The 114,329-nt window shown below is 62.9% G+C and carries 99 protein-coding genes and 1 tRNA gene (2 of these 100 cut by a window edge); 45 read left to right on the forward strand and 55 right to left on the reverse strand.

What is annotated here, in order from left to right:
* Window positions 1-718, forward strand: the 3' portion of a protein-coding gene (locus tag ABEA02_RS04460) for a hydrolase 1, exosortase A system-associated (protein WP_345531650.1). Its footprint begins 122 nt before the window's first position; 718 of the gene's 840 nt are visible here — the last part of the coding sequence; the start codon falls outside the window, past its left edge; it ends in the stop codon at window positions 716-718.
* Window positions 719-734: 16 nt separating this feature from the next.
* Here the strand turns inward: ABEA02_RS04460 and ABEA02_RS04465 are convergent, their stop codons facing one another.
* From ABEA02_RS04465 to coaBC, 13 genes are all read right to left on the reverse strand, one after another.
* Window positions 735-1,100: a DMT family transporter gene (locus ABEA02_RS04465; RefSeq protein ID WP_345531651.1), complete on the reverse strand. Its 366-nt coding sequence runs from the start codon at window positions 1,098-1,100 to the stop codon at window positions 735-737.
* 23 nt (window positions 1,101-1,123) lie between these two features.
* A complete protein-coding gene (locus ABEA02_RS04470) occupies window positions 1,124-2,725 on the reverse strand; it encodes an ArnT family glycosyltransferase (protein ID WP_345531652.1) in 1,602 nt (533 codons plus the stop codon).
* A gap of 12 nt (window positions 2,726-2,737) precedes the next feature.
* Window positions 2,738-4,162, reverse strand: a complete 1,425-nt coding sequence (locus ABEA02_RS04475) for a UbiA family prenyltransferase (protein WP_345531653.1) — start codon at window positions 4,160-4,162, stop codon at window positions 2,738-2,740.
* 117 nt (window positions 4,163-4,279) lie between these two features.
* The gene (locus ABEA02_RS04480) at window positions 4,280-5,308 is read right to left on the reverse strand and encodes a hypothetical protein (protein ID WP_345531654.1); all 1,029 of its coding nucleotides are present in this window, start codon (window positions 5,306-5,308) and stop codon (window positions 4,280-4,282) included.
* Window position 5,309: 1 nt separating this feature from the next.
* Window positions 5,310-6,812: an MBOAT family O-acyltransferase gene (locus ABEA02_RS04485; RefSeq protein WP_345531655.1), complete on the reverse strand. Its 1,503-nt coding sequence runs from the start codon at window positions 6,810-6,812 to the stop codon at window positions 5,310-5,312.
* Between the two features lie 24 nt (window positions 6,813-6,836).
* The gene (gene argB, locus ABEA02_RS04490; RefSeq protein WP_345531656.1) at window positions 6,837-7,727 is read right to left on the reverse strand and encodes an acetylglutamate kinase; all 891 of its coding nucleotides are present in this window, start codon (window positions 7,725-7,727) and stop codon (window positions 6,837-6,839) included.
* 58 nt (window positions 7,728-7,785) lie between these two features.
* Window positions 7,786-9,285, reverse strand: coding sequence for a hypothetical protein (locus ABEA02_RS04495; protein WP_345531657.1), 1,500 nt, complete (start codon window positions 9,283-9,285; stop codon window positions 7,786-7,788).
* Window positions 9,286-9,415: 130 nt separating this feature from the next.
* Window positions 9,416-11,779 (reverse strand): hypothetical protein, encoded by a 2,364-nt coding sequence (locus ABEA02_RS04500; RefSeq protein ID WP_345531658.1) that lies wholly within the window; start codon window positions 11,777-11,779, stop codon window positions 9,416-9,418.
* 421 nt (window positions 11,780-12,200) lie between these two features.
* Window positions 12,201-12,662 (reverse strand): dihydroneopterin triphosphate diphosphatase, encoded by a 462-nt coding sequence (gene nudB, locus ABEA02_RS04505; RefSeq protein WP_345531659.1) that lies wholly within the window; start codon window positions 12,660-12,662, stop codon window positions 12,201-12,203.
* A complete protein-coding gene (locus ABEA02_RS04510; protein WP_345531660.1) occupies window positions 12,659-13,087 on the reverse strand; it encodes a barstar family protein in 429 nt (142 codons plus the stop codon). Before ABEA02_RS04510 ends, nudB begins: the two co-directional genes overlap by 4 nt.
* The gene (locus tag ABEA02_RS04515; RefSeq protein ID WP_345531661.1) at window positions 13,084-13,464 is read right to left on the reverse strand and encodes a guanyl-specific ribonuclease; all 381 of its coding nucleotides are present in this window, start codon (window positions 13,462-13,464) and stop codon (window positions 13,084-13,086) included. Before ABEA02_RS04515 ends, ABEA02_RS04510 begins: the two co-directional genes overlap by 4 nt.
* On the reverse strand, window positions 13,464-13,913 hold the full coding sequence (gene dut, locus ABEA02_RS04520; RefSeq protein ID WP_345531662.1) for a dUTP diphosphatase: 450 nt from the start codon (window positions 13,911-13,913) through the stop codon (window positions 13,464-13,466). The genes ABEA02_RS04515 and dut overlap by 1 nt, the downstream gene beginning before the upstream one ends.
* A 49-nt stretch (window positions 13,914-13,962) precedes the next feature.
* The gene (gene coaBC, locus ABEA02_RS04525) at window positions 13,963-15,147 is read right to left on the reverse strand and encodes a bifunctional phosphopantothenoylcysteine decarboxylase/phosphopantothenate--cysteine ligase CoaBC (RefSeq protein ID WP_345531663.1); all 1,185 of its coding nucleotides are present in this window, start codon (window positions 15,145-15,147) and stop codon (window positions 13,963-13,965) included.
* A gap of 56 nt (window positions 15,148-15,203) precedes the next feature.
* On the opposite strand from coaBC, the gene radC reads away from it, so the two are divergent.
* From radC to ABEA02_RS04570, 9 genes are all read left to right on the forward strand, one after another.
* A complete protein-coding gene (radC, locus tag ABEA02_RS04530; protein ID WP_345531664.1) occupies window positions 15,204-15,881 on the forward strand; it encodes a RadC family protein in 678 nt (225 codons plus the stop codon).
* A gap of 149 nt (window positions 15,882-16,030) precedes the next feature.
* Window positions 16,031-16,267: a 50S ribosomal protein L28 gene (gene rpmB / locus ABEA02_RS04535; protein WP_345531665.1), complete on the forward strand. Its 237-nt coding sequence runs from the start codon at window positions 16,031-16,033 to the stop codon at window positions 16,265-16,267.
* A 13-nt stretch (window positions 16,268-16,280) separates the two neighbouring features.
* Window positions 16,281-16,448 (forward strand): 50S ribosomal protein L33, encoded by a 168-nt coding sequence (rpmG, locus tag ABEA02_RS04540; RefSeq protein WP_345531666.1) that lies wholly within the window; start codon window positions 16,281-16,283, stop codon window positions 16,446-16,448.
* 101 nt (window positions 16,449-16,549) lie between these two features.
* A complete protein-coding gene (locus tag ABEA02_RS04545; RefSeq protein WP_345531667.1) occupies window positions 16,550-17,623 on the forward strand; it encodes a 3-deoxy-7-phosphoheptulonate synthase in 1,074 nt (357 codons plus the stop codon).
* A gap of 29 nt (window positions 17,624-17,652) precedes the next feature.
* Complete coding sequence (locus ABEA02_RS04550) at window positions 17,653-18,891, forward strand: DUF1015 domain-containing protein (protein WP_345531668.1); 1,239 nt, start codon at window positions 17,653-17,655, stop codon at window positions 18,889-18,891.
* 102 nt (window positions 18,892-18,993) lie between these two features.
* Entirely contained in the window at window positions 18,994-19,920 is a 927-nt protein-coding gene (locus tag ABEA02_RS04555; RefSeq protein ID WP_345531669.1) for a histone deacetylase family protein, read from the forward strand.
* Window positions 19,921-19,980: 60 nt separating this feature from the next.
* Window positions 19,981-20,859 (forward strand): 4-hydroxy-tetrahydrodipicolinate synthase, encoded by an 879-nt coding sequence (gene dapA, locus ABEA02_RS04560; protein WP_345531670.1) that lies wholly within the window; start codon window positions 19,981-19,983, stop codon window positions 20,857-20,859.
* Between the two features lie 13 nt (window positions 20,860-20,872).
* On the forward strand, window positions 20,873-22,018 hold the full coding sequence (gene bamC, locus ABEA02_RS04565; RefSeq protein ID WP_345531671.1) for an NlpB/DapX family lipoprotein: 1,146 nt from the start codon (window positions 20,873-20,875) through the stop codon (window positions 22,016-22,018).
* 48 nt (window positions 22,019-22,066) lie between these two features.
* Complete coding sequence (locus tag ABEA02_RS04570; protein WP_345531672.1) at window positions 22,067-24,499, forward strand: heavy metal translocating P-type ATPase; 2,433 nt, start codon at window positions 22,067-22,069, stop codon at window positions 24,497-24,499.
* 51 nt (window positions 24,500-24,550) lie between these two features.
* On the opposite strand, the gene ABEA02_RS04575 is transcribed toward ABEA02_RS04570, so the two are convergent.
* From ABEA02_RS04575 to ABEA02_RS04640, 14 genes are all read right to left on the reverse strand, one after another.
* Window positions 24,551-25,144, reverse strand: coding sequence for a PEP-CTERM sorting domain-containing protein (locus tag ABEA02_RS04575; RefSeq protein WP_345531673.1), 594 nt, complete (start codon window positions 25,142-25,144; stop codon window positions 24,551-24,553).
* A 252-nt stretch (window positions 25,145-25,396) separates the two neighbouring features.
* The gene (secF, locus tag ABEA02_RS04580) at window positions 25,397-26,335 is read right to left on the reverse strand and encodes a protein translocase subunit SecF (RefSeq protein WP_345531674.1); all 939 of its coding nucleotides are present in this window, start codon (window positions 26,333-26,335) and stop codon (window positions 25,397-25,399) included.
* Between the two features lie 21 nt (window positions 26,336-26,356).
* The gene (secD, locus tag ABEA02_RS04585) at window positions 26,357-28,195 is read right to left on the reverse strand and encodes a protein translocase subunit SecD (protein ID WP_345531675.1); all 1,839 of its coding nucleotides are present in this window, start codon (window positions 28,193-28,195) and stop codon (window positions 26,357-26,359) included.
* Window positions 28,196-28,253: 58 nt separating this feature from the next.
* On the reverse strand, window positions 28,254-28,583 hold the full coding sequence (gene yajC, locus ABEA02_RS04590; protein WP_345531676.1) for a preprotein translocase subunit YajC: 330 nt from the start codon (window positions 28,581-28,583) through the stop codon (window positions 28,254-28,256).
* Between the two features lie 195 nt (window positions 28,584-28,778).
* Window positions 28,779-29,891: a tRNA guanosine(34) transglycosylase Tgt gene (gene tgt, locus ABEA02_RS04595; protein ID WP_345531677.1), complete on the reverse strand. Its 1,113-nt coding sequence runs from the start codon at window positions 29,889-29,891 to the stop codon at window positions 28,779-28,781.
* Complete coding sequence (queA, locus tag ABEA02_RS04600) at window positions 29,888-30,922, reverse strand: tRNA preQ1(34) S-adenosylmethionine ribosyltransferase-isomerase QueA (RefSeq protein ID WP_345531678.1); 1,035 nt, start codon at window positions 30,920-30,922, stop codon at window positions 29,888-29,890. The genes tgt and queA overlap by 4 nt, the downstream gene beginning before the upstream one ends.
* 49 nt (window positions 30,923-30,971) lie before the next feature.
* A tRNA-Leu gene (locus ABEA02_RS04605) sits at window positions 30,972-31,056 on the reverse strand.
* Window positions 31,057-31,091: 35 nt separating this feature from the next.
* A complete protein-coding gene (locus tag ABEA02_RS04610; RefSeq protein ID WP_345531679.1) occupies window positions 31,092-31,412 on the reverse strand; it encodes a helix-hairpin-helix domain-containing protein in 321 nt (106 codons plus the stop codon).
* A gap of 8 nt (window positions 31,413-31,420) precedes the next feature.
* Window positions 31,421-32,599 carry an ABC transporter permease gene (locus ABEA02_RS04615; RefSeq protein ID WP_345531680.1) on the reverse strand — a complete coding sequence of 393 codons (1,179 nt, stop codon included), beginning with the start codon at window positions 32,597-32,599 and terminating at the stop codon, window positions 31,421-31,423.
* Between the two features lie 196 nt (window positions 32,600-32,795).
* Window positions 32,796-33,467: a transglutaminase-like domain-containing protein gene (locus ABEA02_RS04620; RefSeq protein ID WP_345531681.1), complete on the reverse strand. Its 672-nt coding sequence runs from the start codon at window positions 33,465-33,467 to the stop codon at window positions 32,796-32,798.
* A 5-nt stretch (window positions 33,468-33,472) separates the two neighbouring features.
* Window positions 33,473-34,636: an ABC transporter permease gene (locus tag ABEA02_RS04625; RefSeq protein ID WP_345531682.1), complete on the reverse strand. Its 1,164-nt coding sequence runs from the start codon at window positions 34,634-34,636 to the stop codon at window positions 33,473-33,475.
* Window positions 34,637-34,675: 39 nt separating this feature from the next.
* Window positions 34,676-35,764: a DUF4238 domain-containing protein gene (locus tag ABEA02_RS04630; protein ID WP_345531683.1), complete on the reverse strand. Its 1,089-nt coding sequence runs from the start codon at window positions 35,762-35,764 to the stop codon at window positions 34,676-34,678.
* Between the two features lie 9 nt (window positions 35,765-35,773).
* Window positions 35,774-36,484: an ABC transporter ATP-binding protein gene (locus ABEA02_RS04635; protein WP_345531684.1), complete on the reverse strand. Its 711-nt coding sequence runs from the start codon at window positions 36,482-36,484 to the stop codon at window positions 35,774-35,776.
* Window positions 36,481-37,677: an efflux RND transporter periplasmic adaptor subunit gene (locus ABEA02_RS04640; RefSeq protein WP_345531685.1), complete on the reverse strand. Its 1,197-nt coding sequence runs from the start codon at window positions 37,675-37,677 to the stop codon at window positions 36,481-36,483. The genes ABEA02_RS04635 and ABEA02_RS04640 overlap by 4 nt, the downstream gene beginning before the upstream one ends.
* 163 nt (window positions 37,678-37,840) lie before the next feature.
* Here ABEA02_RS04640 and ABEA02_RS04645 point away from each other — a divergent pair, with 163 nt between their 5' ends.
* On the forward strand, window positions 37,841-38,788 hold the full coding sequence (locus tag ABEA02_RS04645) for an alpha/beta hydrolase (protein ID WP_345531686.1): 948 nt from the start codon (window positions 37,841-37,843) through the stop codon (window positions 38,786-38,788).
* Between the two features lie 59 nt (window positions 38,789-38,847).
* Here the strand turns inward: ABEA02_RS04645 and ABEA02_RS04650 are convergent, their stop codons facing one another.
* Together ABEA02_RS04650 and cobA are read right to left on the reverse strand one after the other, a co-directional pair.
* Window positions 38,848-40,233 carry an MATE family efflux transporter gene (locus tag ABEA02_RS04650; protein ID WP_345531688.1) on the reverse strand — a complete coding sequence of 462 codons (1,386 nt, stop codon included), beginning with the start codon at window positions 40,231-40,233 and terminating at the stop codon, window positions 38,848-38,850.
* Window positions 40,226-40,993: a uroporphyrinogen-III C-methyltransferase gene (gene cobA, locus ABEA02_RS04655; protein ID WP_345531689.1), complete on the reverse strand. Its 768-nt coding sequence runs from the start codon at window positions 40,991-40,993 to the stop codon at window positions 40,226-40,228. The genes ABEA02_RS04650 and cobA overlap by 8 nt, the downstream gene beginning before the upstream one ends.
* A gap of 536 nt (window positions 40,994-41,529) precedes the next feature.
* Between cobA and ABEA02_RS04660 the strand changes: the two genes are divergently transcribed.
* The 14 genes from ABEA02_RS04660 to ABEA02_RS04725 all read left to right on the forward strand — a co-directional run bounded on the left by ABEA02_RS04660 (window position 41,530) and on the right by ABEA02_RS04725 (window position 64,279).
* Window positions 41,530-42,918, forward strand: coding sequence for a TIGR03013 family XrtA/PEP-CTERM system glycosyltransferase (locus ABEA02_RS04660; RefSeq protein ID WP_345531690.1), 1,389 nt, complete (start codon window positions 41,530-41,532; stop codon window positions 42,916-42,918).
* 73 nt (window positions 42,919-42,991) lie between these two features.
* On the forward strand, window positions 42,992-45,046 hold the full coding sequence (gene prsK / locus ABEA02_RS04665; RefSeq protein WP_345531691.1) for an XrtA/PEP-CTERM system histidine kinase PrsK: 2,055 nt from the start codon (window positions 42,992-42,994) through the stop codon (window positions 45,044-45,046).
* 62 nt (window positions 45,047-45,108) lie between these two features.
* Window positions 45,109-46,494 carry a PEP-CTERM-box response regulator transcription factor gene (gene prsR / locus ABEA02_RS04670; RefSeq protein WP_345531692.1) on the forward strand — a complete coding sequence of 462 codons (1,386 nt, stop codon included), beginning with the start codon at window positions 45,109-45,111 and terminating at the stop codon, window positions 46,492-46,494.
* 22 nt (window positions 46,495-46,516) lie between these two features.
* Window positions 46,517-49,297 (forward strand): XrtA/PEP-CTERM system TPR-repeat protein PrsT, encoded by a 2,781-nt coding sequence (gene prsT, locus ABEA02_RS04675; protein WP_345531693.1) that lies wholly within the window; start codon window positions 46,517-46,519, stop codon window positions 49,295-49,297.
* A 101-nt stretch (window positions 49,298-49,398) separates the two neighbouring features.
* On the forward strand, window positions 49,399-50,181 hold the full coding sequence (locus ABEA02_RS04680; protein WP_345531694.1) for a S1 family peptidase: 783 nt from the start codon (window positions 49,399-49,401) through the stop codon (window positions 50,179-50,181).
* Window positions 50,181-51,641, forward strand: a complete 1,461-nt coding sequence (locus tag ABEA02_RS04685) for an NAD(P)H-hydrate dehydratase (protein ID WP_345531695.1) — start codon at window positions 50,181-50,183, stop codon at window positions 51,639-51,641. The genes ABEA02_RS04680 and ABEA02_RS04685 overlap by 1 nt, the downstream gene beginning before the upstream one ends.
* A 14-nt stretch (window positions 51,642-51,655) precedes the next feature.
* Window positions 51,656-52,210 (forward strand): 1,6-anhydro-N-acetylmuramyl-L-alanine amidase AmpD, encoded by a 555-nt coding sequence (gene ampD / locus ABEA02_RS04690; protein ID WP_345531696.1) that lies wholly within the window; start codon window positions 51,656-51,658, stop codon window positions 52,208-52,210.
* Window positions 52,211-52,511: 301 nt separating this feature from the next.
* Window positions 52,512-55,394, forward strand: a complete 2,883-nt coding sequence (locus ABEA02_RS04695) for a ribonucleoside-diphosphate reductase subunit alpha (RefSeq protein ID WP_345531697.1) — start codon at window positions 52,512-52,514, stop codon at window positions 55,392-55,394.
* A gap of 484 nt (window positions 55,395-55,878) precedes the next feature.
* On the forward strand, window positions 55,879-57,033 hold the full coding sequence (locus ABEA02_RS04700; RefSeq protein WP_425584663.1) for a ribonucleotide-diphosphate reductase subunit beta: 1,155 nt from the start codon (window positions 55,879-55,881) through the stop codon (window positions 57,031-57,033).
* Between the two features lie 193 nt (window positions 57,034-57,226).
* On the forward strand, window positions 57,227-58,129 hold the full coding sequence (locus ABEA02_RS04705) for a histone H1-like repetitive region-containing protein (protein ID WP_345531698.1): 903 nt from the start codon (window positions 57,227-57,229) through the stop codon (window positions 58,127-58,129).
* A gap of 459 nt (window positions 58,130-58,588) precedes the next feature.
* Window positions 58,589-59,368, forward strand: a complete 780-nt coding sequence (locus tag ABEA02_RS04710; RefSeq protein WP_345531699.1) for a transglycosylase SLT domain-containing protein — start codon at window positions 58,589-58,591, stop codon at window positions 59,366-59,368.
* A gap of 196 nt (window positions 59,369-59,564) precedes the next feature.
* Window positions 59,565-61,832 carry an NADP-dependent malic enzyme gene (locus ABEA02_RS04715; protein WP_345531700.1) on the forward strand — a complete coding sequence of 756 codons (2,268 nt, stop codon included), beginning with the start codon at window positions 59,565-59,567 and terminating at the stop codon, window positions 61,830-61,832.
* Between the two features lie 100 nt (window positions 61,833-61,932).
* Entirely contained in the window at window positions 61,933-63,132 is a 1,200-nt protein-coding gene (locus ABEA02_RS04720; RefSeq protein WP_345531701.1) for a patatin-like phospholipase family protein, read from the forward strand.
* Window positions 63,133-63,208: 76 nt separating this feature from the next.
* A complete protein-coding gene (locus ABEA02_RS04725) occupies window positions 63,209-64,279 on the forward strand; it encodes a serine hydrolase (RefSeq protein WP_345531702.1) in 1,071 nt (356 codons plus the stop codon).
* A 60-nt stretch (window positions 64,280-64,339) separates the two neighbouring features.
* On the opposite strand, the gene ABEA02_RS04730 is transcribed toward ABEA02_RS04725, so the two are convergent.
* From ABEA02_RS04730 to ABEA02_RS04740, 3 genes are all read right to left on the reverse strand, one after another.
* Complete coding sequence (locus ABEA02_RS04730; protein WP_345531703.1) at window positions 64,340-65,164, reverse strand: IclR family transcriptional regulator; 825 nt, start codon at window positions 65,162-65,164, stop codon at window positions 64,340-64,342.
* A 134-nt stretch (window positions 65,165-65,298) separates the two neighbouring features.
* Window positions 65,299-65,805, reverse strand: coding sequence for a disulfide bond formation protein B (locus ABEA02_RS04735; RefSeq protein WP_345531704.1), 507 nt, complete (start codon window positions 65,803-65,805; stop codon window positions 65,299-65,301).
* Between the two features lie 161 nt (window positions 65,806-65,966).
* Entirely contained in the window at window positions 65,967-66,434 is a 468-nt protein-coding gene (locus ABEA02_RS04740; RefSeq protein ID WP_345531705.1) for an EF-hand domain-containing protein, read from the reverse strand.
* Between the two features lie 213 nt (window positions 66,435-66,647).
* On the opposite strand from ABEA02_RS04740, the gene ABEA02_RS04745 reads away from it, so the two are divergent.
* Entirely contained in the window at window positions 66,648-67,397 is a 750-nt protein-coding gene (locus ABEA02_RS04745) for an electron transfer flavoprotein subunit beta/FixA family protein (RefSeq protein ID WP_345531706.1), read from the forward strand.
* A gap of 10 nt (window positions 67,398-67,407) precedes the next feature.
* The gene (locus ABEA02_RS04750; protein ID WP_345531707.1) at window positions 67,408-68,337 is read left to right on the forward strand and encodes an electron transfer flavoprotein subunit alpha/FixB family protein; all 930 of its coding nucleotides are present in this window, start codon (window positions 67,408-67,410) and stop codon (window positions 68,335-68,337) included.
* Between the two features lie 47 nt (window positions 68,338-68,384).
* Here ABEA02_RS04750 and ABEA02_RS04755 read toward each other — a convergent pair whose 3' ends face one another.
* Window positions 68,385-68,687 carry a hypothetical protein gene (locus ABEA02_RS04755; protein ID WP_345531708.1) on the reverse strand — a complete coding sequence of 101 codons (303 nt, stop codon included), beginning with the start codon at window positions 68,685-68,687 and terminating at the stop codon, window positions 68,385-68,387.
* Window positions 68,688-68,786: 99 nt separating this feature from the next.
* Here ABEA02_RS04755 and ABEA02_RS04760 point away from each other — a divergent pair, with 99 nt between their 5' ends.
* From ABEA02_RS04760 to ABEA02_RS04770, 3 genes are all read left to right on the forward strand, one after another.
* Entirely contained in the window at window positions 68,787-70,571 is a 1,785-nt protein-coding gene (locus ABEA02_RS04760; RefSeq protein ID WP_345531709.1) for an acyl-CoA dehydrogenase, read from the forward strand.
* 175 nt (window positions 70,572-70,746) lie between these two features.
* Window positions 70,747-71,616 carry a Tll0287-like domain-containing protein gene (locus ABEA02_RS04765; protein ID WP_345531710.1) on the forward strand — a complete coding sequence of 290 codons (870 nt, stop codon included), beginning with the start codon at window positions 70,747-70,749 and terminating at the stop codon, window positions 71,614-71,616.
* 13 nt (window positions 71,617-71,629) lie between these two features.
* Window positions 71,630-72,376: a DUF8082 domain-containing protein gene (locus ABEA02_RS04770; RefSeq protein ID WP_345531712.1), complete on the forward strand. Its 747-nt coding sequence runs from the start codon at window positions 71,630-71,632 to the stop codon at window positions 72,374-72,376.
* A 66-nt stretch (window positions 72,377-72,442) separates the two neighbouring features.
* Here ABEA02_RS04770 and ABEA02_RS04775 read toward each other — a convergent pair whose 3' ends face one another.
* The gene (locus ABEA02_RS04775; RefSeq protein ID WP_345531713.1) at window positions 72,443-73,948 is read right to left on the reverse strand and encodes a rhamnogalacturonan acetylesterase; all 1,506 of its coding nucleotides are present in this window, start codon (window positions 73,946-73,948) and stop codon (window positions 72,443-72,445) included.
* Window positions 73,949-74,211: 263 nt separating this feature from the next.
* Between ABEA02_RS04775 and ABEA02_RS04780 the strand changes: the two genes are divergently transcribed.
* Complete coding sequence (locus ABEA02_RS04780; protein WP_345531714.1) at window positions 74,212-74,508, forward strand: hypothetical protein; 297 nt, start codon at window positions 74,212-74,214, stop codon at window positions 74,506-74,508.
* A 15-nt stretch (window positions 74,509-74,523) separates the two neighbouring features.
* Complete coding sequence (locus ABEA02_RS04785; protein WP_345531715.1) at window positions 74,524-75,249, forward strand: tetratricopeptide repeat protein; 726 nt, start codon at window positions 74,524-74,526, stop codon at window positions 75,247-75,249.
* Here the strand turns inward: ABEA02_RS04785 and ABEA02_RS04790 are convergent.
* The 7 genes from ABEA02_RS04790 to ABEA02_RS04820 form a co-directional block, all read right to left on the reverse strand.
* Window positions 75,236-75,952: a 4'-phosphopantetheinyl transferase family protein gene (locus tag ABEA02_RS04790; protein WP_345531716.1), complete on the reverse strand. Its 717-nt coding sequence runs from the start codon at window positions 75,950-75,952 to the stop codon at window positions 75,236-75,238. The two genes, ABEA02_RS04785 and ABEA02_RS04790, sit on opposite strands and share 14 nt — an antisense overlap.
* A gap of 10 nt (window positions 75,953-75,962) precedes the next feature.
* Window positions 75,963-76,274, reverse strand: coding sequence for a DUF2218 domain-containing protein (locus ABEA02_RS04795; protein ID WP_345531717.1), 312 nt, complete (start codon window positions 76,272-76,274; stop codon window positions 75,963-75,965).
* The gene (locus tag ABEA02_RS04800) at window positions 76,271-77,089 is read right to left on the reverse strand and encodes an ABC transporter ATP-binding protein (protein ID WP_345531718.1); all 819 of its coding nucleotides are present in this window, start codon (window positions 77,087-77,089) and stop codon (window positions 76,271-76,273) included. The genes ABEA02_RS04795 and ABEA02_RS04800 overlap by 4 nt, the downstream gene beginning before the upstream one ends.
* Window positions 77,086-78,159 (reverse strand): FecCD family ABC transporter permease, encoded by a 1,074-nt coding sequence (locus ABEA02_RS04805; protein ID WP_345531719.1) that lies wholly within the window; start codon window positions 78,157-78,159, stop codon window positions 77,086-77,088. The genes ABEA02_RS04800 and ABEA02_RS04805 overlap by 4 nt, the downstream gene beginning before the upstream one ends.
* Window positions 78,160-78,229: 70 nt before the next feature.
* Window positions 78,230-79,330 (reverse strand): ABC transporter substrate-binding protein, encoded by a 1,101-nt coding sequence (locus ABEA02_RS04810; protein ID WP_345531720.1) that lies wholly within the window; start codon window positions 79,328-79,330, stop codon window positions 78,230-78,232.
* Window positions 79,331-79,350: 20 nt separating this feature from the next.
* The gene (locus ABEA02_RS04815; RefSeq protein ID WP_345531721.1) at window positions 79,351-80,256 is read right to left on the reverse strand and encodes an alpha/beta hydrolase; all 906 of its coding nucleotides are present in this window, start codon (window positions 80,254-80,256) and stop codon (window positions 79,351-79,353) included.
* Window positions 80,257-80,420: 164 nt separating this feature from the next.
* Window positions 80,421-82,538, reverse strand: coding sequence for a TonB-dependent siderophore receptor (locus tag ABEA02_RS04820; RefSeq protein WP_345531722.1), 2,118 nt, complete (start codon window positions 82,536-82,538; stop codon window positions 80,421-80,423).
* Window positions 82,539-82,658: 120 nt separating this feature from the next.
* Here ABEA02_RS04820 and ABEA02_RS04825 point away from each other — a divergent pair, with 120 nt between their 5' ends.
* The 3 genes from ABEA02_RS04825 to ABEA02_RS04835 all read left to right on the forward strand — a co-directional run bounded on the left by ABEA02_RS04825 (window position 82,659) and on the right by ABEA02_RS04835 (window position 86,440).
* A complete protein-coding gene (locus ABEA02_RS04825; RefSeq protein ID WP_345531723.1) occupies window positions 82,659-83,696 on the forward strand; it encodes a helix-turn-helix transcriptional regulator in 1,038 nt (345 codons plus the stop codon).
* Window positions 83,697-83,866: 170 nt separating this feature from the next.
* Complete coding sequence (locus ABEA02_RS04830) at window positions 83,867-84,865, forward strand: alpha/beta hydrolase (protein ID WP_345531724.1); 999 nt, start codon at window positions 83,867-83,869, stop codon at window positions 84,863-84,865.
* A 255-nt stretch (window positions 84,866-85,120) separates the two neighbouring features.
* The gene (locus tag ABEA02_RS04835) at window positions 85,121-86,440 is read left to right on the forward strand and encodes a condensation domain-containing protein (RefSeq protein WP_345531725.1); all 1,320 of its coding nucleotides are present in this window, start codon (window positions 85,121-85,123) and stop codon (window positions 86,438-86,440) included.
* A gap of 141 nt (window positions 86,441-86,581) precedes the next feature.
* Here ABEA02_RS04835 and ABEA02_RS04840 read toward each other — a convergent pair whose 3' ends face one another.
* The 4 genes from ABEA02_RS04840 to ABEA02_RS04855 form a co-directional block, all read right to left on the reverse strand.
* Window positions 86,582-86,848 carry a hypothetical protein gene (locus ABEA02_RS04840; protein ID WP_345531726.1) on the reverse strand — a complete coding sequence of 89 codons (267 nt, stop codon included), beginning with the start codon at window positions 86,846-86,848 and terminating at the stop codon, window positions 86,582-86,584.
* A gap of 13 nt (window positions 86,849-86,861) precedes the next feature.
* The gene (locus tag ABEA02_RS04845) at window positions 86,862-87,284 is read right to left on the reverse strand and encodes a PH domain-containing protein (protein WP_345531727.1); all 423 of its coding nucleotides are present in this window, start codon (window positions 87,282-87,284) and stop codon (window positions 86,862-86,864) included.
* 35 nt (window positions 87,285-87,319) lie between these two features.
* Entirely contained in the window at window positions 87,320-88,432 is a 1,113-nt protein-coding gene (locus ABEA02_RS04850) for an endonuclease/exonuclease/phosphatase family protein (RefSeq protein WP_345531728.1), read from the reverse strand.
* A 107-nt stretch (window positions 88,433-88,539) separates the two neighbouring features.
* A complete protein-coding gene (locus ABEA02_RS04855) occupies window positions 88,540-89,730 on the reverse strand; it encodes an MFS transporter (RefSeq protein WP_345531730.1) in 1,191 nt (396 codons plus the stop codon).
* Window positions 89,731-90,094: 364 nt separating this feature from the next.
* Between ABEA02_RS04855 and ABEA02_RS04860 the strand changes: the two genes are divergently transcribed.
* The 5 genes from ABEA02_RS04860 (at window position 90,095) to ABEA02_RS04880 (ending at window position 99,566) form a co-directional block, all read left to right on the forward strand.
* Window positions 90,095-91,354: an isochorismate synthase gene (locus ABEA02_RS04860; RefSeq protein ID WP_345531731.1), complete on the forward strand. Its 1,260-nt coding sequence runs from the start codon at window positions 90,095-90,097 to the stop codon at window positions 91,352-91,354.
* On the forward strand, window positions 91,351-93,021 hold the full coding sequence (locus ABEA02_RS04865; RefSeq protein ID WP_345531732.1) for a (2,3-dihydroxybenzoyl)adenylate synthase: 1,671 nt from the start codon (window positions 91,351-91,353) through the stop codon (window positions 93,019-93,021). The genes ABEA02_RS04860 and ABEA02_RS04865 overlap by 4 nt, the downstream gene beginning before the upstream one ends.
* 142 nt (window positions 93,022-93,163) lie before the next feature.
* On the forward strand, window positions 93,164-94,069 hold the full coding sequence (locus ABEA02_RS04870; protein ID WP_345531733.1) for an isochorismatase: 906 nt from the start codon (window positions 93,164-93,166) through the stop codon (window positions 94,067-94,069).
* 1 nt (window position 94,070) lies between these two features.
* Window positions 94,071-98,279: an amino acid adenylation domain-containing protein gene (locus ABEA02_RS04875; protein ID WP_345531734.1), complete on the forward strand. Its 4,209-nt coding sequence runs from the start codon at window positions 94,071-94,073 to the stop codon at window positions 98,277-98,279.
* 498 nt (window positions 98,280-98,777) lie between these two features.
* Entirely contained in the window at window positions 98,778-99,566 is a 789-nt protein-coding gene (locus tag ABEA02_RS04880; protein WP_345531735.1) for a 2,3-dihydro-2,3-dihydroxybenzoate dehydrogenase, read from the forward strand.
* Window positions 99,567-99,586: 20 nt separating this feature from the next.
* On the opposite strand, the gene ABEA02_RS04885 is transcribed toward ABEA02_RS04880, so the two are convergent.
* The 3 genes from ABEA02_RS04885 to ABEA02_RS04895 form a co-directional block, all read right to left on the reverse strand.
* Window positions 99,587-101,185 carry a hypothetical protein gene (locus tag ABEA02_RS04885; protein ID WP_345531736.1) on the reverse strand — a complete coding sequence of 533 codons (1,599 nt, stop codon included), beginning with the start codon at window positions 101,183-101,185 and terminating at the stop codon, window positions 99,587-99,589.
* A 170-nt stretch (window positions 101,186-101,355) separates the two neighbouring features.
* Entirely contained in the window at window positions 101,356-101,763 is a 408-nt protein-coding gene (locus tag ABEA02_RS04890; RefSeq protein WP_345531737.1) for an MAPEG family protein, read from the reverse strand.
* A 48-nt stretch (window positions 101,764-101,811) separates the two neighbouring features.
* Window positions 101,812-102,489, reverse strand: a complete 678-nt coding sequence (locus tag ABEA02_RS04895; protein WP_345531738.1) for a 4'-phosphopantetheinyl transferase family protein — start codon at window positions 102,487-102,489, stop codon at window positions 101,812-101,814.
* 362 nt (window positions 102,490-102,851) lie between these two features.
* Between ABEA02_RS04895 and ABEA02_RS04900 the strand changes: the two genes are divergently transcribed.
* From ABEA02_RS04900 to rpsD, 3 genes are all read left to right on the forward strand, one after another.
* Window positions 102,852-103,130 (forward strand): hypothetical protein, encoded by a 279-nt coding sequence (locus ABEA02_RS04900; protein WP_345531739.1) that lies wholly within the window; start codon window positions 102,852-102,854, stop codon window positions 103,128-103,130.
* Window positions 103,121-103,357, forward strand: a complete 237-nt coding sequence (gene hemP / locus ABEA02_RS04905) for a hemin uptake protein HemP (protein WP_345531740.1) — start codon at window positions 103,121-103,123, stop codon at window positions 103,355-103,357. Before ABEA02_RS04900 ends, hemP begins: the two co-directional genes overlap by 10 nt.
* A gap of 241 nt (window positions 103,358-103,598) precedes the next feature.
* The gene (gene rpsD, locus ABEA02_RS04910) at window positions 103,599-104,210 is read left to right on the forward strand and encodes a 30S ribosomal protein S4 (RefSeq protein ID WP_345531741.1); all 612 of its coding nucleotides are present in this window, start codon (window positions 103,599-103,601) and stop codon (window positions 104,208-104,210) included.
* 279 nt (window positions 104,211-104,489) lie between these two features.
* Here rpsD and ABEA02_RS04915 read toward each other — a convergent pair whose 3' ends face one another.
* From ABEA02_RS04915 to ABEA02_RS04935, 5 genes are all read right to left on the reverse strand, one after another.
* Complete coding sequence (locus ABEA02_RS04915) at window positions 104,490-105,242, reverse strand: helix-turn-helix domain-containing protein (protein ID WP_345531742.1); 753 nt, start codon at window positions 105,240-105,242, stop codon at window positions 104,490-104,492.
* 213 nt (window positions 105,243-105,455) lie between these two features.
* The gene (locus ABEA02_RS04920) at window positions 105,456-107,048 is read right to left on the reverse strand and encodes an ABC transporter ATP-binding protein (RefSeq protein ID WP_345531743.1); all 1,593 of its coding nucleotides are present in this window, start codon (window positions 107,046-107,048) and stop codon (window positions 105,456-105,458) included.
* Window positions 107,045-108,151 carry an ABC transporter permease gene (locus ABEA02_RS04925; protein ID WP_345531744.1) on the reverse strand — a complete coding sequence of 369 codons (1,107 nt, stop codon included), beginning with the start codon at window positions 108,149-108,151 and terminating at the stop codon, window positions 107,045-107,047. Before ABEA02_RS04925 ends, ABEA02_RS04920 begins: the two co-directional genes overlap by 4 nt.
* The gene (locus ABEA02_RS04930; RefSeq protein ID WP_345531745.1) at window positions 108,144-109,187 is read right to left on the reverse strand and encodes a microcin C ABC transporter permease YejB; all 1,044 of its coding nucleotides are present in this window, start codon (window positions 109,185-109,187) and stop codon (window positions 108,144-108,146) included. The genes ABEA02_RS04925 and ABEA02_RS04930 overlap by 8 nt, the downstream gene beginning before the upstream one ends.
* A 3-nt stretch (window positions 109,188-109,190) precedes the next feature.
* Window positions 109,191-111,020, reverse strand: a complete 1,830-nt coding sequence (locus ABEA02_RS04935) for an extracellular solute-binding protein (RefSeq protein ID WP_345531746.1) — start codon at window positions 111,018-111,020, stop codon at window positions 109,191-109,193.
* A gap of 154 nt (window positions 111,021-111,174) precedes the next feature.
* On the opposite strand from ABEA02_RS04935, the gene ABEA02_RS04940 reads away from it, so the two are divergent.
* On the forward strand, window positions 111,175-112,344 hold the full coding sequence (locus ABEA02_RS04940; RefSeq protein ID WP_345531747.1) for a M20 aminoacylase family protein: 1,170 nt from the start codon (window positions 111,175-111,177) through the stop codon (window positions 112,342-112,344).
* 351 nt (window positions 112,345-112,695) lie between these two features.
* Window positions 112,696-113,634: a hypothetical protein gene (locus tag ABEA02_RS04945; protein WP_345531748.1), complete on the forward strand. Its 939-nt coding sequence runs from the start codon at window positions 112,696-112,698 to the stop codon at window positions 113,632-113,634.
* A 62-nt stretch (window positions 113,635-113,696) separates the two neighbouring features.
* Here the strand turns inward: ABEA02_RS04945 and ABEA02_RS04950 are convergent, their stop codons facing one another.
* Window positions 113,697-114,182, reverse strand: coding sequence for a glutathione peroxidase (locus ABEA02_RS04950; protein ID WP_345531749.1), 486 nt, complete (start codon window positions 114,180-114,182; stop codon window positions 113,697-113,699).
* A gap of 65 nt (window positions 114,183-114,247) precedes the next feature.
* Window positions 114,248-114,329, reverse strand: partial view of a hypothetical protein gene (locus ABEA02_RS04955; protein ID WP_345531750.1) — the end only. Its footprint extends 329 nt past the window's final position; 82 of the gene's 411 nt are visible here — the last part of the coding sequence; its start codon lies beyond the right edge, outside the window; the stop codon is at window positions 114,248-114,250.

Genomic DNA, 114,329 nt, shown 5'->3' on the forward strand with positions numbered 1-114,329 from the left:
AGGCGGGATGCAGACGCGGGCTGGCAGTCATCGCGGTTTCATTTCGCTGGCGCGCGTGCTGGCCGCCAGCGGTTTTCCCGTGTTGCGCTTCGATCTACCCGGACTGGGCGACGCCGAAGGCGAGGTGCGCGATTTTGCGGATAACGCGGATGTCATTCAGGCCGCGATGGACGCCCTGATCGCAGCGGTGCCCGGCACCGAGCGGGTGGTGTTGTGGGGGCTCTGTGACGGCGCCAGTGCGGCCGCCTTGTTTGCGCGCGACGCGCCGCGTGTCGCCGGCTTGTTCCTGGTGAACCCCTGGCTGCAGTCGGAGCAGGCGCAAGCCAGAGCGATGCGGGGGTATTACCGCCAGCGCTTCCTGTCGCCGGAGTTCTGGCGCAAGTTGTTGAGCGGTCGGGTCGGCGTCGTTGCGGCTCTGCAGGGTTACGTCACGAACTGGTGGCGTGCCCGGTCTGCGGCTCCCCAGGCGACGCCAGAGAGCCAGGTCGAGTCACTCGCGGTCCGCTTGCTGGCGGCGCTGGATGGGTGCGCCGTGAAACTGCAGATTGTGGTCGCCGGTCAGGATCTGACGGGACGAGCCTTCCTCCAGATCGCCGAGGGACGCAACTTGCCGCTCTCGCAAGTTGAAGAGGCTGATCACACTTTCTCGTCTGTCGCAGCGCAGCTGCGGCTTGAGGTATTGAGCCAGCAGTTTCTCGAGTCCTTCTGCGCAAGCTGAGTCGCGTGGCGGACTCTCAACTGCGGGCGACGACGAACACGCCAGCGCAGATCAGCGCGACGCCGACCAGCCGTTGCGGCGTGACCTGCTCGCCCATCATGAAGCCGACGGCGGCGGTGAAGAAGAAACCCAGCCCCACCAGCGGGTAAGCCTTGCTGACGTCCCACTTCGACAGAACGGCCAGCCACACCATGGCACCGAGCGCGTAGAGCGCAAGTCCGCCGAAAACGTACTTGTCGAAGAGCACGGCGAACACGGTGCGGATCGTGGAAGGCTCGGCCAGCGTGGCCTTGAGCGCAGCGCCTGACATGCCGGCCTTGAGTGAGAACTGGGCTGCGACCGAAAAGAGGATGCTGACAATGGCGATGATGAGGGTCTTCATGGTTCTGGTTGTGCTGCCTGGGCTCAGCGTTGCGACTTGATCGTGTGGTTGATGATGGGCAAGTCGATGCTTTGCTCACGCGGACCTGTAGCGACCGGGCCGAGGTTTTCGTAGATCACGAGTTCTTTCTCGTGCGCCGGGTAGTTGGCGGGCGTGTCAAAGCGTGCCACCTGCCTGAACTGCGCGCTGGCGATGACCCGCTCGAAGCGCTGCATGGCAGGCAGGTCGTTCCAGAAACCGGGCTGTACGACGAGGTACTTCACACCCAGCTTGTTGAGCTGTTCGGAGATGTCGGCCTCGCTCAGTGGCTTTTCTTCAACGCCCAGTTCGCGGCGCACAGCGACGCGCAGCAGGATCTTGTCGGCGCGCACGACGGTGAGATCACGCCGGTCTTCGCGTTCGCGCATGTTGAAGACGAAGGAACCGTCGCGGTAACCGGAGAACAGCACGGCGCTGTCGCGTGGGGCATGTTGGGCCACCCAGTCGACGACCTGTGCATAGCCCTCGACCTTGAGCACGGGACGGAAGAAAACGGTTTGCACAACGACGGCGAGGCTCAATGCCGCCAGCGCAGCGGTGGCCAGCGAGGCGCGCGGCAGGCGCGTCAGCAGGAAAGCTGCGAGGGCCACCACGGGCGGCAGGATGAAGACGCTGTGGCGCGCTTCCTTGAGGTCGATGGCGGAGAAGAACAGGTAGCCCACGACAAACCAGCTCAGCCAGAAGAAGGCGTCACCGCGCTGCAGATCCTTGCGTGCCAGCCAGCGTGCAGCGACGAGGCCGCCAATGGCGACAGCGAGCACCGGCACGCCGAGTTGCCCCGGCAGCTGCTTGAGGTACCACAGCCAGCCAGCGAGGCTGCGACGCGACACTTCGGCATCGGCAATGCCGCTGACCGATTGCACATTGGCCTGCCCGAACTTGAGTGTCAGCACGACGAGGGGCACCAGTGCCAGCACCGCAGCAATGGCGATGAACCACAGTTTGCGATCACGCAGCGCACTCAGGCCGCGATCATGCAGCAGGCACAGCAGATAGACCGGGCCGAGGAAGGCGGCCGTGATCTTGGTGTACATCGCGGCGACCAGCAGGAAGATGGCGAGCGTCAGGTGCAGCGTGCGGCCTGCGCGCCGGTAGTGCATGAAGCAGACGGCGCTCCAGATCATGAAGGCCAGCGCTGGCACTTCGAGCATGACCTGGCGACCCCAGAATGCGATTTCGGGCGCGCACACCAGCAGCGCCGCCGCGAGCGCGGCCTGCGTGTCGGGTAGCCAGAAGCGGAACAGGCGCCAGCAACCCCATGCAAATGCCATGTAGTGCAGGCAGACGACCAGCAAGGCCGTCTCGTGCGAGACACCGAACAGGGCATAGAACGGTGCGCTGATGACGTAGAACAATGGGGGGTAGAACAGGATGGTCAGTGCCGGGTACTGCGCGTAGTAGGCATAGGCGTAACCAGAGGGATCGCGCCAGGGCATCGCGAGGACGAGGTCCTTAACGAAGACGCCGTTGAGCGCGTGGCGTGGTGCATCGCTCCAGTAGAAGGCGCCATCGTGCGGGGCGCCGAGGAACAACAGGGCGGTGCCGACAAGCAGCAGGGCAAGTAGCAGGCGGGGATGGAGGTTCATGGTGTGCGGGCCTTACATCGCGACCAGTACGGCGGCGGCCATGGCGACGAAGCTGGCCCAGCTGCCGCGGTCACGCAGGCTGAAAACGATGGGGTCGTCATGCATCTGGCCGCGTGTGGTCTTCATCCACAGGCGCGATATCCAGTACAGCATGAATGGGCAGAGCAGCCACAGCAGGTGCGGACGGCTGTAGTGGGAGGCGACGTAGGGCGAGTCGACGTAGAGCGCCAGCACCAGCACCGACAGATAGCCCGCTGAAGCGCCGAGGCTGATGACGGTCTGCAGGTCGCTGCGGCCATAGTCACGGCCCTTGGCGTGTTCGCGTTCCAGCTTCTCCATGGCGACCAGTTCGGAAGCACGCTTGACGAGGGCAAGGCTGAGGAAGACGAACATCGAGAAGGCCAGCAGCCAGGACGACAGCGGCACGTCAATGGCGACAGCCCCCGCCATGATGCGCAGGGTATAGAGGCCAGCGAGCAGCAGCACATCGATCAGCATGTAGGTCTTGAAGTACAGCGAGTACGACAGTGTGACGACGAGGTAGCCCAGCAGCACGAGCAGGAAATTCGGCGACACCCAGCAAGCCGCTGCGATGCCTGCGGCGAGGAGCAAGCCCATCACGATGATGCCGCTGGTGATGCTGATGTCGCCCGCAGCGAACGGACGGCGACACTTGCGCGGGTGACGACGATCACTCGGCAGGTCGAGCAGGTCGTTGAACATGTAGGTTGCCGAAGCCACCAGGCCGAAGGCCAGGAAGGCCACGCCGACCGTGACGAAGCTCTGCGCGTTGAACGCATGTGCGGTGAGCAGCGGCACACCGATCAGCAGATTCTTGAGCCACTGGTAGAGCCGGGCTTCCTTGATCCAGGCGCGCAGTGCAGTGGGACGGTTCTCGAAGACGCGTTCGACGTCGCCGCGCGCGCGCGCACCCGTTTCGACGCCACTGCCGGGATTGACGACGATGGCCTTGCGTGACTTTTCCCAGATCGGGTAGTCGGCGGTGGCATTGCCGGCGTAGTCAAAGATCGGGCTGATTGCGACAATGGCTTTGAGCTTCTCGCTGCCGCGCATGTTGCGTTCGCCATCGCTGGCGATGACACCGCGAAACAGGCCGACGCGGTCAGCAACCGGTTGAGCGAGGCGGGCATCCGAGGCGGTTGCGAGCCAGATCTCGCGTCCGTTGGCAGCTTCGGCCTGCAGATATTCGACGAATTGCGCGTGCAGAGGCAGTGAGTCCGACTCCAGTGTGACACGTGCGGCGATCTGCGCTTTGAGGTGGGCCTTGCCACGCAGCAGCCAGCCAAGCATGGGCAACAGCATCCAGGGCTGCTGCTTGAGCAGCGCCAGCGCGCTCTCGACGAGCAGATCAGTCTTGATCAGGGTGCCGTCGAGGTCGACGAAAAGTGGGGGCAGAGAGGGAGGCTGGCCGGACATGTCGGGGGCGGGTGGGTGATCGGGACGATGTGGGCCCCTCGTGAGGCCGCGCAGAGCATAGCGTTTTGCTGCGTCTGCGGTGTGAAATATGCCTTCAGGTACGGCGAGCTGCCAGAGCTATTTCGCTGGGCTGGCGAAGAGTGGCGCACTGGCGCGCGCCACGATGCCCATGGCGAGGGGGTTCCAGTGTTTGTCGTAGGGGCCGACTTCCAGTCGCAGCGGGCTGGCCTTGTAGTGCGCGGCGAAGAGTGGCGCGGTGTCGACGATCGGAACGCCGGCCGTTGCGGCGGCTGCCTTGAAACGTGTCAGTACGCGCGAGCTGGGCGTACGTCCTGCGTGGATGGCTTCGCGGTCGCTGTCCAGCACGAGCACGAACCGGGTGTCCGGCATGGCGGCCAGGCCTGCAAAGAAGCGATGGATGATTTCGTCGGCAGCCTTGTCGTCGATCTGGTCTTCCGGCGGTACGGACGTCTGGTGCGGGGCTTGCGGATTGCGCGGCGGGAACAGCTGGGCTCCCAGCGCTTCGGGTTTGATGCGTAGCTGCGAGAAGAAGTATTGCGCCAGCGCCGACTCGCGTGCCAGCGCCTTCAGCTTGCCAGCAGGTGCCTGCCGGTCGTTGCCAGGCTGCAGCGTGGTGACGTCGAGGCAGGGGCCATGCGTGTTGCCCGAGCCGCACAGGGTTTGCCGGACGTCGCTGCGTTCGACGACGATGAGGAATGTGCGGATGCCGAAGCGTTCTTGCGCAAAGCGTGCGCGGGCCAGGTAGTCGAACAGTGACGAGCCGGGGCCACCCATGGCGTACACCGGCGTCTGGGCCAGTTCGCGCTCCAGCTGACGGGACAGTCGATCCGCTTCGGGCAGCATGTTGGCCTCGACGAAGCTGTCGCCAATGACCGCAATGGCCGAAGGGTCGTGTGTGAAGTCGCGGCTGTCGAGAAAGCCTGCGTTATTGCTGCGCAGGTGCTGGGCGTTCTTGAGGTCCCAGCCTGATGACAGGGTAAAACTGTGATGGGCCGGGTAGGTGATGATGTCGGGCGCGAAGTGGTAGGCCGTATGTGTAGCTGTCGACACCGGCAACGCGCGGCACAGCAGCTCCAGCAGGACCAGGGCTGCCATGACACCGGCGAGGAAGCGGAGTGCGCGCATGTCAGAAATTGAAGTAGATGAAAGCGCTGACCGCACTGCGCGTCGCGTTGATCAGCATGGCGCAGAGAATGATTGCCCAGGCGAAGCCGAGCACGAACGCGGGCCAGCGTGTCGAGCCATTGCAGAAGCGGATGAACCACTCGCCGATGCGGTTGCTGTTCGGCATCAGCGCGCAGCACGTCAGGCCGGCGATGCAATACGCCAGCGCCGCCCCGGTATGGATGCCGGCATTCCACAGCAGGGTATGGGGGGCATCGAATGCCACCGGTTGGCTGAGCATGGCGATCAGCATTGCGTTGGCATTGTGCAGATCGGTCGCGCGGAAGAAGACCCAGCCGACCATGACGGCAAGCAGGGTCACGCCCCATGCCAGTACCTGATAGACGCGGCCTTGCTGGATCGCGGCGGGCAACACGGCTGCAGTGCCTGCGCGCCACGCATGGTTGATCATCAGATAGCCGCCATGCAGCGCACCCCAGATGACGAAGTTCCAGCTCGCGCCGTGCCATAGCCCGCCCAGCAGCATGGTGGTGAAGAGGTTGGCGTAACGCCGGAAGGCGCCGTGCCGGCTGCCGCCCAGCGGGATGTACAGGTAGTCGCGCAGGAAGGCCGACAGGGTCATGTGCCAGCGCCGCCAGAAGTCGATGATCGACAGTGCCTTGTAGGGCGAATCGAAGTTGTAGGGCAGGCTGATATTGAGCATGCGTGACAAGCCGATGGCCATGTCCGAGTAGCCCGAGAAATCGAAATAGAGTTGCAGCGTGTAGGCCAGTACGCCCAGCCAGGCTTCGAGCAGATCCGGCGTCAGCCCTTCGCTGCAGCCGTGGAAGACGGCATCGGCAATCGGTGAAATGCCATCCGCAACGACGACCTTCTTGATCAGGCCAAGCATGAAGATGGCTGAACCGGCCGCGAAGTTGCCGGCGTTGAAACGATAGGTCGATGCATCGCCGAACTGCGGCATCATTTGTGCGTGATGTAGCACCGGGCCGGCAATCAGGTGAGGGAAGTAAGTGACGAACAGGCCGTAGTGCGCCACACGGGGCTCGCTGACGCCTTTCTGGTAGGCGTCGGCCAGAAAGGCGATTTGCGTGAAGGTGAAGAACGAGATGCCGATGGGCAATGTGATGGCGCCGAGTGCCCAGTGCGTGCCGAACGCGAGATTCAGGTTGTCGACGAAGAAGTTTGCGTACTTGAACCAGGCGAGCACGGCGAGATTGACCGTGATGCCGAGCACCAGCCAGCCACGCGCACCAGGCTCTTTGCTCGCGCCACCGATGATGCGCTGGCCGACGAAGTAATTCCAGGCGATCGAGAGCAGCAGCAAGATGCTGAACTGCGGCATCCACCATGCGTAGAACCCGACTGACGCAATGAACAGCCAGCTGGCCGCGAGCGGATGCGAGCGCTGCCCCAGCAGAAAGAAAACGCTGAGGACGAGCGGCAGGAATACGAGGATGAACTCGGCAGAGGTAAAGAGCATCGCGGCGAGGCGGTGGCGCAATCCCCTCCGCGGAGGGGATAGTCGTCAGTGGCTCTTGATCATCGTGCCCACGCCATGGTGGGTCAGGATTTCGAGCAGCAGGCAGTGTTCGACACGACCGTCGATGATGTGCACGGAACGGACGCCATTGCGGGCGGCGTCCAGCGCTGACGAGATTTTCGGCAGCATGCCGCCGGATAGCGTGCCGTCTTCAACAAGATCATCGATCTGTTTGGGCGTCAGGCCGGTCAGCAATTTGCCGTCCTTGTCCAGTACGCCAGGCGTGTTGGTCAGCAGCACCAGCTTCTCTGCCTTGAGCACTTCGGCGAGCTTGCCTGCAACGACGTCGGCGTTGATGTTGTAAGTCTCGCCGTCGGGGCCGACACCAATCGGAGCGATCACGGGGATGAAATCGCCGGAGTCGAGGAAACTGATGATGGAGGGGTCGATGGCGGTGATCTCACCGACCTGACCAATGTCGATCAGCTCCTCGGGATTGTCCTTGTTCGGCATCATCAGCTTTTTGGCCCGAATGAAGCCACCGTCGGCACCGGTGAGGCCGACAGCCTTGCCACCGTGACGATTGACGAGGTTAACGATCTCCTTGTTCACCTGACCACCGAGCACCATCTCGACGATGTCCATGGTCTCTTCATCAGTGACGCGCATGCCCTGGATGAACTGCCCTTGCTTGCCGACACGCTTGAGCAGGTCGTCAATTTGCGGACCGCCGCCGTGCACGACCACGGGGTTCATGCCGACCAGCTTGAGCAGCACCACGTCACGCGCGAAGCAGTCCTTGAGGTGCTCGTCGGTCATGGCGTTACCGCCGTACTTGATCACGATGGTCTTGTCGAAGAAGCGCTTGATGTAGGGCAGGGCTTCAGCGAGAACGCCAGCTTTGTGCGTCGGCGAGATGAGGGGAATGTCGGACATTGGAATCGTGCGTTGAAAGTTACTGTGATTTGGATCTTGAAGCAGGCAAGTCGATGTTTCAGGGCTTCCTGACCTGGTAGAGGCTAGCATCCTCGGCCTCGTCGCGCCATGCCCGGATCAGCTCGGGTGGGCGGGGATCACCGAAGTATCGATCATGGTAGATCAGAACCCAATCGAAGCGATCCAGTGGCAAGCGGGTGATTACGTCTTTGATGGCGCCGACCTGTGAGCTATTGCCGCTGAAACGGTATTCCTGTGACTCGCTGCGATTGAAGGGAGTGTCTTCGTTGTAGCGAGTCCGCAGAATTTGTTTGCCGGGTTCGGCAAACAGCGCGTTGGTAAATACCTGCCGTTTGATGACGGCGAGGTTGCAGAAGTGGTCCAGGGGAGGATTGCGCAGGAACGGCTCCAGCGGCTCTCCGACCAGGCAGGCGACGCGCGAGCCTTTGGTGATGGGTTCGAAGCCCGCGTCGAGCCGTTCATAAACCTGTTGGGCTGCGCTCCAGTTTGTCGCGATCACTCCAAGTCGCACGCCGAACAGGGCGAGGGCGACGCCGGCGACCGCCATCAGATACTTCCTCGGGATTGCTGGGGCGGTACTGAGCGCCGCAACGAGAATGATCAGCGTGGCGATGAGGATGCGACGGTCCGCACCAAACGACGAGAACAGTACATTGGGGACAATTGCATAGCAGACCAGCAGCGCAACGACTGCGAGCCGCAGATCCTTGTGAATGCGCATGCGACCGGTAAGTACCCCCAAGCCCAGTGCCCCGAAAAACAGTGCACCCGTCACGGCATCAAGGGGCAGGTTGTAGTTGTTGAAGGCGTCCAGGAGCCCGGAGACCTTGTTCGAGATACTGCCGAACGCGATGTCACCCGCTCGCCCGCTCGTGGGGCTGGCAAACAGCATCAGGAGTGCGCCGGGTACGAACTGGAGAAGTGCCAGCATGAGGGTGCGTAGTGATTGGCCGGCGTGCCAGCGGTTGATCTCGATACTGACCACGCACAGCCCGAAAGCTGCCAGCGGGTGCAAGTGGCAGAAGAAGAGCAGTGTTGTGGGAATCGCAAACAGGACGGCTGTCGCGGGACGCAGCTGCTCCCTGGCCTTGAGCCAGAAAGTCAGCAGCCAGAGCATGACGCCGACGGCAAAGAGGTAGTTCAGGAATCCCCACAGGAATTGGCGGTTGTACAGCAGCAGGAAAACAACCAGCGGCCACCACGAGGATTTGCCATGCAGCTGCCTGTGCAGTGCCCGGACGCCGGTGACGATCAGAATGAAGATTGAGGCGGTAAAGAGCAGTTGCGCGCGCTCGACACCGATCAGCAGCGCCAAAGGCGGAACAAGCATGTCTTCCGCGAGATTCGGGATCGCTGCCCAGTGGACTTCGTAGTACTGCTTGAGCAGCTCATTTGTGGGGAGCTCCGCAATGATGTGCATCCGCGCCAGGTGATTGATGTAGTCCCCCAGTGGCAAGGGCGAGCACAGGGCGAACGGGAGCAGCGCGATGGCAAGGAGAAGCCAGGCTGCGGTTCCTGGCGAGGGCAGGCGCATCATTTGTGTGAGTAACTATCCCTAAGAAGAACGGCACGGATCAGGCTGAAGCTTGCCTGATCTGTGCCGGTTGTGCGGGATGTTACCCGGTCTGCGTTACTGCAGCAGTACAGCTGCCCGGTTGTCTGGAAGCCTACTTCGTGTACACGCCCGGGGCTTCGGAAAGACCCACCACCGTATTTCTGGGCACGATGTTCCAGGTCGGATTGCTGACATAACCAGAGCGGTCAGCGTTGCCGTTACCTGCGTACATTGCTTGATCACGCAGGAACACGTAGCCCGAACTGGGGATCGTCGTGTCGGCGCCGGCAGAGTCAATTGCGCCGGAGAGGGCGGTCATTGCGATGCCAATGTAGCCGTTCGAGTCGTTGTAGCCGGCAACCTTTGTCGGGATCGTCGGATTGCGGGTCGCATAGCTCACGCCACCGAATGCGTAGTAGTTGAGCTGCGACATGCTGGTGAGCGTTGCTCCGGACGTCAGTTTTGCTGGTAGTCGGTACGTCGCGCCATCCAGCCGGTCGAAGTCCGCACCACTGGTGAAGCGCTTGACAGAGAACGAGAGCGCGAAGTCGCGAAGATCTGTTGCGGCATAGCCTTTTTCGCACAGCTCGAACAGCGTGTAAGCCATGAAGTCATGCTGCCAGGGCGAGACCACTTCGGCGACACCGCCGGGCGAATAAGGCAGCTCGTATGAAGCAAAGCCCGACCAGCCAATCCAGTAGCCGATCGTATTCGTCGGCACGACTGTCGTCCTGAACCAGTCGAAGTTGTTGTTCAGCTTGGTCGTGAAGTAGGTCTTCTGCCAGTCACTGTCAGGCGAAATCCAGGCGGCATGTCCGCCGGTACGGAGTTTCCAGGCGGCTTCACGCGTCACGCTCGAGGCGTACCAGCCTTTGTCCTCACCGCGATAGCCCCAGTGGTAGTGGATATGGTGCCAGGCTGCGTAAAAGTACAGTTCATCGAGATAGTAACGATCACCCGTCACCATGTAGGGCACATAGGACAGCGACGGCTCATGGGCGTCGTCCTGGCCCCAGCCGGGAGGTTCGGTCAGCGCCAGATTGGTCGGGGGAATGTAGTCGCCCTTCCAGTTCATGTGCGAGCTGCCGACATAGGAGTCTGCAGCGTAGCTGGGGTTGAACAGGGAGAAGTTGGGATGATCGTCGATGCTGAAGATCTGCGCATTCGCAACCGTCGCGCCTGGCTTGAGCGTATCCCTCCAGTGCACTTTCCAGAAGCCTGCACGATCAGCGTGATCAAGCATGACCTGGTACATGCGCGGATCACCGGAGATCATTGCTCGGGCGGTCCAGCCGGGCAGCGGGCCGATATCTTCACGGCCACCCGTACCGCCCATGCCTGGGACGATCTTGCCCGGTTGGTAAAGTCCGCGGTTGCTGCTGACCCATTCGTTGTAGCGGCTGGCCAGCGTGGCTTCCGGGATGGTGATGTTTGCGTAGTTCGGAATGGCGCGGGCATTCTTCAGGCGGGCCGTATCGGCGATGGTCAGCATGTCCTTGCTACCGGTGCCGAAATTGAACACCTTGCGGAAGCGCGTGTGAGCGTAGTGTTTGACGTCATCTGCCGAATAGACGAGATCAGTTGTGCCGCCGATGATCTGGTAGATGCGCAGGTTGTAGAGACGGTCGCCGCGCGAGCTGTTCGATTCGACGTTTTCCATCGTGATCGAGACGCGGCCTTGGGAGGTGCTTTGGTAGCGTGCGTCGAAGATGATGCGCAGGCCGGGGTGGCCGCCGGAAATGCCGGTCGCGGTCGGTGCAACGCGCGAGCGCCATTCGGACACCAGGGGACCACTGATCCAGCTGTCGGCATTGTTGCTGAGGGATGCCTTGAGATTTGCGCCCCACAGCAGACCGGTTTCCGGCGTGCTGGCGCCACTGGCAGTGGTGCTCTTCTCGATGATCTCCACGCGGTAGTCGGGGTTGCTGGCGCCCGTTACGTCCGAGACTGTCAGGGGAGTTCCGGAGGCGCCAGATCCCGTGGCCGACAGCGTCATGGCAACAGTGGCCTGACCCGAGCTCACAGACGCCGCTGGCAGACGCACGCTGATGATGGCGTGGCGGATGGAGTTGTCGGGGTGACGACGCTTGACGATCGTCTGGGTCGGCAGGTTGGTGCCGCCGTTGCGGGCCTGGACGACCTGCCCGGAGGCGATTTCACCAGCCGGGAAGACTTGTCCGAAAGTCACTACCGTACCGTTGTCGATTGTGGTGTCCGGGCTGACTGCGGTGACGTTGCCCGGTACAGAGGGAACCGGGGTGAATGTGATGGTCGTATCGAAATTGTTCGAACTGGCGGCAGAAGAAGTGCCGCCGGACGACGTTGTTGTCTTGGATGAAGAGCTGTTGGTCACCAGAGAGAAGGTGCCGGCCGTGCTGCCAACGACATTGGAGCTACTTCCACCGCTCGTTCCGCCGCAAGCACTGAGCGAGAGACATGCAAGCAGGGCGACGAAACGTGAATTGCTGAGAGACATCGTGAATCCTTGTGTGCGGCAGAATGACAGATGTGCTTGCGGTTCGAATCCGTGAAAAATTTAACGCTGGCGGACAGCGTGTCCCAGGCGCCGACGAGTGGAATGCGCCGGTGTTTTTATTGGTTTTGTAGTTTTTGTAGTTGTCGGCACTCAGGCAGAGTCGCGAGCTTACCTGTTTGCCATGAAACTTGTCGTGGCAGTTGGCACACCAGGAGTGCCGCTGATCCGTTATCGCGCGGCCTTTTGCGTTTCGTTGGGGAGAGCGCTGATGATCTGGAAGTCATGCTTGAGGCGGGAATTTCCTGCCCGGCGTTTCTCTTCAGCGACAGCAACATGCCAGCTTGTCGGGGTGTTTCTGCGGCACGCTGCCCGGTAGTCGGGGAGTCTGGCGCCTCGACGGCCTCGGCTCGCGCCCTTGCGTTCAGGGCGAGCAGGACGGTGTTGTGGCCAGTCGCAGTGGCAGCATGCGGATGGCGTCGCGGTTCGTCCATGAGAAGCACAGGTCGGCGGCTGCCTGCCATGGCAGCCATTGTTGGGCACGGTGTTCGGCGGGTGCGGTGATGACGGGGGTGGCGGACGGCACGCAGACGCTGAATACATGCTCGAGGTTGTGGGTGACGCCCGGGGCGTATCGATGACGCCATAGCGGCAGGATTTCGAAGCGATTGCTCAGCGCCCAGTCCTGCAATGCGTCGGTACGGACATGCAGACCGGTTTCCTCGGCCAATTCACGTTGGGCGGTCTGTCGCGGCGTTTCATCCGGCTCCAGGCTGCCGGTGACGGATTGCCAGAAGCCGGGATGTGCAGCGCGCTCCAGCAGCAGGACCTGCAGGTCCTGTGTATGCACCAGCACCAGAACGGAGATCGGGCGCTTGAAATTCACGAGTGGGGCTGGTCGGGAGCGGCTTCGTCAGCGACGAGGAACAGCCTGCCTTCATCGCGCCAATAAAGGCAAACATCGAGCAGCAATTCATGCAGCAGCGCTGACAGATCTGGGTGCGCTTTGGCGAACGGAATCTGCTCGCGCAGGATGAGTACATAGCCGTCTGTATCCAGCCAGGACAGGTCCGTCAGGCAGTCGACCAACGCGTCCGCGTTATGGCCGAACCACTCGGGCAGCTGCAGCGAGTGGCTGCACGCGGCGTAGAGGCTGGGCTCGTCGTGGACGCCACGCAGCGGTAGTTCGAGCAGGCAAAGTCCCTTGGCAGGGGTTGTTTTGCGCAGTTCGGCCAGCTGGTCAGTGGTCAGACTGACGAGGCCGCTGCTTTCGGGATTGCCCAGATCGGGCAGGGATTGTGAGCTGGTCATGGCGTCACCCGGCGAAAGCTGCGGTAGTGGTCTGCGGTGTAGTAGAACTCCTCATCGCTGCCCGCAATGATCCGGCGGGCGCCACGTGTCGATTCGCCCGGGGTGCGGACCGTGAATTCCCGGTAGTACTGGCGCGGTCGTGGTGGCAGCAGCCGCTCGCGGTTGCGGAATTCGATACCGTCACGCGAGTACGGAAACGGCCCGCCGCGGCGGATGAGCTGAATGGTTTCGCGCGCTTCGACCGGCAGCTGGGAGAACGCAATGGTGCCGGTGGCGGGTACTTCACGAGCGGAGACGGTCGATGCGTTGAACACCGTCGCAATCAGAAGCGCCCGGGCAAAAGCCCACAACAAGCGCGACAGGCTTTGCATGGCCATCAGCCCTTGCCGGTGCTGCCGAATCCACCGGCGCCGCGATCACTCGCAGCGAAGTCTTCGACGACATTGAAAGCCACCTGCAGGACCGGAATGATGACCAGTTGGGCGATGCGATCCATGGGCTGGATCACAAAGCTGTCCTTGCCACGGTTCCAGGTCGATACGAAAAGCTGTCCCTGGTAGTCAGAGTCGATAAGGCCAACGAGATTGCCCAGCACGATGCCGTGCTTATGACCCAGGCCAGAGCGCGGCAGGATGACGGCGGCGTAGCCCGGATCGGCAATGTGGATCGCCATGCCGGTCGGAATCAGATGGGTTTCGCCGGGGGTGAGTGTCAGCGGTGCTTCCAGGGCGGCCCGCAGGTCAAGGCCGGCGGCGCCTGGGGTGGCGTATTGGGGCAGTGCGTCCTTGATGCGGGGGTCGAGAATCTTGACGTCGATGGTTTGCATGGCGAGGTGTCAGTGTGGGGCGGGCGTGGCCCGCTCGTTGTAAATCAAATCAGTTCAGCAGGCTGGCAAGGTGGGCAACGATTCCTGTCGCAACCTCTTCCTTGCTGGCGCGTGGCAGCGGGTATCGTCCCTTGGCGTCATAAATGACGACCTGGTTGTTGATGCCACCCATCCCGTCCTGCACGAGATTGCCAACCACCATCTTCAGGCGTTTGGCGACCAGCTTGCCCTGGGCGTAGGTGTCCAGGTTCGAGCTCTCGGCGGCGAAGCCGACGCAGAAGGGCGGGGCTGGCAAGGAGGCGACATCGGCAAGGATGTCGGGGTTGCGTGTCAGCTCGATACTGAGACGGTCTGCGCTCTTCTTGATCTTTTCCGTCGACGGCGCCACGGGGCGATAGTCGGCCACGGCTGCAACGGCGATGAAAACATCGTGGGCGCCAACAGCGTTCATCACCACATCGCGCATGGTCTGCGCCGATTTTACGTCGATACGTGTTACGCCCGGCGGTGTCGGCAGGCTCACCGGGCCGCTTACCAGGGTAACGACGGCGCCGGCTTGCGCGCAGGCGCGCGCCAGTGCGAAGCCCATGCGCCCCGAGCTGATATTGGTGATGCCGCGTACAGGGTCCAGCGCTTCGTAGGTCGGGCCGGCCGTCATGAGGATGCGTCGACCGGCGAGTACGCGTGGCTGGAACCGGGCGCAGATGTGCTCGAAGATCTCTTGCGCCTCGAGCATCCGGCCTTCGCCGGTCTCGCCACAGGCCTGTTCGCCGGCGGCCGGGCCGACAATCAGTATGCCGTCCTCTACTAGCTGGGCCACATTACGCTGCGTCGCCGGGTTGTCCCACATCTGGCGGTTCATGGCGGGCGCCAGCATCAGCGGGCAGTCGCGTGCCAGGCACAGCGTAGTCAGCAGATCGTCGGCCATGCCTTGCGACAGCCGTGCCATGAAATTTGCCGAGGCCGGCGCGATGACCGTGAGATCGGCACCTCGTGTCAGGTTGATGTGTGCCATGCCATTGGCGGCGCGCTCGTCCCAGAGATCCGTCCAGACAGCCTTGCCGGACAGGGCCTGGAAAGTCATCGGCGTGACGAAGCGGGTGGCCGCTTCGGTCATCACGATCTGCACGTGCGCATCGGCCTTGACGAGCAGGCGCGTCAATTCAGCCGCCTTGTATGCCGCGATGCCGCCCGTGATGCCCAGTACGATGGTCTTGCCCGTCAGTGCGGCCATGCCTTGCGCTCAGTTGACAGAGAATCCGCGCATTCTATCGCCTGGAGTCTGCGCAAGTGTCCATCACCGATTGGCCCGAAACGGAGCGTCCCCGTGAGCGCCTGATTGCGCAGGGCGCGGCAGCCTTGTCGGACGCTGAGTTGCTTGCCATTTTTCTGAGAGTAGGGATCCGCGGTAAAAGCGCCGTCGATCTGGCGCGTGAGCTGATGGCGCACTTCGGCAGCCTGAATGGCTTGTTTGCCGCCTCGTCCGAGGCATTGCAGGCCATTCCAGGTATGGGTATGGCCAAGTACGCCCAGTTGCAGGCGGTGCTGGAGATGTCGCGCCGGGCGTTGGGGGAGACGATGAAGGAGCGTGACATGCTGGGCTCGCCCGAGGCGGTGCGCGACTGGTTGCGCTTGCGGTTGGCGGGCTTGCCGCACGAAGTGTTCATGGTGCTGCTGCTCGATGCTCAGAACCGTCTCATTGACGCGGTCGAGCTGTTTCGCGGAACGCTTACGCAGACCAGCGTTTATCCCCGAGAAGTCGTCAAGCTGGCGTTGGCCCACAATGCGGCAGCCGTGATCCTTGCGCACAATCACCCGTCAGGCATGGCCGAGCCCAGCCACGCGGACGAACTCCTGACGCGGAGTCTCAAACAGGCGTTGGCCGTGGTGGATGTGCGGACCCTGGACCATTTTGTGGTGGCAGGCACCGGGCGACCGCTATCATTCGCCGAGCGCGGCTTGCTCTGACGCTGCCGGGGAGCCAAAACAGGCTTGCTCTACTTGTCAAAGTCCTTGTATAATCGGCGGCTTTCCCGAGATTGGCTCTTCCCGAAGAGGGCGGGCGCAAGGTCCGGGGTAACAGAACACACAGAGTTTGCAAGGTTCAGGAGCGAGAAATGTCTCGAGTTTGTATCGTTACGGGCAAGGGCCCGATGGTGGGCAACAACGTGTCCCACGCCAACAACAAGACCAAGCGTCGTTTTCTGCCCAACCTGCAGAGCCGTCGTTTCTGGGTTGAATCCGAAAACCGTTTCGTGAGCCTGCGCGTCTCGAACGCCGGCCTGCGTACCATCGACAAGCGCGGCATTGACGTTGTGCTGGCTGAGCTGCGTGAGCGCGGCGAGCGCGTCTAAGGAGTATTGAAAAATGGCAAAAGGCGGACGCGAAAAGATCAAGCTGGAGTCCTCGGCGGGCACCGGCCACTTCTACACGACCAACAAGAACAAGCGCACCACTCCGGAAAAGCTTGAGTTCATGAAATACGACCCGGTTGCTCGCAAGCACGTGGCGTACAAGGAAACCAAGCTCAAGTGAGTTAAGTGTTTCGCGCCGGCCAGGCCGGACGGAACATTGGTTGCACCAGAAACCCGCCACATGGCGGGTTTTTGCATTTTTCACCAGCGAGTTGATCTCCCATGAGCCACGCATCGACTGAAAACCTCAATGTCGCATCCTTCGATCACATGCCGTCGCCGGCCGAGATCAAGGCGCGCGTGCCGCTGACCGATTCGGCCGCACTGACCGTCACCGAAGGGCGCCGCACGCTGCAGCGTTTGCTGGACCGCCAGGATCCGCGTTTCCTGGTAATCGTCGGACCTTGCTCGATCCACGATCCATCGGCCGGTCTGGAGTACGCGCGCCGCCTGCGTCAGCTGTCGGAAGAGCTCTCGGAGACGCTGTGCATCGTGATGCGCGTGTATTTCGAAAAGCCGCGTACCTCGACGGGCTGGAAGGGCTTCATCAACGATCCGCGCATGGATGACTCCTTCCACATCGAAGAAGGGATGGAACGTGGACGCCGCTTCCTGCTGGATGTGGCCGAGTTCGGCCTGCCGGCTGCGACTGAAGCGCTGGATCCGATTGCGCCGCAGTACTACGGCGACCTCGTGAGCTGGACCGCCATCGGTGCGCGCACGGCGGAATCGCAAACGCACCGCGAGATGGCCTCGGGTCTGTCGACGCCGGTGGGTTTCAAGAACAGCACTGACGGTTCGCTGGATGCGGCCGTGAACGGCGTGCTGTCGGCATCGCGTCCGCACAGTTTTCTTGGCCTCAACGAGGCGGGCGAAGCGGCCATCATCCGCACGCGTGGCAACAGGTACGCACATACCGTGCTACGCGGTGGTGGCGGGCGCCCCAACTACGACACCGTGTCCGTGTCGCTCGCCGAGCAGGCGTTGGCCAAAGCCAAGCTGCCGCAGAACATCATCATTGATTGTTCGCACGCCAACTCCTGGAAGAAGCCGGAGCTGCAGCCACTGGTGATGCGCGATGTGGTCGGCCAGGTCGTGGCTGGCAACAAGTCCATCGTCGGCGTGATGATCGAGAGCTTCCTGCAGGACGGCAGCCAGCCCATCCCCGAAAACCTGTCTGAACTGAAGTATGGCTGCTCGGTGACCGATGCCTGTATTGGCTGGGAAACCACGGAAACCCTTTTGCGTGAAAGCTGCGCTGCGCTCAAGGGCGTGGTGGCCGCCCGAGCACGCTAAGCACATCAATTATCGAGAAAGAGAAACGCATGCATCTGATTCAAGCTTTTGCCGGTCTGCGTCCCGCTGCCGGTCGTGCGCCGGAAATTGTTGCGCCTCCTTACGACGTGCTCTCCAGCGACGAAGCGCGTGACCGTGCGGCGGGCAAGCCCTGGAGCTTCCTGCACATCTCGAAGCCCGAGATCGACCTGCCGCCGGGCACCGACATCTACTCGGCTGCCGTGTACGCCAAGGCCGCTGAAAACCTGCAGAAGATGATCGACGCGGGCGTGCTGGTGCGTGATGCCGGTGCCTGCTATTACGTCTATCGCATCATCATGGGCCAGCACGTGCAGACCGGTCTCGTGGCCGCTGCGTCCGTCGCTGACTACGACCGGAACCGCATCAAGCGCCACGAGCTGACGCGTCCGGACAAGGAAGATGATCGCGTGCGCCAGATCGAAGCGCTGAGCGCGCAGACTGGCCCCGTGCTGTTGGCTTACCCGAAGGCGCCAGCGGTGGATGCCATCCTGAAGGCAGCAACGGCGACCGAACCGGTGGCCGATGCCGTGGCTGACGATGCGATTCGTCACACCGTCTGGGCCATCAGCGATGTCGACACGATTGAGAAGTTGACGGCTGAATTCGACGCTCTGCCTGCCCTCTACATTGCCGACGGCCACCACCGCTCTGCCGCTGCATCACGTGTCGCTGCGGCGCGCAAGGCTGCCAACCCCGCGCATACGGGTACCGAGTCATACAACTACTTCCTGTCTGTGATCTTCCCGGATCACGAACTGGCCATCCTTGACTACAACCGCGTCGTGACTGATCTGAATGGTCTCAATGAAGCACAGCTAGTAGAGCGCATTGGTACGGCGTTCTCGGTGGAGAAGGTTGCTGGGCAAGTGAAGCCCGCAAAGCATGGTGAAGTCGGTATGTACCTGAAGGGTCAGTGGTATCGCTTGCAGATCAAGGCCGAGCTGGTGCCGCAGGACCCGGTGGTACGTCTTGATGTGAGCTTGCTGTCCGATCACCTTCTGACGCCCATCCTTGGCATTGCGGATTTGCGTCGCGACAAGCGCATCGACTTCGTAGGTGGTATCCGTGGTCTGCCTGAGCTCGAAAAGCGTGTGAATTCGGGCGAAATGGCGGTCGCATTTGCGATGTATCCGACGACGCTGGCAGATCTCATGGCCGTGGCCGATGCAGATCAGATCATGCCGCCCAAGTCGACCTGGTTCGAGCCCAAGCTGGCTGACGGCCTGCTTTCGCACGTTATCGGCTAAGTACTGCGGCGCAGACCTTCGCGTGGGGTTTGCGCCGATTGCTGCAGCGCTATCGCAGCGCTGTAATCAGGGTCGTTTGTGTTTCTGCTGTGAAGGGTTTCAATGGCCGGCACCGCGTTCATCACCCATCCTGATTGTTGGCTGCACAACATGGGCAGCATGCATCCCGAGTCGCCGGATCGCCTCTCTGCGATCCGTGATCGGCTGATCGCGTCGGGGCTGGAAATGTTCCTCGAGAATGTCGAGGCTCCTGAGGCTTCCATCGATGACTTGCAGCGCGCGCATTCACCGGCCTACATTCGGGCGCTGATCGAGGCCCTGCCCGAGCGCGGCATCGTGCACCTTGATCCGGACACGGCCATGTGCCCGCATACGCTAAAGGCTGCCTTGCGTGCTGCCGGCGCCGGTATCAAGGCTACCGATATGGTGATGCGCGGCGAGGTCGACAGCGCCTTCTGCGCCGTGCGCCCGCCCGGTCACCATGCTGAACGTGGACAGGCCATGGGTTTCTGCTTCTTCAACAATATCGCCGTCGCAGCGCGGCATGCGCTTGAGGTGCATGGCCTGGAGCGTGTGGCCATCGTTGACTTCGACGTGCATCATGGCAATGGCACCGAAGACATCTTTGCCAATGATCCGCGCGTGCTGATGGTGAGTTTTTTCCAGTACCCGCTGTATCCCTACTGTGGGGTGCCGCCGAGCGGCGACAACATGCTGAACACGCCTCTGCCAGCGGCGACGCGCGGTGACGCCGTGCGCAGCTTGCTGATGGAAGGCTGGTTGCCGGCGCTGACAGAGTTCCAGCCGCAGATGCTGTTCATCTCGGCGGGGTTCGACGCGCATTACGAGGACGACATGGCCTCCATGGGTCTGCTCGATGTGGACTACGCCTGGATCAGTGAGCAACTGCGTGGTTTCGCCGAGCGGCATTGCAACGGGCGCATCGTGTCGATGCTGGAAGGCGGTTATGCCCTGTCCGCGTTGGGGCGCAGCGTGACCGCCCACATCAAGGCCATTGCTGGGCTGTAGGCGCAGCGTGACAAGGGCTTCGGGTACAATGGCGGATTCGATTTTTCGAGCTTGCAAGACATGCTGACCGGTTCTCTCGTCGCCCTGATTACCCCCTTCCTGGAAGATGGTCAGATCGATTGGCCGCGCTTCCGTGCGCTCATCGATTTCCATGTGCGCGAGGGAACGGACGGGCTGGTGATCGTCGGTACGACGGGTGAGTCGCCGACGGTGGATGTCGAGGAACATTGCGCGCTGATCCGCGTCGCCGTCGAGCATGCGGCTGGCCGTATTCCCGTCATCGCCGGGACGGGCGCCAACTCAACGTCCGAAGCCATCGAGCTGACGCGCTTCGCCAAGGAAGTCGGCGCCGTAGCAGGTCTGTCGGTCGTGCCGTACTACAACCGCCCGACACAGGAAGGCATGTACCAGCATTTCAAGGCGATTGCCGAAGCGGTCGACCTGCCCGTGATTCTCTACAATGTGCCTGGCCGCACTGTTGCCGACATGCAGAACGACACCGTGCTGCGTCTGGCTGAAGTGCCCGGCATCATCGGCATCAAGGACGCAACGGGCAATATCGAACGCATTACCGACCTTGCGATGCGTGCCCCCAAGGGTTTTGTGCTCTACACCGGTGACGACATGGCCGTGATGGCCTTCATCCTGCTCGGCGGCCACGGCGTGATTTCGGTGTCTGCCAACGTCGCTCCGCGCCTGATGCACGAGTTGTGTATTGCAGCGAGCGCAGGCAATGTAGCCGAGGCGCTCGATCTGAACCGGAAACTTTTCCTCCTCAATCGCGATCTCTTCGTTGAAGCCAACCCCATTCCCGTCAAGTGGGCCTGCGCCGAGATGGGGATGGTCGGTCACACACTGCGTCTGCCGCTGACGCCGCTGTCCCCGCAATTCCATGACCGTATCCGTGCCGCCATGCGCGCTGCCGGTGCGCTCAACTGAAAGGAAATCGATGATGTTCCGTTCCGTCTCCGCTCGCGGATGCCTGACCCTGTCTGCTTGCGCGCTGGCACTGTTGCTTTCAGCCTGTGCTTCGGACAAGGATCCGGTGTATCGCAGTGACACGAAGCGCGTCGAGAAACCGGCGAGCCGCGCGCTTGAAGTACCGCCCGACTTGATCACGCCGACGCGTGATGAGCGTCTGCAAACACCCGATCCGCGACGTGCTTCGGCAACGGCCTCGGGGCAGCAGGCAGCAGCACAGCAGGCGCAACAGGCCAAACCTGCCGCAGCCGTGAGTTCTCCGGACAAGTCCGGAAACGCGCGCATCGTCAAGGCGGGGGCGCAGAAATGGCTGGTCGTGAACGGCACCGCGGATGCGGTCTGGCCCCAGGTACGCAAGTTCTGGGAGGATCTTGGTTTCGCCATTGATAGCGACAACACCAAGACTTACGTTATGGAGACCGATTGGGCGGAGAAACGTGTCAAGAGTGGCATAGGTGTCCTCCTGAACGCTCCGCTGATCCGTACTCTGGCTGGTGGTCTGGATAAGGACAAGTTCCGTACGCGACTGGAGCTCGGCGCCGAGCCCGGCACCATCGAGATCTATGTGAGCCACCGTGGTCTTGAGCAAACAGATCTGTCGAGCCGAGAGGCTTCGTTGGGGTGGGTGACACGTCCGGCTGATCCGTCGCAGGAGCTCGACATGCTCCGCAGGATGATGATTGCATTCGGTGCGGAAGAGGCCGTGGCTAATCAGGCGGTTGCCATGCAGGCTGCGCCCGACAAGGCTCGCCTTGGCACGGCCGCTGATGGCACGCAGCAACTGGTCGTGGATGACCCGCTGGATCGCGCATGGCGTCAAATTGGCTTGAGCCTGGATCGTATCGGCATGGTTGTTGAGGATCGTGATCGTTCCAAGGGGTACTACTTCGTGCGCTACATCACCGATGTCGACCTGGAGGGCAAGCCGTCCAAGGGCTGGTTCTCCTGGTTGAACTTCTGGAGCAGCGACAAGCCTGCCGAGACGGATTTGTTCCGCATCAGCGTGGCGGCAGAAGGTGACAAGACTGTCGTGCGCGTTGCCAACCGCACGGGTGGTGCGGCCGCTCCTGCGTCGGTCAAGCGCATTCTTGGCTTGCTGCACACCGAGCTGCGCTGATTATCCAGGGGTCCCAGTGTGGGCATGACCGCAGGCGCTTCTGCCGGCATGCCCCCTGTGAAGCAAGCCGAGGTGGGTGAGTGCTATCACTGCGGCCTGCCTGTCCCCTCTGATTCGCGCTGGCAGCTCGTCATTGATGGCGCTTCCCGCCGGCTGTGTTGTGCCGGTTGCGAAGCTGTGGCGTCGGCAATTGTTGCGGGGGGGCTTGTCGACTATTACCGCCATCGTGACAGCCTGCCGGAATCTCCCCGCGAGGCTATTCCTGAATCGCTTGCGTCACTGACGCTGTTCGACAATCCCGGCTTTCAACAAGGATTCGTGCGTCCCATCGGGGATGATGAGAGGGAGGCCGATCTCATTCTCGAGGGTGTGACCTGTGCGGCCTGTGTGTGGCTCAATGAACGGCATCTGGCCCGTTTGCCGGGCGTGACGGCCGTTCATGCCAACTTCGCCACTCGCCGTGCGCGCATACGCTGGCGTGAAGGTTCGGGTGAAGGGCAGGCGCAGCTTTCAGGCATCCTCGCCGCCGTTGCGGCGATTGGCTATCGGGCCTGGCCCTATGACCCGCAGCGCAGTGAAGAAGTCGCCGGACGTGAGCGCAAGACAGCGTTGTGGCGCGTGCTGGTCGCAGGCTTGGGCATGATGCAGGTGATGATGTATGCCTATCCGGCCTACATCGCTGGTGACGGTGACCTCAGCCCCTGGGCTGCGAGCCTGATGCGTTGGGCCAGTCTGCTTCTGACGGTTCCCGTTGTGGGCTATTCTGCGGCGCCGTTCTTTCAGCGTGCCTGGCGTGATCTGCGCATGCGGCGCATGGGCATGGATATTCCTGTCGCGCTGGGCATTGGCAGCGCATTCCTGGCCAGCCTGTGGGCAACGATCAGCGGTCGTGGTGAGGTGTACTTCGACTCGGTCACGATGTTCGTATTCTTCCTGCTGGGGGCGCGCTATCTGGAGATGCTGGCGCGTCAGCGTGCTGTGCGTGGCGCCGAGGTACTGGGGCGGCTGGTGCCGGTTTTCGCAAGACGTGTGGCGGCGGACGGTAGCGAGGAGCGCGTTGCCAGCAACGAGCTGCGTGCAGGAGATGCCATCCGGGTACTGCCGGGTGAGTCCGTGGTCGTCGATGGATATATCACTCAGGGACGCAGCGAACTCGATGAGTCCTGGCTGACTGGCGAGAGCCGGCCGCAGCGGCGCGAAACGGGTGACAGCGTGCTGGCAGGCAGCATCAATCGCGGCAGCCCCTTGAGCGTGCGGGCGACAGGTGTGGGAGACGCGACGCGTCTGGCGGGAATCCTGCGACTGGTCGAGCGTGCAGCAGCGCATCGCCCCCGTGTTGCCGAGCTGGCTGACCGTATTGCTGGCTGGTTCGTGCTCATCCTGCTGCTCATGGCCGTGCTGACGGGGGCACTGTGGTGGCAGACCCAGCCTGATCGTGCCCTGTGGGTCTTCGTTTCCGTTCTGGTGGTCAGTTGTCCTTGTGCCTTGTCGCTGGCTACACCCATTGCCCTGACCGTCGCGAGCGAGGCTTTGGCGCGCGCGGGGCTTCTGGTCACGCGGGGGCATGCCATCGAAACTCTGGCGCGCGTGGATCACTTCGTGTTCGACAAGACCGGCACCCTGAGTGAGGGGCGGGTAAAGCTGCAGGCTGTGCACCTTGCTGATGGCATATCGCGAGACGAAGCGCTGCAGCTTGCCGCAGCGCTAGAGGCGCAGTCCGGGCACCACATCGCACGCGCCGTACTGACTGCGGTATCCGTCGTTCCGCTCGCAGAATCCGTGACGGCCGTTACCGGGCAAGGGCTCCGTGGTGTTGTGGCAGGCGTCGAATACGCCATCGGGCGGCAGGAATTCGTTGCGGGCCTGGCTGGCAGCCCTTGTCCGGTCAGTCTTGCAGAAGCGTCGAGCGATGTGCTGCTCGTCAGCTCCGGACGCTGGCTGGCTGCCTTCAGCTTCGACGATGCGTTGCGCACCGAAGCGCCGATGGCGCTGGAGCGCTTGCGTGCATTCGGAGGACTCAGTGTCTTCAGTGGCGATAGTCAGGCGGCGGTGGGCAGGGCTGCTGCGCAATGCCGCATTGAAGACGCACGGGCCGGCATGACGCCGGAGGGCAAGCAGCAGGCATTGGCGAGCTTGCAGACCGCGGGCCACGTGGTGGCGATGGTCGGGGACGGCGTTAACGACGCGCCCGTGCTTGCGCAGGCCCATGTGTCGATTGCGATGGGCGGGGGCACCGATCTGGCGCGTCAGAGCGCGGACATCGTGCTGCTGCGCGATGACATCTCCTGCTTGCCGGAAGGTGTGCGCATTGCGCGTCGCAGTCTGGCCATCATCCGCCAGAACCTTGTGTGGGCTGCGGCCTACAACCTGCTGGCGATTCCCGCCGCCATGATGGGCTGGGTGTCGCCACTTGGCGCAGGGGTGGGGATGGGAGCCAGCTCCCTGCTGGTGGTACTCAACGCCTTGCGTATTGCACGCTGACGAGGGCGATACATCAAGCGGCACATCCATCCGGATGTGCCGCAGCAAGGCTCAGGCGGTCTTGCGACGTGCCGCGCCGGCGAGGCCGAGCACGGCCAGTGCGGACAGGGCCAGAGTAGAAGGTTCGGGGACTTCAGTGATGGTGATGTCATCCAGTACCCAGAACGATGGAGTCTGTTTGTTGGTCATGACCAGTGCGGCGCTGGAGCCCGAAGCAACAACATCAAATTCGTAGAACGTGTAAGCCTGTGCCGGAGCATTTGACAGGCTCAGCAGGCTTGCACCGTCGAAGGTGATGACGAGTGAATTGGGCGTCGGCGTGCCGTTGTAAGCGCCGTTGGCCAGCCACAGGGTGATGTGGTAAGTGGCACCCGAATTCGTGGCGACACTCTGGCTGACGATGCCGCCGCCGGCTGCTGTGCCGAGGTACAAGGCGTTGCTGCCGCTGTGTGCACCGGGGTCGGAGTCCATGCCGAAACAACCGCCCGTAGCGGTGCTGAAGCTGCCGCCAACTCCGGAACAGGTCAGTCCGGAAGTCGTCCAGCCGCTCAGGCCGGATTCAAAGCCGCCATTGACGAGGGTGGCCTGGCTGCTTGCGGATACGGCGATGAAGGTCAGGCCGGCAAGAAATTTCGCGAGTTTCATTGATGGGTCCTCAGGATCGGAAAGCTACCAATCCGGCTTGCAACATTGGTGCCAGCATGCTTTCCTGAAATCATTCTGCAATGTTTTGTTTGTATTTCAGAGACTTGCAAGGTGTTTTGCCAGGTAAAACAACGTGTTGCGCGTATTTTGATGGCCTTGGCGTCAAGTTGGCCGACACGGAAGACCAAGCCTGTTCCAACCAACAAAAAAGCCCGGCATGCCGGGCTTTTTTGTTGGGTAGAAGACTGCGTCTCAGACGACGGCCTCTTCCTTCTTCACGACAGCCTTGATGAACTGTTCGCGTGACACGCCCAGCCACATCACCAGCGGAGCTGCGACCAGCACGGAAGAGTAGATGCCGAAGCAGATACCGATGGTCAGCGCCAAGGCAAAATAGTGCAGGGTGGCACCGCCGAAGATCAGCATCGACAACACCATGATCTGTGTGCTGCCGTGCGTGATGATGGTGCGCGAGATGGTGCTGGTGATGGCGTGGTCCAGCACTTCCGGCACGGACAGGCCGCGCATGCGGCTATTGCGGAAGGTCTCACGGACCCGGTCGAACACCACCACCGATTCGTTGACCGAGTAGCCCAGCACCGCCAGCACGGCAGCCAGCACGGGTAGCGAGAACTCCCACTGGAAGAACGCGAAGAAGCCCAGGATGATCACCACGTCGTGCAGGTTGGCGATGATGGCGGACACGGCAAAACGCCATTCGAAACGGATGGCAAGGTAGGCCACGATGCCGACGATCACGACCAGCAGGGCCATCGCGCCGTCCTGTGCCAGCTCCTTGCCGACCTGCGGACCCACGAATTCGACACGACGCAGCTCCGGCTTGCTGCTGCTGATGCTGGCGATGCTGCTCATCACCTTTTCGGAGACTTTGGCTGAATTCTCGGTGCCGCGGTTGGGCACGCGGATCATCACGTCTTTCGAGCTACCGAAGTTCTGCACGATAGCGTCGGCGTAGCCGATTTTCTCCATGGCGCCACGGATCGGCTCCAGCTGCGGGGCCTCCTTGTACGCCAGCTCCATGACCGTGCCGCCGGTGAATTCGACCGACAGGTGCAGGCCGCGTGTGAAGAGGAACAGCACGGCCAGCAGGAAGGTGACGAGCGAGATGACGTTGAAGATCAGGGCCCGTTTCATGAACGGGATGTCTTTACGGATGCGGAAGAGTTCCATTTTTGTTGAGCTCCTGGCGCCTTACTGGGCGTCCGGTTTCCAGATCTGGCCGATGGCAATCTTGTCGAGCTTGCGACGACGGCCATAGACAAAGTTGGCGATCATGCGCGAGACAAGCACGGCGCTGAACATCGAGGTCAGGATGCCGAGGCAATGCACGGTCGCGAAGCCCTTCACGGGCCCCGAGCCGAACGCCCACAACGCCACGCCGGCAATCAGGGTGGTGATGTTGGAGTCCAGGATCGTGTCGAATGCGCGGTCGTAACCGGCCGTGATGGCAGCCTGTGGGGTTGCGCCATTACGCAATTCTTCGCGGATGCGTTCGTTGATCAGCACGTTGGCGTCAATAGCCATACCCAGCGTCAGCGCGATAGCCGCAATGCCCGGCAAGGTGAGTGTGGCCTGCAGCATGGACAGTACGGCCACCAGCAACAGCAGGTTGGCACCTAGCGCCAGCGTGGAGATGAGGCCGAACATCACGTAGTAGACGCACATGAACACGGCGATGGCGATGAAGCCCCACAGCGTGGAATCAAAGCCTTTTTTGATGTTCTCTGCCCCGAGGCTTGGGCCGATGGTGCGCTCTTCGATGATCTGCATCGGGGCGGCCAGCGAGCCGGAGCGGATCAGGATGCCCAGGCGGTTTGTTTCTTCGCTGCTGAACTGACCCGTGATTTCGAAGCGGTTACCGAATTCCCCCTGGATGGTGGCGACCGAAATCGCCTCGCCCTTGTCCTTTTCGAACAGGATGATGGCCATGCGCTTCTTCATGTTCTCGCGCGTCACCTGGCGCATCACACGGCCACCGGCGGCATCCAGTTGCACGGAAACGGCGGGGTTGCCATGCTGGTCAAAGCTGGCGGCTGCACCGACGAAGCGGTCACCGGTGAGCACTACCTGCTTTTTCACAACAACCGGTACAGCGATGCCGTCGCGGTTTTCGGTGAAGACGTCATTGGCAGGGCCCGCTTCGGTTGCGGTGTCATCGACGAGTCGCACTTCCAGCGTGGCCGTACGGCCGAGAATGTCTTTCGCCTTGGTCACGTCCTGCACGCCGGGCAACTGGACGACGATGCGATCGAGGCCCTGCTGCTGGATAACGGGCTCGGCGACACCGAGCTCATTGATCCGGTTGTGCAGCGTCGTCATGTTCTGCTTGATCGCGTCGGTCTGAATGCGCTGCTTGGCTTGCTCGGAGAAGTTGCCGACCAGCAGCAGGTCAGATCCCTCGTTTCGCTCGGTGATGATCAGGTCAGGCTGTGCGTCCTTGATGGCATTGCGCGCCTTGTCACGCACCGCTTCGTCACTGACGCGAATAACGATGGCCCCGCCATCCTTGCGCACACCGCCATGGCGGATTTCCTTGTCACGGAGCAGGGCGCGCACGTCATTGACCGTTGCATCCAGCTTCTTGGTCAGCGCACCAGCCATGTCCACCTGCAGCATGAAGTGCACGCCGCCACGCAGGTCGAGACCCAGGTACATCGGCATCGCGTGGATCGAAGTCAGCCAGGACGGGCTGGCAGACAGCAGGTTCAGCGCTGTGACGTAGGACGGATCTTTGGGGTCGGGATTGAGCGTGTGCTCGATGACATCCTTGGCCTTGAGCTGTATATCTTCGTTCTGGAAGCGAACGCGCAGGCTATTGGCATCGCGTATTGAGCCGGTCGAAGGGATGCCGGCAGTCTTGAGCGCGTCGAGCACGCGCTCTTCGAGCTTGCTGTCGACCTTGACGGTCGCACGGCTCGAGGACACCTGCACAGCAGGCACTTCACCAAAGAAGTTCGGCAGCGTGTAGAGCAAGCCGATGACCAGCACGAGCAGGATCGACAGGTTCTTCCAGAGCGGATAGCGGTTCATGGCGGGAACGGGGTCAGGAAAATAAGGAGAAGAGCCGGGAGCCGAGCTCCCGACAGCTTCAGGCGGACTTCAGCGTGCCCTTGGGCAGCACGGCGCCGACGGCGGACTTCTGCACGAGGATCTCGACGCCGCTGGAGATTTCGACCTTGACGAAGGCGTCGCGCACTTCGGTAACGGTGCCAGCCACGCCGCCGTTGGTCATCACTTCATCGCCCTTGGCGAGCGCATCGAGCAGGGCCTTGTGTTCCTTGGCACGTTTCATCTGCGGGCGGATCATCAGGAAGTACATGACGACCAGCATCAGACCCATCATCAGGATGCCGGAGAAGCCCCCGGTGGGGTCGGCTGCGGCGCCGGCGGTTTGTGCATGAGCGGTGGAAATCAGCATTTCGGTAAAACTCCAGCTGGATCAATCGGAAGCCCGCGAGTATAGCAGGCGGGGTGTGGTCGCCCTATTGCGCTGCCGCAGCTGATGAAGCCTCGGGGAAGCGTTCCTGGCGGCGTTGTGCCTCCTCGCCGACTTGTACTGTCATCGTCGGCGTGCCTTGCCAGAAACGCTTCCCGAGGCTTCTGCCTGACTGGGTCAGGCTGTGCCTCGGGCGCGTCGAGCGGCGAATTCGACTGTGAATTCCGCAAAACGATCCCCATCGATGGCCTCGCGCATCTCGCGCATCAGCTGCTGGTAGTAGTGCAGGTTGTGGATCGTCATCAGACGCGGGCCCAGCATTTCGGCCGCGCGGTCCAGGTGGTGCAGGTAGGCGCGCGAGAAGTTGCGGCAGGTGTAGCAGGAGCAGGCTTCGTCGAGCGGGCGCGTATCGTCGCGATGCACGGCGTTGCGGATCTTGAGATTGCCCCACTGCGTGAACAGCCAACCGTTGCGCGCGTTGCGCGTGGGCATCACGCAGTCGAACATGTCGATGCCTTGCGACACGCCATACACCAGGTCTTCCGGCGTGCCCACGCCCATCAGGTAGCGCGCCTTGTTGGCCGGCAAGCGCGGCGCCGTGTAGCCGAGGATGCGCTCCATCTCTTCCTTGGGCTCGCCGACCGACAGGCCGCCGATGGCGAAACCGTCGAAGCCGATATCGACCAGGCCACCGAGCGATTCATCACGCAGGTCTTCATGCATGCCGCCTTGCACGATGCCGAACAGGGCGTTGCTGTTGCCCAGTTTGTCGTGCTCGTCGCGCGAACGGCGCGCCCAGCGCATCGACATGCGCATCGACTTCGCCGCTTCGTCGTGCGAGGCGGGGTAGGGCGTGCACTCGTCGAAGATCATGACGATGTCGGAGTTCAAGCCGTGCTGGATGCGCATCGACTCTTCGGGCGTGAGAAACAGCTTCTCGCCATTGATGGGCGAGGAGAACTTGACGCCTTCCTCGGTGATCTTGCGCAGCGCGCCCAGCGAGAACACCTGAAAGCCGCCCGAGTCGGTCAGGATGGGCTTCTTCCACTGCATGAAGTCGTGCAGCCCGCCGAACTTCTCCATCACCTTCAGCCCCGGGCGCAGCCACAGGTGGAAGGTGTTGCCGAGGCAGATCTGTGCGCCGATGTCGTCAAGTTCGACAGGGCTCATCGCCTTCACCGTGCCATAGGTGCCGACCGGCATGAACACGGGCGTCTCGACGATGCCGTGGGCCAGTTGCAGACGGCCACGACGGGCTTGGCCCGAGGTTTTGATGAGATCGAACTTCATGACTGCTTTTCCAGAAACATGGCGTCACCGTAGCTGAAAAAGCGGTAGCGCTGGGCCACGGCATGGGCATACGCGCGGCGGATGGTGTCGATGCCCGAGAGTGCGGACACCAGCATCAGCAATGTGGACTTCGGCAGGTGGAAGTTGGTGATCAGTGCGTCCGCCACGCGGAAGGTGTAGCCCGGCGTGATGAAGATGCCCGTCTCATCGCTGCCGGCCTTCAGCGGGCCTTGCTGTGCTGCCGACTCCAGCGCGCGCATGGCCGTCGTGCCGACGCAGATCACGCGGCCGCCAGCCGCACGACAGCGGCCGATGGCTTCCACCGTCTCGGTAGGGATGCTGTAGAGCTCGCGATGCATCTGGTGCTTCGACAGGTCCTGTTCGCGCACGGGCTGGAAGGTGCCGGCGCCTACGTGCAGGGTCACGAAGGCCTTGTTGACGCCACGCGCGGCAAGCACTTCAAACAGCGCATCGTCGAAGTGCAGGCCCGCTGTCGGCGCGGCGACGCTGCCCAGTTCGCGCGCGTACACCGTCTGGTAGCGCGTCTCGTCCGCCTCGGTCGCTGCGTGTTCGATGTAAGGCGGCAGCGGCAGCTTGCCGTAGCGTTCTATGTAATTGACGGCCGTGTCCTGCGGCGGAAAGCGCAGGTGGAAAAACTCGCCCGAAGCACCTGCTCGCCCCAGCACGTCAACGTTGAACGCATCGGCCACGCGGATGCGGCTGCCGGGTTTGGGCGACTTGCTGGCGCGGATCATCGCCAGCGCTTCGTGGTCGCCCAGCGGGCGTTCGATCATGATTTCAACCTGCCCACCGGTCTGCTTCTGGCCGAACAGGCGAGCGTGCAGCACGCGGCTGTCATTGAAGACCAACAGGTCATGCTCGCGCAGCAGTTCCGGCAGATCGCGGAACACACGGTCTTGCTGCGAGTCCCGGCTCACAACGAGCAGGCGCGAAGCGGCCCGGTCGGCAAGGGCCGTCTGGGCGATAAGTTCCGGGGGAAGGTCGTAGTCGAAATCGTCGAGGCTGAGCATGGGGCATGCCCTGCGTCGGAGGGCGAAAGTACAGCCCAACAAGGGAATTTGGTGCCGGGAGAGGGACTCGAACCCTCGCGCCTTTCGGCGGCGGATTTTGAATCCGCTGCGTCTACCGATTCCGCCACCCCGGCAAGAGTGGGCGCGCATTATCACCCGGCAGGCATTTTCAGGCAACCCGAACAGGCGGCGCCTGCCCGATCACCTGCCGACTCCCCAGCAGGTCTTTACCCGCTTCAGTGAATGCCCACCAGCGCAGCGCCTCACCGCAGGTCAGGAAGTGCTGCGCGGCCAGCAGGGTGTAGAGCACGCAGGGGTCGTGGCGTGGCCCCATCGGGTCGCCCAGCGCGAGATAGGTTCGCAGCGGGTCGCGCTGGGCCAGTTCGGCCAGGGTGTGGATGCCCAGTTCGCGCAGATCGTCGGCAATTGAGGGGCCGATGTTGGGCAGGTCTTCAAGCTTGATCGCCTCAGCAGGAGTTCTGGCTTTCATGATGCTCTTCAGGCAGAACGCACCGCTTCAACGATGTTGAGCCGCGCCGCGCGCCAGGCCGGCAACACGCCACCGAAGAAGCCCATCGCCAGCGCAAAGAGGATGCTGCCCACCGCGATGCCCGGCGTGAGGCGGAAGGCGAAGGCCAGCTCGGCGAAGGTCTGCCAGTTCATCGTCGAGATCGACACCAGTTGCATGAACGATGCCGCCGCAAGCCCGACGAGGCCGCCGAGCAGGCTCAGCAAGAGCGATTCGCCGAGAAAGGCGATGAGGATGTTCAGCCGCGAGAAGCCTATGGCGCGCAGCGTGCCGATCTCGGCCGTGCGGCTCGCCACTGCGCCGTACATGGTGATCATCGCGCCGATGACGGCACCGATCGAGAAGATGACGGACAGCACGGTGCCCAGAATGCTGATGAAGGCAGCCAGCATCTTTGACTGGTCGGCATAGAACTGCTGTTCGCGTTTGACCTCGACGGTCAGGCGCGGGTCATCTGCAATCGCCTGCTTGACGGTATCGAACGCAGCGGCCGAGTCGAGCTGAGCAATCACCGAGGAATACAGCGTGCGGCGAAACGCCTGCTGCATCTGCTCGGCGTCGCCCCACACCTCGGAGTTGAATGCCGTTTTGCCCGCATCGAAGACGCCCACTACCTGCCAGTCGCGACGCGCAAAGTTGAGCGTCTGGCCCAGGCCCACGCCTTCGAAGCCATTGGCAATGCTGCGGCCGACGATGATCTCGTTGCTGCCGGGCCGGAACATGCGTCCTTCGATCAGCTGCACCTGCGGCCGCAAGCTGAGACCCAGCGCGCGTGTGCCGCGGATCGTGACGTTCGATGGCCCGCCGGTGTCCTTCTTTATCAGCGAGATCAGCACCAGGCTCTCCTTCGACAGCATGCTCACACCGCCCGGCCCGCGCGCAATGTGCGGCAGGGTTTCGAGAATGTGCGACTGCGCCGTGTCCAGCGAGCTCTGCACCTCGGTCTCCGATGCTGCGCGGATGATGATCACGTTGTCCGGTTGGCCCGTCTGCACCAGCGTTGCCTTGAGGCCGGCTTCGAGCATCTGCACGGCCGTGAACACGAACACCACCAGTGCCATGCCGCCCGCCGTGAGCACGGTCGTCAGCCGGCGCGTCAGCAGGTTGCGCCAGATGTAGTTGAGGGGGATGCGGGTGGTGATCTTCATGCGGCACCCAAATGCCCGTCATTCCCGCCAGTTTTACAGGCAGCGAAGCTGCACGAAGCTCCCCTCGCCGGCTTGCGGGAGAGGGGGTGGGGGAGAGGGGTATGGCGGGAATCCAGCGACTTTGCGACGCTCACGCCAACGTCACTGGATTCCCGCCTTCGCGGGAATGACGGCGTGGAGGCGATTGAACGTGAAGTCATCTCTGCGCAGCTTTCGCAGCTTTCGCAGCTTCGATCGGGATGGCGGCGTTGCGTGCTTCCGAGTGCAGACGCAGCCAGTCGGCTAGTGTCACGTCGGGCAGGTCGGCATGCAGGGCAGCGATGTCGCTGTGTGTCGCCAGAGAGGCGACGATGGCAGGCACCGGTTCCGCAAAGAGGCCCGGCAGATCGTGGGTTTCCGCTTCAGCCGTAGAGAAGGCCAGCGCTTCGCGTGGCGGCGAGAAGCGTGCATCAACGCCAGGCTTGTTGCCGCGCGCGTCGATGCGGTACCAGCCATGCGCCCGCAGGTACACCGCATTGAGGCCATGCAGGCAATAAGGCGCGCCGCCGTCTCCCACCGACAGACGTTGGTAGCTCAGCGCAGCGGGGATGCCGTTCGCGCGCAGCAGGGCGGCTAGCAGGTGACTCTTGGCGTAGCAGTAGCCGGTGCGATGCTGCAGGACGTCGGAAGCATTGCAGGTCAGCGGGCCTTGCCGGTAGTCCCAGCTATGGCGGATCTCGTCGCGCACGAACTCGAAACAACGTTGCACCTTGGTGTGCTCGTCGTCCAGTCCCCGCGTCAGCTCGTGCGCCATCGCCGCCACGGCAGGATGCTTGCAGTCGATGACCGCGCTGTGCGCGAGGTATCGCGAGAGCCCGGAAGTGCTCATGTCCATCACTGCACCTGCCTCAAGCCCTCAACCACCTTCACCTTTGCCGCACGCAGCGCCGGCAGGCTGGCCGCGACGATGCCGATCGTCAGCGCCGCGAGCCATTGCTGCTGCACGGTGACGGGGGCAACCTCGAACACGGGGAAGATGTTGTCCAGCCCGCTACCCACCGAGCGCGCCACTGGCCCCGTCGCGAGGATGCCCAGTCCGCCCGCCACCAGCGCTAGGGCCAGCGACTCGGCGTACACCAGCGCGGACACCAGCCAGGGGCGGAAGCCCAGTGCCTTGAGCGTGGCGTACTCGCGCGTACGCTCGCGTGCCGACATCGACATGGTGTTGGCCATCACGGCCATGATGATGAGGATGATCACGTAGGACACCAGCTTGATCGCCTCGACGATGGTGCCCGTCATCGCCACGAAGCTCAGCTGGAAGGCCTTTTCGGTTTCGGTGAGTGTCTCGGCCAGCGAATTCCTGAACTCGGCATCGACGCGCTGCGACACGGCTGCCGCATCACGCCCGTCGCGCAGACCGATGATGAACACGCCGATCTGGTTGCCGCGTTTCGGGAACAGTTGATTGATGCGTTCGTTGAGGTAGTCCCACTGGAAGAAGAACTGGTTCTGATCCGTCGAGCTGCGCGCCCCATCGTAGATGCCGCGGATGATGAACTCGTAATTGCCCGCGAAGATCGTGCCGCGCAGCGGCACCACGTCGCCAAGCTTCCAGCCATAGCGGTTTGCCAGCTTGCGCCCGACAATCGCCCCGCGCCGGTCGCGCTTGAAGGCATCGAGCTGTTCCGGCGCAATCACGAATTCCGGATACAGGCGGAAGTAGCTGTTGGCGTCGACCGCAAACTGCGGAAAGAAATTCTTCGGCTCGAAATACACGCCGCCAAACCAGTTCGCCCAGCTGATGTCCGCCACCCCCTCCACGCCGCGGATGCGTTCGGCGTAAGCCAGCGGCAGCGTGAAGGTCAGCGAGATCGCGCTGCGACTGACCAGCCGCTTGTCTGACGCGGCATCCGCCCCCGCATACCAGGCCGACACCACCGTGCGCAGCAGCCCGAAAGCCAGCACGGCGACGACGATGCCCGCGAGCGTCAGCGTCGTGCGCAGGCGGTGACGCAGCGGGTTGCGGATCGCGAAGCGGAGGATGAGGGTGAGCATAAGGTTGCTGTGGAGGAGAGTACGACGCTGGATGGCTTTTCAAGGCCGTTCTTTCCAGAACGGCCTTGCTGATTCTGTCTGAGCCCTGACGAACCTGACATAGCCAGCACCCGTTCCATTGGTATAGACAGATCCATTTGTTCGTAGGCGGATCAGGCTAGGCCACATTCCCGGTTTAGGGTGGATGATTCGGGTGTGCAATATGGATTCCTTAGACGGATCGCGTTCAGTCGGCGGTACGAGGACGTATCTCTCGCGGCCGTCGAAGACGCTGTCCAGCTGCGCGTAGTTAACGATATGGCGACGTTTCGGGCGGATCGGTTCAACTTCTGTGAAGTGCTCAATCAGCGCCTTTTCGTAGCTTGCGTCATGCAAGTAAACGTTGGCTACGCACTGAAGAAATTGGTGTTGGTTTAGGGCCTTTACGTCTCGCACACTCCTTATCGTCGCAACACCACGTTCGTTGGGTATGTTGTAGACATCTCCGTCGTACCCGAGAAAAAACAACTTTGGAGTTAGCGGGAGGAGCGCCAACATTCCAGCCGAACCAAGACCAAACGAGTGCCCGGGCATTCGATCTTTTTCTAGCCGCCATCTGTTTGTCAGGACTGCTGGATTGTCAGATGTAACAAAGGGGAAGTCAGTTTTGTTCTTGATTACGCAGAATTTAAGGTCGTCGATTTCATGCATGAATGTTAGAAATGCTTTGCATGCAATCTGAACGGCAGCCTTGATTTCAAGTGTGTATTTGCCGGTTGGAATGTTGGCTGCAGCGGCGGTCGCTTCAGCCAATTCAACAGCGCGAAGCGCTGCGGCTTCGGTTCGTTGGTGCTGGAACAACCAAAAAATTTTCAAGACGTCTTTGATGTCATCCGTTGGGATGAAGCGGTTCTTGGTCAGATCAATCAGCGCCTGTCCATATTTGGACTCAATGATCTGGATGGCCTTTTCTAGATTTTCGTCTTGACCATAGAAGTAGTCCCGCGAGCATTGATTCTTTACCGGAGCATTAGGAATTAATTTCTTTCGATCCAAGTTCAACACATTTATTGCGGCGTTTTCACCGTTCAAGGTGAAAGGACGCAGGTGGCACCGAGGGACGAAATGTTGGTTCTTATTGGATGCCATCGTGTCGAGTTACCCCCGATTTACTACCAGCTCCGAAAACTCCCCCTTGTCCAGATGCCGTACCGCGCGCGCCGCATCTGCTGCACGCTGGTCGTGGGTGACCATCACGATGGTCTTGCCGAGGTCGCGGTTGAGGCGGTCGAGCAGGGCGAGGATTTCTTCGCCGGATTTGCGGTCGAGGTCGCCGGTGGGTTCGTCGGCGACGATGAGCGTGGGGTCGCTGACGATGGCGCGGGCGATGGCGACGCGTTGCAGCTGGCCGCCGGAGAGTTCGGACGGGTAGTGCTTGACGCGGTCGGCGAGGCCGACGAGTTCGAGCGCGGTGAAGGCGCGTTCGCGGCGTTGGCTGCGCGAGAGCGGCGTGAGCTGCAGGGGCAACTCGACGTTCTCCTGTGCGGTGAGCACGGGCATGAGGTTGTAGAACTGGAAGATGAAGCCGATGTGGGCAGCGCGCCAGTCGGCGAGTTCGCTGTCGGTGAGCTGGGCGATGTCGATGTCGCCGACGAGGATGCTGCCGCTGCTGGGCTGGTCGAGCCCGGCGATGAGGTTGAGCAGGGTGGATTTGCCCGAGCCCGAGGGACCCATGAGGGCGAGGTATTCGCCGCGCGCAATGTCGAAGTTGAGGTCCTTGAGCACGGGGATGATTTCACCGCCGCGCTGGTAGTGCTTGCTGACGCCGCGCAGGGTGATGATGGGCTCGACGGCGCCGCGCTCGCTCAAGACTTTTTCTCCGCAATGCGGGCGCCGTCCTTGAGTCTGGCGTCGGGCTTGTCGACGACGATATCGCCTTGCTTGAGGCCTTGCGTGATCTCGACGAGATCGCCGAGCGCGCCACCGCGTTTGACTTCGCGCGCTTTCGCGATGCCGTCTTCAATGACGAAGACCGTGTCGCCGGCGAGTGCCGTTGCCGCCACGGCGATGCGTGGCGTGCGTTCCTCGGGCTTGAGGACGCGTTCGAGGAAGGCGACCTTGGCGCTCATGTCGGGCAGTACGCGGGCGTCCTTTTCGTCGAATTTGACCTTGAACTTGACGGTGGCCTTGCTCCGGTCGACGGTGGGCACGATGCGCGAGACGTGGCCGGCGAGGCGCACGTCGGGCAGGGCGTCCAGCCGGATCTCAACGGGCTGGCTCACGCGAGCCTTGGCGAGGCTGGCCTCGGAGACATCGGCGTCGATCTCCAGGGTGTTCATGTCGGCAATGGTGACGACGGCGCCCTTGGATTCGGCACTGGCGTTGAAAGGGGCGACGACGTCGCCGACGTCGGCCTGCTTGGTGAGCACGACGCCGGCGAAGGGGGCACGGATGACGGTGTTGTCGAGCGCGACCTCGACTTCCTTCACCGCCGCTTCGGCCGCGCGCACGGCGGCGGCTTGCGCGGCGACAGTGGCGCGCGCCTGGCGGGCGCGGTTTTCGGCGGCATCGACGGCGGACTGTGCGACGAAGGCCTGCGCGCGCAGATCCTGCTGGCGCTTGAGGTTGAAGTCTGCGTCGATCAGCTCGGCTTCGGATTGCTTGAGGCGCGCGTTGGCGACTTCGACATTGGCAACGGCCTGCGCACGCTGTGCGCGCAGGTCGCCGCTCTCCAGGCGCGCGAGCACCTCGCCAGCCTTGACCACCGACCCCTCACGCACGCCCAGCCATTCGACGCGGCCCGTGGCTTTGGACGCGACGGCAGCCTTGGCGTCGGCGACGACGTAGCCGGTGGCGTTGAGCACGGTGAGGCCCTGTGCGGGCCACGCTTGCGTAACGCGCGTGGTCTCGACTTCGAGCGGCTTGTTCTTCTGCGCAAAAACGACGGTTACGACGACGATGAGGGCGACAGCCAGCGCGACCCAGCGGCCGGTGTGGCGACGGCGCTTGGCCTTGAGGGGCTGGCGGTCGATGCGGAGGGAGTCGAGTGCGTCCTGGCTCATGGGCATACCGATGCGTGTGTTGAGACTGTAGGTGCGGCTTCAGCCGCACATGGCCGGTTTGCGCAGGCCATGCGACCTGCAGTCTGTGGTGACTTGCGCGCCCGATCATCAGGGCTGAGGCGGTAGTATGCCGCACCGCAGTGTTGCCTTCAGCCGTCACGCCATGCCAATCGATAACCGCGTCCGAACCCTGCTCGACATGCTCAGCCGAGTCGAGGCGCCGCGTCTGCACGATCAGCCGGTCGAGTACGCGCGCCGCAACTTCCACAAACTGTTGTTTGCATACCGTGGCGAAGCGCCGGAAGGTGTGGCGATGGAGGCTTTGGAGATTGCGCGGCGCGACTTTGCGGGCGGGCCGCTGGCGGCACGCTTGTATAAGCCTGAAGCGGCCACCGGACCGCTGCCAGTGTTCGTATGGCTGCATGGTGGTGGCTGGACGCTGGGCGACCTCGCGGGTTACGAGGTGCTGTGCCAGCACTTCAGCGCGCTGGCGGGCTCTGCCGTGCTGGCGCTGGATTACCGACTGGCGCCGGAGAATCCTTTCCCCGCTGCGTTGGAGGATGTATGGCACTGCCTCAAATGGCTGCGTCGCGAGGGTGCGGGGCTTGGGCTGGATGCGCAGCGCATAGCGCTGGGTGGCGATTCGGCGGGCGGCAACCTCGCGGCGGTGGCATGCCTGATGGCGCGGGAGGCGGGAGATCTGCCAATCCGCCTGCAGGTGCTGGTCTATCCTTCGACCGACCAGACCAGTACGCGTTGCTCACATACCTTGTATGGCGAGGGACATTTTCTGGATCGCGCGTCGATCGGCTGGTTCCAGCACAACTACCTGCCGGCCGATGCAGACAAGCTGGACTGGCGCGCTTCGCCCTTGCTGGCGAGCGACTTTCATAATCTGCCGCCGGCGCTGGTGCTGACGGCGGAGTGCGACCCGCTGACGGATGATGCCAAGGCGTATGCCGAGCGCCTGCAGGCAGCGGGCGTGAGCTGCATCTACCGCGAGGTGGAGGGCATGATCCACGGCTTTCTGACCATGCCGCGCCTGTTCGAAGAGGCGACGTGGTCCGTCGCGGAGATTGCGGCCGCCTTGCGCGCAGCGCTGCAGCCTTAAAAACTGGCTCTGGTGTTGTTGCGCGTCGCCTGAGCCGGTTGGTCAGGGCCTCTGATCGTTCATGCCGTACGCAAGCGACGCAGGATGCGCCGCCGCGACTCATGAGCCAGCGGCACCCAGCCGTGCGTCTTCCAGCGCCAGAACATGCCCAGGCCGCGCAGGCTTTCGTCGGCCAGGTAGCCCAGCCACAGGCCGGGCAGGCCCAGTCCGAAGAAGACCCCCAGCAGCCACGCCAGCCCGGTGCCCATGACGACGTTGAAGAACACGCTCATCTGCACCGGGAACACAGCGTCGCCCGTGGCGCGCAGGCCGCCCATGAGGGTGACGTTGGCCGAGCGACCTGCTGCAGCGAAGATCTCGATGAGCAGGATAGACGACAGCAGCGTCTTCACCGTGGGGTCGTGGCTCAGGGCGAAGATCAGGTGGGGCGCGACAAGCCAAGTGAGGATGCTGAGAACGATGGTGCCGATGAGGCCCAGCCGCGTGGCGTGACGGATCATGTCGTCTGCAGCGCGCACGTGGCCGGCCCCGGTGCGATGGCCGATAAGGATTTCGGCCCCGGCGCTGAGCGCACCCACGAAAGTGAACACGACGGACATGATGTTCATGGTCCAGGCATGCGTAGCGAGCGCGGCGGCACCCATGCTGCCGGCCATGGCGACGGTGGCCATGAAGCAGACGCGGAAGATGATCTTCTCGCCCGCGCTCGGCAGACCGAGGCGTGCAATGGCACGCAGCGGCTCGCGGGCGATGCGAAAAGCGTCGCGCAGGCGCAGGCCAATCTGCAGACGCTGGCGCCAGACGACGATGAGCAGCACGAAGATGACTGCGCGCGAGACGAGAAAGCCCCAAGCCAGACCAATCAGGCCAAGCCCCGGCCAGCTGCCGGCGCCCAGCACCAGCGGCACGGCGACGATCAGGTGCAGGGCGTTCTCGGCCATCACAAGGCGCATCGACACTTGCGTGTACTTGAAGGCGCGCAGCACCGAGAACATGGTCAGGTTGACCGCCTCGATGGCCAGGCCGACAGCCAGAACGCGCATGAACGGCGCGGCCTCAGCCATCAGCTCGGGCGGCAGGTTCAGCAGGCGAAGCATGCCTTCCGGCCAGGCGCCGAGCAGCAACGCGGCTGCCGCGCCCAGCCACAGGGCGGTGGTAAAGCCGGCACGAGCGAGGTCGATGGCGCCGGCGGCGTCACCCGCGCCACGGTGCTGTGTGACGAGCACACTGGCGCCGATGCTGACGACGCGGAAGATTCGGTCGAGCACGAGCCGGAACTGGTTCGACAGGCCGAAGATGGCGACAGCGCCGACCGACAGGGTGCCAGCCAGCCACAGGCACAGCGTGCCGATGGCGGTCATCAAGGCCATCTCGACGAAGATGGGCCAGGAGAGTGAGAACAGCGATTCCTCTTCGGGTGTTGCCTTGCTGCGAGCTTCAGTCATGCGTTGCGGCGAACCAGTTCAGAGTGTCGTGCAGGCTGACGACATTGCCGATGATGAGCAGGGCAGGTGGGCGGATGCCGGCGGCGATGACGCGTTCGGGCAGGTTGGCAATCGTGCCGGTGATGCAACACTGGCTCGCGTGCGTGGCGCGGCGCACGCATGCGGCCGGCCGGTCGGGCGGCATGCCGTGGGCGATCAGCTGGCGGCTGATTTCGGGCAGCGACAGCACGCCCATATAGACAACGACGGTTTGCTGATCACGCGTCAGTGCGGGCCAGTCGAGATCGGTGCTGTCGTCTTTGAGGTGACCCGTGACGAAAACGACCGACTGCGCATGATCGCGATGCGTGAGTGGAATGCCTGCATAGGCCCCGGCGCCGCAGGCCGCGGTGATGCCCGGCACGACTTCGAACGGGATGCCGGCGGCGCGCAAATCCTGCGCTTCTTCGCCGCCACGCCCGAAAACGTAGGGGTCGCCGCCCTTGAGGCGCACGACGCGTTTGCCGTCCAGGGCGAGGCGAACCAGCAGTGCATTGATTTCCGCCTGCGGCAGTGTGTGCTTGCCGGACTCTTTCCCGACATAGATACGCTCGGCTTCCGCAGGTGCGAGTGAGAGCACTGCGTCGCTGACAAGCTGATCGTGCACGACCACTTCGGCAACGGCGAGGATGCGCGCGGCGCGAAGAGTGAGAAGTTCGGGGTCGCCCGGACCGCCGCCAACGAGGGCGACACTGCCGGGAGCAAGGAGAGGACGGGTCATCGAGTGAGTTCCGGGCTGCGGCGTTGTGTGGCGCAGTCTTTATCTGTTCGCAGGCGAGTTTGAGAGGCAGAACGGGCTGCGAACCCTTAAGCCTGTTATGTCTGGCGGATCGCATGATGGCTCGGCGCAATATGCTGCTGCACCGCGGCATGCCATAATTGTAGCCTTTCGCACGCAGGCTGCGATCAGGCAGAACTGCGTTGCCCCGAGAAGCCGAATGTGGACGGCGGGATCGCTTGACAGCGTACCCATGAGGGCTGGGCGGAAGCGCGGCGATGAACGGACGACGTGCTTGCTGTAACAGGCACAACCGAGAATCCATGCGGATGTCAGGTCCGCTTTGCCGGGCTGCCCGGACGGGCAAACTGCCCGCTTGGACAGCCGCTGATTGAACCTTTGTGGCATCTGTCACGGCAACATTCGCGTCGCTCCAATATGGTTCGTCCGCTGGTCGGCGATTGCGCAAAACAGGGATACGGACCGAGAGGGGCAAGGCCCCGCCGGTAGTCCGCAGAGAGAACAAACGAGGGAACCGCATGCTGCGTCTTTTCAACCACTATTTCCCGTCGAGTGCGGTGTACCAGGTCCTGATTGACGTCCTGGTGCTCTTCGGCGGCATCCTGCTGGCGGCGTTCTACGTCAGCGGTGAGGTGGTTTCGGGGCTGACTGCCGTGGTGCCGTCTGCACTGGTGTTTGCCGTCGTCATGGTGGCGCTGAGCAGTGCTCTGGGCCTGTATGGCAGCCGCCGTGATCCATCCTTCCGCGACATGCTCGCTCGGGTCTTGCTGACAGTGTTGTTCAGCGTGCCGGTGGCTTGGGCTGTATTCCGCCTGCTGCCATGGGGCAAGGCGTTCGCTACGCTGGATGCGACCGTGATCATGCTGCTGGGCGGTGTGTTGCTGGCCCGTGGTGTTTCGCGTCGCGCGACAACAAGCACGATGTGGCGTCGTCGCATTCTGGTTATTGGTACCGGTCGCGAGGCGGCATCGGTCGAATACAGCTTGACTCATCCGCACCACCCGGGTCTGGATGTGGTGGGCTTCCTGCCTGTGCCGGGGTTTGAAGAGTCCCTGGTGCAACCGTCCCGCGTGCTGCAGCCGGCTGCTGACAAGACATTGCTTGATGTGGCGCGCTCGCTGGAGGTTGATGAGATCATCGTTGCGGTGCGTGAGCGTCGTGGTGGCACCTTGCCCTTGTCCGAATTGCTCGATTGCAAGCTCATGGGCATCAAGGTGCTCGACCTGTCGTGCTTCTTCGAGCGTGTGCGAGGCCAGGTGCGCCTCGACTCACTGCGTGCCAGCTGGCTGATCTACGGCGAAGGCTTCCGTCAGGGCAACCTGCGCACCATGGTCAAGCGTGCTTTCGATGTCTCGGCAGCCCTTCTGCTGCTGACCCTGACTGCGCCCATCATGCTGCTGACGATGATTGCCATTGCCATCGAAGACGGTTTTCCCGTGCTCTACAAGCAGGAGCGTGTGGGGCAGGGTGGTCGCACCTTCAAGGTCATCAAGTTCCGTTCGATGTATCGCGATGCCGAGAAAGACGGCAAGCCACGTTGGGCCAGCGCCAATGACAATCGCGTCACCCGTATTGGTCGCCTGATCCGCAAGACGCGTATCGACGAGCTGCCACAATTGTTCAATGTGCTGATGGGTGACATGAGCATGGTCGGTCCGCGTCCGGAGCGTCCGTTCTTTGTCGATCAGCTGACCAGCGAGATCCCTTTCTATGCCGTCCGCCACTCGGTCAAGCCGGGCGTGACGGGCTGGGCGCAAGTGCGCTACCAATATGGCGCGTCGGTCGATGATGCAGTGCAAAAGCTGCAGTACGACCTGTACTACGTCAAGAACCACACGCTGTTCCTCGACATCATGGTGCTCGCCGAGACTGTGCGTGTGGTGCTGACCGGGGAGGGCGCGCACTGAACGCCCGCTGGCGCTGTGCGCTAAACTCGGGGCCCCGCCGGTGCGGGGCCTTTTCTTTATGCAGGCAAGCCTGATGGATTCCTCCCTGTCCGATATCCGCTTCTGGTCTGCCTGTCTGGCGACCGTCGTGTTCGGCTGTCTGGCGCTGTACCTCTGGCTGGGTTGGCGGGGCGGCAAGCTGGGTGCGCGCCTGATTGCCGCAGTTCTGGCTTCCGGAGTGTGGGCCGCGCTGGCAGCACTCGACGAGAGTCGTCATGTGGGGCTGTTGCCGTTATGGCCGGCCTTGCTGGCCGAAGTGCTGCGCCCCGCGATCTGGGGCTTCTTCCTGGTTGGCTTGCTGGAGGTCGTCAGCGACGCACGCCAGAGTTCGGGCGTGCGCTCGGTCCGGCGCGTTGCGTCGGGCGTCGTGCTGGTGTCGCTGGCAATGGTCGTGGTGTCCGACCAGGTGGTGGGGCTGACGCGCTGGATGCACTACGCCGGCCTGTTGTTGTCGGTGTGGCTGCTGGTGCTGCTGGAGCAGGTGTATCGCAATTATCCGGAGAGCGCGCGTTGGGGCATCAAGCCGCTTGCGCTGGGCCTGGGTTGTGTTCAGTGCTTTGACATTTACCTGTTTGCCGAAGCCGCGCTGCTGGGTAAGCCTGACCCGGACGTGATGGCCGTGCGCACGGCGGTGCATGCTTTGATGGCGCCGCTGTTGGTGATGGCGGCGACGCGCAGCCGTGATTGGACTTTCCGCATTACCGTGTCGCGGCAACTGGTTTTCCACTCGACGGCGTTGGCTGCATCCGGCGTCTACCTGCTCATGATTGCAGCGGTGGGTTACTACGTGCGCTGGTTCGGCGGCACCTGGGGCGGCGCGTTGCAAACGGCGCTGATGTTCGGCGGCCTGATGTTGCTGGCCCTGGTGGCGGTGTCAGGTTCCTTCCGTGCGAAGCTGCGGGTGTGGGTCGGGAAACATCTCTTCGCGCTGCGTTATGACTATCGCGAGTCCTGGCTGAAGTTTACGCAGGCTCTGTCAGGCGCGCAGGGAGGCGAGAACACGCTTGAGCAGAGCATCATCGGCGCATTGTGCGAACTGGTGGAGAGCCCAGGTGGTGTGATCTGGATGCCGGATGGTGATGGTGTCTTCCGCCCACGCGCCAAACTCAACTATCCGCTGGGAGAGGGCGAGGAGCCGCGTGACGCGCCGCTCGCGGCATTCATGGCGGCACAGGGCTGGATCGTCAATCTCGAAGAGTGGCGCTCTCGTCCGGGTCTCTATCATGGCATCACGGTGCCGGGCTGGTTGTCGTCCCTGCAGGACGCCTGGCTCATCGTGCCACTCATCAGTGGTGGGGAGATGCTGGCCTTCGTGGTGTTGAGTACGGCACGCGCCAGTGTCGAGGTGAACTGGGAGGTGCTTGATCTGCTCAAGACCGCCGGGGGGCAGGCGGCAAGCTACCTCGGTCGCGCGCAGGCGATCGCAGCGCTGCTGGAAGCGCAGAAGTTCGACTCGTTCAACCGCATGTCTGCCTTCGTGGTGCATGACCTCAAGAACCTCGTCGCTCAGCTTTCACTGCTGCTCAAGAACGCTGCGCGACACAAGGACAATCCGGAGTTCCAGGCCGACATGTTGCTGACCGTCGAGAACGTCGCCGAGCGCATGCGTGGCCTCATGACCCAGCTGCAGAACAAGGAGCCCATCGAGCAGAAACGCTGGGTGGATGTCAGCGAGTTGTGCGACAGGCTGGTTTCGGAGCGCAGCCTGTTGCGTCCGCAGCTGACTCTGACAGCGGAGCCCGAACTCGGGGTGCTGGCCCATGCGGAACGGCTGCACCGTATATTCGGGCACGTCGTGCAGAATGCCATCGAAGCGACACCCGAGCATGGTAAGGTTTCAGTGTCGTTGAGCCGCGAAGAGGATTTCCTGCGGTTCGAGGTGGCGGATACCGGCTGTGGCATGAGCGCCGAGTTCGTGCGGGAGCGCCTGTTCCGGCCATTCCAGACGACCAAGCACAGCGGCATGGGCATAGGTGCCTACGAAGTGCGGCAATACGTGGTTGAACTTGGCGGGCGCGTCGAGGTAACCAGCGAAGTAGGGCAGGGAACGTCGGTCGTGATCCTCATTCCCCTCGGGCGTCGCGGTTGAGCAGCGGCAGCGGGTTCCGGCAACCACCAGATCGGCAGTCACCAATTTCGGGTCAGGATGTCATGGCAGAGAGCAGTTCCGATAAGGCGCGCGTGCTGTTGATCGTTGAAGACGATCCGGCACTGCAGAAACAGATGAAATGGGCATTCGACGGTTACGAGGTCGTGCTGGCCTCGGACCGCGAATCTGCCATCGCCCAGTTGCGTCGCCATGAGCCCGCGGTCATCACCATGGACCTGGGTTTGCCGCCTGAACCGGATGGGACCAGCGAAGGATTCCGCCTGCTGGAAGAGGTGCTTGCCCTGGCACCCGACACCAAGGTGATCATGCTCACCGGCCAGCATGATCGCGAGAACGCGGTGCGTGCCGTGGGTCTGGGCGCCTACGATTTCTTCGCCAAGCCTTTTGAACCGGAATTCCTGCAGCTGACAATTGACCGTGCCTTCCGTTTGTACGATCTGCAGGAGGAAAATCGCCGCCTTGCCAATCAGCAGACAGGCAGTGCCTTGGGTGGCCTGATCACCCGCGATGCAGGCATGTTGCGCATCTGTCGCACCATCGAAAAAGTGGCCGGCACCACGGCGACCGTAATGCTGTTGGGCCAGAGCGGTACCGGCAAGGAATTGCTGGCGCGTGGTGTGCATGAGAAGTCGGGCCGCAAGGCCGAGCGTTTCATCGCCATCAATTGCGCCGCCATTCCCGAGAATCTGCTCGAAAGCGAATTGTTTGGCTACGAGCGCGGCGCCTTCACTGGGGCAGTCAAGCAGACGCCCGGCAAGTTCGAGCTGGCGCATAAGGGCACGTTGTTCCTCGATGAAATCGGCGACTTGCCGATGGCGCTGCAGGCCAAGTTGCTGCGCTTCCTCCAACAGCGCACCGTCGAGCGTATCGGTGGGCGTGAAGAAATTCCCGTCGATGTGCGTGTGGTGTGCGCGACCCACCAGGATTTGCGCAACCGCATCAAGGACGGCAGCTTCCGTGAGGACCTTTTCTATCGCCTGGCGGAAATCGTCGTCGATATTCCCGCACTGGGTGACCGTGACGGCGATGCCAGTTTGCTGGCGCACGCCTTTGTGCAGCGCTTCGCGCAAGAGCTCAAGCGCGGCAGCATGAGCCTCGCTGACGATGCCATTGCCGCCATCGAGGCGCATGCCTGGCCGGGCAACGTGCGCGAGCTGGAGAACTGCATCAAGCGTGCAGTGATCATGGCTGACGGCTCACGCATCTCTGCCGACGACCTGGGCCTTGAAGCCGTGGAAGAAGATTTCGCCGCGCTCAACCTGCGCCAGGTGCGCGATGAGGCGGAGAAGCGCGCCGTGGTCCGTGTGCTGTCGCGCGTCAATGGCAATATCGCCAAGGCATCCGAAGTACTGGGCGTCAGCCGCCCGACCTTGTATGACCTGATGAACCGGTTCGGCATACGCAAAGAGTCGTCGGCCGCAGAATGATTGAATGACAGGAGAGATCCGAATGTCCGTTTCTGGCAATACCAATTGGTTGCTTACCGGCGTGCTCGCCGCCTCCCTGCTGCTGGCGGGGTGCTCGGAGTCCCCCGCGACCCTGCTTGCTTCGGCTCGTCAGGCCGTCGACAAGCGTGACTACCCGACGGCCATCATCCACCTCAAGAATGCGCTGCAGAAAGACTCGGGCAATCCCGATGCACGCTTCATGTTTGCCGAAGTGCTGGTGGCGCAGGGTGATTCGGTGGGTGCCGAGCGTGAGCTCCGCAAGGCGCTTGAGTATGGGTACAAGGCTGGCGCAGTGACGCCAATGATCGTCGAGGCGATGATCAATTCCGGCAAATCCGCCAAGGCCATCGAAGAGTTCGGCAAGCAGAAGCTCGACGAAAAGGAAGCACAGGCGCGTCTGTCGGTGGCGCTGGGCAATGCTTACCTCGCCGAGAAAAAGCTCGACGAAGCGTCGGCTCAGTTCGATCAGGCGCTCGCTGCGCAAGCCGGGCTTGTGACGGCCGATCTTGGCAAGGCGCGCGTGCTGCTGGCGCGCGAAAAGGTCGATGAGGGTCTCGCTGCAATTGACGCCATTCTTGCCAAGCAACCCAAGCAACAGGAAGCCATGCTGGTGAAGGCTGACGTGCTGGCCAGCCAGGGTAAGGATGACGAAGCGATCGCGATCGCCAAGCAGGCGCAGGCGAATAGCCCGACGGACAAGGCGCCGCTGATCCGTCTGGTGTCGCTCTATATCGGTCGTTCCAAGCACGCTGAAGCGGATGCCATTCTGGCGCGTCTTCGCGAAGTGGCGCCCAACGACGTACGCACTGTCTACTTCTCCGGTGTTGCGGCCCTGCGCGCGGGCAAGCCGGTCGAAGCGCGTGATGCGGCGGCCAAGATTCTGCGTGTGATGCCGGAGCACGAATTGGCCCTGATGCTGGGCGCTTCGGCCAATCTGCGTCTGGGTGACGCCAAGCAGGCCGAGACCATGCTTGCCAAGGTCACCGCGCGTCGTAAGGACTGGGCGATGGCCAAGCGCATGCATGCGCAGAGCTATCTGACCATGCGTGATCCGGCCAAGGCGCTGGAGATCCTTTTGCCGCTGCTGGAGCTGGACAAGCGCGATGTCGAGGCGCTCAACATGGCTGGTCAAGCCTACATGCTGCAGGCCGACTACAACCGCGCGGCCGATTACTTCAGCAAGGTCGCAGCACTCGCTCCTGCGTCAAGCGACGCCCGTACCCGACTGGGCATGGCCCGCATGGCTGCCGGTGACGACGCCCGCGCCCTGCAGGATCTGGAGGCTGCCGCAGCCGGCGGCGATGGTTCGAACATCCTTGCCGAGGTTGGCATCATCGCCAATCACCTCAAGCGCAACGACACGGCGCGTGCCCTGCAGACGCTTGCCGTGCTGGAAAAGAAGCACCCGAACAACGCGGCTGTTTCCAACGTGCGTGGTGCCGTCCTGCTGTCCACCAAGGACATGCCGGGCGCGCGTAAGGCTTTCGAGCAAGCGCTGAGCCTGGAGCCGGAGAATCTTGGCGCGTTGACCCAGCTGACCCGTCTGGACATGGCCGAGGGCAAGCTCGCCGATTCGCGCAAGCGTCTCGAGGGCTTCGTGCAGAAATTCCCCAAGAATGTCCGCGCCGTGCTGACCTATGCGCAGTTCCTGCAGGAGACCAATTCACCGCTGCCCGAAGTGCGCGCCGCCCTGGAGAAAGCCGTTGCGGCGGATCCTGCGCGTAACGAGGCACGCGTGGCACTGGTGCAGTTCCTGCTGCGCACCTCGGAAGGCAAGCAGGCGCTCATCGTGGCGCAACAGGCCGTGGCCAGCCAGCCGGACAGCCCGGACATGCAGCGTCTGCTGGGCCGCACCCAGCTCGCTGGTGGCGAGAAGCAACAGGCCATCGCGACGTTTGCCAAGCTGCAGTCGGCAGACCCGCAAAACCCCATCGCTACCTTTGATCTGGCTGAAGCACAACGTGCCGGTGAAGACCTGACTGCGGCGGAGAACAACTACCGTCGTGCGCTGGAGAGCAAGCCTGACTTTGCCGATGCAGCCCAGCGTCTGGCAGCGATTTACCTGAAGCAAGGCAAGACCGGTGAGGCACTGCAACTGGCTCGTGGCCTGCAGAAGGCGGCACCGGGCTCGCCCTCTGGTTACCTGCTTGAGGCCGATCTGTATTCCGCCGACAAGCGTTGGGCCGATGTCAGCGCAGCCCTGCAGCAGGCTTGGGAAAAGTCGAAGTCACCGCAAGTGCTGTTGAGCCTGCGCGCGGCCCTGAACCAGCAGAACCGTACGGCTGATGCGCAGAAGCTGGTGGCTGACTACCTGAAGGCCAATCCCAAGGAAGGCGTGGTCCGCATGCAGTTGGCGGACGAGGCACTGAACGCCGGGCGTTATCCCGAAGCACTGGGTCTCTACAAAACCCTGAACGAACTGGCGAAGTCCAACGTCGTGATCGCCAACAATCTCGCCTGGGTGGCCAACAAGCAGAATGATCCGAAGGCAGTGCAGTACGCCGAAGAGGTGCTGAAACTGGCACCCAGAGTGCCGGCGATCATGGAAACCGCAGGCAGCATCTTCGTCGAGCGTGGGCAGGTACCGCGTGGCATGGCTATGCTCAAGGAAGCCGTTGAGCTGGCCCCCAAGGCATCTGCGGTGCGTCTGGGCTACGCCAAGGCGCTGGCGCGTACGGGTGACAAAGCGACGGCTGCCAAGGAGGCCGAGAAGGCCCTGGAAGGTGTGCCTGCCGATCTGCCCCTGCATGCGGAAATCGTCGCTTTCCGGAAGACCCTGTAAGCCACAGGCGGGCTGGGTGTTCCGGTCGGCACGCTCAGCCGCTCCGCCGGGAGCAGCATGGATTGCGGCATCGGGATGGTGTCTTGAACAGGAGTGCGGAGATGCGTAGCAGTCGAAGCTTCCTGGGGCGATGGTGCGTCACAGCCGTGACGCTTCTGGCCGCAGCGCTTCTGCCTTGCACGGTGCAGGCTGGCTTGCCGGACACGGCAGCAAACGTCAAAGCTTCGCTGGTCGTCGTCGGGACTTATCAACGCACCCGCAGTCCCGCATTCGTTCCGCTGGGCACGGGGTTCGTGGTCGGCGACGGCCGGACCGTGGCGACCAATGCCCACGTTCGCCTGCGCCAGCAGAACACCGAGCAGCTGGAAATCATGGTCGTGGTCCAGCCCTCCCAGCCCAATGTGCCGCGCGAAGTGCAACGGCTCGTCATCGACGAACAGCATGATCTGGCGGTGCTGCGTATCCGCGATGGTGCCCCGCTGCCAGCGTTGCCGTTGGCGTCTGCCCCCGCGCGCGAGGGGCAGAGCATCATGCTGATGGGCTTCCCCTTGCCGGGCTTGCTGGGCCTGACGCCTGCCATCCAGGCGGGTGTCATTTCTGCCATCGCCCCGATCAGCATTCCCGCACCGCGGGCCGATCGGCTGGAGGCTGCCGTGATCCGGCAGATGGTGGCTGGCGCCTACCCCATTTATGTGCTCGACGCCGTTGCCCGTCCCGGCAACAGTGGTAGTCCCGTCGTCGATATCGACAGCGGGCAGGTGCTCGGCGTGGTCAGTGGCGGCATGGTGCGGCAGGCGCGCGAGCCCGGCATGGCCGAGCCGACCGGCATCACTTACGCGATCCCGGTCGAACATTTGCGCCGTCTGCTGCAGGAGCGTGATTGATGTCGGCGATCCTGCGCCGCGAGGAAGTCCGGTTGATGGAGTTGCGCCATGCAGGCTTGCCGTTGATGGAGCGTGCGGGGCAAGCGGCTGCGGGCTGTGCAGCCCGGATGCTCGCAGCGCGCCAAGGCTGCGTACTGGTCCTGGCGGGGCCTGGCAACAACGGCGGTGATGGTTTCGTGCTGGCCCGTGTGCTGCGCGAGCAGGGGCATGAAGTCATCGTTGCCTGCCTGGCCGAAGGGGCGCAGATGCCGCCCGATGCGCGTCAGGCACGTGCAGCCTGGCAGGCTGCCGGCGGGCAGGTGGTCAGCGAGTTCGTGGGCTCCAACTGGGCGCTGATCGTCGATGCCATCTTCGGCATCGGCCTCAAGCGTCCGCCGGAAGGCCGCTACGCCGACTGGATTGCTCGCCTGTCGCAGATGTCGGCGCCGGTGCTGTCGCTGGATGTGCCATCCGGGCTGGATGCGGATACCGGACGTGTGCTGGGGGCTGCAGTACGCGCTTCCCATACCGCGACTTTCATTGCCATGAAGGCAGGGCTGCTCACACTGAATGGCCCGGATCACTGCGGCGAGCTGAGTTTGCACTCCCTCGACCTGCCGGCAGAAGCGGCGCCGGGACGGGTGCTGGGACGAGAGTTTTTCGCGGCTGCGCTGCTGCCGCGCGCCGCCAATGTACACAAGGGCTTGTTCGGACAGGCTGGGGTCATCGGTGGTGCGACGGGCATGGTGGGGGCCGCACTGTTGACGGCACGTGCGGCATTGATGGCCGGTGCGGGGCGTGTGTACGGTGGCGTGCTCGACGCCGGTGGGCCCGTCGTCGATTTCATGCAGCCAGAGATCATGCTGAGAGCGGCAACGGATCTGCATTTGCTCTGCAGCGCGCTGGCTGTTGGCCCAGGTATGGGGCTGTCGGAAATCGCAGCGCAGCAGCTGCGTCGTGCCGTGGCCTTCTCCGGCCCGCTGTTGCTGGATGCCGATGCGCTGACGTTGCTGGGTCAATCTCCACAGCTGCAATCTGCTTTGGCGCGACGTGATGTGCCGGCCATTCTCACGCCGCACCCCGCCGAAGCTGCGAGGCTTATGCAGTGTGCGACGAGCGACGTGCAGAACGACCGCGTAAGCATGGCACTGGAGATGGCGCGTCGCTACCAGTCGCATGTCGTCCTGAAAGGGGCGGGCAGTGTGGTTGCCTTGCGCGATGGTCGCTGGCTGATCAACACCACCGGCAACGCGGGTCTGGCAACGGCAGGCAGTGGCGACGTACTCAGCGGTCTGGTGCTCGGGCTGCTCGCACAAGGCTGGGAGCCAGCATTGGCACTGGCGGCCGGGGTCCATTTGCATGGTGCAGCAGCAGACTGGTTGTCTGGTCAGGGGGTCGGACCTGTAGGACTGACGGCCAGCGAGATCGCACCGGCTGCGCGTCGTCTACTCAATATGTGGCTGGTGCAGGGCGAAGGGTGAGGATGAGTCGGCAAATGAATGATCCGGGGCATGCATTGCGCGACGATGGCTGGATTGCCGGTGCCCGTGCTGTGCCGTCACCCAATCAGGACGAGCGCCCCGAGGGTTGCACAGTCGACCTCATCGTCGTGCACGCCATCAGTCTGCCGCCCGACATGTTTGGCGGGCTCGGCGTCGAGCAGCTCTTCACGAATACGCTCGATCCCGCCGAACATCCATACTACGCAGGCATCCATCAGCTGCGCGTGTCGGCGCACTTCTTCATCCGTCGTGATGGTTCGCTGATGCAGTTTGTCCCGGTCGGACGCCGTGCCTGGCATGCCGGGGTCTCCAGCTGGCGTGGTCGCGAGCGCTGCAATGATTTCTCCATCGGCATCGAGCTGGAGGGGTGCGACACCCTGGCGTTCCGCGTCCAGCAGTACGAAGCGCTGGCACAACTCATCCGCGCACTGCGGCAACACTTCCCGGCGGCCGACGTCTGTGGTCACAGCGACATCGCGCCGGGGCGCAAGACCGATCCCGGCCCCTGTTTCGACTGGCCGCGCCTGACCGCCTTGCTGGCTGTCTGAGCCTTCTGCGCGTCGCAGATCAGCGGCGCTACATCATCTCTTGTACGTATTGACGAGCACGCAATCCGGCGCTCGTCCGCGCCAATACTGGGGCTCTCGTCCCGTTGACAATTGCGCCGGGATGCTGACGCGTTGCACAAGCAAAATCCTGCTTGTCAGTCGAAGGGTGCCCCACTAGAATTAGTTGCACGCAGTCACCGGACTACTACATATAGTAGTTCGCAACATCATCAGCCTCGGGGAGTAAACGGTCGCGAAAGGCCGCCCGTGACCCGAAGGCCTAACAGCAAGGAGAGAGTTCATGCAGCTTGCGACCGAAACCCCGCAGCCCACGTTTGTTGCCGCCGGCAACGTAGTCCCGACGAATACTGGGGTGGTGGAGTTTGCCGACTACAAGATCATCCGTCGCAATGGCGCCGTGGTGCATTTCGAGCCGGCCAAGATCGCAGTGGCGATGACCAAGGCTTTCCTCGCAGTCGAAGGTTCGCATGGTGCGGTGTCGGCACGTGTCCGCGACGTGGTGGCCCAGCTCACCGACAATGTCGTGCGCGCCCTCATCCGTCGTCAGCCCAACGGCGGCACCTTCCATATTGAAGACATCCAGGATCAGGTCGAACTCGCCCTCATGCGTTCCGGCGAACACGACGTCGCACGTGCCTACGTGTTGTACCGCGAAAAGCGTGCAGCCGAGCGCGCTGCCGCAGCTGTCGAGCAAGCGCCTGCCGAACCGCTGTTGCATGTGGTTGAGAACGGCGTGCGTCGTCCGCTCGACCTGAAGGCCCTGCATCGCCTCGTCGAGTCCGCTTGCGTGGGTCTGGGTGATCACGTCAGCCCCGATGGCATCATCGACGCTGCGCTGCGCAACATCTACGACGGCGTGCCGGGCGAAGAAGTGCGCAAGGCTCTGATCCTGTCAGCTCGTACCCAGATCGAAAAGGATCCGGACTACAACTACGTCACTGCCCGTCTGCAGCTGCACGAGATCCGTCTCGAAGTGCTGGGCGAAGAAGTCGGTCAGGCCGAGATGCTGACCCGCTATGCCGAGTACTTCCCGCAGTACATCAAGAAGGGCATCGACGCCGAGCTGCTCGACCCCCGTCTGGCCGACTACGACCTTGAGCGCCTCGGTGCCGCACTGGACTCCTCGCGCGACCTGCAATTCGGCTATCTCGGCCTGCAGACGCTTTACGACCGCTATTTCCTCCATATTGAAGATCGCCGCATCGAACTGCCGCAGGTCTTCTTCATGCGCGTCGCCATGGGCCTCGCACTCGGCGAGATCGACCGCGAAGCCCGCGCCATCGAGTTCTACAACGTGCTCTCGAAGTTCGACTTCATGAGCTCGACGCCGACCCTGTTCAACGCCGGCACGCTGCACTCGCAACTCTCGTCCTGCTACCTGACCACGGTGGATGACAGCCTTGACGACATCTACGGCGCGATCAAGGAAAACGCCATGCTCCAGAAGTTTGCCGGCGGCCTCGGCAACGACTGGACCCCGGTGCGCGCGCTCGGCGCCCGCATCAAGGGCACCAACGGCAAGAGCCAGGGCGTGATCCCCTTCCTCAAGGTGGTCAACGACACGGCCGTTGCGGTGAACCAGGGCGGCAAGCGCAAGGGCGCCGTCTGCGCCTACCTTGAAACCTGGCATCTCGACATTGAGGAGTTCCTCGACCTGCGCAAGAACACCGGTGACGAGCGCCGCCGCACGCACGACATGAACACCGCGAACTGGATTCCCGACCTGTTCATGAAGCGCGTGATGGACGCCGGCGAGTGGACCCTGTTCTCGCCCTCCGACGTGCCCGACCTGCACGACAAGTTCGGCAAGGCCTTCGAGCAGGCCTACGTGGCTTACGAGCGCAAGGCTGACGCGGGTGAGATCAAGCTGTTCCGCCGCATGCCGGCCCTGCAACTGTGGCGCAAGATGCTGTCGATGCTGTTCGAAACGGGTCACCCCTGGATCACCTTCAAGGATCCCTGCAACGTCCGTTCGCCCCAGCAACACGTTGGCGTGGTGCACAGCTCCAACCTCTGCACCGAGATCACGCTCAATACGTCCGACTCCGAAATCGCCGTCTGCAACCTCGGCTCGGTGAACCTGCTGGCGCACCTTAAGGATGACGGTCAGGGCGGCAAGGTCCTTGACCACGACAAGCTGCGTCGCACCATCCGTGTCGGCATGCGCATGCTCGACAACGTGGTCGACATCAACTACTACGCCGTCAACAAGGCACGCAACTCCAACGTCAAGCACCGTCCGGTCGGCATGGGCATCATGGGCTTCCAGGACTGCCTGCACGCCCAGCGCATCCCCTACGCTTCGCAAGAGGCCATCGAGTTCGCTGACCGTTCGATGGAGGCTGTCTGCTACTACGCCTACTGGGCCTCGACCGATCTGGCCGAAGAGCGCGGCCGTTACACCTCGTTCAAGGGCTCGCTGTGGGATCGCGGCATCCTCCCGCTCGACACCCTGGCGATGCTGGAGCAGGAGCGTGGCGGTTACGTCGAAGTCGACCGCTCTTCGACGCTGGACTGGGAGGCGCTGCGTACCCGCATCGGCAAGGTCGGCATGCGTAACTCTAACTGCGTTGCCATCGCCCCGACGGCTACCATCTCCAACATCGTTGGCGTGGATGCCTGCATCGAACCCACCTTCCAGAACCTCTACGTGAAGTCCAACCTCTCCGGCGAATTCACCATCGCCAACGAGAGCCTGGTGCGCGACCTCAAGAAACTGGGTCTGTGGGACGAAGTCATGGTTGCTGACCTCAAGTACTTTGACGGTTCGCTGGCCAAGATCGACCGCATCCCCGAAGAGCTGCGCCGTCTGTACTCGACCGCCTTCGAAGTCGAGCCGAAGTGGATCGTCGAAGCCGCTGCACGCCGCTCCAAGTGGATCGACCAAGCGCAGTCGCTGAACATCTACATGGCCGGCGCTTCGGGTCGCAAGCTCGACGACACCTACAAGCTCGCCTGGCTGCGGGGTCTCAAGACCACGTACTACCTGCGCGCCATGGGGGCTACGTCGGCCGAGAAGTCGACTGGGCGTGGCGGCGAACTGAATGCCGTGCCGGTCAGCGGTGGCGTGGCTGCGGCTAGCTCAGCGGGTGCCGGTGACGGCGCATCCGAAGCCGCGAAGTTCTGCTCGATCGACAACCCCGAGTGCGAGGCTTGCCAGTAAGTTAGTGTCGCCGGCGTGATGCGGCGTGTCCGCATCACCTGGTGCGCCGCGCAAGCAGGGCATTGTCGGCTGAGTCGACGATGCTGTGATGGCAGCGCATCGATGAGCGAAGTGATGTGACTGACCCGAAAACTCATCGCGTCAGTGGGGCTGAAAAGTGACGATTTTCGTCACAGTGTAGTGATGGAAGTCTCTCGATGAAGCGTGCTGTGTGCGTTTTGCGAGAGAGCAAGATGCGCACGTGACTCACGATCGCGCGTCGAGAGTGTTGGGATTGTGCAAACGTGCCTCGAAGTGTGTGATGGCGCGCTGCTGAAAAGCGGTGATTCTCGCAAAGCCTTGTTTCATGCGGGTTTGCGGCGAGCTGGGGTGTATGACAAATGCGTTGATGGGCCGGAGAGCCGCGCCAGCGCTAGCGTTGCGACCTTCGCTTGATGAAGAAAATGTTTGCATTCGAAAGCAAAATCATCTAAAGGATAATGGCATGCTGAACTTTGAAAACGACATCGACGTTGCGAGCTCCGACTCGCTGCAGGTTGGACTGCAGACACTGTCTTCCCAACCGCAGGCAGCCCATTCCCGTTCGGGTCAGGTTGCGGCGCCGGCAGCGGATGAAGAGTTCCGTCGCGTGAATGTCTCTGACAAGCGCATCATCAACGGCGCGACCGACGTCAATCAGCTGGTGCCGTTCAAGTACAAGTGGGCATGGGAGAAGTACCTCTCCACCTGCGCCAACCACTGGATGCCGCAAGAGATCAACATGTCTCGCGACATCGCGCTCTGGAAGGATCCCAACGGCCTGACCGAAGACGAGCGCCGCATCGTCAAGCGCAACCTTGGCTTCTTCGTCACGGCGGACTCGCTGGCTGCCAACAACATCGTGCTGGGTACCTATCGCCACATCACGGCACCCGAGTGTCGCCAGTTCCTGCTGCGCCAGGCTTTTGAAGAAGCGATCCACACCCACGCTTACCAGTACATCGTCGAGTCGCTCGGGCTGGATGAAGGCGAGATCTTCAATGCCTATCATGAGGTCTCCAGCATTCGCGCCAAGGATGAGTTCCTTATCCCCTTCATCGATGTCCTGACCGACCCAAACTTCAAGACCGGCACGCCGGAGGCTGACCAGCAGCTCCTGCGCTCCCTGATCGTCTTCGCCTGCATCATGGAAGGCATCTTCTTCTACGTTGGCTTTGCGCAGATCCTCGCGCTCGGGCGCCAGAACAAGATGACGGGAGCGGCAGAGCAGTACCAGTACATCCTGCGCGACGAGTCAATGCACTGCAATTTCGGCATCGACCTCATCAACACCATCAAGCTCGAGAACCCGCATCTCTGGACGCCTGAGTTCCGTCAGGAAATCCGTGGCCTCATCCAGCAGGGCGTCGAGCTCGAATATCGCTATGCCGAAGACACCATGCCGCGCGGCGTGCTCGGTCTTAACGCATCGATGTTCAAGGAATACCTGCGTTTCATTGCCAACCGCCGCTGCCAGCAGATCGGCATCGACGCCATCTACCCGGGGGCCGAGAACCCCTTCCCGTGGATGAGCGAGATGCTCGACCTGAAGAAGGAGCGCAACTTCTTCGAGACCCGTGTGATCGAGTATCAAACGGGTGGGACACTGAGTTGGGATTGATTACTTTCCAGATCACTTCGCATTGTCGGCACAGCCAGCCCCTTATGAGCAGGGCTGGTTGTGCCGTTTGTTTTTGGCTGAAAGGTTTTTCCAGCGCCGTGCGGTAGCACGGCAACGCACTTCCAGCTCGCCAGGCTGGCAGTGCAGTCCTTGTGTTGGGTGACAACCCGGCGACTAGCAAAGGAGGTGTGTTATGGCAACGAAGTCGACTAGCAAGCCCGCAGCAAAGAAGGCCGCTCCCAAGGCAGCCAAGCCCGCAGCCAAGAAGGCCGCTCCCAAGGCAAAGGCCGCAGCAAAGCCGGCAGTAAAGAAGGCAGCCGCCAAGCCCGCCGCCAAGAAGGTAGTGGCCAAGAAGCCTGCGGCCAAGAAGCCCGCAGTCAAGAAGGCCGCTCCCAAGGCAGCCGCCAAGCCTGCAGTGAAGAAGGCCGTGGCCAAGAAGCCCGCAGTCAAGAAGGCAGCCGCCAAGCCGGTCGCCAAGAAGGCTGCAGCGAAGCCCGCAGTGAAGAAGGTCGCAGCCAAGAAGCCGGTTGCCAAGAAGGCAGCAGCCAAGCCCGCAGTGAAGAAGGCTGTCGCCAAGAAGCCCGCAGCCAAGAAGGCAGTGGCGAAGAAGCCGGTTGCCAAGAAGGCTGCCGTTGCGAAGAAGCCGGCTGCTAAAAAGCCGGCTGCTAAAAAGCCTGCGGCCAAGAAGCCGGCTGCTAAAAAGCCCGCTGCCAAGGCTGCCGCTGCGAAGAAGCCTGCTGCTGCGAAGAAGCCTGCTGCGAAGAAGGCTGCTCCCAAGGCTAAACCTGCTGAAGAGAAGCCTGCTGCTGCGAAACCTGCCGCACCAGCATCGCCAGCAAAGCCTGCTGCTCCGGCAGCAAAGAAGGCTGCTCCAAAGAAGAAGCCCGCGGCAAAGAAGCCCGCAGCACCGAAGGCTGAGGCAGCTCCTGCTGCTGCCGCCGCGCCTGCTGCTCCGGCTGCACCTGCCGCTGCAGCGCCGGCCGCACCCGCGGCCGAAGCAAAGCCGACTCCTTCTACGGCTGCAACGCCTGGCCTCAAGTCGTCGCTCAATCCGACGGCCGCCTGGCCTTTCCCCTCGGGTTCACGTCCGTCCTGAACGGATAGAGTCCGATGAACAAGGGGCGCGAAAGCGCCCCTTGTTTTTTGTGTCATGGATTTTGTCGGATCATTTCACCCGCATGGCATGGGCATGACAAATGCAAACGCCCAGTGTTCATGCGGTTCTGGCGCGTATTGACATTGTTCAATCAAATCAATAAAATACGCCCATCTTCAATTCGCTCAAGCGATATCAAATCATCCCAAAAAGCTGAGCAGGCCGGGCTTCGGAGCAAGCCTGAAACCAAAGTTCTGTGGCTGGATCCCCACTGCGGAACACCAATATTCCTGTTCAGTTGCCGTGACCGACGCCCTGTGCGTCCGGTCTGCTTGATATAACAATTGGCGCCTGTGTGTTGCCGGGTCAGCCAGAGGAAATCACCACATCACGGCTTGTCTGCGTCGCAGTCAGGAGCTTGCGTGTGCGTCGTGTCTGGTGGTTCCGGGAGAAGAAAGTATGGATCAGTCATTACCTACGGGCTCGCTGTTGAAGCGAGCTGGCCGACACCTGGCAAATTTTGTCCTCAGTTTCACCCATGGCTGCTTGCTGGTTGCGGGTGTTGCCGTCGCAATCATCATGGCTTACCAGTACACAGCGCACGGCATTGGCGGTCTGGATCCTCGTGCCTGGGCTGAATCACGTCCTGCGGCTCCCGATTCGGTGAAGGAATACGCGGCGGGTGTAGCCGCGTCGGACAAGCTGTCACCTGAATACATGCGCCTGATCCAGTACATTGCCAAACGCCATAAGGTGGCTGGCAAAGCACTTGAGCAGGTTGTACGCGATGCTATCCGCGAAGGAACCGCCAGCAATATCGATCCGGTCCTGATCCTGGCGGTGACTTCGGTGGAGTCCGGATTCAATCCGTTGGCAGAGAGCGTATTCGGCGCTCAGGGCCTGATGCAGATCATTCCGCGTTTTCATCACGACAAAATCGACGGGTCACTCGGTAATACGGCGTTGCTGGATCCGAGCGAGAACCTGCGTGTTGGTGCTCGGATCCTGCGCGAGTACCTGCGTACCAATGGCGCAATCGTGGCTGCTTTGCAGCAATACGGCGGCGTGTCGGATCCGGAAGATCTGACCTACCCGAACAAGGTGTTGAATGAGCTGGAACGTTTCCGCCAGGTGATGAAGTTTGGCAGCGTACGCCAGGTGGCGGAGCTGAACGGTTCGCTTCCCAAGGTGCCTGCGGCAGGCGAAGCCGAGCCGGACTCGACCGGCACGCCCGGTTGAGCCTGGGAGTGTTGAAACCGCAGACAAGCGCCGACAAGTCGGCGCTTTTTGTTTTTCCACGTGCGGCTGATAGTGTGGAAATCCACGAGTTCTAGCGGTTTTCCCCGGAATCACTCGAGCGACACGAAGCGTAGAATCCTTGGCATTCAGGGCTGCAGCGTTGCAGCTCGCCTCATTGCAGAAGCAGGAGTGCTGGATGGACGAGAGGATTCGCGCTGCGGCGCTGGAGTATCACAGGCAAGGCAAGCCGGGCAAGATTGCCGTGACGCCGACGAAGGCGTTGACCAACCAGCGCGACCTGTCACTGGCTTACTCTCCGGGTGTCGCTGCAGCCTGTGATGCGATCGTTGAAGATCCGGCACAGGCAAGTGCACTGACGGCAAGGGCAAACCTCATCGGTGTGGTCACAAACGGCACGGCGGTGCTGGGTCTGGGGCCGATCGGGCCCTTGGCGGCCAAGCCAGTGATGGAGGGCAAGGCGGTGCTGTTCAAGAAGTTCGCCGGCATCGATGTGTTCGACATCGAGATCGACGAACGCGATCCGGACAAGCTTATCGACATCATCGCCTCGCTGGAGCCGACCTTTGGTGGTATCAACCTCGAGGACATCAAGGCGCCGGAGTGCTTCTATATAGAGAGCAAGCTTCGCGAGCGCATGAGCATTCCCGTCTTCCACGATGATCAGCACGGGACGGCAATCGTAGTGGGGGCGGCGATTCTCAACGGCTTGCGTCTGCTGAACAAGCCGCTCGACAAGGTCAAAGTGGTGACGTCCGGTGCTGGTGCGGCGGCACTGGCGTGCCTCGACCTGCTGGTCATGCTGGGCATTCCGGTCGAGAACATCTGGGTCACCGACATCAAGGGCGTCGTCTACGAAGGTCGCATCGAGGAGATGGAGCCGATCAAGGCGCGCTACGCCAAGAAGACCGAAGCGCGCACGCTCGCAGAAGTGATTGGCGACGCAGATGTCTTTCTGGGGCTTTCGGCCGCTGGCGTCCTCAAGCCTGAGATGGTTGCAAAGATGGCGGCCAGTCCGCTGATCTTCGCACTGGCGAATCCAGTGCCGGAAATCCTGCCGGATGCAGTGAAGTCGGTACGCAGCGACGCCATCATCGCGACGGGGCGCTCAGACTATCCCAACCAGGTGAACAACGTTCTCTGTTTCCCCTTCATCTTCCGTGGCGCGCTGGATGTCGGCGCGACGACCATCAACGACGCGATGAAGCTTGCTGCTGTGCGCGCCATTGCCGATCTGGCGATGGTCGAGGCTTCAGAGATTGTGGCGGCGGCCTATGGCGAACAGATGTGCGCCTTTGGTCCTGAGTACATCATTCCCAAACCCTTCGATCCGCGCCTGATCGTCAAGATCGCCCCTGCCGTGGCGCGCGCAGCGATGGAGTCTGGTGTGGCGACGCGGCCTATCGCGGACTGGGAGGCCTACACTCAGCAGCTCAACAACTTCGTCTGGCAATCCGGCCTCATCATGAAACCGGTATTTGCCGCAGCGAAGCGCGCGCCCAAGCGCATCATCTTTGCAGAAGGCGAATCCGAGCGTGTGCTGCGTGCCGTGCAAGCCGTGGTTGATGAAGGCCTGGCGCGCCCCATCCTCATCGGTCGGCCCGAGGTGGTGGCGCGCTACATTGAGCGTTTCGGACTGCGTTTGCGGCCCGAGGTTGACTTCGAACTGGTCAACCAGGATTCGGACGCTCGCTACCGCGACCTGTGGACGCACTATCACGCCCTGATGGAGCGTCGTGGCGTCTCCGTCGAGTACGCCAAGCGCGAAGTGCGTCGGCGTACGACCCTGATCGGTGCCCTGATGCTCAACTTCGGTTACGCCGACGGCATGATCTGCGGCACCTACGGCATGCACAGCCAGCATCTCTCATTAATCGAGACCGTGCTTGGGCGGCGGGCTGACGTTAAGCACTTTTACGCCATGAACCTGCTGGTGTTGCCGGGGCGCACGGTGGCGTTGTGCGATACCTACGTGAATTACGATCCCACGGCAGAGCAACTGTTCGAGATGAGCTGTCTGGCGGCCGAGGAGTTACGACGTTTTGGCATGACGCCCAAGCTCGCTCTCCTGTCGCATTCGAGTTTCGGTACCGACGACACGCCAACGGCGCGCAAGATGCGCGAAGCCTTTCAGCTGCTGCAGGCGCGTCGTCCCGACATCGAAGTGGAAGGGGAGATGCACGGCGATGCCGCGCTGGATGCGTCCACGCGCTTGCAGATCTTCCCCAACGCGAAGATGCGTGAGGATGCCAACCTGCTCATCTTCCCGACGCTGGATGCCGCCAACATCGCGTTCAATCTGCTCAAGACCGCTTCGGGCGAGGGCATGACCATCGGCCCCATCCTGCTTGGTGCGTCGAAGCCGGTCCATATCCTTACACCGACTGCGACAGTGCGTCGCATCGTCAACATGACAGCGCTCACTGTCGTGGAAGCCAGCCGCTGAGCGGGTCCCGCTACAGTTCGGGTGACGATATGCCGTAATCTCGGTCAGTGAAGGTGCAGGCGCAGAAAGCGTCGCATCGTCGATGGAGGAGAGCTTCATCATGGCGGAGACAAGGGCGGAGAGAGCAGGGCTTGTCCTGACGGGGGGCGGCGCGCGCGCGGCCTACCAGGTGGGTGTGCTGGCCGCGATTCGTACCATCTGGGGGCGCAGGGAGGGCAATCCCTTCCAGATCATCTGCGGTACGTCGGCCGGGGCTGTTAACGCCATGGCGCTGGCATGCTACGCCGACAACTTCGGTGAGTCCGTGCGGCGGCTGTCCTGGATCTGGCGCAACTTTACTGTGGGTCAGGTTTATCGTTCCGACACCCTTGCCGTTACGCAGTCCGTACTCGGCTGGGCCAGCGCCTTGTTGATGGGATGGTTGTTCCATCGCAGTCCGCGCTCCCTGCTCGACAACACCCCGCTGCGCGATCTTTTGACGCACCACCTCGATTTCGAGCGCATCGGCAAAGCGATCGACAACGGTCACCTCTATGCTGCCAGCGTGACGTGTTCGGGCTACTCATCTGGCGAAAGCCTGACCTTTTACGAGGCAGCGCCCGGCGTAGAGCCCTGGAGGCGGGCTCAGCGCGTCGGTTTGCGCAACCGCATCACCATCGATCACCTGATGGCTTCAAGCGCGATTCCCTTCGTTTTCCCGGCCGTCAAGATCCACCGTGAGTACTTTGGCGACGGTTCGATGCGCCAGTTGGCACCCGTCAGCCCGGCGGTGCACCTCGGTGCGGACCGCGTACTGGTCATCGGCAACGGCCGTCAGGAGGGCGAAACCCGCCGTGCGCGTACCGATCGCTACCCTTCGCCAGCCCAGATCGCCGGTCATGCCATGTCGAGTATCTTTCTCGACGGTCTGGCCGTTGACCTCGAAAGAATGCAGCGCATCAACGACACGTGGGGGCGCATTCCGCCTGAGGTGAGGGAACGTGCTGGCGTGACCCTCAAGCCGATCGAGGCACTGGTGATCTCGCCCAGCGAACGGCTCGATTACATTGCAGCGCGGCATTCCTACGCGCTGCCTTGGGCTTTGCGGACGGTTTTGCGCGGTATCGGGGCTTACGGGCGTTCGGGTTCGGCGTTGCTCAGCTACCTGTTGTTCGAAAAGCCTTATACGCGCGAATTGATGGAACTGGGTTACAAGGATGCGATGCATCGCCGTGCCGAGATCGAGCGCTTCCTGCGCATCGATACCGCAGTGCAGCCGGAGGTCAGGGTGAGCCGCGCAGACATCTTCGAAAGAGCATGAAATGCTTCTCCCATGTATTTAATTTTTCAGAGTATTGCTACAATTTGACAGCGCCTTGGTATTTCTGGAGTTCTGGATGGTTTTTCGTTCCCTTTTTCGCATCGCATGTCTGGCGCTAGCCACCGCCCTGGTGATTCCAGCCACGGCCGATGCGGCTACCGCGCGCACCAAGTCACGCGATGCCCGTGCGCAAAAACTCTCCGTCACCAAAACCTCCGTCACCAAAGCTTCCAGCCTCAAGTCTTCGCGCCTCGCGCCTCGCGCAAGCAAGGCTGTCGCAAAAACCTCTCCTGCTGCATCTCGTGCCAAGGCACGCAAGGTGACGCTGCGCGAGCTGCGTTCCGAGCCGGAATTCGATCCCGAAGGCAATCCGCTGCTGCGCTCGTCGGCCTTCGTTGTGCAGGACATCGAGACGGGCCGCGTTCTGCTCGAACGTAATGCTTCCATGGTTCAGCCGATCGCATCCATCTCCAAGCTGATGACTGCAATGGTCGTGCTGGATGCCAATCTGCGCCTGGACGAAGTCATCGAGATTTCGGATGACGACATCGACCGCCTCAAGGGCACGTCCTCGCATCTGCCGGTTGGCACGCGGCTCACCCGCGAAGACCTTCTGCGCCTCGCGCTGATGGCTTCTGAAAATCGCGCCGCTTCGGCGCTTGGCCGCGCATACCCCGGTGGCCTGCCTGCCTTCATCGAAGCCATGAACCACAAGGCAGCTTCGCTCAATCTGCAGGAGACCCGCTTCTTCGACAGCAGTGGTCTCAACAAGAACAATGTGGCCTCAGCGCGCGACCTCGTCGGTATGACCGCAGCCGCCTCGCATTACCCGCTGATCCGTGAGTTCTCGACGCTGCCGGAGTACAGCTTCCTGATCAAGGGACGTCTCCGCGCTTTCCATAACACCAATGCTCTTGTGCGTGACTCGGACTGGCAGATTGATCTGCAGAAGACGGGTTACATCAGCGAATCCGGCAAGTGTCTGGTGATGCGCGCAATGCTGAACAATCGTCCGACGGCCATCGTGCTGCTTGATTCCTGGGGGCGATACACCAGGGTGGCCGACGCCAATCGCATCCGCAAGTGGGTCGAAAAGATGGTAGAGCCTGCACGTATTGCTCATGGGCCGGTCAGCGGCCAGCTCTGATCGAACTGCAGAATGAAAAAGGGGCCGACATCGTCGGTCCCTTTTTCATTTGTGCGCTCTTCAGCGACGACGCTTTTCGAGACGTTCAGAGAAGCCCAGCGCGCGCGAGATTTCTTCGGCCGTTTCGAGCACGAGGGGGGCCCAGTCCGGGTTGAAGCGCTCGGTGGGAGTCGACAGAGACAGACCGGCGACCAGGGCGCCCGCATCGTCGCGGATGCCGGCGGCAATGCAGCGCACACCGACTTCCACCTCATCCATGTCGTACGCGACCTTGTGGCGGCGCACGCGCTCCAGCTCCTGTTCCAGCGCTTTCAATGTGGTGATCGAAGCCTGTGTGCTGCCCGGCAGGCCGGTGCGCTCGGCGTAGGCCTTGTTGCTATCGGCGTTACCGTCGGCAAGGAACAGCTTGCCGGTCGCCGTGGTGTGCAGCGGTGCGCGGGCACCAACGATGTGGACGATGCGCACGGATGAGCGACCGCTCGACGTGCGTTCGACATAGACGATCTCGTCGCCGCTGCGCATACCGAGGTTCACACTTTCACCCGTGGTGGCGTGCAGCTTGAGCATCGAAGGCATCGCGGTTTCGCGCAGGGAGATGCGCGTCTTGACGAGGTTGCCCAGCTCCAGCAGGCGAATGCCAAGGCGGTAGGCGCCGTTGTTGGTGCGATCGACAAAACCATTGGCGCACAGAGAGGCAAGAATGCGGTGCGCCGTAGAGGGGTGCAATCCGGTATCCAGCGCCAGCTGCTTGAGTCCGGGGGGATCATTGGATTCTGCCAACGCGTCGAGCAAGCTCATCATGCGGTCAATCACCTGGATCGAGCCGCGTGAATCCTTGCTCTCGCTGTCTTCTGCAGGGGAAGCTGCCGTCTTCTCGTTTCGCATCGTGCAATCTTACCCGATAAGATTGCATTGCGTCATATGAAATTATCGAGACGTCCTGCAGCCCTGGCGAGGTCGTTTCATGACCGCGCGAGGGGCCTGCAGGGGGCACTGGATGGCCTACCCCTGAGGTGGTGTCAGCTTTTCGCCTGCTTGCGGAACACCTGCCATAGCGCAATCACGATGATCAGCGTGAAACAGACCGATGCCCATTCGGCGATCGAGAATCCGAGGAAAGTCCAGTCGATCTTGGCGCAGTCCCCCTCGCCCTGGAACAGCTTGGGCAGCAGGTCGGCGAGCGGGAATTGGCTCACCATGTACTCGAGGTCAGGGCCGCATGTGCTCATCTCTGGCGGGTTGTGTTGCAGCCAGATCTGACGCACGGACACCGAGCCGCCGGCGATGGCCGCAGCAGCAAGCAGGACCCCCCAGATTTTCAGCAGGATGTTGCGCGGATTGAAGATCGTGCCCAGCAGTGCGATCAGGGCAGCTGCAACGAAACCATAGCGTTGCAGGATGCAAAGCGGGCAGGGCTCGATGCCCTTGACGTGCTGCAGGTAGAGACCGAACGACAGCAGTACGACGCAGCCGACAAAGACGGCCAGGAAAGCGAGACGGGGAGGGAGGTTACGCAGGGCGTTCATTGAGCGGCTCGTTGAAAGGTGAGAGCGGGATAGCAGATCAGGGCAAAGTAAATGGAAGCCGGGGAACGGACAGGCGCAGGTGCCCATGGTTCCCCGGCTCCGGATCTCCCGGAGTCTATCCGAGCCGCGCAGCAGGCAGGTTTGCGCTGCCGCATGCGGCCTTATTTGGTCGCAGCCGGTGCGGCAGGCGCTGCCTTGCGGGGGCGGAGGCTGTCGTGTGCGGCCTTGCGCTCTTCGGGGCTCAGCACACCGTCGTGATTGGTGTCCGCGCTGTCGAAGCGCTTGAGCATCTGCTCGTGGCGTGCGACGAGTTCCGTACGTGTGATGGGCATGTCGCGATGCTGGCGGTCGCCGTGGTGGCCGCCGCGCATTCCGCCTGCACCGTGCAGTTCTGCCGGGCTCAGCTTGCCGTCCTTGTCGGTGTCGTGTGCATCGAAGCGCTGGGCCAGACGGGGCATGGATTTTTCGGCTTCGGCGCGCGAGATGAACCCATCGCCGTCCGCATCGGCGGCCTTGAAGTGTTCAGCCGCTTTGGGCGGCTGCGGTGCAGCGGCCTGCTGTGCGAGGACGGTGCCGGAGACGGCGAAGAGAACGAGTGCGGCAGAGGCGAGAGTGATCGAGGCTTTCATGATGATGGCGCTCCTGAATGGTTGGATGGTGCCGACTGAGCGTGGTGAATCAGTGGGACGGGTGCATCCTAGCCAGCGCCCGGATCAGGGGTGTTTCCCTCGGGTAAGGCCTTGTATCAAGTTGTGTCCATCGCCTGATAACGTGCGGTTATGCGGGCTGCAGCCTGCTGCAATGCGATAATTCGGCATCTTTGGAAAAAGGAGAAGCGTGAGATGAAAGTGCTCGTGGCCGTCAAACGGGTCGTGGATTACAACGTCAAGATCCGCGTCAAGGCCGACCAGAGCGGTGTGGATCTGGCCAACGTGAAGATGTCGATGAATCCCTTCGATGAAATCGCCGTGGAAGAGGCCGTGCGTCTGCGCGAAGCGGGTGTGGCGACCGAAGTGGTGGTGGTCAGCTGCGGCGTGACGGCATGTCAGGACACGCTGCGTGCCGCAATGGCGATGGGAGCCGACCGCGCCATCCTCGTCGAGACCGATGCACAGCTGCAGCCACTGGGCGTAGCCAAGCTGCTCAAGGCGGTCGCACAGAAGGAAGAACCGGGCCTCGTGATTCTCGGCAAGCAGGCCATTGATGACGATGCCAACCAGACCGGTCAGATGCTGGCCGCGCTGCTGGGCTGGCCGCAGGCGACTTTCGCCTCCAAGCTCGCACCGGCTGACAAACAGATCGCCGTCACGCGCGAGGTCGACGGCGGCATGGAAACCCTGCAGGTGAGCTTGCCGGCCGTCGTGAGCTGCGATCTCCGTCTTAACGAGCCGCGTTTTGCTTCGCTGCCCAACATCATGAAGGCGAAGAAGAAACCACTCGAGACCGTGACGCCCGACGCGCTGGGTGTCGATGTGACGCCGCGCCTGCAGACCATCAGTGTCAGCGAACCGCCGGTGCGCAAGGCCGGCGTGAAGGTCGCCAGCGTGGAAGAGCTGGTTGCCAAGCTGCGCAACGAAGCCAAAGTGATTTGAGGAAGACGCGATGACCATCCTTCTTGTTGCAGAACATGACAACCAACACCTGCAGAGCGGCACCCGCAATGCACTGACCGCAGCACAGCGCATTGGTGGCGATGTGCACATCGCCGTCATCGGCAGCGGCTGCGCCGCGGTCGCCGAAGCCGCTGCAAAGCTGGCCGGCGTGAGCAAGGTACGCGTCGTGGACGCGGCGCACTACGCCGACCAGACCGCCGAAAACCTCGGCATCGTGCTGGCCCAGCTTGCCGGGGGCTACAGCCACGTCGTGCTGCCAGCCACCAGCTTCGGCAAGAACCTCGGGCCCCGCGTTGCGGCCCTGCTGGATGTGGCGCAGATCTCCGACATCATCGAAGTGAAGGCGCCTGACACCTTCGTGCGCCCCATCTACGCCGGCAATGCGCTGGAAACGGTGCGCAGCAGCGATGCGCTCAAGGTCGTTACGGTGCGTACTTCGGCATTCGACGCGGCAGCAGAGGGAGGCAGCGCCGCTGTTGAAACCGCTCCTGCCGGCCCGGATCTCGGCGTCAGCAAGCTCGTCAGCCGCGCACTCACCGAGTCGGCGCGTCCCGAGCTGGGCAGTGCCAAAGTCGTCGTATCGGGAGGGCGCGCGCTGGGTAGCGCTGAAAGCTTCCACAGCGTGCTCGAACCCCTGGCCGACAAGCTTGGTGCCGCGATTGGCGCCTCGCGTGCTGCGGTCGACGCCAACTTCGCGCCCAATGATGCCCAGGTTGGCCAGACCGGCAAGGTCGTTGCGCCAGACCTGTACATCGCCATCGGTATCTCCGGCGCGATCCAGCACCTTGCCGGCATGAAGGACTCCAAGGTCATCGTCGCGATCAACAAGGATCCCGATGCCGCGATCTTCCAGGTCGCGGATTACGGCCTGGTTGCCGATCTTTTCGAGGCAGTCCCCCAACTCGTCTCTGCGCTATAACTGGATCATGATCAGAAAAAACCGGAAGCCGCCCGCTTCCGGCTTTTTCAGGCAAAGGATCCCGCGCGGTGCGAGTTTTCGTTTTCAACCCCGATGACGCCGTCCTGCATGCGCTGGGCGACGAAGCTGAAGCCCTCCGCATTGCGGCCGTTACTTCTTCTGTAGAGCTTCTGTTCTTCGCGGCAGATGGCAGCCCCCTGCGGCGCAGCCAGATGCCCGGCGGGAGCGCTTACCTGCGCCCATGGGCTGCCTGTGGCAGCTGCAGGCTGGAGCAGGTGCTGCACGCTGTACGGGAAGTCCGTCTCGATGGCCAGCCGGCTACTCTGGACGAGGTGGTGCCACAGAGTCATTGAGTCCCCGGCTTGGCCCTGCGGGCTCAGCCGCCCCCGTGGGGACCAGGAAAGTCTTGTGGCGGCCCGGCAACTTTCTTGAGAACGAGGAGGGGACAGATGAATGAGTACCGTGCGCCATTGCGCGAGATGCAGTTCGTGTTGTCGGAGCTGGCCGGGCTGAACGAGCTTGCCAGCCTGCCCGGCTGCGAAGAGAATTCCCCTGACCTCGTCGAGGCCATCCTCGAAGAGGCTGGCAAGTTCGCCACCGGCGTCCTGTCGCCACTCAACCGGGTTGGTGATCGTGATGGTGCGAGGCTCGCCAATGGCGAGGTAAAGACTGCCGCAGGCTGGCAACAGGCTTACCGCCAGTTCTGCGAAGCCGGCTGGACAGCCGTCGTCGCGGAGCCGGAACACGGTGGGCAAGGTCTGCCGCGCCTGGTCGGCACTGCCATCAACGAAATGTGGAAGAGCGCCAACATGGCGTTCTCGCTGTGTCCGATGCTGACAAACGGGGCCATCGAAGCGGTGACCCTGCGCGGTTCCGATGCCCTGAAGGCGACTTACTTGGAGCGCATGGTGTCGGGCGAATGGACGGGCACCATGAACCTCACCGAGCCGCAGGCCGGTTCAGACCTCGCCGCCGTGCGCAGCAAGGCGGTGCCGCAGGGTGATGGCACCTATCGCATCAGCGGCCAGAAGATTTTCATCACCTACGGCGAACACGACCTGACGCCCAACATCATCCACCTCGTGCTGGCCCGCTTGCCCGATGCGCCAGAGGGCGTGAAAGGTATTTCGCTGTTCCTCGTGCCCAAGTTCCTCGTCAACGACGATGGCTCGCTCGGTGCGCGCAACGATGTGCGTTGCGTGTCGCTGGAACACAAGCTCGGCATTCACGCGAGTCCCACCTGCGTCATGTCCTACGGTGACAATGGTGGCGCGGTGGGCTACATGGTCGGCGAACCCAACACGGGGCTGGCCACCATGTTCGTGATGATGAACGCTGCGCGCTTCGCCGTCGGGCTGGAAGGCGTGGCGCTCGCCGAGCGCGCCTGGCAGCAGGCTCGTGATTACGCCCACGAACGCGTGCAGGGCTACAACCCCGCCGTGAGGGGCGGCGAGCGCATTGCCATCGTGCAACACCCGGACGTGCGTCGCATGTTGATGCTCATGAAGTCGCAGACCGAGGCTATGCGGGCACTGGCCTGTGTAGTGGCTGCCGCGATGGACAAGGCCGAGCGCCATCCGGACGAGGTACAGCGTGCGCAGGCGCAGTCATTCGTTGATCTCATGATTCCCGTGGTGAAGGGCTGGTGTACCGAGACGGCCGTCGAAGTGGCCTCGCTGGGCGTACAGGTGCACGGCGGCATGGGTTACATCGAAGAGACCGGTGCAGCCCAGCATCTGCGCGACGCGCGCATCACCACGATTTACGAAGGTACCACCGCCATCCAGGCGAACGATTTCATCGGTCGCAAGATCGCGCGCGACAAAGGCGCGGCCATCGGCCAGGTGATTGCCGATGTGCGTGAAGTGGCAGCGGCCTGCACGGTGGCGGGCGGCGAGCCATTCAGCCGCCTGGGTGCCGCGCTCAATACTTCCGCTAACGCACTGACCTCATCTGTCGTGTGGATGCTCCGCAGCTACCCCGAGATGCCGGGTGAGGCGCATGCCTCGGCCGTGCCCTTGCTGCGTCTTGCCGGCCTGGTGTGTGGCGGCTGGCAGCTCGCTCGCGCGGCACTGGTGGCACGTCGCAAGCTGGAGGCGGGGGAGGATCCTTTCTTCAGCGCGAAGATCACCACCGCCTGCTTCTTTGCCGACCATCTGTTGTCGCAGGCCGACGGGCTGGCGCACTGCGTCATGCATGGCGCCCCGGCGACATTGCAAGGCGTCCTGGATTGACCAGTGACGAATCCGCCACGCAGGCTGTTGGTGCTCGGTTATAGTTCATCATCGCTGCACTGCAATATGATCGCCCGGCTCGTTTGATCGGGCGACGCGATACGTAGCGCTGTGCGAACACTTCCTGATCACGGGGTGGGATCAGGCAAGTGATGAATCGACGGGAGGGGTGTCTGTGAAGATAAGGACCAAGTTCAGCCTGGCCTTGCTGGCCGTGTTCGTACCCGGCTTCGTGGTGAGTGCCTTGATCAGCGAGCAATTGCTGGTGACGAATGCGCGGCAGGAGGTCGAGCGCAGCGCGGCATTGATGATGGAGACCGCCATGTCGGTGCGCGGTTACACCATCGACCAGATCAAGCCGCACCTCGATCCCATGCTCGAAACCGAGTTCCTCCCGCAGACCGTGCCGGCATTCTCGGCCATCGAAACCTTCGAGCGGCTACGCAAGAAATATCCGGACTTCAGCTACCGCGAGGCGGCGCTCAACCCCACCAATCCACGCGACCTTGCGAGCCAGTGGGAGTCGCGCGTCATCGAGCGTTTCCGCGGCGGTGAGCAGACAGAAATCCGCGGCGAGATCGATCGCGAAGGACGCCGCTTCCTGTTCGTCGCGCGCCCCATCGCGATCAAGAACCAGGCCTGCCTCACTTGCCACAGCACGCCTGCCGAGGCGCCGGCGACCTTGCGCGCACGCTACGGCGATGTGAATGGATTCGGCTGGCGCATGGAGGAGGTGATCGGTGCGCAGATTGTGACCGTCCCTGTCGAATTGCCTCTCAAGAATGCGCAGACCATCCTCGCGACCTTTGCCGTCATGCTGGTTGTGTTGTTCGTGTCACTGTTCGTGATCCTCAACCTCATGCTCAATGCGCTGGTCGTCAAACCGCTCCGACATGTGTCCCATATCAGTGACGAAATCAGCCGCGGCAACATGGAGTTTCCCGAGTTTGAAGACAAGGGCGCGGACGAAATACGACAGCTGCACGGGGCCTTCAACCGCATGCGGCGCAGCGTCGAAAAAGCCATGAAGCTGCTGCGTCACTGAGGCCGGCCGACTCATGGCGAACTCGTTCCTCACCGCAGTCATCGGCATCGAGGTGCTGTTCGGCAGGCCGCCGGATAGCGTCCAGCAAGGAGACTTCCAGCGCATCATCGGCACGGCGGCGCGGCAGTTCGGGTCCCCCGTGGCGGCAGGCGTTCTCAATACAGGTATCCAGCTGCATCTGGTGGCCACACCAGAGCACCCCGTCGCGCCGACGCTGCGTCGTCTGTCTGCTGCGATGGATGAGTTGCTTGGCCTGCACCCGACTGCGCTGGTGCGACTGCTCGCACACCACGGCGTGGTCTTCATCAACGAGGCCGATGGGCGCAAGAGCTACGTCGGCTCAGCGATCCGATCAATGCAGAGCTTCGTGCGTCGTCTCGGTGACCTCGATGGTCTGTACGGCACGCGCGAGTTCGCCGCGCACGTGGCGACCTGGGCGCAATCGCCGCTGCGCCTCGCCGATGTGCCGGGGGTTGAGGGCATGGACGGCCTCGTCGAGATCCGCTTTGACGCGGGATTCGTCCTGCCCGTGATCAAGCAGAATGCCGTCGCCTCGGGGGATGCGGCCTTGCTGCACTACATCAAGCGCCGCCTTGCCGACGAGTTGGGCCCGCTGGCCGCAGCGCTGGTCGACGCCGCTCAGCGCACCTCGCCATCCGCGAGCGATCTCGTCAAGGAGATGGCTGCCGAGATCGACAACCCTGCGGCCCGTCAGCGCTTCGAAGCGGATCTCGCTGCGTACCTCAAGAAGGGTTCGTAAGAGCAGGAATGAAATGAAAAGGGCCAGTCAGCATGCGCTGACTGGCCCTCTCTTTTACGGCCCGGTTTACTTCAGCAGGCTGGCAACGGGCAGCTTGTTTTCACGCAGGCCTTCGGCCACCAGGCCGCCGACGGCTTCGGCACCACGCTCCTGGAAGTGCGTGTTGTCGGGCTTGTCGCGTGCGCCGGTCTTGCCGACGTAGAACGGGTACTTCGCCACGTCGACCGCGAGGTAGTAGTCCAGCGAACCCGACTCACCGATCTTGTTGAAGAAGTCCATGCTCTTCTTGTCCAGATCAACCAGCGGCACCTTGTTGGCTGCGGCGGTGTCGCGGATGGTCTGCGAATAGTCGCCCGGGAACTTGCCCTGACCCCAGGTGTGGGTGGTGCCGCTGATGCTGCCGCCCTTGAAGCTGCGGCGCGTTACCGGCGTGATCAGCACGGGCGTTGCGCCAACCTTCTGCGCCATCGCGATGTACTTCTCCAGCGTGCGCTGGAACGACATGTCCGCGCCCATGCCTGCCACCGGTGCCCCCGGGTAGGTGCACAGACCCTTGATGTCGATGACATCGCGCGCAGGGGCCGGGCGCGGCGGCTCATAGCCGCACTTCTCGTCGTTGTGGCCGAACTGCACCAGCAGGTAGTCCCCCTTGCGGATGTTGGCGGCAATCATGTCGAACCAGCCTTCCTCGATGAAGCTGCGCGAGCTGCGGCCCGACTGTGCGAGATTGACCGTGCGCACCTTGCTGCCGGCCTTGAACTGGCGATCGAAGACCTGCCCCCAGCCCATGCGCGGCGCATGCTCGGGGTCGTAATTGCTGCCGGTCGAATCGCCGGCCACAAAGACGCGTACGGTGTCCGGTGCGTTGATCTCCTTCAGGTCCGCTTGCGCCTGCTTGAGGCTGAACGGCGCGAAGGGCGTGATCTCGCGGTAGTACGGATCGTAGAGGCTGGTCTCGCCGCGTTCGCCGCTCGCCGAGTTGTAGCCGCGGTTGTAGGTCACCACACCCAGCAGCTCGGTCAGGCCGGCACTCGGAGCTGCCGTCACGGGGTCGAAGCTCTCCGCCGACAAGCCGATCTCCTTCAGCGCCGGGGCCAGCGACTTGCGCAGCGAAGCGACCGACTCCTGCAGCTTGGCGGCCGGCACGGCAGGGGCCCTGGCCGAGGCTGCGAGGCCCACCGGGCCCTTGAACCTGGCTTCCTGCGCCACGTCGGACGCGATGCGGTCGGTCAGTGCATTCACGTTCACCACGTTGGCACCTGCTTTGACGCTGGCAACGTAAGCGAGGTACTGCTTGCCCTGGGGCGTGGTGGCCACCAGCAGCAGCGGGGCACTCAAGCCATCGGCGCTCAGGGTGTAGCCGCCTTGCGCGTTGGCCTTGGCGCTACGCGCCGCGCCATTGGCATCGAAGACCTGCACGTTGCTGCCCGCCACGACGCTGCCGGCCAGGTTGGCGGCAACGGCAGCCGAGGCTGCCTTGGCGGGGGCTGCAACAGGGGCTTCGGGCTGGCTTGCGCAGCCTGCGATGGCCAGCAGACTGGCGAACAACAGGCTCTTGCTTGGGTGCTTCATGTGGTCTCCTTCGGGCGAATCCCGTAATCGATTTCCGGTCCATCTCGCCTTGTCGAAGCAGGCGTGGCGTGGATTTTGTTGACTTGGCATGGTCGGAGAATGCCGTCCAGGCGACCTGATGGAAATTGCGGTTTTCCGTGGCACACCCGCAGTGTTGTATTGAGAATCATTCTTGTTTAATATTAGGCCTGCCCAACATGATCAAGCCTGCCAGACGCCAGTGCTGGCGCATTCATGCCCCATTCACCGAGCAGGACCCGACCATGACCTCGCCGTCTTCCCACGCGAACCCCGCCGACCGTGCTGTAGCCAACCTCCTGCGCCTGCTGCGTGTTTATGTAGACGGCGAGTTGTGCCTGGAATGCGAGGAACGTGTGTCGGCCGCCGTTTGCCGCCAGATGCAATGCATCGCCCAATCGCAACAGGTGGGGCCAGCTACGCGCGAGAGCTGCATGGACCTGCTCGATCACTGGCTGCGACGTCCTGAAGAGCGCATCCGCTTCAATACGACTTCTGACAACAAGCCGTCAGCACAATCCCGATCCAGCTCCCATTCCTGAAGCACCATTTCATCCATGAAGACACTGCCGCAACGACTCGCCCTCTCGCTTCTGGCCGCCCTGTCCCTTTCAGCCGCCCCCGCACTGCGCGCCGAGCCCTACAAGCCGTTGGTGCTGGAAGATGTGGTCGAAGGTCCCGCGCCGACCATTTACCTGGGTGGCTTGAGCGCGGCTGTCGAAAGCCTTTCGCCGCACGCCAGCCGCATGCCGCCTCGCTTCGACAACAAGGCTGAGCGTGATTTGGCCGCAAAGGATGCACGCAGTCTGAGTGACGCACTCGACAAACCGACCCGTGCCGCCAATGCACCGACCGAGTTGCTGCAGCTAGCCGGGCACTGGAACACCCTGGCGTGGCGCATGGGCTATGAGGCCGCCGGGGCGCGTGCTTTCGAGCAACTGCGCCGTGCCTTGCGCGGAGAGCCTGACAACGCCCGTCTGCAATACCTGCTGGGCAGTTTCTATACCGAGTTCGAGGGGGGCAGCAGCCATGCTTTGCCATACCTTGAGCGTGCCCACGATGCGGGCGTGATCGAGGCCAGCTTCACCTTGGGCATGCTCTACATTCAGCTGCGCGACGCCAAAACCGCGCGTCACTATCTTGAGCACTTTGCCGTAAAGACGGGTACGAAGGATCCCAACTTCCTCAAGCTGCTCAACCAGCTGCGCTACGGTGACGGTGGCTGGACGCTGACACATCCACGGCAGGATCTGCCAGCCAGCGCCCTGGTCAAGCTCGACTGAGAACTACCGTCGCAGGCTGGCTGCCCAGCGGCTGGCGCGACAGGGCCAGCGCTGCGGCATGGCCCGAAATCACATTCAGCGTCCAGGCGCGTGTTTGCGTGACAGGCGTGTCGTCGTAACGGATGACATAGCGAAGCCCCTTGCCCGGCAATACCGACAGGACGCTGATCGGATCGTCGCTGCCCCATCCCCAGGCCTTGATCACCGACTCCTTGCCCGTCCACAAGCGTGGAAAGTGCTCACTGCAAAAATCGGGGCAGCACGACTTCTCGCGTGACGACAACAGCTTCTGCGCGAGGCTGGCGAGTACACGCGGACTCTGGCTGTTTTCGATATCCACGCCTATCTGATATTTGTCCGACAACGCCAGCAAGGTGTGCTGCCCACTGTACGAGACGCTGAAGTGCAAGGAGCTTTCAGGATCAGCGAGCTGCGGCTTGCCGTGGTGGCCGTAGTCGAAGCTCAGCTCGGCCGCCTTGCGGCCTGTCCGGTCGGCAATCAGCATGCGCAATGTGGCGCGTGTCAGCGCGAAGCGCAGGGCGGTAGCGCGGTCCATGTAGCGATGATGGCGTGCGAGCTCGTTCTCGCTGAGCAGCTTCAGCGCCGCGTGCAACAGATCCGGGCGCCGCGTATCGAGATGCCACACCTCCACGCCTTGCGGCACGTCGGGTGGCAGTGCAATGGCACGCAGAGCTCTCTGCATGGGGCCTCGCTCAGGCGCGCGGCGCGGTGGTGTCCGCCTGTGCCTCGCTCCAGTGCAGCACCAGGGTGCTGGCACGCAGGAAGCGGCGAACGTGGTCGTCGAGCACGTACTGCATGCGGCCGATCTCCTTGTTGTCGGCGCCTTCGATGTAGACATGCACCGCATCGACTTCTGCACTCAGCACGCAGCGTCCAGGCTGGAAGTCGACCTCGCCGCGCGTTGCGTCGAACACCGTCGGAACCTTGTGACGGAAGTGCTTGCACAGCTTGAGGATCATCTTGCCGGGCTCAGCGGCGGCGAAGCGGGTTTGCAACTGGATCATGCGATTTCTCCGTAAGTTGTGCGCGGCAGGGCGTGATCGGCAATGACGATGGGGTGGCCTTGCGAGCAATGCTCGATGCGACCCGCAATGCCATAGGCTTGACGCAGGATGGCCGGACTCAATGCGCTGGCTGGTGCGCCGTCGGCAATCGCGCGACCATCGTCGAGCACCACCACTCGGTCACAGAAGCGTACGGCGAGGTTGAGGTCGTGCACCACGATCAGGGCGATAGCCTCGCGGGCGAGGGCATCTTCGCGGATCACGTTGAGTACTTCGAGCTGCCAGCGCGGATCGAGCGCGCTGGTGGGTTCGTCGAGTAGCAGCAGCGGCGTTTGCCGCACGAGCGCCTGGGCGAGGCCCAGCATCTGGCGCTGGCCGCCAGACAGTTCGCCCATGCGGCGCAGGGCGAGCCTTTCGATGCCCATACGTTGGAACACGGCTTCGGTCATGGCTTCGCGCGAATTCGTCGACTTGCCGGGGTGGGCAGCGTTGCAGGCTGTGCTGACAGCCTCCCATGCAAACAGCGCGCTGGCGGCTGGCAGACTTTGTGGCAGGTAGGCAACGAGGCCGCGACGCGTGTGGGCATCGAGTCGTGCGAGATCGTGCCCGCCAAGTTGTAGAGTGCCTGCACTGGCGCGCAACTGGCCTGCGAGCGTACGCAGCAAGGTGGACTTGCCCGCGGCATTGGCGCCCAGCAGCGCGACGAGGCTGCCGGGAGTCACCGGTGCGAGATCCAGCCCCTTGAGCACGGCGCGGCGACGATAGCCCGCGTGCAAGCCTGTGACACTCAGTGTGGCGCGTCTCATTTGACTCATAGCGACCTCCGCTGCACGAGGATCAGCGCAATGAACAACGGCACACCGACCAGAGCCGTGACGATGCCGACCGGAATGACGAGGCCGGGCACGGCGTTCTTGCAGACGATGGAGGCGAGTGACAGCACCAGTGCGCCGGACAGCGCGGCACCGGGCAGGAAGTAGCGATGGTCTTCCCCCAGCAGCAGTCGCGCCACATGTGGCGCGACCAAGCCGATGAAGCCGATGGCGCCGACGAAGGCCACCGCGACCGCAGCCAGCAGGCTGGCGCGCAGCAGGGTGACGAGGCGCAGACGCTCGACGGCAATGCCCAGCGAGCGGGCCTGTTCTTCACCCGAACACAGCGCCGTCATCGCCCAGGCGCTGCGCATGGCCCAGGGCAGGCAGACGCTCAATACGACTGCCACCACGGTGAGCTTGGGCCAGTCGGCGCGTGACAGCGAGCCCATGGCCCAGAAAACCACCTGTTGCAGCGATCCGGCTTCGGCGATGAATTCGATGACCGACACCAGCGCATTGATCGCGAATGACATGGCGATGCCGAACAGCACGATGGCGCCCGAGCTGCCGCCCAGCATGCGCGCGAGGCCCTGCACCAATAGCGCGCAGGCGGCGGCGCAGAGGAAGGCGCCAAGGCTCACGGCCTGGTTGGCGCCCAGCTGCGTCGCGATCACCGGGTCGATGATCAGCACCACGGCGGCGCCCAGGGTGGCCGCGGCGCTGATACCCAACGTCATCGGACTGGCCAGCGGGTTACCGAGCGCGGTCTGCATCTCGGCACCGGCAAGGCCCAGTGCGGCACCGACGACGACTGCCATCAGTGCGGTGGGCAGGCGCAGGTCCCACAGGATCACCTGCGTCGCCGCGTCGAGCGATTGTTTGTTGACGAGTCCTGCAGCGACCTGCGACAGCGTGAGCCCGGCTGGGCCTGTGGCGACGTCGGCAAGCAAACTCAGTGTGAGCAGCAGGCCCAGAAGGACGAGCAGGGCGATGCGACGCATGCGGATGCGGGCATAGGCACTGGCGAGCGGGCCTGTGATGTGTGGAGGCGTGTGGGCAATGACTGTCATGGCTGGCTGGGCGTTGCTGGCGGTGGATGGGGGGACCGAGGGAACTAAGGGAACCGAGGGGGCTTGGCCTTCAGCGCGCCGAGCTCCAGTACACCCCGTTGAGTGGAATCGGCTGGAAGCGCTCGTACAACGTGCGCAGCGTGGCGTTCGGGTCCAGTGTTGCGAAGCGTTCAGGGTGCAGCCATTTGGCGAAGGCCTGCACCGCAACGACGTTCAGCGGCGAGTCGTAGAAGTGATGCCACACGGCATGTGCGCGGCCGGCTTTCACGGCAGTAAGCGCCGCAACAGGCATGCCCTGCAGGCGGCGTGCGAGAGACGCTTGAGCATCGGCCGCACTGATGCCGGCGCCCATCTGGATGCGTTGTGGGCCGCTTTGCACCGTCGTGCGATTGCCGATGGCCGTCGCGATGTAGACGTCGGGTTGGTGGGTGAGCAGGTATTCCGCGCTGACCTGGCCAACCTCACCGGGGACGAGCTCGCGTGCGACGTTCTCGCCACCCGCAGCATCAATGAAGCGCCCCATCATGCCGCGCACCATGGTCTCGCAGCATTCTTCGCGCAGGCCGACACGACTCTCCAGGAACACGCGCGTGCGCGGCAGGCCGCGCAGCCCATCCGTCACGCGCGCCAGTTCGCTTTCGTAGAAGCGCAGATAAGCCTCGGCCTCACGCTCGCGACCCAGTACCTGACCCAGCAGACGCATGCTGCGCGGTGTATTGACCAGCGGGTCATTGCGGAAGTCGATAAACACCACGGGTACGCCCGCTGCCTGCAGGCCCTTGAGCAGGGTCTCATCCTTCGGTGAAGGGCCATGGCCACCAAGGCCGAAGATGGCCAGCTGTGGTTTCAGCGAGAGTGTCTTCTCCAGGCTGAAGCTGTCGGCCGATGCTTGGCCCACACGCGGTATCTGCGCCAGCTCGGGGAAGCGCTTGAGGTACTGCGCATAACCATCCGGGTCCAGGCGGCTGAACTCATCCATGCTGCCAACGATGCGCGAGGGCAGGTCGGCGCCTTCCAGGATTGCCAGTGCCACCATGAAGCGGCCTTCGCCGAGCACGACACGGCCGATCTTGTCCGGCAGCGTTACGCTGCGGCCGGCGAGGTCAGTGACAGTGCGTGCGCTTGCTGCGAGCGAGAGCAGGCACAGCAGGGTTGTGAGCAGAAGTTTCATGTCATGCACCTTGGGGAATTTCAGGGTTCGAGTGCGAAGCGCAGACCACGGTTGATGGCTTGCGGCAGGCTGGAGAGGTGGTTTTCGCCAGTGAGCTCCAGTGCTTTGACGCGCATGCCCGGCATGGTGATGAGGCGACCAGAGAGGGCGCGTACGTTGTCGACCATCGCGCGGCGCGTCAGTGTGGCGATACCGCCTGGCATGTTGTCGGAGAAGCGACTCGGGCTTTGTTCAAATTCGCCTACGGTCAGTAGCAAGGCGCGGCCGCGTGCTGCGTCTGGCTGCCGGCGGAAGGCGGATTCTTCTGTCGCCATGACTTTGTCGTTCCACCACCACGAAGGGCTTGCAGCGATGTAGTGCGTGAAGCTCTGTGGCCGATTGAACAAGGCATGCAGTGCGAACAGGCCGCCGAGGGAATGGCCGAACAGCACCTGATGGTTCGGGTTGGTCGCGTAGCGCTGCGCGATGGTGGGGCGCAACGTCTTGTCGATGAAGTCGAGGAAGCGGTCCGCACCGCCCCCCGCACTGCGCATCGTGGCACTCATATCGGCTGCGGGTTGTGCGGCCGGCGTCGGCGTGTAGTCGACCGCTCGGCGCAGGATCACGTCGTCTTCCTCGGGGTAGGAGATGCCGACGACCAGTGCGGGCAATACACCCGTCGCGAGCGGCCGGCGCGATTGCAGGCGTAGGGTTTCGACGACGCTGTGGAAGACGAGGTCGGCGTCGAGTACGTAGACCACCGGGTAGCCGCCCGCCGGGGCTGGGCCATCGGGCAGGGCGACGAGGATGCGGTAGCGTGGACCCGGCTGATTGTCTGTCGTTGCAGCGCGCAGCTCGAACTGCTCTGCGCGTGGCAGCGTGACCGTTGCGGCATGGCAGACGCTCATTTGTGACAACAGCAGCAGGCTGTAGAAGAGCCTTTTCATGTAGTGATGTCTGGCGGTTTGCGGCGTGGGGTTGTGCGGATGAATCCGTACGTACAGGGGCAAGTCGTGCCGGGTGGGTAGGGCCGGTTTCAACCGGCCGCCACGTGTGCATCAGCTTGGCAAGGCATCAAGGTGGACACGGTGTGCCCACGCGTTGTTGCCAATCAGAATTTCAGCCCGGTCTTCAGCCACAGGCTGCGCGGTTCGCCGTAGAAGTTGAACACCGTGGTACCGCCGACGCGCTGGTAGTACTTCTTGTCGAACAGGTTGTTTATCGAGAGCGACAGATCCACGTTGCGCGTGACCTTGTAGCCCAGCAGCGCATCGACCAGGTAGAAAGCCTTCTGCTCGATACGGTAGCCCGTGCCTGCGGTGTAGTAGCTGCTCATCGCACGCAGGCCGCCGCCGCCGTAAAGATCCTTGAGCGCACCGTCCTGCACGTCGTAGCGCGTCCACACCGTCACGTTGTGGTGCGGCGTGACGGTCGAGAAGGTCGTGCCGCTGGCGCCGGCTGCGGCGGAGATGACTTCGCTCTCGGTGTAGGCGTAGCCGATGCTGGCGTCCCAGCCCTTGGCGAGTTTGCCGGCGACTTCGACTTCAAAGCCTTGCACCTCGTTTTCGCCGCTGGCTTCGAAGTAGGCCGTGCTGGGCACAGCGACGGCGCGGTTCTTGTCACGCAGGCGGAACACCGAGAACTGCGTGGTCAGCAGGCCGCCCTTGTGTTCGCCCTTCGCGCCGGCTTCGATGTTGTTGCCGGTGCGCGGGTCCAGCACTTTGCCGCTGGCATCGAGGTTGGTCTGCGGCTGAAAGATCGAGGTGTAGCTGGCGAAGGTCGACCAGTTGTCGGTGATGTCGAATACCAGACCACCGTAAGGTGTGAATTGCGTCGGCAGGCTCAGCTCTGTGGTGGCGCCATTGACGAGGTTGGTGGTGATGCTCTTGTAGCGCGACAGGCGTGCACCGGCGATCAGCGTCAGCGGTTGCCAGGGCTTGATGCGCAGGTTGCTGTAGAGGCCGTACTGTTCGGGCTTGACGTTGGTGCGCGTGCTGTAGGTGGTGGCGGGTTCGGGCCAGTCGTAGGTCGGGTTGTAGACGTTGGTGGTGCCGGTGACGGTGAGTGTGCCGGACTGTGTGGTCTGGTCGTACTGGCGGTAGTCGGTGCCGACGATCACGTTCTGCTGCAGGCCCCACAGCTTGAACGGCTGGTTGAGGTGCAGGTCGGTGGCGAGCGACTTCTCTTTGTAGTCGCGTGCGATGGCGGTGCGCGTCACGTTGCCGGCGGCATTCACTGCGCTGTTGGCATAGGCGTACTTGAAGTTCACGTCGCGGTCGGCATAGCGCAGACCTGCCTTGATCTGGCCGCCGCCATCGAGCTTGTGCACCAGCTCGCCGAAGCCTTCATTGATCTGGTTCTCGAAGCGGTTCCAGTTCGCACCGATGAAGGTCGAACGGTCCACGTCCAGCAGTTCGCCGTTGGCTTTGGAGGGCAGGCCGTTGAAGGGCGTCACCTTGCTCATCGAGCTGAAGCCGCCGACCGACAGGCTGGTGCGCGGTGCCAGATCGAATTCCAGCGAGGCATAGCCCACGCCGTTCTCGTTCTTGTTCACGTTCACCCACGAGTCCTTCTGCTGATACGCGCCAACCGCACGGCCGCGCACCTTGCCGTCTTCAGTCAGCGGGCCGGTGACGTCGACCTCGCCGCGCTTGGCGTCCCACGAGCCGTAGGCCAGCGAGCCACTGGCGGCGAATTTGCTCTGGCCGCGCTTGCGATACATGTTGGCTGCGCCGCCGGGTTCGCCGAAGCCGCTGTAGAGCCCGCCGGGGCCGCGCAGGATTTCAACGCGCTCGAAGATCGCCAGGTCAGGTTGCGTGCCATAGATGCTCGACAGCGGCGCGGGCAGGCCGTCGATGAGGAAGGAGTCGAGCTCGTAACCGCGCACGTAGGTCGACGAGCGTCCCTGGTCATTGGCCAGCACCAGCATGCCGGTGGTGCGGCGGGCGAGGTCTTCGAGGCGCACCATGTTCTGGTCGTCCATGCGCTGGCGCGTTACCACGCTCACCGGCTGTGGCGTTTCCTTGATCGAGGTTTCACCCTTGCCGCCTACGTTGACGGTGCCGTCGTTGTAGCCCTCGGTCGTGCCTTCGGCACGCTTGCCCTGCACAGTGACGGCGGGCGTGGTCGCTTCCTGTGCAAAGGTGCCGCTGCTGAACAGCGCGGCGAGCAGGGCGCTCAGGGTGGTGACGCGAAGCGCCGGCAGGCGAGCGGTGGTGGCGGTATTCATCAGGTACTCCCTCGTTTCGGAATGAGAATGATTTGCATTAGCGGGTTTTGGCGCTATTATCCGCACACCACTTCGCGACTGCCTTTGCGCAAGGCAGGAAGTTGTTTGCAGGAGAAAGCTTTGCAATTGCATGCCCGCCAAACCATGCTCAAGCCCTTGTCCGGCAAGGGCTTTGTTCCGCCAGCCAGCATCAATCGTGGTGAGTTGATGGCCGCCATCACGCCGCGCAGCATCGGTTTTCGCATCGACCAGCCCGATGTCGCGAGCGACGTCTCGGTGCTGTCCGGCCACTTCCGCGCGGACAACCTGCGCGAGGGTCTACGCTGCAAATGCGTCGACGTCGTCGACCTCTACGACATGCGCACCGAGGCCACGCTGCAGCCCGGGCTCAGCCTCATCGTGCTGGTCGCGGGCGAGGCGCAGGCGCGCTTCGGCAGCCAGCCGGTCAGCCTGGGTGGCACAGGCCAGCCCGACGGTGCGCTGGTGGCACTGGCAGCACCCGAACAGTTCGTGCGCCACTCACGGCGTGGTCGCCACGAGCGCAAGGTCGTCATCACAATGAGTCCCGAGTGGCTCGCAGCCAGCGGGCTCGATGTCGGTGGTCTCGCGGCATTCCGCCAGAAACACCTCGCCGTACACCACTGGCGGCCCAGCACGCGTGCTGTCGCCATCGCGCAGCAGATGATCCATCCGCCGGTCTTCTCCACGACCGGCCACAGCAATCCCCTGCACAAGCTCCACCTCGAAAGCCGTGCGCTCGCACTCATCACCGAGAGCTTTGCCGACCTGTTTGCGGCACCAACTAATGCGGATGGCATCGCGCCTCGCATGCGTGCGCGCATCGCCGACCTCTGCGAATGGCTCGACGCCAGCCTGCAGGCCGGTACCGCTGACGAACTGGATCTCGCCGCCATTGCGCGCCACGCCGGCCTCAACGCCAGCTCGCTGCAACAGCAGTTCCGCGCAGTGCAGGGCATGAGCATCGTCGCCTGGCTACGCAGTCGCCGCCTCGACGCCGCCCGCGTTGCGCTGGAGCGCGACGGACTCAGCGTCGCGCAGGCCGCCGAGCTCGCCGGCTACAGCAGCGCCGCCAACTTCGCCACCGCCTTCCGCAAGCACTTCGGGCAATGCCCCAGCGCTGTGGCGCGGGCGGGCTAGGGCGATTTGAAGGTGTGGGACTCCCGGTCTCGTTCCCTCACTCCAACCCCTCTCCCACAAGGGAGAGGGGCTCTGTAACCCTCGCCCTTGCGGGAGAGGGTGGCGCGAAGCGCCGGGTGCGGGGGCCGCCCCTCATTTGTGACAGCGAATTTTCTGACCCACTACACGCCATGCCTTTACCCCTGAATCGTTTGATCCGCAGTGCTTTCCTCATCGGACTCAGCATGCTCATCACCCAGCCAGTCCAAGCGCAAACAGCGGCCGCTCCCCAAACTGCACTGGCCGCACCGAACTTCGCCGTGCCTGCCGACTGGCAGCCGGGCCAGCTGTCGCGCACGCTCAGCTTCGAGCTCGACTCGAAGCACACCGGCCAGCGTTACCGCATCCTCGTCGGCATGCCGCACAAGCCCGCACCGGCCAGCGGATACCCCACGCTGTGGATGCTCGACGGTCTCGCCAGCTTCCCCATCACCGAGTACATGCGTCCGCGCCCGGCGTCTCCGACTGACAGCCCGCAGTACCTCGCCAAGATCGGTGACGAACCCGCCGGCCTCGTCGTCGCCATCGGCTACACCAACGGCCAGATCATCGACGTCAACGGCCGCGCCCTCGACTACACCCCCGCACTGCCGGCGGGTACGAAGACCGGCGACGCACTGTCGCCACGCCATGGCGGTGCCGACGCCTTCCTGCAATTCCTCACACTCGAACTGCGCCCCCTCATCGCCAGGCACTTCGCCATGGACCCGCAGCGCCACACCCTGTTCGGCTTTTCCTACGGCGGCCTGTTCGCACTGCACACCCTCACGACGGCGCCACAACACTTCCAGCGCTACTGGGCCGCCAGTCCTTCGCTGTGGTTCGGCGAGAGCTTCACGCTCAGGCAGCTGTCGCAACGCCTGCCCGCCATGCGCCTCGCTGCACCGACACGCGTGATGGTAACCGTCGGCATGGACGAGCAATACCCCGAACGCTTCGCCTCACCCGAAGCGAAGCAACGTTTGCAGAGTCGTGCCATGGTCGACAACACGCGGCTGTTCGCGCAGCAGCTTGGCGACGCAAAGCTCGACAAGCTGCAACTCGAATCGCAAAGCGTAGCCGGGCATGACCATCACGACATGCTGTTGCACGGCGCAAGGCGTGTCGTTGAATTCGCGTTCGCACCTTAGTGCTTTTCCCCCTGCAAGGCGGGAGAGGGTGGCGCGAAGCGCCGGGAGAGGGAGGTTCGTCGCTGTTCAATCAGCTCTCTTCCCAACCCCCTTCCGCTTACGGGAGAGGGGAGCTGTAGGGTGGGCTCGGTGAGCCCACGCGTAATCAACGAACGCACCGCAACCGCGTGTGCACACCGTGCCCACCCTACGAACTTGCCGTCATTCCCGCGCAGGCGGGAATCCAGCGTCGTTGAATGACACAAAGGTTTCTACATGACCACAACTCAGCAACCCCGCCAGCCCACCACCACCGCCCAGTTCGGCATCTGGATCGCCCAGCAGATGGCGCCCGAGAGCCCGGCGATGCTCACCGCCGAGACCATCGAACTGCGCGGCACACTCGACCTCGCCGCACTCTCCGACACCGTCGTCGAAGTGCTCGACAACTGCCACAGCCTGCATCGTCGTTTCGAGTCGGACGAGGGCACGCTCTGGCAACACCCCCTCACGCCCGCCACGCCGCCGATCGCCCTGCATGACTTCCGCGCCGAGCCCGACCCGCGCGCAGCTGCACGCCAGTGGATAGACGCCTCGCTCGCCGTTCTCTGCGACCCCAGCCGCGACATCCTCTACCGCAGCGCCGTGCTGCAGATCGCCGACAACACCTGGCTCTGGTATCTGCAGGTCCACCACATCGCGCTCGACGGCTTCGGCTACAGCCTCGTCTGCCAGGCCATCGCCGAGCGCTACAGCGCACGCGTCACGCAACAGTCGTTGCCTGCACTCCCCGATTGGTCACTCGAAAAAATCACCGCAGCCGAACAGACCTACAAAGCCAACGGTGGTTTCGACAAGGACAAGGCCTTCTGGCTCGCGACGATGCAGGACGCACCACCACCGGCCACCATCGCAGCGCCTGCCGCGTTTTCCGACGACCTGCATCGCTGCGACACGCGCCTCAGCCACAGCGAGATCGACACCCTGCGCGACGCTGCCAAACGCTGCGGGCAGGACTGGGGCAACTGGATGCTCGCCGCCATCGGCTCATGGTTGGCTAAACAATCCGGCCAGCGCGAACTTACCTTTGGCCTGCCCGTCATGAACCGTCTCGGCACGCCCGCCATCGGCGTGCCCTGCATGGCCATGAACATCGTGCCGCTGAGCCTGCGCATCGGCCCTGACGACAGCATGCAGAGCCTCAGCCAACAGATCGCCACCGCCATGCGTGGCATCCGCCAGCACGCCTACTACCGCTATGGCTGGATCCGCATGGACCTCGGCCTTATGGCGCAAGGTAAGCACTGCTTCAACCAGGCCGTGAACCTGCTGCCCTTTGACCGCAGCGCTTCATTCGCGGGGCTGCAGAGTCGCATCGAACCCATCAGCGCCGGGCCGGTGAAGGATCTCAACATCAGTGCGTTTGTGCTGAACGCGGAATGGCAGTTGCGTACCGAAGCCAACCCCAATGCGTACAGTGAGGAGCGGCTAGAGGTGTTGCATGCGGATTTGCTGGGGTGGGTGAGGGGGCTGGCGGAAAGTGCAGCAGAGGCAAGCCTGGTTACCGTATTGCAGGGGCAGGCTGTGGAGGCCTGATCACATCATGACAAAGGCTTTGGTGACGCACCATTTTCCCTCTCCCGGTCTCCGGCCGCCCTCACCCTGGGGGGAGGGGGCGTTAGGGCTGGGAGAGGGGCGGATGTAACGTTCTGCCCCGGACTGTACGGGCGTTAGTGATTACGCAGCTCGATTTGTCGCTTCTACAAGTTGCTGCGTGAAATTTTCGCCAAACACTTCATCGACTCTGGCGATGGCAGACATGGCGTCTGCCACGTCAAACGATTTGCCGTCGAGGGCGTCCAGCGCATGATTATGAAGTGCATAGGCAAGATGAGCTGCTGCGCGAACACGTGGTTCGCTGCTAGCTTCATTACCAAGATGGCCAGCCAACAAAACCCGCAGTTCGAATACAGCAAAAGCCAGAATTTTTGTTTGATCAATCATGGTCGGACGAGTATCACGCCTCCGGCTTCGCCAGATCCTGCGCCTCGATGAACGCCTTGCGGAATTCCATCGGATTCGAAATGCCTGTGATCGGCGCTTGCGGGCTCCCTGCGCCGGAGATGATCAGGGTGCCGAAGTTGAAGATGCGTCCCAGCACTTCCTGATCGACCTGGATGCTCTCGACCTTGTTGATGTTGATCTCGACCGTGCTGCGGCGGATGAAGCCGGACTTGACGATGACGCGCCGGGTGGTGATCGCCAGTTCCGTGGTCTTGTAGCGTACGTAAGCAACGGCCAGGAAGATCAGACCAATGCCGAAGGCGGGTAGCAGTACCACACCCAGTGCAATGAGATGCCAGATCGACCACAGGCTGATGTGACCGAGGTGGATGATCCTCTCGTCCTTGACCAATGCGCCTTCGACGTAGCTGCTCATGGGGGCTCCTGATTGCTGAAAATCAGGTCATTTGATCACACAATATCCATTTCAAAAACGATGGCGGCGTGGTCAGAAAAGGCGCCTGGTCCTATGCTGATTTCGGCATCAACCTGCATGGACTGTGATGTGACTGCATAGTCCAGTGTTCCGCCACTTTGTTGAGTGCAAGAGACGTACTTTTCAATTGTTCCCTTGTATCGATGAAATTGCCTCTGATACGTCGTCGGTGATGAGCCAGCCTCTGGTGCAACTGCCGAGACCTCTCCAGAATGAAACTGTGGGTACTGATGCGGGTTCTCGCTTACTTCGGCGTCAAATTCTTCCTTGTCGATGTTGAAGTCACCTATCGCCGAAGCGGGCAAGGGGTCATTCGCCACCAAGCTCCCCAGCTGCTTGACTGTCTCTGCTCCTCCCTTGGCGAACGCCGGTGCGTGGACTACGTAGATCGCTCTATCACCCAAATCAAGACGAACAATGTTCCGCTTCGCGCTGGCAACATCAACCTCAATCTGTGTCGTTTTGAAACCTCTTCGGGAGAGAATCAAATAGTTTCTGTTGTGCTGATCCGAGTCTATGGATTCCCAGTAAGGGAACCTCCGAAGGATTTCGGATACTTGGCCTTTCAATGAAGAATTGATTTGCGGAGATGACTGCATTGAGCTGGCAAAGTCATGCTGATCCATCTGTTGGCATGCATTTGTAATGTTTGCCATGGTTGAGGCGCTTGCTGCGATCGTGTCCTTGGAGCTGGAGAACGCAAACTCCCTTCTGGAGTTCGGTTGATGCTTGAATCCGGCCGCTTGCGCTGGGTCGAATGGAAGGGACGGCAGTTGAAACCTTGTTTTCTTTTCCAGCACCAGGGCGGCGCGCAGTGTTTCTATCTCGATGTGATCCAGCGTCTTGTCGCCAACTTCGCAAAAAGCCAGCAGGTCGACGTTCTGCCTTAACAAGGCAGCTTGTATCGAAGCGTTTTTGCTGCCATCTTGTTCTGCTGCCATGGGATTGCAGTTCTGAACATTCCAGAAAAGGATGCGAACTGGATTCCTGGGTGGGGTGCTGGAAGGTGGCTTGCGAGTGTAAGGAGAGGGTCTGTTGCTTGTTAAGCCGGTCATTCTCCCGCTGGTGTTGTTTTGTGGCTTTCCCATGACTTCCCCTTCTTCTCGGTAAGCGGTTTTGGCAATGCGGCGCCACTGTGCCCATGTGGGTTCGATTGAAGCGCTGCCAAAAGCAGCGCCCCTCTTCAATCACCGCATTATGCTGTTTGCAACTTTTTCTGCAAATGCGCCAGCAAGCCTAACACCCCCACCCCACCCAGCATAGTCAATGCTGCCAGCTCCGTCGTGTGCGTCAGCGGGCCATCGGCGTTGCCGAGCAGCAGTGCAGCCATGCCAGTGGCGAGCGTCACCCCAAGGTCCTGCACCATCTTCATCAGGGCCATGAAGCCGGCGCGTTCGGGCGGGGCGGGTATCTGGCTCAGCGTGGCGGCCAAGCAGATGTTGCGTGCAGCGTTGCCAGCCATGAACAGCACGAAGCACAGCGTGATGGGCAAGGCCTGGATGCCGAGGAAGGGCAGCAGGCCTACGCAGAAGCAGGCGCTGGCGATGCTCACTGGCCGCCATGGGCCGCGCTTGTCGGTGGCGCGGCCGGCGAGCTGCATCGCGAATAGCGCTGTGACGCCACCGGCGAGGTAGAGCAGGCTCAGCTGTTCGCGCGGGAAGGCGAGGTTGAGCAGGTAGAAGGCCGAGAAGCTGGGGATGACGAGGAAGGCGGCGAACTGGTTGAGGCCTTGCAGCAGGCTGGCCAGCTGCACGCTCGGGCGTTTGAGCAACGCGAGAGGTGACGGACGCGGAGCACCGGCCGCTCGCTGAGTGAGGTGTGCGCGTTGTGCTGGCAGCAGCCGTGAAGCGACAACGCCAACGAGCGCAGCGAGCACTGCAACAACAAGAAAGGCCACCTGCCAGCCGGCTCGCGCAGCAAGTTCCAGCGCAAAGGGGATGCCCCCGATGGTGGCGAGCGAGAAGCCGACCATGACCCTTGCGATGGCGCTGCCGCGCTGGGGTGGTGGTGTGTGGTCGATGAGGATGGCCATGCCGGTGGCGATGGTGGGCGCGGCGCACAGACCTGCCGCGGCGCGCGCGAGCAGCAGGGTGAACAGATCCTGCGCGGCAGCGCTGGCGAGGATGGCGAGTACGAGACCCGCTAGACAGGCGAGCAGGGCGTGGCGGCGGTCGAAGCGGTCGAGCAGGGGCACGGCGACGAGGCCCGCTGCGAGTGAGGCGAGGGTGTAGGCAGCGGTGAGCCAGCCGACCTGGTTGGCGTGGAAACCGAGTGCAGCGGCGAGGTCCGGCCCCAGCGGCAGCACCAGCATGAAGTCGAGGATGTAGGTGCACTGCAGCGCGGCGATCAGGGCGATCAGCTGGCGTGCAGGGATCTCATTTTGCAAGCTCGCGGGGAGGGCTGCTCGGGCTTGGGGAGGGGGCACAGCAGCCTCAGCAATGGCCGGGCTGGAGGTGTCAGGTGTCGTCTGCATGGCGTTCTTACCAGGGGGTGAGGGTGGCCGCGTCAGAAGACCGTGCCGGATCGGCAGGTTGGGCGGAGAGCCATTTCTGGTGCGGGTTTCGCGAGCCTGGGGTGTTGCCTGGGTGCGGGCGCGATGGTGCCGCAAAGAGATTCTGTTTTCAAGTTATTGCGAATCATTCGCAACAAGTGCTAGCATTCGTTCTGTTTTGAAACGGCAGCCAGGCTATCCCCAGCTCCCCGTGCGTTCTGACAGTCGGCATTTTGTCGACGCTCCTCAGGAGGTTCTCATGAGCTATTCACAAGGGGAGGCGCTGGGCTCTGGCTTTGCGGTGCAGCAAGCCCCCCAGTCCGTTTTTCCCGCTCCCACCGGCCCGCAGGCCCTGTTCAACCACTACGGCAGCGACGCCTGTCTGTTCGCCTCACCCGGACAGACTTTGCTCGCCCACGGTGTGGCGGCTTGCCTGCCAGAGGGGGACGCCGACAACCTGGCCGGGCGCGCGGCACTCTTCCTGCGCCAGGCCAGCCAGGCCGGCCACGCAGGCTTGCTGATCGGTGCGATTCCCTTCCTGCCCGACGCGGCGCCGCATCTGTTCGTGCCCGAGCATTTCGAGCTGGCGGGCAGCGTGCGTAGCCTGATGAGCCCGGGGGGAGGCGGCAGCAAAGTAGCACTGCAGCGCGTGCCGGCGCTGAGCCTGCCGTGCCCGCAGGCCTATGAGCAGAATGTGCGCGATGCCTTGAGCCGCATCGCTTCGGGCGAGCTGCAGAAAGTCGTGCTGTCGCGTTCGCTGCGCATCGACGCAGAGCTGGCTTTGCCCGCCTTGTTGCGCGGGCTGGCGAGCCGCAATCCGCGCGGCTACACCTACGCGATTCCACTGCCCGATGCGGGCGACGAGCGTCGCAGCCTCGTCGGCGCCAGCCCCGAGCTGTTGCTCGCGCGGCGTGGCAGCCAGGTGCTGTCGAATCCGCTCGCCGGCTCGATCCCGCGTAGCAGCGATCCCGATGAAGACGCGCGCCGTGCCGAAGGCCTGCTGCGTTCGGCCAAGGATCTGCACGAGCACGCGCTGGTGGTTGACGCCGTGGCCGAGGCCCTGCGCCCGTTCTGCCGCGACCTCGTCGTGCCGCGCATCCCGTCCCTGGTCTCCACGCCCACCATGTGGCATCTCTCCAGCGAGGTGAAAGGCGAGCTCATCGACCTGTCGACCACTTCGCTGCAACTCGCACTGGCCCTGCATCCCACGCCGGCCGTGTGCGGATACCCGACAGCCGATGCGCGCGAATTCATCCAGCGCGCCGAAGGCTTCGACCGTGGCTTCTTCACCGGCCTCGTTGGCTGGTGCAATGCGCTGGGCGATGGCGAGTGGGCCGTCACGATCCGCTGCGCCGAAGTCGGTGAAACCTCGGCGACGCTTTACGCAGGTGCCGGCATCGTTGCGGGCTCCGACCCGGCGCTCGAACTGGCCGAAACGGCTGCCAAGCTGCGCACCATGCTCGGCGCAATGGGGCTGGACAGCAGCGACCTCGATGCGCGACCGGAGCGTCTGTCATGAGTGCGGCGAACAATTCTTCGCGCAACGAGGGCGCAGACCTCACCCTTTGGCCCGCCGAATTCGCCGAGCGTTATCGCGCCGCCGGTTACTGGCGTGGCGAGCCGCTCGACAAGCTGCTTCGCGACAGCGCACAGAAGCATGCCGAGCGCACCGCCCTCGTGTGCGGCACGCGCCGCTGGACATACGCCATGCTCGACGAAGAAGTCGACCGCCTTGCCTCCGGCTTGCGTCAGCGCGGCATCGCGGCGGGTGATCGCGTCGTCCTGCAACTGCCCAACATCGGCGAATACGTGCTGACGGTGTTCGCACTGTTCCGCCTCGGCGCGCAACCGGTGTTTGCACTACCCGCACATCGTCGCAGCGAGATTGCCTACTTCTGCAGCTTCACCGAAGCGAAGGCCTACGTCATCGCCGCGAGCAGTGGCGGTTTCGACTACCGTACGCTGGCGCGCGAAGTGCTGGTCGACGAAGCCGTGCGCGCAGCCTGCCCGGCTATGCGCGTCATCGTTGTCGGCGATGCCGCCGAGTTCATCTCCTTCGACAACGTCTTCGACGACACCGACACGATAGAAGCCTTCCCGCAGCCCGACGCATCCGCGCTTGCCTTCCTGCAGCTCTCCGGCGGCAGCACCGGTCGCCCCAAGCTCATCCCGCGTACGCACGACGACTACTTCTACAGCGTGCGCGCCAGTGCCGATATCTGCGGCCTCAGCGCAGAGAGCGTGTACCTCTGCGCCCTGCCTGCCGCGCACAACTTCCCGATGAGTTCGCCCGGCATCCTCGGTGTGATGTACGCCGGTGGTTGCGTGGTGCTGGCGCCCGATGCCAGCCCTGACACGGCCTTCCCGCTGATCGCACGCGAGCGCGTGACCATCACTGCACTGGTGCCGCCGCTGGCCATCGTGTGGATGGAAGCCGCTGCAATGCGTCGTCACGAGCTGGAGTCACTGCAACTGCTGCAGGTCGGTGGTTCGCGTCTCAGCGACGAAGCCGCGCGTCGTATCACGCCCTTGCTCGGTTGCCGTTTGCAGCAGGTGTTCGGCATGGCCGAAGGCCTGGTGAACTACACGCGCCTCGACGATGAAGAAGCGCTGGTCGTCGGCACACAGGGCCGCGCGATTTCGCCCGACGACGAAGTGCGCATCGTCGACGATGATGACCGCGACGTACCCGCTGGCGAAGCTGGCCACCTCATCACGCGTGGGCCGTACACCATCCGTGGCTACTTCCGCGCCGATGTGCACAACGCACGCGCTTTCACGCACGACGGTTTCTACCGCACCGGTGACATCGTGCGGAAGCTGCCCGGCGGCTACCTCGTCGTCGAAGGGCGCGACAAGGACCAGATCAATCGCGGTGGCGACAAGGTGGCGGCCGAGGAGGTGGAGAACCACCTGCTAGCGCACCCGGCGGTGCTCGATGCTGCAGTTGTCGCCATGCCCGATGCCTACCTCGGCGAGCGCAGCTGCGCCTTCATCGTGCCGCGTGGCGAGGCCCCGCGCGCCATGGAGATTGCACGCTTCATGCGCGAACGCGGCCTGGCGCAATACAAGCTGCCCGACCGCATCGAGTTCATCGCGCAATTCCCCAAGACCGGCGTCGGCAAGATCGACAAGCGCGCGCTGCGCGAGCGGGTGAGCGCCAAGCTCGTTGCCGCGAATGTCTAGCGGAACCACCACAAACATCGTCATTCCCGCGAAGGCGGGAATCCAGCGTCGTTAATGTCCCTCGCAAAGTCACTGGATGCCCGCGAGTTTTCCAGCGCTCGCGGGAATGACGGCAAAACTGAAATCCTGAATCGGAGTAATCATGGCCATTCCCCGTATCGCCACTTACCCCATGCCCGCTGCCGCGAGCTTCCCCGCCAACCGTGTTGACTGGCAGGTCGCCCCCGAGCGCGCAGCCCTGCTGATCCACGACATGCAGCAGTACTTCATCGACTTCTACGACGCGAGCGCTGCGCCGATCCCGCAACTCGTCGCCAACGCACTGCGCCTGCGCGATGCCTGCGACGCAGCCGGCATTCCCGTCTTCTACACAGCACAGCCGCCCGTGCAGCCGGCTGAAGACCGCGCGCTGCTCAACGAATTCTGGGGCCCGGGCCTGCCTGCCAAGCCTGAGGGCGCGCCCATCATCGCCGCACTCGCGCCGCGCGCAGCGCACACCGTGCTCGACAAGTGGCGCTACAGCGCCTTCGTGCGCAGCGACCTGCTCGAACGCCTGCAGGCGCAGGGCCGTAACCAGCTCATCGTGTGCGGTGTGTATGCGCATATCGGCTGCCAGGTCACCTGCGTCGACGCCTTCATGCGCGACATCCAGCCCGTGATGGTCGGCGATGCGCTGGCCGACTTCTCGGCCGACTGGCACGTGAAGGCGCTCGAATACGTGGCGCAGCGTGCCGGCGTCGTGCGCAGCACGGCACAGGTGCTCACCGACCTCGGTGTGGCGCTGCCCGATGAGCTGCCCGCCGACATGCACGCCCTGCATGCCGAGGTCGCAAAGATGCTGGAGATGCCCAAGTCCGACCTCGGTCTCGACGACAACCTGCTCTACGCCGGCCTCGACTCCATCCGCCTCATGAGCCTGCTGGAGCGCTGGAAGCGCGCCGGTGCCAACCTCAGCTTCGTGCAGCTGGCCGAGCACCCGACGGTGGCGCTGTGGTGGGCGCTGATGGTGGGAAGCAGCGTCGAAAGTCGCGTCGCCGAAACCGTCTGACATGAATGACCGAGCAGTCAGGGAAGTAGAGCAGGGTGCGCAACCGCAGCGCCTGCCCCTCAGCGCCGCACAACTCGGCATCTGGCTCGGCCAGCAACTCGACCCGCAAAGCCCGGCGTACTGGACGGCCGAAGCCATCGAGCTGCTGGGTCCGCTGGACCCGGCGGCTTTCGAGTCCGTGCTGCGCCAGGCCATAGACGAATGCGAAGCGCTGCACATGCGCTATGGCATTGATGAGGCTGAGGGCATGCAGGTGTGGCAGGCGCATGCGCCGCGTGCCTGGAGCATGCGCTGCATTGATCTAACGGATTCTTCGCCGTCATTCCCGCCAGCTTTACGCACGGCGGAGCCGCTTGAAGCTCCCCTCCCCCGTGTCGGGGGAGGGGGTGGGGGAGAGGGCTGGCGGGAATCCAGCGTCGTTGAAAGTGACGTTCATGGAGATGCGGAAAGTCACTGGATTCCCGCCTCCGCGGGAATGACGGATTTGGGTGAGCGTGACGACTCTGCCCTGCAAGCCGCCCACCGCTGGATGCACAACGACTTGCAGGCTCCTGTGGACCTGGAACAAGGCCCGCTGTTCGCCACGACCCTACTGCGCCTGCCCGACACAGCACAGGGCGCACGCCACGTGTGGCTGCTGCGCGTGCACCACGTGGCGCTCGACGGCTTCGGTTACGCCTTGCTGCAGCGTCGCGTGGCCGCGCTGTATGCCGAAGCCACCGGCACCGCGTCGCCCGAACCAGCACGCCCCGGCGTCAGCCTCGCTGCCGTGGTGGATGAAGCATTGCACTACCAGCAACATGCCAGCGAGCGCGACCGCGACTTCTGGGTCGCACGACTCGCCGCAACACCCGTCCCCGTCACGCTGGCTCCACCAGCGGCCGTCGCGCACAGCGTGCAGCGCGCGCGTGGCGCTCTGGATGCTGCGGCCTTCACGCGCTGGCAAGTTGCCGCGCAAATCTGTGCTGCAGACTGGGCCGCCTGGCTGATTGCTGCCACCGCTGCCTGGCTTGCACAGCAGACGCGCACGACCGAGGTCACGCTGGGCCTGCCCGTCATGAACCGGCTCGGTTCCGTGGGGCTCAGCGTGCCCTGCATGGCCATGAACATCGTGCCGCTGCACGTGCGCATCGACGCCACGCAAGGCATGGCCGCACTGCTGAAGACTGTGGTCGCCGAGATGCGCGACATGCGTCCGCACCAGCGTTACCGCTACGAATGGCTGCGCCACGAACTGGCCCGCCATGAGCTTTCACGTACTAGCGGCCCGCGCCGCCTGTTTGGCCCCGTCATCAACCTCATGCCCTTCGAGCGCCCGCCGGCTTTCGGCGCCGTGCAGGCGCTGTCGCACCCGGTCTCCGCTGGCCCGGTGGAAGACCTCTCCATCACCATCGCGCCCGGGCCCGATGGCGTGCGCCTCGACTTCGAAGCCAATCCCGATGCCTACGCCGCCGATGTGCTGACTGCGCATCGCGAAGCTTTTGTCGCAGCGCTCGACACCCTGCAGCGTGCAGCGGTGGATACCCCACTCGCCGAACTCCTGCCCGGCCTGCCGTCTCCTGCGCAAGTACTCATCACGAGTGAAGCCTTGCCCACGCCACCGCAAGGCGTGCTCGCTGCCTTCATCGAACAGGTGCAGACGCGCCCCGCGAGCATCGCGGTGGAACAGGACGGCGTGGTGCTGACCTACGCCGAACTGCTCCAAGCCGTACAGACCCTTGCCGCTGAGCTGCGCGAATACGGCGTGGGCGATGAGAGCCGCGTCGCGATCCTGCTTCCGCGCTCGCCACAAACCATCGTCGCGCTGCTCGCCGTGTTGTGGGCCGGTGGCGCCTATGTGCCGCTCGACCCCGATAGCCCCGATGCGCGCGTCGCCATGGTGCTCGAAGACGCCCAGCCCGCGCTGGTGCTGAGTGTGCGTGCGCTGGCGACGCGTATTCCGGACGCGTTGCCGACGCTGTATCTCGATGGGCCGACGACGGCATCGGCACCGCGCATGGAAGCACCGCTTGCCGTCGCCGACACCGCACTCGCCTACATCATCTACACCTCGGGTTCGACCGGCAAACCCAACGGCGTGATGATCGGCCGCGATGCGCTCGCCCACTTCCTCGCCGGCGCACGGCTGCGCTACGCGATGAGGCACGACGACCGCGTGCTGCAATTCGCGCCCCTGCATTTCGATGCCAGCGTCGAAGAGATCTTTCTCTCGCTCACCTGCGGCGCACGCCTGGTGTTGCGCAACGAGGCGATGCTGGAATCCATGCCGCGCTTCCTCGCCGCCTGCGCCGCGCTGCAGATCAGCGTGCTCGACCTGCCGACAGCCTTCTGGCACGAGCTGGTGTACGGGTTGGGTGCTACTGCAAAGCTGCCCGACGCAATCCGCCTCGTCATCATCGGTGGCGAAGCCGCATTGGCTGAGCGTGTCACGCGTTGGCGTGCCGCCGTGGCGCCGCACGTGGTGCTGCTCAACACCTACGGGCCGACCGAGACAACGGTGATCTGTACGACCGCTGCGCTGTCGGGGCCGGAGGCCATCGCGCTTGATGGCGAGGCCGTGCCCATCGGCCTGCCACTGCCCGGCCTCTCCGCAGTAGTGGTCGACGCCGCACTGCGCCCCGTGCCGCGCGGCGAAGCAGGGGAGCTGTGCATGATCGGCGGGGCGCTGGCGCGTGGTTACTTCGGTCGAGAAGAGGCCACGGCGAAGCGTTTTGTCGAGCTTTCACACGCAGGTACTGCTGCATCAAGGGCGTATCGCACCGGCGACCGTGTGAGCCAGCGCGCCGATGGGCAGCTCGTGTACCTCGGCCGCCTCGATGACGAATTCAAGATCAGCGGCTATCGCGTTGACCCCAGCGAAGTCGAGACAGCGCTGCTCACTTACCCCGGTTTACGTGAAGCCGCAGTCGTTGGCCAGCAGCTCGCCAGTGGCAGCAAACGCCTCGCCGCCTTCATCGCCTGCGAGGGTGACTTGCCTGCCGCCAGCGCGCTGCAGGCGCACCTCGCCAACAGCTTGCCCGCAGCAGCGATTCCGTCGGCGTACATCCGCATCGAGCGCCTGCCGCGCAACGCCAACAACAAGATCGACCGTGGCGCCCTGCGGCGCATGGGGCTGGATGCAGCCGATGCAGCGCCCGCCGCGCTAAGCGAATCCGGAGGGACGCCACTGAGCCCGCTGGAGCAACGCATCGCCACCGTGTGGCGCGAGGTGCTGGGCGCGCAGGACATTGCACGCGACACCGACTTCTTCGCGCTGGGTGGCAAGTCGCTGCAAGCCATTCAGGTCGCCAACCGCCTCGGCGTCGCCCTGCAACGCGAGGTCGCCGTCTCCAGCCTGTTCCGTCATCCCACCGTCGCGCAACTTGCCGTGGCATTGGATGTGAGTGCAGAGCTCGATGGACATGCTCCACCCGAGCAGGCCAGCGACCCGTTCGCGCCGCTGCTGCGCATCCAGTCTGGTGACGCTACACAGCCCGCGCTGTTCTGCGTGCACCCCGCCGAGGGCCTGTCGTGGTGCTACATGGGCCTCGCCGCACAACTGCGCCGCACGCCCATCTACGGCCTGCAATCGCGCGGCATCAGCGGCGAGTCTGCTGCGCACATCGACGAAGTCATCGCCGACTACGTTGCCCTGGCTCGCAGCGTGCAGCCGCACGGCCCGTACCGCTTCATGGGCTGGTCATCCGGCGGCGGCATCGCCCACGCCATGGCCGCACGCATGCAGGCCGACGGCGAACAGGTCGAACTGCTGGCGATGATGGACGCCTACCCCAGCGACATCTGGCAAGGCAAACCGCCGCCCACCGAACGCGACGCCCTCATCGTCCTGCTCGACGTCATCGGCTATGCCGGCAAGGGCCACCTCGGCGACGACGGTCAGGAGTTGTCGCTGGCCGCCATGCGCACCCGCCTGCAACGCCCCGGCACTGTCTTCGCCGACCGCGACGCCGCGAGCCTCGCCAGGCTCACCGGTCAGGCCATAGCCTCCATGAAGCTCTACCGTGGCCTGCGCCACCCGGTGTTCAACGGCAACGTGCTGTTCTTCCACGCCGCGCAGCGATCCGCCGACGCCCCCGACTGGCTCGGCTGGCAGCCCTACGTGAATGGCGAGCTGCAACGCATCGACATAGCCAGCACGCACAACAGCATGAGCCAGCGTGCGCCGCTGGCGCATATCGGACGCGTGCTCGCGGAGAGATTGGAGAACTAAGACACAAGCCCCACACCGTCATTCCCGCCAGCTTTACCCACGGCGGAGCCGTTTGAAGCTCCCCTCGCTCGCTTGCGGGAGAGGGGTTGGGGGAGAGGGCTGGCGGGAATCCAGCGACTTTGCTGTGCTGGTGAAAAACAACGTCACGGGATTCCCGCCTTCGCGGGAATGACGAAGGTAGGGCGGGTTCGGCGAGCTCACGCGCAATCAAAGACATCACGCAGCAGTTCCCTCCCCATGAGGGGGGCGAAGCAGGGAATTCGTAGCGCATTGCGCTGCGCCTGCGTAGCCGGACAGCAATGCAGTGCTGTCCGTGGGCCGCGCAGCGGGTGCCCCGTCAGGGGCGGGTGAGGGGGAAGGGTTCGCTCCCCACAACAGCTTGCACGTGAGTACGAACGTCCTCACCTCTCCCGGCGCACTGCGCCACCCTCTCCTCAATGAGAGGGAACAGCAACGAGCACGCCCCAAGCACAACGCGCATCAAGCAAAGGAACCCGAATGACCACCCACCTCGAATTCCACAACAAAACCGCCCTCATCACCGGCGCCGCCCAGGGCATCGGCGCTGCCGTCGCACGCGCACTCGCCCAGCAAGGTGCCCGCGTCGCACTCATCGACCACCAGGCCGACAAACTCGAAACTTTCGCCCACGCATTACGCGCAGAGGGCAAGCAAGCCATCGCCATCCCCATGGACCTGCGCGACGGCGCAGCCATCACCGCCGCCGTCACCCGTACCGAACAGGAACTCGGCCCCATCGATCTGCTCATCAACGTCGCAGGCATATTGAGAAGCGGCAACACGCTGGAACTCAGCGACGACGATTGGGAAGACAGCTTCACTATTAACACCACCGCCATCTTCCGCATGTGCCGCGCCGTCGCGCGCGGCATGGTGGAACGCAAGCAGGGCGCCATCGTCACCGTCGGCTCCAACGCCGCCCGCGTACCCCGTCTCGGCATGGCCGCCTACGCAGCCTCCAAGGCCGCCACCGCCCACTTCATGCGCTGCCTCGCCCTCGAGCTCGCCCCGCTGGGCATCCGCTGCAACACCGTCTCCCCCGGCTCCACCGACACCGCCATGCAACGCGCCTTCGCCAGCACGCCGGAACAGATAGCGGGCGTACTCAAGGGCTCACTCGAACGCTACCGGCTGGGCATTCCGCTGGGGCGTATCGCAACACCCGAAGACATTGCCGAGGCGGTGTGCTTCCTCGCTTCGGAGCGTGCGCGGCATATCACCATGCATGACTTGTGTGTGGATGGGGGGGCGACGTTGGGGGGGTGAGCCTTCACGGTCGGAAGTAGTCACTTTTTACGATTGGCGCGCTGAGATTTCTGCCTAGATTTTTTTCGGCGCTTCATTGCTTTTGCTTTTGCATCTGGCGCGGAATTTGAGCGGGTTGCTTTTTCGTTGTTTATGTTAACTCTTTGCATCGCTACGGCTTGATTTTCTGCGGGGAACTCGTCTTGCTTAAGTCGCCAATACTCCATTGACGCTCCCCAAAGATTTAACTCTTTCCGCTTGCGCTCTAACTCTCTGAGCTCATCCTCGGTCCAGTCTTCTTTCACGAGTACGAACATGTCCTCAGACCCACCAGCGCCGTTCTCTTCGTTAGGATTGTCAAAAGCGATGCCGACAAAGGTGGTGCCTAACTCGGCCATCAACCGCGCCGTCATCACATATGCGTGCAGGATGCTAATTCGGTACTGTCGATACTCGGCGTACGACTCAGATTTTCGTTTCGATACCACAACAAATACGAAGACTGTTTCACCGGCAATGCCGCTATAGACCAACCTTCCGAGGCGTCCTCCTGGCTCTACACGTTGTAGTGCCCCTATAAATGATTGAGCAAGCTGACGTCTTTTAAAGCGCGGCTCAGCGGCCAATAGTCGAAGACCAAGTTCCGTTTCTGCTGTTGTTTGCTCAACGTACTGCTCGTGCAAACCCGGGTCTCCGTATTGGAGAAAGCGATCGACTAACGCATCCCACTCGTAGCTGATTTGATCGGCGATTTTCTTGCGCCTGTATCCAGGGTCGGTGCTGAGACCCCTGTAGTGAGATCCGTCAAATATGATTTGATCTGGCTGGTCTTCTCCGGGAGGTAGGTTGAAGAACACATGTCTTGTTCCTGTCTCATCCATAGTGCGTAGGTACGCCGCCATCAACTCTTCCTCGCCGAAAGCTGAGACGTCCGTGCCAGCTCTTCCCAGAAGGTCCTCTCGAGCTTTGAGGTAGCTAATGAAGTCGATGGCAGTATCGAATTCCTGCATTAGGAGTTCGATTGTTACTTCATCAAAGACATGTACAAAATGCCTCCCGGGTTCAGGAATCCCGATGACGAATGGGGCGTTATGATGTGCGTTGCCCTTTAGAGAACTCGAAACGCCAAAGGAGCCCAGTCCTTCATTTCCCTGAGCAGATAGCGCCGCTTCTCGACAACCGCGTGTGACAGCTACAAGATGAAATTGAACCGCATTTCCTGTGGGAATGGATACTGGCAACGCACGAAGGCACTTGGGATCAAGAAATGCTCGATGCGGGAAGCGCTGTATCCAAGACTTTGCCCCGTGTAATTGATGGCAGGAGTGGAGTACTGCCCGCTTGTACCAACGGGGCCAAGACACTTCCAATGGTTTGTCCTTTTGGAATTCAATGTGCTTGTCTGAAAAGATGATCACGTCTTGCCCGAATATGGCAATGGCGTCGCATAGCTCCTTTGTTCCACCTTTTCCGTTCTTAAAGCCTTCGTCGGTATAGATGTTGGTTTGTGACCAAAGGCGTAGAAATGACCGCTGGCACAACTTGGTCAGGATGCGCTCGGACTCATTGACGCCTACGGAGTCGCCTAGATCAAACAGTTGTCGGGGCGTTCCGTTAGATTGCGAGATATCGTCGGACACTTACTTTCTTATCCCAAGTTCAAATTAGAGGTGGCTTAGCAGCGTGGTCTACGTGTGTGAAATTTCCATCATTCGATAAGACCCCGCAAAACTCTCAGCCGTCCGGTGCTCGCCATGGAGTTCATCCCAGCGCCCAGATGCTAGATCGGCCCTCAGCGGAGAGGTCGAGCTCATGCGCCATGCCACGGACTGGCAAGCAGCCACAGCCACATAGCCAGAACTGCAACAAAGTTGATTGTGAAAACTGCGCCACGTAGCCGAACATTCGTTGTGCAAATCTGGACGCAGGTGTGCCAGAGTCGCCCGGCAATGAATAGCCATGCCAGCCAGAGCTGTATGGGGTCGGAAGCCGCTTGCTGTAGCAACAGCACGCAAACCACGTAGAAGAAGAGCGGCCACTCGAACTGGTTCGAGAGATTGGCGCTGATGCGAGGTTCGATTTTGGCCCAGGGATTGGAGCCATCCGGGCGGCGACCCAGACCCCAGACGGCAGGTGCGCGCACAAGGGTAAGCAGCGCATAGAGAAATGCCGTGAGCGCAAGGTGCGCAGCCATCGGGTAGATCAGCGGATTCGACATTGCATTCAAGAAGGGCCCCAAGGTTCGCTGGTGAAGGAATGCAGCAATCTAGCATTCCGTGAGGCCAACGGCATATCGCGACATGCCGTCCTCCGACACTGCTAACGCCGCCGAATAGCCTTCGGGTGCAGGCAGCGACCATGCCTGCGTGTGCGGCAACTGCGGCAGCCAGGCACTGGCAACAAGCTGCAGGCCATCCTTTGCAGGAATCGCCGAGAAGGATGTGAGCGCATCGTCGATGCCGCTGCCCCAGCTTTTCACGACGGCCTCCTTGACTGTCCAGGTTCGGTAGAAGCTTTCTGCGTCGTTGCATAGGGTTTGCTCGTGTGCCGAGAAGGCTTGCCGTGCGATGTCTGCCCAGGGGCGATGGGGATCGATGGCTTCGATGTCTACGCCGACCTTGCTTGTCGCGGATAGCGCGAGCAGGGCGTAGCGCCCGGCGTGGGCGACGTTGAAGTGCAGGGCGTCGTTGGCGAGCCGGGGTTTGCCGTGCGGGCCCGTGATGATGTCGATGTGCTCTGCGGCTCGCCCCAGCTGCGTGGCGAGCCATTGGCGCAGGGTGGCGCGGGTCAGGGCGAAGCGCTGGGCGTCTGCGGGGTGGCGGTAGCGGCTGGCGCGGGCGCGTTCGGCTTCGCTGAGCAGGCTGAGGGCGCGTGGCAGCGCGGCTTCGGCGCCGGCGAGGTCGAGCAGGCGGACCTGGATGCCGGCGGGGACGCTGGCGGGCAAGGGGAGCGGCTGCGTGGCGGCGAGGAGCGAAGAGGGCGGCAAGGTGAGAGCCTGCGGGGGATGTGGGGCAGCCAGGAGCGGCCCTTTGGGTGCCAACACCGTAGCGTGTGCAAATTCTTTTTGCAAATGCGAATGATTCGCATATAATTTCTTCAGACCTGCCAAGGCTGATTGGAACGGTGGGTCTCAGGTGGCCGGACTCTCCGCCCGGCGGCCAGGGCATCAGGCCCGAAACGGGAAGTCGGATTTGCAAGCCAGCGGTCATGCATCGCGAGCCAGCATCTTTTTCAGATGTCTTGAGGACAGGGCCGGGACAGGGCTCTGCATGAGCCGTATCTGGCTCGACCCCACTGGAGCGCGTCATGCATATTGATCCGGAAATCGCCCAGACACGGCCTGCCGTGCTGATGGCATCCATCATTCACTTGCTCAGTTGCAGCGCGCTGCACGGGCTGAGCATCGCCAAGTGTCGTTCGCTGTCGCAGTTGCTGGGAGCGCTGGCCGAGGGGGCAGATGTTGACCCCCTGCTGCGCAAGGCCTGTCACGAGCTGACCGAGGCCTGGTATGCGCAGGCCGTGGTCATGTCGCATGACGCGGTGTTCGAGGAAGCCCAGGCGCAGGCGGTGAGCGCATGGCACTGACAGCTTTTCAGGGAGATTTCATCTTGCGTGCGCCGACCCCCCGTGTTGCCCCCGAAGCGGCTGAAGAAGCCAGCGCCGCCAGTCACGAGGACAGACCCGGCCTGCGCTGGCCGGTGGTGGCCAGCGAGAATTTGCTGCGTGGCGAGACCTGCGTGCACATCGAGCATGCGGGGGCGCTGTATGTGCTGCGTGCGACGCGCAACGGCAAGCTGATTCTGACCAAGTAAGGGCGCCGTCATTCCCGCGCAGGCGGGAATCCAGTGACTTCGACTCCGTGCAAACGACGCTGGATTCCCGCTCTCCCTCTCCCCCAGCCCCTCCCCCCGCACGGGGGAGGGGAGCTTCAAGCGGCTCCGCCGTGCGTAAAGCTGGCGGGAATGACGCAGGGGCGTTCTTCGCCCGACTGTTGTTGATCGCGCTGTTTCATACCCGGAGCGCATGGCGCTCCATAATTTCTCAAGGACTGACATGTCACGTTACACAGGCCCGCGCGTCAAAGTGATGCGCGCACTGGGCATCGAGTTGCCCGGTCTCTCCCGCAAGAGCATTGCTGATCGTCCGCACCCGCCGGGCCAGCATGGTGGGCGCCAGAAACGTATCTCCGGCTTCGGCCTGCAGCTGCAGGAGAAGCAGAAACTGCGCATGAACTACGGCCTGTCGGAGCGGCAGATGCGCCGCTTGATGACGGACGCGAAGCGCAGTCGCGGCGCGGCGGGCGAGAAGCTGGCCGAGTTGCTGGAGCGTCGTCTGGATAACGTGGTGTTCCGCGCCGGTTTTGCGCCGACGATTCCGGCGGCGCGCCAGCTGGTGAACCACGGCCACTTCAAGGTGGGCGACCGCGCGGTGAACATTCCGTCGTACCGGGTGCGGGTGGGGGATGTGGTGTCACTCAAGCGTGCCGACAAGCCGCTGGAGATCATCCGCCTGAACGTGGCCGAGCCGTCGCTGACGCGGCCGGAGTGGCTGAGCTGGGACGAGGCGAACCTGCGCGTGACAGTGACGCATCTGCCGGCAGCGAGCGATGTGCCGTTTCCGATAGATCTGCAGTTGGTGGTTGAGTACTACGCGCAGCGCTTGTAATCAGTTCGCAGTCATTCCCGCTTTCGCGCGTTGTTAGCCGAGGAATGCGCAAACCTTTCAGAGAGCTCGTCGAGCACGAAGCCGGGTGGTCTGCAGGTGCGGTTTAAACCGCACAATCCCGCGTCGAACACCGCCTGGCGGCTCTGCGCACGCGTGTCGGCGGGTTGAAACCCGCCCTACATGGCAATGACGAAGCAAGGTTTGTCTCGCGGTGAGTCGAGGCCCAAAAGCAAAGAGGCACGCCCTGGCGTGCCTCTTTGCTTTGATCGTCCTGCCGCGTCAGCCCTGCACCGGCAGATACAACTCCCAGCGCTTTTCGAAATCCGCCGGCAAATAACTGGCGTTGTGAAAACTGCGCAGGCGCGGGCCGTCGGTGACGGTGTAGCCGGTTTCGCGTTCGACGCGGCGCGCGAGTTCGTCGACGCCGGGCACGTCGTCGTAGCGGCCTTGCAGCGCAATGACGGCGTACTGGCCGGCAGGCAGTGCGCCGTGCACGAGGCCCATGATCGATGCGCCGAGGCGATCGGAGAGCAGCGCGGCTTGCAGCGTGATCTGGCCGGTGGCGTCGTTGCGTGCGTGTTCGATGCTCCAGCCTTTGCGGCGTTCGCGCGGGATGTCTTGCAGCAGGGCGCGGGCGCGCAGTTCGTCGAAGGGGCGCAGCGATTCGCTGATCTGCCCTTCAAAGGGGATGTACTGGATAGGCAGCGCGTCGAGGTGCGTGATGCGGATCTCGGGCGGTGTGGTGGCCGGTGCGCGCGGGCAGGTGGAGGGTGCGTAGCCGAACTGGCTGCGGAAGGCGCGCGAGAAGGCTTCAGCCGAGGTGTAGCCGCTGTCGAGTGCGAGGTCGAGCAGGCCGCCGTTGAGGCCTGCGGCGATGCGGCGGCGCGCGGTTTCGAGGCGCAGGCGGCGCACGCGTGCGAGCGGTGTTTCACCCGAGTAGTCGGCGAAGACGCGTTCGAAGTGGAAGCGCGAGAGGTGCGCGACTTCGGCGAGTTCGTCCAGCGTGAGGGCTGTGTCGAGGCGACGCTCCATGTGCTGGGCAACGGCTCGCAGATGAATCAGTCTTCGGGTGAGGCGCTGGAGTTGCACGGTTCGGGCGGAGCAAACGTGAGTGACGTGGCTGCATGGTAGTTGCCGTTGAGCCCGGTCACAAGCAGCACCCCTACCTATTTTTCACCACAGCGGGGACAAAATTCCGCTGCTGCGGCGCAGCGAAATTTTGTGTGCTGCGTTGATCAGAACGCTTCAGCCTGCGCTGGCCACCAGCATTTTCGTGTAGTCGGAACGGGGGGCGCCGAGCACGTCGTCGAGCGTGCCGGCCTCGACGACCTGACTGTCTTTCATGACCATCACGCGGTGCGCCATGGCACGCACCACGTCGATGTCGTGCGTGACCAGCACGTAGGAGAGACCAAGTTGTGATTGCAGGCGCGCGAGCAGTTGCAGGATCTGCTGCTGGATGGTGACGTCGAGCGCGCTGGTGGGTTCGTCGAGGATCACGATCTGCGGCTTGAGGACCAGGGCGCGGGCGATGGCGATGCGTTGTCGTTGCCCGCCAGAGAATTCGTGCGGGTAACGCGCGAGCAGCGGTGCGACTTCTCCTGCTTCGGTGAGTTCGACATCGCGCAGGGCTTGTTCGACGCGCATGCGGCGCGCCTCGGCGTTCAGCGCGGGTTCATGGATTTCGAGGCCTTCGCCGACGATCTGTTCGATGGTGCGGCGGGGCGACAGCGAGGACAGCGGGTCCTGGAAGACGACCTGCACGATGCGGCGCAGGCGACGCTGTGCGGCGCGATCTGCGGTACGCCATGTGGCATCACCCACGCGGATCTCACCATGCACCTTGTCCTGGCTGCCGTGCAGGTGGAGCAGGGCCATCGCCAGCGAAGTCTTGCCCGAGCCGGATTCGCCGATGACGCCCAGTGTCTCGCCGGGTGCGAGCTGCAGGCTGACCTCGCTCACCGCGCGGAAGTGTTGCCGCTGGAACCAGCCGCGCAAGCCCTTGCCGGGCACGCTGTAGTCGACACTGAGTTTGTCCGCGCTGAGCACGAGGCCTGTGCCCGCCGGACCGACCGTGCGTTGCGGGCGGCTGGCGACGAGCTTCTGCGTGTAGGGGTGCTGCGGCGCGAGCATGACGCTCTGCGTGTCGCCCTGTTCGACGAGGTGCCCGCGCTCCATCACCGCCACGCGGTCGGCGAAGCGGCGCACGAGGTTGAGGTCGTGCGTGATGAGCAGGATGGCCATGCCGGTTTCACGGCGCAGGTCGTCGAGCAGTTCCAGGATCTGCTGGCGCAGGCTTACATCGAGTGCGGTGGTGGGCTCGTCGGCAATCAGCAGGCGCGGTTTGCAGGCGAGTGCCATGGCGATCATGACGCGCTGGCGCTGGCCGCCCGAGAGCTGGTGCGGAAAGCTCTGCGCGCGCTGCTCGGGTTGCGGAATGCCGACGCGGGCGAGCGCCGCGATGGCCTTTTGCCAGGCGGCCGCTTTGGCAAGGCCTTCGTGCAGTGTGATGGCCTCGGCGATCTGCGCGCCGATGCGCAGCACGGGGTTGAGCGCGGTCATCGGTTCCTGAAAGACGACGGCGATATCCTTGCCGCGCAATTGCTGGATGGCGGTGTCATCCATCGTCAGCACGTCGCGGCCGTCGAACTGCACGCTGCCGGCGAGTTTGGCGTCAGGCAGCAGGCGCAGCAGCGAGAAGGCGCTGACCGTTTTGCCCGAGCCGGATTCACCGACGAGGGCCAGCTTTTCGCCGGCTTCCAGCGTGAAGCTCACGCCGTCGACCACCGTGCGGGCGCCGAAGGCGATGCGCAGATCGCGCACGTCGAGCAGGCTCATGGCGCGCCCTCCAGTTGCTTGCGCGGATCGAGCGCATCACGCAGGGCGTCGCCGACGAGCACCAGCAGTAACAAGGTGCCGACGAGCACGACGAAGGTGGACAGCGAGATCCACCAGGCATCGAGGTTGGCCTTGCCTTGCGAGAGCAGTTCGCCGAGGCTGGGCGTGTCGGGGGGCACGCCGAGGCCGAGGAAGTCGAGGCTGGTGAGTGCGCTGATGGTGCCTACCATCATGAAAGGCACCAGCGTGATGACCGGTGTGAGGCTGTTGGGCAGGATGTGGCGGAACATGATGCGTCGACGGCTCTGACCCAGCGCGCGGGCGGCGCGCACATAGTCGAGCGCGCGGTTGCGCAGGAATTCGGCACGCACGTAGGCCGAAATCAGCAGCCAGTCGAAGGCCACCAGCAGCACGATGAGTAGCCCGAGGCTGCGTGCGAACAGCGCCGAGAAAATGATCAGCATGTAGAGCTGCGGCATGGAGCCCCAGATCTCGCCGAAGCGTTCCATCGCGATGTCGGTCCAGCCCGCGAAGAAGCCCTGGATGGCACCGTACAGCACGCCCAGCAGGGTGCACAGCGTTGCCACGACGATGGCAAAGAAGATTGACACGCGGAAGCCGTAGATCAGGCGCGCGAGCAGGTCGCGGCCGCGGTCATCGGTGCCCAGCCAGTTGTCGGCCGAGGGCGCGGCGGGGTTGGGCTCTTTCGAGAAGTAGTTGATGGTGCTGTGGTGGTAGGGGTTGAGCGGGAAAATCGCGAAGTTGTCGCCTTGAGCGAGTTGCTCGCGGATGAAGGGGTCAAGGTAATCGGTGGGTGTTTCGAAGTCACCGCCGAAGGTGGTCTCGGGCAGGGTCTGCACGATGGGAAAGTAGTAGTGACCGTTGTGTCGTACGACGATCGGCTTGTCGTTCGACAGCAGTTCGGCGAAGAGGCTGATGAAGACCAGGGCGCCGAGCAACATCAGGCAGACCAGGGCCAGGCGGTTGCGGCGGAAGCGCTGCCAGGCGCGCCGACCGGGGCTGGCGCGCAGCGGAGATGTTGCGGCTGGGGCGGGCGCTGCTGAGGCGCTGGCGGCGGCACTCACGAGGCTTGCGTCATTCATATTTCACTCGCGGGTCGACCCACAGGTAGGCAATGTCGCGCAACAGGGTGGTGACGAGGCCGATGAGGGTGAACAGGAAGAGGCTGCCAAGCACGACGGGATAGTCGCGGCGGATGGCCGATTCATAGGAGAGCAGGCCGAGACCGTCGAGCGAAAACAAGGTTTCAATCAATAGAGAACCCGTGAAGAAGGCGCCCACGAAGGCCGCCGGGAAGCCCGTCATGATCGGCATCAGCGCGTTGCGGAACACATGCCGGCGCAGCACGACGGATTCGGCGAGGCCTTTGGCGCGCGCGGTCAGCACGTATTGCTTGCGGATCTCTTCGAGCACCGAGTTCTTGGTCATCAGCGTGACGGTGGCGAAGCTGCCGGCGAGCAGGGCGATGACCGGCAGCACGATGTGCCAGAGGTAATCGACGACCTTGCCGGCGAGCGACAGGCTGGCCCAGTCGGGTGAGGTGAGGCCGCGCAACGGGAACCACTGGAAGAAGTTGCCGCCGGCGAAGAACACCAGCAGCACGACCCCGAGCACGAAGCCCGGAATGGCGTAGCCCAGCAGCATCAGCACGGTGGTCGTGGTGTCGAAGGGCGTGCCGGCACGCACGGCCTTGGCGATGCCCAGTGGAATCGAGATGAGATAGGTGAGGAAGAAGGTCCACAAGCCGAGGCTGATCGACACGGGCAGCTTCTCGCGGATGAGCTGCCAGACATCCTTGTTGTGGAAAAAGCTCTTGCCCAGATCGAAGCGCGCAAACTGGCCGAGCATCTGGAAGTAGCGTTCATGCGCGGGTTTGTCGAAGCCGTAGAGCTTCTTGATCTCTTCGACGCGTTCCGCATCCACGCCCTGACGCCCGAGGTAACCGGGGCCGCCGGAGGCGCGTCCTTCGGCACCCGCTGCGTCGCGACCCTGCAGTTGGCCGACCATCTGTTCAACCGGCCCACCGGGTACGAACTGGATGACAACGAAGGTGATGGTGACGACGCCCAGCAAGGTGGGGATCATCAACAGCAGGCGTTTGAGCAGGTAGTTCCACATGGCTCAGTCCTTGGCTCCGTTCTTGTTTTTGTTGGCGGCATCGAGTGACCACCAGGTGCGGATGGTCCAGTCTTCGGGCTGGAAGTACTGTGGCGCCACCGCCGGCTCGCCGAAGCGTTTGGCGCGGTAGGCGATGCGAAAGCCCGTGCTGGTCCAGTGCGGCACCACGTAGTGCCCGGCGCGCAGCACGCGGTCGAGCGCGCGCAGGCTGGCGACCAGTTCGGGCCGCGTGCGCGCCGCGAGGGCCTTTTCAAGCAGGGCATCGGCGGCCGGACTGCGCACGCCGGCGAGGTTGCCCGAGCCTTCGGTAGCGGCCGCCTTGCTGGAGAAGCGGTCCCGCAGTTCGCTGCCCGGCGCTTCGCTGCCGCGCGTGCGCAGGCTGATGACATCGAAATCGAAAACGTCCTGGCGTTTCTTCACCAGCGCGAAGTCGGCCTGACGATAGCTGGCGCGCACGCCCAGCTTGCCGAGTGCCTGCATGTAGGGGTTGATGATGCGTGCCATCGAGCCCGAGTCGTCGAGGAACTCGAGCGTGAAGACATCGCCCCTGGCGTTGCGCAGGGCGCCGTCGCGATACGTCCAGCCCGCTTCGGCCATCAGCCGGCGCGCTTCACGCAGGTTGCCACGCAGGCTGTTGGGTGCTGCGGTGGAGGGGGGCTGGGTAACCTCCTCGTTCAAGACGCCGGCTGGCAGTTTGTCGCGCAGGCTCTCCAGCAGAGCGAGTTCGTCACCCGCTGGTTTGCCCTTGGCTTCGAAGTCGCTGTTGTTGAAGAAGCCGCGCACGCGGGTGTAGGAGTTGTAGAAGAACTGGCGGTTCATCCACTCGAAGTCCATCGCCAGTGCGATGGCCTGGCGCACGCGCACGTCTGCCAGTTGCGGACGACGCGAATTGAGCACGAAGCCCTGGAAGTCGCCGGCATTACGATTCAGCACGGTGCGGCGGATCAGTTCGCCACTGTCGAACTTCTTGCCCTTGTAGGTGCGCGCCCATTCGCGTGCGATGAAGACTTCGACATAGTCGAACTGGCCGGCCTTGAAGGCTTCGGTCTGCGCCGTGTTGTCCTTGTAGACGCGGAAGGTGACGCGGTCGAAGTTGAACATGCCGCGACGCACGTTGAGGTCGCGCGCCCAGTAGTTCGTATCGCGCTCGTACGTGATGTCGCGCCCGAAGTCGCCGCCCGATATGCGGTACGGCCCGCTGGCGATGGGCGCATCCATCACCACTTTGTCGAAGGGTTTGCCCGCCCCCCACTTGTGCGAGAAGACCGGCATGCTGCCTACCAGCAGGGGCAGCTCGGCGCTGGCTTGCGCAAAGTCGATGCGCACGCTGCGCTCACCTGTGACCACCACGCCGCGCACGTCACCCAGCTGTGCGCGGATTGCCGGATGAGCCTCCTTGCTCATCAATCGGTCGAAGCTGTACTTCACGTCGATCGCGAGCACGGCGCTGCCGTCCTGGAACCTGGCGGCCGGGTTGAGGCGGAATGTCACCGAACGGCCGTCACCGGCGACGCTGATGTCTTCGGCGAGCAGTCCGTAGGCCGTGGTGGGCTCGTCGAGGCTGCCCGTGAGCAAGCTCTCGAAGACCAGATCAGAGAGGCCGGGTGGCGCATTACCCTTGAGGGTGAAAGGGTTGTACTTGTCGAAGTTGGTGATGCGCAGCGGCGGCGCCAGCGAGAAACTGCCGCCCTTGGGCGCATCGGGATTGACCCATTCGAAGTGCTTGAAACCCGCCGGATACTTGATGTCGCCGAACTGCGCATAGGCGTGGGCAGCCAGGCTGGGGGCGGAAGGCAGCAGTGCGGCCAGGCCGATGCAGATCAGTCGTCGCACGATGGGCAGGGACTCTCTAGCGAAGTGGGTCGGAGCTTTATTCTTGCCGCGAGTGTAGCGCCTGTGCAGCGTGGCGCGGCAAGCGGCTTGCACGGGGGAAATGTCATGCGGCGAAGTGTAAGATGTTTGCCTCCTTGTCCAGTTCCCCTTTCACATGACGCTCATCCCGGAAATCGCTGCCGCTTTGCCCGAACTGGTCGCTGTGCGTCGTGACATCCACGCGCACCCGGAGCTGGCCTTCGGCGAGCATCGCACGGCAGCGCTGGTGGCGGATCGTCTGGAGGCGCTTGGCATCGAGACGCATCGCGGCATGGGCCAGACCGGTGTGGTGGGGATCATCAAGGCAGGCAACAGCCCGCGTGGCATTGGTTTGCGCGCTGACATGGATGCACTGCCGATCAGCGAGCTCAACGACTTCGCGCATCGCTCCCGGCATGCTGGCTGCATGCACGCCTGTGGTCACGACGGGCACACGACCATGTTGCTGGGCGCGGCGGAGTACCTCGCGAAGCATCGCAATTTCGATGGCACGGTGGTGCTGATCTTCCAGCCCGCCGAGGAAGGCGAGGGCGGCGCGCCGGCGATGATCGCGGACGGGCTGCTGGAGCGTTTCCCCGTCGATGCCGTCTATGGCATGCACAACTGGCCGGGCATGCCTGCCGGGCAGTTCGGCGTGACACCGGGGCCGGTGATGGCCAGTGCCGATCGCTTCGACATCGTGATTACCGGGCATGGCGCACACGCTGCCATGCCCCAGCAGGGCAAGGACCCGGTGGTGGCCGGCGCGCAGCTGGTGCAGGCGCTGCAGAGCATCGTGTCGCGCTCGACCGATCCGCTCGATGCAGCGGTGGTATCGGTGACGCAGTTCCATGCGGGGGAGGCCTACAACGCGATCCCCGTCGAAGCGCGTCTGTGCGGCACAGTGCGTACCCTCAACGCCAATGTGCGCGCTGCGACCTGGGCGGCGATCCAGCGCATCTGCGACGGCGTGGCGATGGCTTGTGACCTGAAGATCGCGCTCAAGCGCTCGGATGGTTACCCGCCGACGGTTAACTCGCTGGCCGAGGCGCAGGCCTGTCGCGAGGTGGCCACTGCGCTGGTGGGCGAGGCCAATGTGAGCTGGGCACTGCGCCCGAGCATGGGGGCGGAAGACTTCGCCTATTTCCTCGAAAAGCGCCCCGGATGCTACGTATGGATCGGCAACGGTGCGGGCGCGGGGGGCTGCATGCTCCATAACGCGCGTTACGACTTCAACGACGATGTGCTGGGGCTGGGCGCGTCGTACTGGGTGAGGCTCGTCGAGCACTGCCTGCCGCAAGCCTGAGCGGCAATTTCTCTTTTCTTCGCCTGCTGCAGTCCGGATCTTCAGGGCCGGTGTCAGATATTTCCGGTTTCATCTGAAGGAATTTTGGCAGGCTGCCCGTCAGAAGTTGCTGCGCTGCGTTCCACTCACCGGACGGTGTGGGGAAATAGCAACGCTCGACACCGCGTAAACCCGCATTTTTTGTCAAAAACTGCAGATTTTTTGTGGGCAAACGCAAAGAATGCGTTTCGCCCGCACATTTGTTTTGCACGTAGATGAAAGAAAAATGCTCGTCTACATTGCAACGCAGCACGTCAATGCGCGGTGCAACGGAGTACTGCGGACGGTTTGACTGGCTGTGAAATGCGAGCAATGAGCGAATCCACTTCAGAATCCGTGCCTTTCGGCACCAAGCGCCTGATCGATGGTCAGGAACGCGTTCATTACTACGGGTACTGGATCAAGACCTACGAGGCTCCGGATGACACGCTGGCAGCCAAGAAGCGGTTGATCGAAGCCCTCACGCGGCGCCTGTTCAACCATGTCGAACACGGCGTCAATATCCCCGGTTTCCGCCTCGCCGAAGCGCGCAAGGCTTACGCCGAAGAGACCAATCTGGAGAAGCGGCGCGTCAAGGGCGCGATGCTGGCCGGTGCGATGTTCAACCGCGCCACCGACATCTTCACCAAGCTTGTCGAGCTGCAGGCTGCAGGTGTCGAGATTGCGTCGGACAACGCCCTTATGCGCGAATGCGGCCGATGTCTGCAAGAGGCCCTGGAGCTCGGCAAGACGGTTTACCACCGCAGCGGCGAGGAGGGCATCGACGAGCTGTGGGGCGAGCCTTTCAAGGCCTTCTCGATCCCCGTCGATGTGTTCTACGAAAGCCGTTACATCAAGATCGCGCAGGCCATGCGCGACATCGACACGATCACCAGCGAGCTGAGTTCAACCTTTGCCAATGACCCGATGTTCGAGGGCATGGCGCCGATCATTGCCCACTTCGCTTACTCCGCCAAGATCAAGACCGAGACTCTGCGCACGGATGCGCAGATCTTCGATATCTGGGCCGACTTCGCCGTGGCCGGTGAGCATCTGCGCAACTTCGAGCCCTTGCTGCCGGTCTCGCCTTCAGACGCGCAGATTCGTCAGGCCGAGCATGGTGTGCGCCTTGCGCGCCAGGTCAAGGGATTGGTCTGTGATATCACGCGTGCCCGTGTTTCGATGCCCAAGAGTACCGAGCAGATGGTGACGCGATGTCGCAAGTTCCGCGCGACGTATTCTCGACTCGCGCTGGCAGAAATGCCGGCCTGATCGGCGAGGCTGCACAGAAAAGGCCCTGCATTGCAGGGCCTTTTTCATGGGTGTCGTGCGTGTCAGCCCAGTAGTTCAACGAGACGCGCTTCGATCTCGGCAGGTGCAGTGGTCGGGGCGACGCGGTCGATGACCGTGCCGTCACGGCCGACGATGAACTTGGTGAAGTTCCACTTGATGGCCTTGGTGTCGAGGATGCCAGGCGCGGCATCCTTGAGGAATTTGTAGAGCGGGTGTGCGGTGTCGCCGTTGACGTCGATCTTGGCGAACATCGGAAAGCTCACACCGTAGTTCACGCTGCAGAAACTCTCGATTTCGTCGGCGCTACCGGGCTCTTGAGCGCCGAACTGGTTGCAGGGGAAACCGAGGATGGCGAGCCCCTTGTCGGCGTACTTGCGATGAAGGGCTTCGAGGCCTTCGTATTGCGGGGTGAGGCCGCACTTGCTGGCGGTGTTGACGATCAGCAGGACCTTGCCGGCCCATGGAGCCAACGTGGTGGTTTGGCCCTTGAGGGTTTCAACCGTGAAATCGTAGATCGGTGCGCTCATGATCGTCTCCTGAATTGAAAAGGGCGAAGCCGGGAATGGGCTTCAAGGGCTTCGCCCGGCGGGATTTACTTCGCGTCAGCCACGCACTTCTTGACGAAGGCGTTCTTGGCAGCGCCGGCCAGCGGCTTGCCGTCCTTGCTCAGCGCC

This window comes from Viridibacterium curvum, from assembly GCF_039544165.1.
GTDB lineage: Bacteria > Pseudomonadota > Gammaproteobacteria > Burkholderiales > Rhodocyclaceae > Viridibacterium > Viridibacterium curvum.

Bases quoted from the DNA above. Each gene is read 5' to 3' on its own strand.
- ABEA02_RS04840 (WP_345531726.1), bottom strand. From the start codon at position 86,848: ATGATTGATCAAACAAAAATTCTGGCTTTTGCTGTATTCGAACTGCGG.
- ABEA02_RS04940 (WP_345531747.1), top strand. From the start codon at position 111,175: ATGACGCTCATCCCGGAAATCGCTGCCGCTTTGCCCGAACTGGTCGCT.
- ABEA02_RS04645 (WP_345531686.1), top strand. From the start codon at position 37,841: ATGCCAATCGATAACCGCGTCCGAACCCTGCTCGACATGCTCAGCCGA.
- cobA (WP_345531689.1), bottom strand. From the start codon at position 40,993: ATGACCCGTCCTCTCCTTGCTCCCGGCAGTGTCGCCCTCGTTGGCGGC.
- ABEA02_RS04680 (WP_345531694.1), top strand. From the start codon at position 49,399: ATGCGTAGCAGTCGAAGCTTCCTGGGGCGATGGTGCGTCACAGCCGTG.
- ABEA02_RS04795 (WP_345531717.1), bottom strand. From the start codon at position 76,274: ATGATCCAGTTGCAAACCCGCTTCGCCGCCGCTGAGCCCGGCAAGATG.
- prsK (WP_345531691.1), top strand. From the start codon at position 42,992: ATGGATTCCTCCCTGTCCGATATCCGCTTCTGGTCTGCCTGTCTGGCG.
- ABEA02_RS04785 (WP_345531715.1), top strand. From the start codon at position 74,524: ATGAAGACACTGCCGCAACGACTCGCCCTCTCGCTTCTGGCCGCCCTG.
- ABEA02_RS04815 (WP_345531721.1), bottom strand. From the start codon at position 80,256: ATGAAAAGGCTCTTCTACAGCCTGCTGCTGTTGTCACAAATGAGCGTC.
- ABEA02_RS04830 (WP_345531724.1), top strand. From the start codon at position 83,867: ATGCCTTTACCCCTGAATCGTTTGATCCGCAGTGCTTTCCTCATCGGA.
- secD (WP_345531675.1), bottom strand. From the start codon at position 28,195: ATGAACCGCTATCCGCTCTGGAAGAACCTGTCGATCCTGCTCGTGCTG.
- ABEA02_RS04620 (WP_345531681.1), bottom strand. From the start codon at position 33,467: ATGAGCACTTCCGGGCTCTCGCGATACCTCGCGCACAGCGCGGTCATC.
- ABEA02_RS04685 (WP_345531695.1), top strand. From the start codon at position 50,181: ATGTCGGCGATCCTGCGCCGCGAGGAAGTCCGGTTGATGGAGTTGCGC.
- ABEA02_RS04640 (WP_345531685.1), bottom strand. From the start codon at position 37,677: ATGAGCCAGGACGCACTCGACTCCCTCCGCATCGACCGCCAGCCCCTC.
- ABEA02_RS04550 (WP_345531668.1), top strand. From the start codon at position 17,653: ATGCATCTGATTCAAGCTTTTGCCGGTCTGCGTCCCGCTGCCGGTCGT.
- rpsD (WP_345531741.1), top strand. From the start codon at position 103,599: ATGTCACGTTACACAGGCCCGCGCGTCAAAGTGATGCGCGCACTGGGC.
- ABEA02_RS04835 (WP_345531725.1), top strand. From the start codon at position 85,121: ATGACCACAACTCAGCAACCCCGCCAGCCCACCACCACCGCCCAGTTC.
- ABEA02_RS04950 (WP_345531749.1), bottom strand. From the start codon at position 114,182: ATGAGCGCACCGATCTACGATTTCACGGTTGAAACCCTCAAGGGCCAA.
- coaBC (WP_345531663.1), bottom strand. From the start codon at position 15,147: ATGGCCGCACTGACGGGCAAGACCATCGTACTGGGCATCACGGGCGGC.
- ABEA02_RS04660 (WP_345531690.1), top strand. From the start codon at position 41,530: ATGCTGCGTCTTTTCAACCACTATTTCCCGTCGAGTGCGGTGTACCAG.
- ABEA02_RS04735 (WP_345531704.1), bottom strand. From the start codon at position 65,805: ATGAACGCCCTGCGTAACCTCCCTCCCCGTCTCGCTTTCCTGGCCGTC.
- ABEA02_RS04650 (WP_345531688.1), bottom strand. From the start codon at position 40,233: ATGACTGAAGCTCGCAGCAAGGCAACACCCGAAGAGGAATCGCTGTTC.
- queA (WP_345531678.1), bottom strand. From the start codon at position 30,922: ATGCTCAGCCTCGACGATTTCGACTACGACCTTCCCCCGGAACTTATC.
- ABEA02_RS04915 (WP_345531742.1), bottom strand. From the start codon at position 105,242: ATGGAGCGTCGCCTCGACACAGCCCTCACGCTGGACGAACTCGCCGAA.
- ABEA02_RS04820 (WP_345531722.1), bottom strand. From the start codon at position 82,538: ATGAATACCGCCACCACCGCTCGCCTGCCGGCGCTTCGCGTCACCACC.
- ABEA02_RS04865 (WP_345531732.1), top strand. From the start codon at position 91,351: ATGAGTGCGGCGAACAATTCTTCGCGCAACGAGGGCGCAGACCTCACC.
- ABEA02_RS04475 (WP_345531653.1), bottom strand. From the start codon at position 4,162: ATGTCCGGCCAGCCTCCCTCTCTGCCCCCACTTTTCGTCGACCTCGAC.
- ABEA02_RS04500 (WP_345531658.1), bottom strand. From the start codon at position 11,779: ATGTCTCTCAGCAATTCACGTTTCGTCGCCCTGCTTGCATGTCTCTCG.
- ABEA02_RS04745 (WP_345531706.1), top strand. From the start codon at position 66,648: ATGAAAGTGCTCGTGGCCGTCAAACGGGTCGTGGATTACAACGTCAAG.
- argB (WP_345531656.1), bottom strand. From the start codon at position 7,727: ATGTCCGACATTCCCCTCATCTCGCCGACGCACAAAGCTGGCGTTCTC.
- ABEA02_RS04860 (WP_345531731.1), top strand. From the start codon at position 90,095: ATGAGCTATTCACAAGGGGAGGCGCTGGGCTCTGGCTTTGCGGTGCAG.
- ABEA02_RS04810 (WP_345531720.1), bottom strand. From the start codon at position 79,330: ATGAAACTTCTGCTCACAACCCTGCTGTGCCTGCTCTCGCTCGCAGCA.
- secF (WP_345531674.1), bottom strand. From the start codon at position 26,335: ATGGAACTCTTCCGCATCCGTAAAGACATCCCGTTCATGAAACGGGCC.
- ABEA02_RS04805 (WP_345531719.1), bottom strand. From the start codon at position 78,159: ATGACAGTCATTGCCCACACGCCTCCACACATCACAGGCCCGCTCGCC.
- rpmB (WP_345531665.1), top strand. From the start codon at position 16,031: ATGTCTCGAGTTTGTATCGTTACGGGCAAGGGCCCGATGGTGGGCAAC.
- ABEA02_RS04720 (WP_345531701.1), top strand. From the start codon at position 61,933: ATGGCGGAGACAAGGGCGGAGAGAGCAGGGCTTGTCCTGACGGGGGGC.
- ABEA02_RS04625 (WP_345531682.1), bottom strand. From the start codon at position 34,636: ATGCTCACCCTCATCCTCCGCTTCGCGATCCGCAACCCGCTGCGTCAC.
- ABEA02_RS04510 (WP_345531660.1), bottom strand. From the start codon at position 13,087: ATGACCAGCTCACAATCCCTGCCCGATCTGGGCAATCCCGAAAGCAGC.
- ABEA02_RS04925 (WP_345531744.1), bottom strand. From the start codon at position 108,151: ATGAATGACGCAAGCCTCGTGAGTGCCGCCGCCAGCGCCTCAGCAGCG.
- ABEA02_RS04770 (WP_345531712.1), top strand. From the start codon at position 71,630: ATGGCGAACTCGTTCCTCACCGCAGTCATCGGCATCGAGGTGCTGTTC.
- ABEA02_RS04555 (WP_345531669.1), top strand. From the start codon at position 18,994: ATGGCCGGCACCGCGTTCATCACCCATCCTGATTGTTGGCTGCACAAC.
- ABEA02_RS04725 (WP_345531702.1), top strand. From the start codon at position 63,209: ATGGTTTTTCGTTCCCTTTTTCGCATCGCATGTCTGGCGCTAGCCACC.
- ABEA02_RS04570 (WP_345531672.1), top strand. From the start codon at position 22,067: ATGCCCCCTGTGAAGCAAGCCGAGGTGGGTGAGTGCTATCACTGCGGC.
- ABEA02_RS04800 (WP_345531718.1), bottom strand. From the start codon at position 77,089: ATGAGTCAAATGAGACGCGCCACACTGAGTGTCACAGGCTTGCACGCG.
- ABEA02_RS04740 (WP_345531705.1), bottom strand. From the start codon at position 66,434: ATGAAAGCCTCGATCACTCTCGCCTCTGCCGCACTCGTTCTCTTCGCC.
- bamC (WP_345531671.1), top strand. From the start codon at position 20,873: ATGTTCCGTTCCGTCTCCGCTCGCGGATGCCTGACCCTGTCTGCTTGC.
- ABEA02_RS04710 (WP_345531699.1), top strand. From the start codon at position 58,589: ATGGATCAGTCATTACCTACGGGCTCGCTGTTGAAGCGAGCTGGCCGA.
- ABEA02_RS04480 (WP_345531654.1), bottom strand. From the start codon at position 5,308: ATGCGCGCACTCCGCTTCCTCGCCGGTGTCATGGCAGCCCTGGTCCTG.
- ABEA02_RS04610 (WP_345531679.1), bottom strand. From the start codon at position 31,412: ATGAAAGCCAGAACTCCTGCTGAGGCGATCAAGCTTGAAGACCTGCCC.
- ABEA02_RS04705 (WP_345531698.1), top strand. From the start codon at position 57,227: ATGGCAACGAAGTCGACTAGCAAGCCCGCAGCAAAGAAGGCCGCTCCC.
- ABEA02_RS04575 (WP_345531673.1), bottom strand. From the start codon at position 25,144: ATGAAACTCGCGAAATTTCTTGCCGGCCTGACCTTCATCGCCGTATCC.
- prsT (WP_345531693.1), top strand. From the start codon at position 46,517: ATGTCCGTTTCTGGCAATACCAATTGGTTGCTTACCGGCGTGCTCGCC.
- ABEA02_RS04465 (WP_345531651.1), bottom strand. From the start codon at position 1,100: ATGAAGACCCTCATCATCGCCATTGTCAGCATCCTCTTTTCGGTCGCA.
- ABEA02_RS04850 (WP_345531728.1), bottom strand. From the start codon at position 88,432: ATGGGAAAGCCACAAAACAACACCAGCGGGAGAATGACCGGCTTAACA.
- hemP (WP_345531740.1), top strand. From the start codon at position 103,121: ATGGCACTGACAGCTTTTCAGGGAGATTTCATCTTGCGTGCGCCGACC.
- ampD (WP_345531696.1), top strand. From the start codon at position 51,656: ATGAATGATCCGGGGCATGCATTGCGCGACGATGGCTGGATTGCCGGT.
- yajC (WP_345531676.1), bottom strand. From the start codon at position 28,583: ATGCTGATTTCCACCGCTCATGCACAAACCGCCGGCGCCGCAGCCGAC.
- ABEA02_RS04780 (WP_345531714.1), top strand. From the start codon at position 74,212: ATGACCTCGCCGTCTTCCCACGCGAACCCCGCCGACCGTGCTGTAGCC.
- ABEA02_RS04900 (WP_345531739.1), top strand. From the start codon at position 102,852: ATGCATATTGATCCGGAAATCGCCCAGACACGGCCTGCCGTGCTGATG.
- ABEA02_RS04845 (WP_345531727.1), bottom strand. From the start codon at position 87,284: ATGAGCAGCTACGTCGAAGGCGCATTGGTCAAGGACGAGAGGATCATC.
- ABEA02_RS04715 (WP_345531700.1), top strand. From the start codon at position 59,565: ATGGACGAGAGGATTCGCGCTGCGGCGCTGGAGTATCACAGGCAAGGC.
- ABEA02_RS04755 (WP_345531708.1), bottom strand. From the start codon at position 68,687: ATGACTCTGTGGCACCACCTCGTCCAGAGTAGCCGGCTGGCCATCGAG.
- ABEA02_RS04700 (WP_425584663.1), top strand. From the start codon at position 55,879: ATGCTGAACTTTGAAAACGACATCGACGTTGCGAGCTCCGACTCGCTG.
- dut (WP_345531662.1), bottom strand. From the start codon at position 13,913: ATGCAAACCATCGACGTCAAGATTCTCGACCCCCGCATCAAGGACGCA.
- ABEA02_RS04920 (WP_345531743.1), bottom strand. From the start codon at position 107,048: ATGAGCCTGCTCGACGTGCGCGATCTGCGCATCGCCTTCGGCGCCCGC.
- ABEA02_RS04470 (WP_345531652.1), bottom strand. From the start codon at position 2,725: ATGAACCTCCATCCCCGCCTGCTACTTGCCCTGCTGCTTGTCGGCACC.
- ABEA02_RS04695 (WP_345531697.1), top strand. From the start codon at position 52,512: ATGCAGCTTGCGACCGAAACCCCGCAGCCCACGTTTGTTGCCGCCGGC.
- ABEA02_RS04880 (WP_345531735.1), top strand. From the start codon at position 98,778: ATGACCACCCACCTCGAATTCCACAACAAAACCGCCCTCATCACCGGC.
- ABEA02_RS04515 (WP_345531661.1), bottom strand. From the start codon at position 13,464: ATGGCCATGCAAAGCCTGTCGCGCTTGTTGTGGGCTTTTGCCCGGGCG.
- ABEA02_RS04945 (WP_345531748.1), top strand. From the start codon at position 112,696: ATGAGCGAATCCACTTCAGAATCCGTGCCTTTCGGCACCAAGCGCCTG.
- ABEA02_RS04760 (WP_345531709.1), top strand. From the start codon at position 68,787: ATGAATGAGTACCGTGCGCCATTGCGCGAGATGCAGTTCGTGTTGTCG.
- ABEA02_RS04615 (WP_345531680.1), bottom strand. From the start codon at position 32,599: ATGAAGATCACCACCCGCATCCCCCTCAACTACATCTGGCGCAACCTG.
- ABEA02_RS04930 (WP_345531745.1), bottom strand. From the start codon at position 109,187: ATGTGGAACTACCTGCTCAAACGCCTGCTGTTGATGATCCCCACCTTG.
- ABEA02_RS04730 (WP_345531703.1), bottom strand. From the start codon at position 65,164: ATGCGAAACGAGAAGACGGCAGCTTCCCCTGCAGAAGACAGCGAGAGC.
- ABEA02_RS04495 (WP_345531657.1), bottom strand. From the start codon at position 9,285: ATGATGCGCCTGCCCTCGCCAGGAACCGCAGCCTGGCTTCTCCTTGCC.
- tgt (WP_345531677.1), bottom strand. From the start codon at position 29,891: ATGAAGTTCGATCTCATCAAAACCTCGGGCCAAGCCCGTCGTGGCCGT.
- ABEA02_RS04775 (WP_345531713.1), bottom strand. From the start codon at position 73,948: ATGAAGCACCCAAGCAAGAGCCTGTTGTTCGCCAGTCTGCTGGCCATC.
- ABEA02_RS04750 (WP_345531707.1), top strand. From the start codon at position 67,408: ATGACCATCCTTCTTGTTGCAGAACATGACAACCAACACCTGCAGAGC.
- rpmG (WP_345531666.1), top strand. From the start codon at position 16,281: ATGGCAAAAGGCGGACGCGAAAAGATCAAGCTGGAGTCCTCGGCGGGC.
- dapA (WP_345531670.1), top strand. From the start codon at position 19,981: ATGCTGACCGGTTCTCTCGTCGCCCTGATTACCCCCTTCCTGGAAGAT.
- prsR (WP_345531692.1), top strand. From the start codon at position 45,109: ATGGCAGAGAGCAGTTCCGATAAGGCGCGCGTGCTGTTGATCGTTGAA.
- ABEA02_RS04790 (WP_345531716.1), bottom strand. From the start codon at position 75,952: ATGCAGAGAGCTCTGCGTGCCATTGCACTGCCACCCGACGTGCCGCAA.
- ABEA02_RS04630 (WP_345531683.1), bottom strand. From the start codon at position 35,764: ATGGCATCCAATAAGAACCAACATTTCGTCCCTCGGTGCCACCTGCGT.
- ABEA02_RS04875 (WP_345531734.1), top strand. From the start codon at position 94,071: ATGAATGACCGAGCAGTCAGGGAAGTAGAGCAGGGTGCGCAACCGCAG.
- ABEA02_RS04870 (WP_345531733.1), top strand. From the start codon at position 93,164: ATGGCCATTCCCCGTATCGCCACTTACCCCATGCCCGCTGCCGCGAGC.
- ABEA02_RS04545 (WP_345531667.1), top strand. From the start codon at position 16,550: ATGAGCCACGCATCGACTGAAAACCTCAATGTCGCATCCTTCGATCAC.
- ABEA02_RS04890 (WP_345531737.1), bottom strand. From the start codon at position 101,763: ATGTCGAATCCGCTGATCTACCCGATGGCTGCGCACCTTGCGCTCACG.